The sequence below is a fragment of the Paenibacillus sp. FSL L8-0333 genome, from assembly GCF_037965665.1.
Lineage (GTDB): Bacteria > Bacillota > Bacilli > Paenibacillales > Paenibacillaceae > Paenibacillus_AQ > Paenibacillus_AQ odorifer.
Window position 1 is genome coordinate 3113435 of record NZ_CP150186.1, and the last position, 115343, is coordinate 3228777.

At 41.2% G+C, this 115343-nt stretch carries 118 protein-coding genes and 1 pseudogene (2 of these 119 running past the window's edge); 101 read left to right on the plus strand and 18 right to left on the minus strand.

The genetic code is table 11. From position 1 onward, the window contains the following. The 7 genes from NYE72_RS13890 to NYE72_RS13920 form a co-directional block, all read left to right on the plus strand. Positions 1–163, plus strand: the 3' portion of a protein-coding gene (locus NYE72_RS13890; protein WP_339211942.1) for an AzlD domain-containing protein. It extends 149 nt beyond the left edge of the window; the window shows 163 of its 312 coding nt (coding positions 150–312); the start codon falls outside the window, past its left edge; its stop codon occupies positions 161–163. A gap of 31 nt (positions 164–194) precedes the next feature. Beyond that, positions 195–1694 (plus strand): PLP-dependent aminotransferase family protein, encoded by a 1500-nt coding sequence (locus NYE72_RS13895; RefSeq protein WP_339211944.1) that lies wholly within the window; start codon positions 195–197, stop codon positions 1692–1694. Between the two features lie 36 nt (positions 1695–1730). Then, a complete protein-coding gene (locus NYE72_RS13900; RefSeq protein WP_339211945.1) occupies positions 1731–2720 on the plus strand; it encodes an ROK family protein in 990 nt (329 codons plus the stop codon). An 81-nt stretch (positions 2721–2801) separates the two neighbouring features. Next, on the plus strand, positions 2802–3071 hold the full coding sequence (locus NYE72_RS13905) for a PQ-loop domain-containing transporter (RefSeq protein ID WP_036686720.1): 270 nt from the start codon (positions 2802–2804) through the stop codon (positions 3069–3071). Between the two features lie 31 nt (positions 3072–3102). Further along, the gene (locus NYE72_RS13910) at positions 3103–3993 is read left to right on the plus strand and encodes a serine/threonine protein kinase (RefSeq protein WP_339211946.1); all 891 of its coding nucleotides are present in this window, start codon (positions 3103–3105) and stop codon (positions 3991–3993) included. 47 nt (positions 3994–4040) lie between these two features. Beyond that, entirely contained in the window at positions 4041–4460 is a 420-nt protein-coding gene (locus NYE72_RS13915) for an NUDIX domain-containing protein (protein WP_339211947.1), read from the plus strand. Positions 4461–4524: 64 nt separating this feature from the next. Next, entirely contained in the window at positions 4525–5058 is a 534-nt protein-coding gene (locus NYE72_RS13920; RefSeq protein ID WP_339211949.1) for a hypothetical protein, read from the plus strand. Between the two features lie 12 nt (positions 5059–5070). Here the strand turns inward: NYE72_RS13920 and NYE72_RS13925 are convergent, their stop codons facing one another. After that, positions 5071–5505 (minus strand): DUF4395 domain-containing protein, encoded by a 435-nt coding sequence (locus NYE72_RS13925; protein ID WP_076273411.1) that lies wholly within the window; start codon positions 5503–5505, stop codon positions 5071–5073. Between the two features lie 113 nt (positions 5506–5618). On the opposite strand from NYE72_RS13925, the gene NYE72_RS13930 reads away from it, so the two are divergent. The 3 genes from NYE72_RS13930 to NYE72_RS13940 all read left to right on the plus strand — a co-directional run bounded on the left by NYE72_RS13930 (position 5619) and on the right by NYE72_RS13940 (position 8721). Further along, on the plus strand, positions 5619–5750 hold the full coding sequence (locus NYE72_RS13930; protein WP_339211950.1) for a hypothetical protein: 132 nt from the start codon (positions 5619–5621) through the stop codon (positions 5748–5750). A gap of 896 nt (positions 5751–6646) precedes the next feature. Then, positions 6647–7216: a TetR/AcrR family transcriptional regulator gene (locus NYE72_RS13935; protein ID WP_076100919.1), complete on the plus strand. Its 570-nt coding sequence runs from the start codon at positions 6647–6649 to the stop codon at positions 7214–7216. Positions 7217–7266: 50 nt separating this feature from the next. Next, the gene (locus NYE72_RS13940) at positions 7267–8721 is read left to right on the plus strand and encodes a DHA2 family efflux MFS transporter permease subunit (protein WP_036685000.1); all 1455 of its coding nucleotides are present in this window, start codon (positions 7267–7269) and stop codon (positions 8719–8721) included. Positions 8722–8840: 119 nt separating this feature from the next. On the opposite strand, the gene NYE72_RS13945 is transcribed toward NYE72_RS13940, so the two are convergent. Further along, a complete protein-coding gene (locus NYE72_RS13945; protein ID WP_076274006.1) occupies positions 8841–9134 on the minus strand; it encodes a hypothetical protein in 294 nt (97 codons plus the stop codon). Positions 9135–9662: 528 nt separating this feature from the next. On the opposite strand from NYE72_RS13945, the gene NYE72_RS13950 reads away from it, so the two are divergent. From NYE72_RS13950 to NYE72_RS13975, 6 genes are all read left to right on the plus strand, one after another. Beyond that, entirely contained in the window at positions 9663–9995 is a 333-nt protein-coding gene (locus NYE72_RS13950; RefSeq protein WP_076141697.1) for a PadR family transcriptional regulator, read from the plus strand. After that, entirely contained in the window at positions 9992–11317 is a 1326-nt protein-coding gene (locus tag NYE72_RS13955; protein WP_076141696.1) for an FtsW/RodA/SpoVE family cell cycle protein, read from the plus strand. The genes NYE72_RS13950 and NYE72_RS13955 overlap by 4 nt, the downstream gene beginning before the upstream one ends. 59 nt (positions 11318–11376) lie before the next feature. Further along, positions 11377–12288, plus strand: coding sequence for a hypothetical protein (locus tag NYE72_RS13960; protein ID WP_076141695.1), 912 nt, complete (start codon positions 11377–11379; stop codon positions 12286–12288). A gap of 14 nt (positions 12289–12302) precedes the next feature. Continuing rightward, on the plus strand, positions 12303–13067 hold the full coding sequence (locus NYE72_RS13965; RefSeq protein ID WP_212592214.1) for a M15 family metallopeptidase: 765 nt from the start codon (positions 12303–12305) through the stop codon (positions 13065–13067). Between the two features lie 133 nt (positions 13068–13200). Then, on the plus strand, positions 13201–13941 hold the full coding sequence (locus NYE72_RS13970) for a stalk domain-containing protein (protein WP_339211951.1): 741 nt from the start codon (positions 13201–13203) through the stop codon (positions 13939–13941). A 247-nt stretch (positions 13942–14188) separates the two neighbouring features. After that, entirely contained in the window at positions 14189–15688 is a 1500-nt protein-coding gene (locus tag NYE72_RS13975; protein ID WP_081390145.1) for a DHA2 family efflux MFS transporter permease subunit, read from the plus strand. Positions 15689–15750: 62 nt separating this feature from the next. Here the strand turns inward: NYE72_RS13975 and NYE72_RS13980 are convergent, their stop codons facing one another. Further along, positions 15751–16644: a DMT family transporter gene (locus NYE72_RS13980; protein ID WP_076141704.1), complete on the minus strand. Its 894-nt coding sequence runs from the start codon at positions 16642–16644 to the stop codon at positions 15751–15753. 128 nt (positions 16645–16772) lie between these two features. On the opposite strand from NYE72_RS13980, the gene NYE72_RS13985 reads away from it, so the two are divergent. The 7 genes from NYE72_RS13985 (at position 16773) to NYE72_RS14015 (ending at position 23896) form a co-directional block, all read left to right on the plus strand. Then, entirely contained in the window at positions 16773–17648 is an 876-nt protein-coding gene (locus tag NYE72_RS13985; protein ID WP_076141694.1) for a LysR substrate-binding domain-containing protein, read from the plus strand. A gap of 353 nt (positions 17649–18001) precedes the next feature. Then, positions 18002–18751 (plus strand): sulfite exporter TauE/SafE family protein, encoded by a 750-nt coding sequence (locus NYE72_RS13990; RefSeq protein WP_076105574.1) that lies wholly within the window; start codon positions 18002–18004, stop codon positions 18749–18751. A gap of 188 nt (positions 18752–18939) precedes the next feature. Next, a complete protein-coding gene (locus tag NYE72_RS13995; RefSeq protein ID WP_036678305.1) occupies positions 18940–19983 on the plus strand; it encodes a LacI family DNA-binding transcriptional regulator in 1044 nt (347 codons plus the stop codon). Positions 19984–19993: 10 nt separating this feature from the next. After that, entirely contained in the window at positions 19994–21154 is a 1161-nt protein-coding gene (locus tag NYE72_RS14000; RefSeq protein ID WP_038570692.1) for a Gfo/Idh/MocA family oxidoreductase, read from the plus strand. Between the two features lie 25 nt (positions 21155–21179). Next, positions 21180–21902 carry a ThuA domain-containing protein gene (locus tag NYE72_RS14005; RefSeq protein ID WP_076105575.1) on the plus strand — a complete coding sequence of 241 codons (723 nt, stop codon included), beginning with the start codon at positions 21180–21182 and terminating at the stop codon, positions 21900–21902. 20 nt (positions 21903–21922) lie between these two features. Further along, entirely contained in the window at positions 21923–23026 is a 1104-nt protein-coding gene (locus NYE72_RS14010; protein ID WP_076141693.1) for a Gfo/Idh/MocA family oxidoreductase, read from the plus strand. Between the two features lie 75 nt (positions 23027–23101). Then, positions 23102–23896 (plus strand): hypothetical protein, encoded by a 795-nt coding sequence (locus NYE72_RS14015; RefSeq protein ID WP_076141692.1) that lies wholly within the window; start codon positions 23102–23104, stop codon positions 23894–23896. 90 nt (positions 23897–23986) lie between these two features. On the opposite strand, the gene NYE72_RS14020 is transcribed toward NYE72_RS14015, so the two are convergent. Next, a complete protein-coding gene (locus NYE72_RS14020; protein WP_076141691.1) occupies positions 23987–24808 on the minus strand; it encodes a DUF2785 domain-containing protein in 822 nt (273 codons plus the stop codon). 28 nt (positions 24809–24836) lie between these two features. After that, on the minus strand, positions 24837–25721 hold the full coding sequence (locus tag NYE72_RS14025; RefSeq protein ID WP_339211952.1) for an AraC family transcriptional regulator: 885 nt from the start codon (positions 25719–25721) through the stop codon (positions 24837–24839). A 124-nt stretch (positions 25722–25845) separates the two neighbouring features. Here NYE72_RS14025 and NYE72_RS14030 point away from each other — a divergent pair, with 124 nt between their 5' ends. From NYE72_RS14030 to NYE72_RS14040, 3 genes are read left to right on the plus strand one after another with little or no spacing between them, the layout of a single operon-like run. Beyond that, positions 25846–26733 (plus strand): sugar phosphate isomerase/epimerase family protein, encoded by an 888-nt coding sequence (locus tag NYE72_RS14030; protein WP_038570709.1) that lies wholly within the window; start codon positions 25846–25848, stop codon positions 26731–26733. A gap of 18 nt (positions 26734–26751) precedes the next feature. Further along, entirely contained in the window at positions 26752–27783 is a 1032-nt protein-coding gene (locus NYE72_RS14035; RefSeq protein ID WP_076141690.1) for a Gfo/Idh/MocA family oxidoreductase, read from the plus strand. A 41-nt stretch (positions 27784–27824) separates the two neighbouring features. Further along, positions 27825–28298, plus strand: coding sequence for a GNAT family N-acetyltransferase (locus NYE72_RS14040; protein ID WP_076141703.1), 474 nt, complete (start codon positions 27825–27827; stop codon positions 28296–28298). A gap of 62 nt (positions 28299–28360) precedes the next feature. Here the strand turns inward: NYE72_RS14040 and NYE72_RS14045 are convergent, their stop codons facing one another. After that, positions 28361–28855, minus strand: a complete 495-nt coding sequence (locus tag NYE72_RS14045; protein ID WP_076105582.1) for a hypothetical protein — start codon at positions 28853–28855, stop codon at positions 28361–28363. 170 nt (positions 28856–29025) lie between these two features. On the opposite strand from NYE72_RS14045, the gene NYE72_RS14050 reads away from it, so the two are divergent. The 9 genes from NYE72_RS14050 to NYE72_RS14090 all read left to right on the plus strand — a co-directional run bounded on the left by NYE72_RS14050 (position 29026) and on the right by NYE72_RS14090 (position 35011). Further along, positions 29026–29892 carry a S66 peptidase family protein gene (locus NYE72_RS14050; RefSeq protein WP_076105583.1) on the plus strand — a complete coding sequence of 289 codons (867 nt, stop codon included), beginning with the start codon at positions 29026–29028 and terminating at the stop codon, positions 29890–29892. A 17-nt stretch (positions 29893–29909) separates the two neighbouring features. Continuing rightward, positions 29910–30482 (plus strand): DJ-1/PfpI family protein, encoded by a 573-nt coding sequence (locus tag NYE72_RS14055; protein ID WP_036678282.1) that lies wholly within the window; start codon positions 29910–29912, stop codon positions 30480–30482. A gap of 31 nt (positions 30483–30513) precedes the next feature. After that, positions 30514–31020, plus strand: a complete 507-nt coding sequence (locus tag NYE72_RS14060) for a DUF2569 domain-containing protein (RefSeq protein ID WP_036678279.1) — start codon at positions 30514–30516, stop codon at positions 31018–31020. A gap of 27 nt (positions 31021–31047) precedes the next feature. Beyond that, entirely contained in the window at positions 31048–31575 is a 528-nt protein-coding gene (locus tag NYE72_RS14065) for a ClbS/DfsB family four-helix bundle protein (RefSeq protein ID WP_076141689.1), read from the plus strand. A gap of 15 nt (positions 31576–31590) precedes the next feature. Continuing rightward, positions 31591–32106, plus strand: a complete 516-nt coding sequence (locus NYE72_RS14070; RefSeq protein ID WP_051491011.1) for a TlpA disulfide reductase family protein — start codon at positions 31591–31593, stop codon at positions 32104–32106. 166 nt (positions 32107–32272) lie between these two features. After that, positions 32273–32707: a hypothetical protein gene (locus NYE72_RS14075; protein WP_176462545.1), complete on the plus strand. Its 435-nt coding sequence runs from the start codon at positions 32273–32275 to the stop codon at positions 32705–32707. 3 nt (positions 32708–32710) lie between these two features. After that, on the plus strand, positions 32711–33754 hold the full coding sequence (locus NYE72_RS14080; RefSeq protein ID WP_339211954.1) for a serine hydrolase domain-containing protein: 1044 nt from the start codon (positions 32711–32713) through the stop codon (positions 33752–33754). Between the two features lie 94 nt (positions 33755–33848). Then, complete coding sequence (locus tag NYE72_RS14085; RefSeq protein ID WP_038570722.1) at positions 33849–34661, plus strand: PhzF family phenazine biosynthesis isomerase; 813 nt, start codon at positions 33849–33851, stop codon at positions 34659–34661. 134 nt (positions 34662–34795) lie between these two features. Beyond that, positions 34796–35011, plus strand: a complete 216-nt coding sequence (locus tag NYE72_RS14090; protein ID WP_036678264.1) for a sulfurtransferase TusA family protein — start codon at positions 34796–34798, stop codon at positions 35009–35011. A 2-nt stretch (positions 35012–35013) separates the two neighbouring features. Here NYE72_RS14090 and NYE72_RS14095 read toward each other — a convergent pair whose 3' ends face one another. Beyond that, positions 35014–35898, minus strand: coding sequence for a LysR family transcriptional regulator (locus NYE72_RS14095; protein ID WP_038570725.1), 885 nt, complete (start codon positions 35896–35898; stop codon positions 35014–35016). A 173-nt stretch (positions 35899–36071) separates the two neighbouring features. Here NYE72_RS14095 and NYE72_RS14100 point away from each other — a divergent pair, with 173 nt between their 5' ends. The 9 genes from NYE72_RS14100 to NYE72_RS14140 all read left to right on the plus strand — a co-directional run bounded on the left by NYE72_RS14100 (position 36072) and on the right by NYE72_RS14140 (position 46402). Continuing rightward, positions 36072–36761, plus strand: coding sequence for a YeeE/YedE thiosulfate transporter family protein (locus tag NYE72_RS14100; protein ID WP_036678259.1), 690 nt, complete (start codon positions 36072–36074; stop codon positions 36759–36761). A 65-nt stretch (positions 36762–36826) separates the two neighbouring features. Further along, positions 36827–37054, plus strand: coding sequence for a sulfurtransferase TusA family protein (locus NYE72_RS14105; protein ID WP_036678256.1), 228 nt, complete (start codon positions 36827–36829; stop codon positions 37052–37054). A 22-nt stretch (positions 37055–37076) separates the two neighbouring features. Then, positions 37077–37637, plus strand: a complete 561-nt coding sequence (locus NYE72_RS14110; RefSeq protein WP_232061338.1) for a YeeE/YedE thiosulfate transporter family protein — start codon at positions 37077–37079, stop codon at positions 37635–37637. 84 nt (positions 37638–37721) lie between these two features. Beyond that, positions 37722–38942: an FAD-dependent oxidoreductase gene (locus tag NYE72_RS14115; protein ID WP_038570727.1), complete on the plus strand. Its 1221-nt coding sequence runs from the start codon at positions 37722–37724 to the stop codon at positions 38940–38942. Between the two features lie 244 nt (positions 38943–39186). Next, positions 39187–40155, plus strand: coding sequence for an ABC transporter permease subunit (locus tag NYE72_RS14120; protein ID WP_036678250.1), 969 nt, complete (start codon positions 39187–39189; stop codon positions 40153–40155). A gap of 29 nt (positions 40156–40184) precedes the next feature. Continuing rightward, positions 40185–41081 (plus strand): carbohydrate ABC transporter permease, encoded by an 897-nt coding sequence (locus tag NYE72_RS14125; protein ID WP_036678249.1) that lies wholly within the window; start codon positions 40185–40187, stop codon positions 41079–41081. 72 nt (positions 41082–41153) lie between these two features. Then, positions 41154–42839 (plus strand): extracellular solute-binding protein, encoded by a 1686-nt coding sequence (locus NYE72_RS14130; RefSeq protein WP_170914248.1) that lies wholly within the window; start codon positions 41154–41156, stop codon positions 42837–42839. 172 nt (positions 42840–43011) lie between these two features. Then, positions 43012–44592, plus strand: a complete 1581-nt coding sequence (locus tag NYE72_RS14135) for a response regulator (protein ID WP_036678246.1) — start codon at positions 43012–43014, stop codon at positions 44590–44592. A 16-nt stretch (positions 44593–44608) separates the two neighbouring features. Then, a complete protein-coding gene (locus tag NYE72_RS14140) occupies positions 44609–46402 on the plus strand; it encodes a sensor histidine kinase (protein ID WP_076141688.1) in 1794 nt (597 codons plus the stop codon). A 37-nt stretch (positions 46403–46439) separates the two neighbouring features. Here NYE72_RS14140 and NYE72_RS14145 read toward each other — a convergent pair whose 3' ends face one another. Continuing rightward, on the minus strand, positions 46440–46646 hold the full coding sequence (locus NYE72_RS14145; protein WP_036678243.1) for a DUF1657 domain-containing protein: 207 nt from the start codon (positions 46644–46646) through the stop codon (positions 46440–46442). Positions 46647–46854: 208 nt separating this feature from the next. Between NYE72_RS14145 and NYE72_RS14150 the strand changes: the two genes are divergently transcribed. The 12 genes and pseudogenes from NYE72_RS14150 (at position 46855) to NYE72_RS14205 (ending at position 63214) form a co-directional block, all read left to right on the plus strand. Further along, positions 46855–47715, plus strand: coding sequence for a DUF421 domain-containing protein (locus NYE72_RS14150; protein WP_036678238.1), 861 nt, complete (start codon positions 46855–46857; stop codon positions 47713–47715). 969 nt (positions 47716–48684) lie between these two features. Then, a pseudogene (locus NYE72_RS14155) lies at positions 48685–49854 on the plus strand (right-handed parallel beta-helix repeat-containing protein); the annotation flags it as partial. 133 nt (positions 49855–49987) lie between these two features. Then, a complete protein-coding gene (locus NYE72_RS14160; RefSeq protein WP_076146118.1) occupies positions 49988–51439 on the plus strand; it encodes a spore germination protein in 1452 nt (483 codons plus the stop codon). Next, the gene (locus NYE72_RS14165; protein WP_036678233.1) at positions 51436–52587 is read left to right on the plus strand and encodes a Ger(x)C family spore germination protein; all 1152 of its coding nucleotides are present in this window, start codon (positions 51436–51438) and stop codon (positions 52585–52587) included. Before NYE72_RS14160 ends, NYE72_RS14165 begins: the two co-directional genes overlap by 4 nt. Before the next feature lie 21 nt (positions 52588–52608). Next, on the plus strand, positions 52609–53697 hold the full coding sequence (locus NYE72_RS14170; RefSeq protein WP_038570738.1) for a GerAB/ArcD/ProY family transporter: 1089 nt from the start codon (positions 52609–52611) through the stop codon (positions 53695–53697). A gap of 133 nt (positions 53698–53830) precedes the next feature. Then, positions 53831–54808: a MoxR family ATPase gene (locus tag NYE72_RS14175; protein ID WP_076146115.1), complete on the plus strand. Its 978-nt coding sequence runs from the start codon at positions 53831–53833 to the stop codon at positions 54806–54808. 3 nt (positions 54809–54811) lie between these two features. Continuing rightward, entirely contained in the window at positions 54812–55900 is a 1089-nt protein-coding gene (locus NYE72_RS14180; protein WP_076146113.1) for a DUF58 domain-containing protein, read from the plus strand. Further along, a complete protein-coding gene (locus tag NYE72_RS14185; RefSeq protein ID WP_036678223.1) occupies positions 55897–57228 on the plus strand; it encodes an FUSC family protein in 1332 nt (443 codons plus the stop codon). Before NYE72_RS14180 ends, NYE72_RS14185 begins: the two co-directional genes overlap by 4 nt. Before the next feature lie 132 nt (positions 57229–57360). Next, positions 57361–59958 carry a hypothetical protein gene (locus NYE72_RS14190; protein WP_051491010.1) on the plus strand — a complete coding sequence of 866 codons (2598 nt, stop codon included), beginning with the start codon at positions 57361–57363 and terminating at the stop codon, positions 59956–59958. A gap of 39 nt (positions 59959–59997) precedes the next feature. Next, complete coding sequence (locus NYE72_RS14195) at positions 59998–60717, plus strand: ABC transporter ATP-binding protein (protein ID WP_036678220.1); 720 nt, start codon at positions 59998–60000, stop codon at positions 60715–60717. Further along, positions 60707–62095 carry an ABC transporter permease gene (locus NYE72_RS14200; protein WP_170914247.1) on the plus strand — a complete coding sequence of 463 codons (1389 nt, stop codon included), beginning with the start codon at positions 60707–60709 and terminating at the stop codon, positions 62093–62095. Before NYE72_RS14195 ends, NYE72_RS14200 begins: the two co-directional genes overlap by 11 nt. A 30-nt stretch (positions 62096–62125) precedes the next feature. Further along, positions 62126–63214, plus strand: coding sequence for an efflux RND transporter periplasmic adaptor subunit (locus NYE72_RS14205; protein WP_036678218.1), 1089 nt, complete (start codon positions 62126–62128; stop codon positions 63212–63214). Positions 63215–63233: 19 nt separating this feature from the next. Here NYE72_RS14205 and nagZ read toward each other — a convergent pair whose 3' ends face one another. Further along, positions 63234–64532 (minus strand): beta-N-acetylhexosaminidase, encoded by a 1299-nt coding sequence (nagZ, locus tag NYE72_RS14210; protein WP_076099330.1) that lies wholly within the window; start codon positions 64530–64532, stop codon positions 63234–63236. Between the two features lie 127 nt (positions 64533–64659). Here nagZ and NYE72_RS14215 point away from each other — a divergent pair, with 127 nt between their 5' ends. Then, positions 64660–65163, plus strand: a complete 504-nt coding sequence (locus tag NYE72_RS14215) for a ferritin (protein ID WP_036678216.1) — start codon at positions 64660–64662, stop codon at positions 65161–65163. 37 nt (positions 65164–65200) lie between these two features. Here NYE72_RS14215 and NYE72_RS14220 read toward each other — a convergent pair whose 3' ends face one another. Next, entirely contained in the window at positions 65201–66559 is a 1359-nt protein-coding gene (locus NYE72_RS14220; protein ID WP_076099329.1) for a PQQ-binding-like beta-propeller repeat protein, read from the minus strand. 250 nt (positions 66560–66809) lie between these two features. Between NYE72_RS14220 and NYE72_RS14225 the strand changes: the two genes are divergently transcribed. From NYE72_RS14225 to NYE72_RS14270, 10 genes are all read left to right on the plus strand, one after another. Continuing rightward, the gene (locus tag NYE72_RS14225) at positions 66810–67679 is read left to right on the plus strand and encodes a cation diffusion facilitator family transporter (RefSeq protein ID WP_036678210.1); all 870 of its coding nucleotides are present in this window, start codon (positions 66810–66812) and stop codon (positions 67677–67679) included. 150 nt (positions 67680–67829) lie between these two features. Next, positions 67830–68240, plus strand: a complete 411-nt coding sequence (locus NYE72_RS14230) for a bacteriohemerythrin (RefSeq protein ID WP_051491008.1) — start codon at positions 67830–67832, stop codon at positions 68238–68240. A gap of 152 nt (positions 68241–68392) precedes the next feature. Continuing rightward, complete coding sequence (locus NYE72_RS14235; protein WP_036678207.1) at positions 68393–69586, plus strand: metallophosphoesterase; 1194 nt, start codon at positions 68393–68395, stop codon at positions 69584–69586. Between the two features lie 143 nt (positions 69587–69729). Then, positions 69730–70179, plus strand: a complete 450-nt coding sequence (locus NYE72_RS14240) for a MarR family transcriptional regulator (RefSeq protein WP_076099328.1) — start codon at positions 69730–69732, stop codon at positions 70177–70179. Between the two features lie 17 nt (positions 70180–70196). Then, entirely contained in the window at positions 70197–71003 is an 807-nt protein-coding gene (locus tag NYE72_RS14245) for an NmrA family NAD(P)-binding protein (RefSeq protein WP_076099327.1), read from the plus strand. A 71-nt stretch (positions 71004–71074) separates the two neighbouring features. Then, positions 71075–71752: a response regulator transcription factor gene (locus tag NYE72_RS14250; protein ID WP_036678199.1), complete on the plus strand. Its 678-nt coding sequence runs from the start codon at positions 71075–71077 to the stop codon at positions 71750–71752. Further along, the gene (locus tag NYE72_RS14255; RefSeq protein WP_076099326.1) at positions 71749–73125 is read left to right on the plus strand and encodes a HAMP domain-containing sensor histidine kinase; all 1377 of its coding nucleotides are present in this window, start codon (positions 71749–71751) and stop codon (positions 73123–73125) included. The genes NYE72_RS14250 and NYE72_RS14255 overlap by 4 nt, the downstream gene beginning before the upstream one ends. 69 nt (positions 73126–73194) lie before the next feature. Further along, positions 73195–73764, plus strand: a complete 570-nt coding sequence (locus NYE72_RS14260; RefSeq protein WP_339211956.1) for an ABC transporter permease — start codon at positions 73195–73197, stop codon at positions 73762–73764. Continuing rightward, positions 73761–74312 (plus strand): ABC transporter permease, encoded by a 552-nt coding sequence (locus NYE72_RS14265; protein WP_339211957.1) that lies wholly within the window; start codon positions 73761–73763, stop codon positions 74310–74312. The genes NYE72_RS14260 and NYE72_RS14265 overlap by 4 nt, the downstream gene beginning before the upstream one ends. Beyond that, positions 74309–74992, plus strand: a complete 684-nt coding sequence (locus NYE72_RS14270) for an ABC transporter ATP-binding protein (RefSeq protein ID WP_036678191.1) — start codon at positions 74309–74311, stop codon at positions 74990–74992. The genes NYE72_RS14265 and NYE72_RS14270 overlap by 4 nt, the downstream gene beginning before the upstream one ends. A gap of 24 nt (positions 74993–75016) precedes the next feature. Here the strand turns inward: NYE72_RS14270 and NYE72_RS14275 are convergent, their stop codons facing one another. The 4 genes from NYE72_RS14275 to NYE72_RS14290 are packed head-to-tail and all read right to left on the minus strand — an operon-like array spanning position 75017 to position 77947. Beyond that, positions 75017–75907, minus strand: coding sequence for a LysR family transcriptional regulator (locus NYE72_RS14275; protein WP_036678189.1), 891 nt, complete (start codon positions 75905–75907; stop codon positions 75017–75019). Between the two features lie 22 nt (positions 75908–75929). Continuing rightward, positions 75930–76784, minus strand: coding sequence for an SDR family oxidoreductase (locus NYE72_RS14280; protein WP_076099325.1), 855 nt, complete (start codon positions 76782–76784; stop codon positions 75930–75932). A 15-nt stretch (positions 76785–76799) separates the two neighbouring features. Beyond that, positions 76800–77081, minus strand: coding sequence for a GNAT family N-acetyltransferase (locus NYE72_RS14285; RefSeq protein ID WP_339211958.1), 282 nt, complete (start codon positions 77079–77081; stop codon positions 76800–76802). 29 nt (positions 77082–77110) lie between these two features. Continuing rightward, positions 77111–77947 carry an AraC family transcriptional regulator gene (locus NYE72_RS14290; protein WP_305953517.1) on the minus strand — a complete coding sequence of 279 codons (837 nt, stop codon included), beginning with the start codon at positions 77945–77947 and terminating at the stop codon, positions 77111–77113. Positions 77948–78101: 154 nt separating this feature from the next. On the opposite strand from NYE72_RS14290, the gene NYE72_RS14295 reads away from it, so the two are divergent. From NYE72_RS14295 to NYE72_RS14400, 22 genes are all read left to right on the plus strand, one after another. After that, positions 78102–79265: a Gfo/Idh/MocA family oxidoreductase gene (locus tag NYE72_RS14295; RefSeq protein ID WP_339211959.1), complete on the plus strand. Its 1164-nt coding sequence runs from the start codon at positions 78102–78104 to the stop codon at positions 79263–79265. A 25-nt stretch (positions 79266–79290) separates the two neighbouring features. Continuing rightward, the gene (locus tag NYE72_RS14300; protein WP_339211960.1) at positions 79291–80052 is read left to right on the plus strand and encodes a sugar phosphate isomerase/epimerase; all 762 of its coding nucleotides are present in this window, start codon (positions 79291–79293) and stop codon (positions 80050–80052) included. Positions 80053–80082: 30 nt separating this feature from the next. Beyond that, positions 80083–81171, plus strand: a complete 1089-nt coding sequence (locus tag NYE72_RS14305; RefSeq protein WP_339211962.1) for a Gfo/Idh/MocA family oxidoreductase — start codon at positions 80083–80085, stop codon at positions 81169–81171. A 30-nt stretch (positions 81172–81201) separates the two neighbouring features. Then, positions 81202–82203 carry a Gfo/Idh/MocA family oxidoreductase gene (locus tag NYE72_RS14310; protein ID WP_038570769.1) on the plus strand — a complete coding sequence of 334 codons (1002 nt, stop codon included), beginning with the start codon at positions 81202–81204 and terminating at the stop codon, positions 82201–82203. 237 nt (positions 82204–82440) lie between these two features. Then, complete coding sequence (locus NYE72_RS14315; RefSeq protein WP_038570772.1) at positions 82441–83481, plus strand: hypothetical protein; 1041 nt, start codon at positions 82441–82443, stop codon at positions 83479–83481. Between the two features lie 215 nt (positions 83482–83696). Continuing rightward, positions 83697–85205 (plus strand): malate:quinone oxidoreductase, encoded by a 1509-nt coding sequence (locus tag NYE72_RS14320; RefSeq protein ID WP_339211963.1) that lies wholly within the window; start codon positions 83697–83699, stop codon positions 85203–85205. A gap of 139 nt (positions 85206–85344) precedes the next feature. Further along, positions 85345–85761 (plus strand): GntR family transcriptional regulator, encoded by a 417-nt coding sequence (locus tag NYE72_RS14325; RefSeq protein ID WP_076105609.1) that lies wholly within the window; start codon positions 85345–85347, stop codon positions 85759–85761. Continuing rightward, positions 85758–86444: an ABC transporter ATP-binding protein gene (locus NYE72_RS14330; RefSeq protein ID WP_036678167.1), complete on the plus strand. Its 687-nt coding sequence runs from the start codon at positions 85758–85760 to the stop codon at positions 86442–86444. The genes NYE72_RS14325 and NYE72_RS14330 overlap by 4 nt, the downstream gene beginning before the upstream one ends. Beyond that, a complete protein-coding gene (locus NYE72_RS14335; protein ID WP_038570781.1) occupies positions 86441–87286 on the plus strand; it encodes a hypothetical protein in 846 nt (281 codons plus the stop codon). Before NYE72_RS14330 ends, NYE72_RS14335 begins: the two co-directional genes overlap by 4 nt. Before the next feature lie 24 nt (positions 87287–87310). Next, positions 87311–88510 carry a hypothetical protein gene (locus NYE72_RS14340; RefSeq protein ID WP_339211964.1) on the plus strand — a complete coding sequence of 400 codons (1200 nt, stop codon included), beginning with the start codon at positions 87311–87313 and terminating at the stop codon, positions 88508–88510. A 208-nt stretch (positions 88511–88718) separates the two neighbouring features. Next, on the plus strand, positions 88719–89201 hold the full coding sequence (locus tag NYE72_RS14345; RefSeq protein WP_036678158.1) for a DUF2975 domain-containing protein: 483 nt from the start codon (positions 88719–88721) through the stop codon (positions 89199–89201). Between the two features lie 10 nt (positions 89202–89211). After that, positions 89212–89427 (plus strand): helix-turn-helix transcriptional regulator, encoded by a 216-nt coding sequence (locus NYE72_RS14350; protein WP_076129351.1) that lies wholly within the window; start codon positions 89212–89214, stop codon positions 89425–89427. 2 nt (positions 89428–89429) lie between these two features. Then, entirely contained in the window at positions 89430–90206 is a 777-nt protein-coding gene (locus NYE72_RS14355) for a DUF817 domain-containing protein (protein WP_038570784.1), read from the plus strand. Positions 90207–90390: 184 nt separating this feature from the next. Further along, the gene (locus tag NYE72_RS14360; RefSeq protein WP_038570785.1) at positions 90391–91047 is read left to right on the plus strand and encodes a CatB-related O-acetyltransferase; all 657 of its coding nucleotides are present in this window, start codon (positions 90391–90393) and stop codon (positions 91045–91047) included. 150 nt (positions 91048–91197) lie between these two features. Further along, positions 91198–91713: a GNAT family N-acetyltransferase gene (locus NYE72_RS14365; protein ID WP_036678147.1), complete on the plus strand. Its 516-nt coding sequence runs from the start codon at positions 91198–91200 to the stop codon at positions 91711–91713. A 29-nt stretch (positions 91714–91742) separates the two neighbouring features. After that, entirely contained in the window at positions 91743–91979 is a 237-nt protein-coding gene (locus NYE72_RS14370) for a DUF3977 family protein (protein ID WP_076141673.1), read from the plus strand. Between the two features lie 48 nt (positions 91980–92027). After that, positions 92028–92912 carry a GNAT family N-acetyltransferase gene (locus NYE72_RS14375; RefSeq protein ID WP_076099315.1) on the plus strand — a complete coding sequence of 295 codons (885 nt, stop codon included), beginning with the start codon at positions 92028–92030 and terminating at the stop codon, positions 92910–92912. Between the two features lie 34 nt (positions 92913–92946). Then, positions 92947–94335 carry a serine hydrolase gene (locus tag NYE72_RS14380; RefSeq protein ID WP_176462544.1) on the plus strand — a complete coding sequence of 463 codons (1389 nt, stop codon included), beginning with the start codon at positions 92947–92949 and terminating at the stop codon, positions 94333–94335. Between the two features lies 1 nt (position 94336). Continuing rightward, the gene (locus NYE72_RS14385) at positions 94337–95026 is read left to right on the plus strand and encodes a hypothetical protein (RefSeq protein ID WP_339211966.1); all 690 of its coding nucleotides are present in this window, start codon (positions 94337–94339) and stop codon (positions 95024–95026) included. A 75-nt stretch (positions 95027–95101) separates the two neighbouring features. Continuing rightward, a complete protein-coding gene (locus NYE72_RS14390) occupies positions 95102–96187 on the plus strand; it encodes a CHAP domain-containing protein (RefSeq protein WP_339211968.1) in 1086 nt (361 codons plus the stop codon). A 104-nt stretch (positions 96188–96291) separates the two neighbouring features. Continuing rightward, positions 96292–96690: an Rrf2 family transcriptional regulator gene (locus tag NYE72_RS14395; RefSeq protein WP_076296738.1), complete on the plus strand. Its 399-nt coding sequence runs from the start codon at positions 96292–96294 to the stop codon at positions 96688–96690. Between the two features lie 108 nt (positions 96691–96798). Beyond that, on the plus strand, positions 96799–97491 hold the full coding sequence (locus NYE72_RS14400; protein WP_076146100.1) for a class I SAM-dependent methyltransferase: 693 nt from the start codon (positions 96799–96801) through the stop codon (positions 97489–97491). Between the two features lie 334 nt (positions 97492–97825). Here NYE72_RS14400 and NYE72_RS14405 read toward each other — a convergent pair whose 3' ends face one another. Then, complete coding sequence (locus tag NYE72_RS14405) at positions 97826–98734, minus strand: aldo/keto reductase (RefSeq protein WP_076296737.1); 909 nt, start codon at positions 98732–98734, stop codon at positions 97826–97828. A 161-nt stretch (positions 98735–98895) separates the two neighbouring features. Between NYE72_RS14405 and msrA the strand changes: the two genes are divergently transcribed. The 4 genes from msrA to NYE72_RS14425 all read left to right on the plus strand — a co-directional run bounded on the left by msrA (position 98896) and on the right by NYE72_RS14425 (position 102968). Continuing rightward, entirely contained in the window at positions 98896–99408 is a 513-nt protein-coding gene (gene msrA / locus NYE72_RS14410; protein ID WP_036678131.1) for a peptide-methionine (S)-S-oxide reductase MsrA, read from the plus strand. Positions 99409–99578: 170 nt separating this feature from the next. Continuing rightward, entirely contained in the window at positions 99579–100769 is a 1191-nt protein-coding gene (locus NYE72_RS14415) for an ArsR family transcriptional regulator (protein ID WP_076222602.1), read from the plus strand. 97 nt (positions 100770–100866) lie between these two features. Then, the gene (locus tag NYE72_RS14420; RefSeq protein WP_176462543.1) at positions 100867–101574 is read left to right on the plus strand and encodes a response regulator transcription factor; all 708 of its coding nucleotides are present in this window, start codon (positions 100867–100869) and stop codon (positions 101572–101574) included. After that, the gene (locus NYE72_RS14425) at positions 101571–102968 is read left to right on the plus strand and encodes a HAMP domain-containing sensor histidine kinase (RefSeq protein ID WP_076296736.1); all 1398 of its coding nucleotides are present in this window, start codon (positions 101571–101573) and stop codon (positions 102966–102968) included. Before NYE72_RS14420 ends, NYE72_RS14425 begins: the two co-directional genes overlap by 4 nt. Before the next feature lie 60 nt (positions 102969–103028). Here the strand turns inward: NYE72_RS14425 and NYE72_RS14430 are convergent, their stop codons facing one another. Then, a complete protein-coding gene (locus tag NYE72_RS14430) occupies positions 103029–103577 on the minus strand; it encodes a PadR family transcriptional regulator (protein WP_036678125.1) in 549 nt (182 codons plus the stop codon). Between the two features lie 153 nt (positions 103578–103730). Between NYE72_RS14430 and NYE72_RS14435 the strand changes: the two genes are divergently transcribed. Further along, a complete protein-coding gene (locus NYE72_RS14435) occupies positions 103731–105179 on the plus strand; it encodes an MDR family MFS transporter (RefSeq protein ID WP_038570799.1) in 1449 nt (482 codons plus the stop codon). A gap of 78 nt (positions 105180–105257) precedes the next feature. Here NYE72_RS14435 and NYE72_RS14440 read toward each other — a convergent pair whose 3' ends face one another. Continuing rightward, positions 105258–105752, minus strand: coding sequence for a DUF6803 family protein (locus NYE72_RS14440; RefSeq protein ID WP_038570801.1), 495 nt, complete (start codon positions 105750–105752; stop codon positions 105258–105260). A 129-nt stretch (positions 105753–105881) separates the two neighbouring features. Between NYE72_RS14440 and NYE72_RS14445 the strand changes: the two genes are divergently transcribed. Then, the gene (locus tag NYE72_RS14445; RefSeq protein ID WP_036678119.1) at positions 105882–106562 is read left to right on the plus strand and encodes an HAD family hydrolase; all 681 of its coding nucleotides are present in this window, start codon (positions 105882–105884) and stop codon (positions 106560–106562) included. Then, positions 106559–107155 carry a GNAT family N-acetyltransferase gene (locus NYE72_RS14450; RefSeq protein ID WP_076146092.1) on the plus strand — a complete coding sequence of 199 codons (597 nt, stop codon included), beginning with the start codon at positions 106559–106561 and terminating at the stop codon, positions 107153–107155. The genes NYE72_RS14445 and NYE72_RS14450 overlap by 4 nt, the downstream gene beginning before the upstream one ends. A 687-nt stretch (positions 107156–107842) precedes the next feature. On the opposite strand, the gene NYE72_RS14455 is transcribed toward NYE72_RS14450, so the two are convergent. Further along, positions 107843–108895, minus strand: coding sequence for a 2,3-butanediol dehydrogenase (locus NYE72_RS14455; RefSeq protein ID WP_036678113.1), 1053 nt, complete (start codon positions 108893–108895; stop codon positions 107843–107845). 315 nt (positions 108896–109210) lie between these two features. On the opposite strand from NYE72_RS14455, the gene NYE72_RS14460 reads away from it, so the two are divergent. The 5 genes from NYE72_RS14460 to NYE72_RS14480 form a co-directional block, all read left to right on the plus strand. Beyond that, the gene (locus tag NYE72_RS14460) at positions 109211–110233 is read left to right on the plus strand and encodes a LacI family DNA-binding transcriptional regulator (RefSeq protein WP_036678110.1); all 1023 of its coding nucleotides are present in this window, start codon (positions 109211–109213) and stop codon (positions 110231–110233) included. Positions 110234–110344: 111 nt separating this feature from the next. Then, positions 110345–111277 carry a cysteine synthase A gene (gene cysK, locus NYE72_RS14465; protein WP_339211971.1) on the plus strand — a complete coding sequence of 311 codons (933 nt, stop codon included), beginning with the start codon at positions 110345–110347 and terminating at the stop codon, positions 111275–111277. Positions 111278–111885: 608 nt separating this feature from the next. Further along, positions 111886–113427 (plus strand): TPM domain-containing protein, encoded by a 1542-nt coding sequence (locus NYE72_RS14470; RefSeq protein WP_339211973.1) that lies wholly within the window; start codon positions 111886–111888, stop codon positions 113425–113427. Between the two features lie 174 nt (positions 113428–113601). After that, positions 113602–114729 (plus strand): phosphodiester glycosidase family protein, encoded by a 1128-nt coding sequence (locus tag NYE72_RS14475; protein WP_036678103.1) that lies wholly within the window; start codon positions 113602–113604, stop codon positions 114727–114729. Between the two features lie 120 nt (positions 114730–114849). Further along, on the plus strand, positions 114850–115343 hold the 5' portion of the coding sequence (locus NYE72_RS14480; protein WP_076105621.1) for a LysR family transcriptional regulator. The gene runs 439 nt beyond the window's last position; only the first 494 of its 933 coding nucleotides appear in the window; the start codon lies at positions 114850–114852; its stop codon lies off the right edge, out of view.

A 115343-nucleotide genomic window follows, 5' to 3' on the forward strand; every position in this document is an offset into this window, starting at 1 on the left:
TCCTGGGATATTTCAGGTGGACGCAGATGACAATCTTGTAGGTATCGCTTCGGGTATAGTCGCTGTTATACTGGTATTAATTAGGAAAATCCCGCTGTTACTCGTGATCTTAGGTGCTGTTTCTGCAGCAATAATTGTAAAAATCCTTACTATGAACCATTAAGAAAACCCGGATTAGAAGGGTAGGAAATCTTATGAAGCATGAATTGCTGATTACTCTCGATAAACAAAGACCCATTCCATTAAGCCGTCAAATTTATGAGCAGGTTCGTAATGCTATCCATTCAGGAGCTTTAAGTGGGGGAGATTCGCTACCTCCATCAAGAACTTTGGCCAATCAACTGGAAGTATCCAGAAGTGTAATTCTTCAATCCTACGAGCTACTTCAAGCAGAGGGTTATCTGGAGATGAGAAAAGGGGCAGGTACCTATATAGCGGGGCTGCCGGTGGAGGAGAAAGACCCCCAGGATTCTGATAACCCTTACAATTTTATAACGAAGGGTCCTGATTTCCTTACACTCAATCCTTCTTCTATTATAGAAAACGACTTGAACACAGTATTATGTAATTTTCGGCACGGTGTACCTGCATGGGACGCTTTTCCAATGGATCAGTGGCAAAAAGCATTAATGAATGCCTGTCGTCGTGCATCTCCTGATACTTTGGGTTACGGCCCGGTCGAGGGCTCTTTGGGACTACGCCAAGAGATTGCACGTTTATTACGGTCCACACGTTCGATGCCCGTGGTTCCGGAGCAAATTGTGATTACATCCGGGGCAACGCAGGCATTGGATATATTATCGAGAATTTTTGTTTCAAAAGGTGATGATGTTATTGTTGAAGATCCATCACATAACGTTGTGCGGGAGATTTTTTCGTTCGCTGGAGCGGTGGTTACACCCATCAGGGTTGACCTAGAGGGAATCTGTGTAGATGAGCTCCAAGCAAGCTGTGATCACATCAAAGAAGGTCCTCATAAAAAACCAAAACTAGCTTATGTCACTCCTTCGCATCAGTTTCCTTTCGGGGTGACCCTGTCGATGAAACGAAGAGTGCAGTTACTGGAATGGGCCAAAGCCAATCAAGCTTTTATTATTGAAGATGATTATGACAGTGAATACAGGTACGAGGGTCCGAAGCTATCATCGCTTGCTGGACTAGATGTTGACGGTAGAGTAATTTATGTAGGCAGTTTTAGTAAAGTGTTATTTCCTTCTCTGCGCATAGGTTATGTTGTATTGCCTCCGACTTTGATTCAACCTTTTTTGGCGGTCAAATGGATAACAGATCGTATGTCTTCTGCTTTGGATCAGGAAGCGTTGGCGGAATTTATTCAGAATGGACATTATGCGAGGCATGTTACGCAGATGGGGAAACTTTATGCTGCCCGCAGGGCTTGTCTAGTAAAAAGTTTGGATGCTGAATTTGGCAGTCGTGTCCGCTATTATGGGGAAGAGGCGGGTCTTCATTTATTAATTGAGCTGGAATCTGGTGCCGAAGAGCATCGTATAGCTGAATTGGCGTTACGATATGGAGTTCGGGTCTATCCTGCGTCTTCTTATTTTGTGGGCAGTAAACCTCAAGGTCCTGTCTTTCTACTTGGTTATTCTAATCTCACCGAGAATCAGATTAAGATGGGTGTGAACCGCTTGATGTTAGCTGAAACGGAAGCGGCAGTTAGTACTAGAACTTAATCGAAAGCGATAGATTATCTAATTCTGGAGGTTTTTATGAAACGATATATGTTAGGCATTGATCTTGGCGGAACCAATATTAAAGCAGGGATTTACGATACTGATTTTATAGCTGTTAAAGAAAGATCTATACCAACAGAGGCTGCTAAGGGCCCAGCCCATGTGTTGGGACGGATTAGAGAAGCCGTACGTTTAATCACGGATGAAGCGAATATTCCATTAGATTTGGTAGAAGGAATGGGAATCGGAGTGCCAGGATTACTTGATCCGGTAGCGGGAATTTCTTTTTTTTCACCGAATTTTCCGGATTGGGAGCATGTACATGTTGTAGATGAGATGAAAAAATTCTATGACTTTCCTACTTTTATTGATAATGATGTTAGGGTTAATCTTTATGGTGAATGGCAACAAGGTGCAGGAAGAGGGTATAACAATCTGGTTCTGATTACATTGGGAACGGGATTAGGGTCAGGTATCGTGAATGACGGAAAAGTGATCTACGGTACGTCTTATAGCGCTGGTGAAATTGGGCATATGAATATGTACAGGAACGGACGTCCCTGCAAATGTGGAAGCTCCGGTTGTTTAGGGCGATATGTGTCCGCGATTGGCATGGTGAGTACTTTTAAAGAGAAGCTGAAAGAAGGACGAACAAGTATTATTCAGACTTGGACTAATGACCAAGAAGAGCAAATTACCGCGTTAATGATATCTGAAGCTTACGAACTTGGAGACGCTCTCTCTATGGAAGTAATGCAGGAGACTGGAGCTATACTTGGATTTGGATTAGCGAATGTTGTGAATATCCTCAACCCGGATCTTATTATTGTAGGTGGGGGAATGGCAGCTGCGGGAGATAAATTGCTCCAACCCGTAAGAGAGACTGTGCATCAGCATGCGTTGAAGCTATCAAGCAGTAAGTGTAAAATTGTTCAAGCAGAGCTTGGGAGTCGGGCAGGAACTATAGGTGCGGCCTCTTATGCGTATAGTAAGCTGCAAGATGCAGGGAAATTAAACTTTGCTTAGTGTTATTTGTTTTTTAACATGAAATGGAACCAGATTGAGCCGCCCGGAATACAACTGTATAAAATCCCTGGAGGTGCTCTTATGTTTGCAATCATGCAATTAATAGGTGGAGTGATTCTTTCTTTGGGATGGATCCCGCAGATTGTTCAAATCCTCAAATCAAAATCCGTAGCCGATTTAAATCTAAAATCGTATTTACTTATGCTGCTCGGGATTAGTCTAATGGAAGCTTATGCGATTAGTTTGGCGGTTACGGGGGTTGGATTAGCTTTTTTGATTACAAATACGATGTCTTTATGTGTTGTATTGCTGGTTATTATTCTAGTGATTAAATATCGAACAAGACAATGAATGAAGCTTATAAATTTAATCTAGATAGTGAATGCAGGAGGTTAATTTGCGCGAAAAAAATTATACATATGAAATCGATGCGGTAACTTTTCAATTGCAGGAAGCCTGTGATTTTGCTTGGTTAACTAAGCTGGGAAAAGTGTTTAAAGTGTTCGATCAGCAAGACTCCGGAAATCTTTCTTTTGGTGTGGAGCAGGATGGAAAGAAGTTTTTTGTGAAATTTGCTGGAGCGAGACCTTTGACTTATGCCGGCAATCCTCAGGATGCTGTTAACCGTTTAATTGAAGCTATTCCGTTATATAACGAACTTAGATCTGATGCACTGATCACGCTACTGACGCATTATGAGGTTGAGTCAGGGTATGTAGCAGTCTTTGATTGGTTTGCAGGTGAATGTTTACATTCGCATTGGCTATTTGCGGGAGAAGCGAAGCTGAGTCATCCGGAGTCGCCTTTTTTTCGTTATAAGCAATTATCCGTTGAAAAACGTCTGTCTTCATTAGATGTAATCTTTTTGTTTCATGAACATGTTGAGTATCGAGGGTATGTAGCTGTGGATTTTTATGACGGAAGTATTTTATATGATTTTGTAAACGATGGAACTAAAATTTGTGATATTGATTATTATAGACTAAAGCCTACTGTAAATGATCTGGGAGAGAACTTCTGGGGTTCATCCAGATTCAAGTCACCGGAAGAGTTTAGCTTGGATGCGCCGATTGATGAAGTTACGAATGTATTTAATATGGGCGCCACAGCATTTGTTTTATTAGGAGGAGCATCCGATCGATCGTTTGTAAAATGGGAAACCAGTCAAGCCCTCTACGAGGTAGCTTTACGGGCCGTCAGTGCGGTGAGGGAGCAGCGGTATCGGAATGTAGCAGAATTTAAATTGGCTTGGGATGAGGCAAGGACTGTTTGAGGCTGGTGGGAAGGCGAGGGATATAATTGCAGGTAAACTTTTTTGAGTTGGATAAGGAAAAAGAAGTTGAGCTGAAGTACGTTGTTATTATGGTTAAACATGGTGAAGAATGGATCTTAGCGAGACATCGGGACCGTTCGACGTGGGAGTTTGCCGGAGGGCATATAGAGGTTGGCGAAATCCCGGAGCAGGCTGCTGCCAGAGAATTATATGAAGAAACTGGAGCGGAACGATTTTCTATTTTTCCAATAGCTCTTTATAGGGTAACTAGTGTCGATGCTCCAGAAAACTATGGTAAGTTATATTTAGCAAATGTGGAACAGTTCGCTGAACTTCCTCCTTATGAGATGGCTGAGATCAGAGGATTTACTGAGATACCAAAAGAGCTGACGTATCCCTTGATTTACCCAGCTTTGATATCAAAAGTTCAGGATTTCATTAACCATTCATCTTCAGCTGAAAGATAAGAATGATAGCCCTGCTGTTGTCACATGATATGATTAATAAATAGAACAAGCAGGAGGGATTTCATTGAAAAGAGACATTCAGCATGTACCCTATAGCTATGAGCCACCAGTTGAGCAACGTAAAGGGACTTTAGTGTTTTACGATTCTTTTGAACATATAACAGATCAAGAGCTTGAAGTGGCGGCAAAAACTGCAGCAGACCGGCGTTTCACTAAACTGGTGTTATATCCACTTCATGAGGAAACAGTGCGACGGATGACCAAAGAGCCGGTGAGCGCTTATTATAAGCGAGAGGACCGGCTGCATGAATGGAAAAGAGAGCAAGGACGTAGCTTTATCACGGTAGAGAGTTTGGAAGGGAAGCGAAAAAAGTATACTCCGCTTGATTCTGCGCTGCGGCATCTTTTGGAGATCTATCCTTCGCCGATTTTTCTGTATTTAACGCCTGAGGTGGCGAATCAGTTTGCGTCTTATTCTTCTTTTGAAGAGTGGATTGTAAAGATTCGGTTATTGTTGCCAGCTGCACCTTCATCACTGCATCCACGGTTACTAAAATTTCGCCATCGCTGGGATGTTGTTGGAGAAGAGAAAGATTAAGAATTAACAAATTTAATTTGTGCTGCTTTGTTTACGTCTGTAATTGTACATTCTCCATTGATAATGGATAAAACATCCGATACAAAAACCTAGGATTGCCACAGTGGCGGCCACCGCAACGAGCGCTGTGAAAATGTAAGCTGCGATCGTCCAGCCAACGATGAAACTGATCAGACCCCCTGCGAGGCAGAAGACAGCTATGCTTTGATTAAACTGTTGTTGTGACCAGTCTTCGAGTACATAGTGGGAACGCTCTTTTGTCAGAAACCTGGCAGCCAGCTTAATGATGGGATTATAACCGAACAAAAGACCGAGCAATCCGGCAAACAAGGGCAGCGCTAGTATCCAGTGTTGTCCTGTTAGCCATGTTAATATTACAGAAATGACGATAAACGCCTGATTAGTTTTTACTAATGGTCGGGCGATTCCTTTGGGCACATTTTGCATTTTATTCTCACCTTTCTCATTGGAATAATTATAGTATACGCTGGGATTGGGGGAATGGGAAGTAGATAATTTCGTGCGAGAGTGGATTAGTGAGGGATGGAGAAGGTATGGAGATGGCTGGAAGCGGATGGGGAAGATGGGGCGGATGGAGGTGGGTGGAGCAGATGGAGCGAATGGGGGCAGATGGAGCAGATGGAGCAGATGGAGCAGATGGAGCAGATGGGCTGGATGGAGGCAGTTGGTAATTTATTGAGAAAATACAGATGGACATTAATAGCATCCCACCCACCTAGCATGTTACGTCCTCATCTCCTCTCGACAGCACATTGGGCCTTCTCTCCTTTACCGCATCTGGTTCACTCCATTTCCTTCAGTCCAACTGATCCACTCCATTTCCTTCAGTCCAACTGATCCACTCTATCACCTTCACTCCATCGGACTCCAGAGTCCTTATTTGCTCGAAAAGTAACCTTTTGAAAGATTAACGGACCCCAATGCAGCTATGAGCACAAAAAGGGAGGAAATCAGCTCCCTATGAGCGGAATAGCGTCGCTCAGGTCCGAAAATGTGTCCAAAAGCCTGATTTAGCGCAAATAGCTGCATCTGAGTCCGATAGAAATGTTAGCTTGAGAGCAAAGTGTAGTACATGGAAAACAAAAGTGTGGGAGTAAGTGCGAAGCAAGGGAGTACACGGACAAATGCATGCGCGGAAATAGTGTGGGACAAGTGTAAGAACTAACGAAGCTAATAGCTCGATGGGAAGTAAATGTGATGTAGAAGGATGCTCGAAGTTAGGAGCGATCGGACCCCAGAGTTCTTATTTGATCGAAAAGTAACCTTTTGAAAGATTAACGGACCCCAATGCAGCTATGAGCACAAAAAGGGAGGAAATCAGCTCCCTATGAGCGGAATAGCGTCGCTCAGGTCCGAAAATGTGTCCAAAAGCCCGTTTTAGCACAAATAGCTGCATCTGAGTCCGATAGGGAGGATGGAGCTAACCCAACCCAACCCAACCCAACCCAACCTCCACGATCTTCCACCAAAATTACTTTGAATTTAAGTAATTTATGTGTTGACATATCTCTTTAAAATATGGTTTTATTATGTAGACCAATTGTTATAATGCAAAGGAAGTGTCAGCTTGTCGAACAAGCCGAATACGCGTGAGGCGATTTTGGACACAGCTTCGAAATTGTTTTTTTCTCAGGGATATCATGCAACAGGACTGAATCAGATTATTAAAGACAGCGACTCGCCGAAGGGATCTCTTTATTACTACTTTCCCCACGGCAAAGAAGAACTGGCTTTAACATGTATTAACCGGACTAGTGAAGTTGTCGCTCAGAAGCTTAGACATCATATGGAGAACAGCAAGAGTGCGTCTGAGGCAATGGAGGATTTCATTCTAGGAATGGCTAAAGATGCAGTGGAGTCCTCATACGAGGGGATAGTTCCGTTTAGTTTTTGGTTAGCGGCGGAAACATCCTGTATTAGTGAAGAGCTGCGGACAGCATGTAAATCTGTGTTTATGGACTTGCAGGATGTGATCAAGAAACGTCTTTTGGATGAAGGCGTAGAGAACAAGCCCGCGGCCGATAAGGCTTCAGTGGTAATCTCTTTATTTGAAGGTGCGCTTCTCCAGACGCTGACTTTTCGGGATGAACAACCGCTTCTCGCGGCGGCAAAGATTATCCCAGCAATACTTGGTTAGATACAGACAAATAGACAAGATTATCAGGAGGATTAAGGGTGGAAGCAACTATGCAAGGGAATCAACAAAAAGAGGTCAAGAAGTTTAAGACTATTCCGATTCTTGTCTCTTTATTACTAGCAGGTTTTATCGGAATGTTCAGTGAAACGGCATTAAATGTTGCTTTAAGCGATCTAATGAATGTCTTACAAATTACCCCAGCAACAGCACAATGGTTGACAACAGCTTATCTGCTTACACTGGGTATATTAGTACCAATTTCGGGGATGCTGCTTCAATGGTTCTCGACGAGACAGCTGTTTATAGCGGCTTTATGTTTTTCAATTCTAGGAACATTCCTGGCAGCAGTCTCACCTAACTTTGAGTTCTTACTTACAGCAAGAGTGGTTCAAGCTATGGGAACAGCGCTTCTGTTGCCACTGATGTTTAATACAATCCTTATCATCATTGCTCCTGAAAAACGGGGGGCTGCAATGGGGATGATCGGACTGGTTATCATGGTTGCTCCGGCGATTGGACCTACCATTGCTGGACTTCTAATTGAAAGCCTCAGCTGGCACTGGATTTTCTGGTTGTCATTGCCATTCTTGGTGATTGCATTGATATTCGGGATTCTGTTCATGCAGAATGTAACAAAGGTGACGAAACCAAAAATTGATATCCTCTCCATTGTGTTATCTTCACTCGGGTTTGGCGGTATCGTGTTTGGTTTCAGCAGCGCGGGTGAAGAAGCGGGCTGGGGAAGTCCGAAAGTGATCATTGCGATCATCGTAGGTGTAGTAGCATTGTTATTGTTTGGACTTCGTCAAATGAAGATGAAGGAGCCAATGATTAATCTGCGTGCTTTTAAATATCCAATGTTCGCTATTGGTGTAGCTATGGTATTTATCTGTATGATGGTTATTCTGTCCTCCATGCTAATTCTTCCGATGTACCTTCAACAAGGACAAGGTTATACAGCTTTCAAAGCAGGTCTGTTGCTGCTTCCAGGCGGAATTATAAACGGATTGATGTCCCCAATTATGGGTCGTATGTTTGATAAATACGGTCCGAAATGGCTCGTTATTCCAGGTCTGATTATTGCAGCGGTAGCCTTGTGGTTCTTCTCCAGTATTAGTGTAGCTTCTACGGTTGTGTTCGTAATCGTACTTCACAGTACGCTTATGATTGGTATTTCGATGGTATTTATGCCGGCACAAACAAATGGTATTAACCAGTTACCACTAGAGCTATATCCAGATGGTACAGCTATCATGAATACACTGCAGCAGGTTGCTGGTGCAATTGGTACTGCATTAGCAGTCAGCATTATGTCCGCGGGTTCAAAAAGCTATATGAAAACTGTAGAGAACCCAGCAGATCCAGCTAATATGTTACCTGCGTTCACGAACGGTGTACAAAATGCTTTTATTTTCGGAATGAGTATGGCGATTGTAGGACTAATTCTTGCTTTCTTCATAAAAAGAGTAGTTGTTAATCATAAAATGAATACTCCAATGCATTAATAATTAGAGGAATTCGATTAAAAGGAGTGCTAACTGGCAACAGTTCTAGCACTCCTTTTTTGTCGTCAATCATTGTGTCCATTCCATCATATATACTCGTTTTAATTCCACGTTAAGGATCACGATACAGTAGCTATCATCATCTTTTTCTTATAGTAATATAATCCACTTTCTTCGAGTTCTATAAGGTTCGCCCAAAATAATTTTTCGTATTTGGCTTTTTCATTTGGATAAATGGCCATCACGGAATCTTTGAAGCTTGATATTCTCTCTTTTAAGGGGTCAATGGATTCAACATTGAGGGGATGCCAAAATGCTGCGTCTTTGATTTCTATGAATTGCTTTTCGTTGTAATTTAATACGTAATAGCTTTCGCCATCCCCATGGAAACTGGGTGGACTTTCAAATATCACTTTTGACTCTGTAGGTTTAGAGATCGCTATTCCCCAATTTATCTTCCACGCCTCATAATAGGTCAAAGAATTGTTATGGAGCATATATCCAACGAAAATAACTATGAAAAGAACGAAAAACTCCAGATGGCTATTGTTGTTTTTTGCATGGTAGATCTCCTCAAAATGTCGCTTGTATTACCATTATTATACATGGGAGAGTGGGGAATAGGGATGGAATAAGGGGGGGGAATAAGAGGAACTTTACATACATAGATTTACGATGTATAGTTGTCCTAGGTATAAAAGGATAAATAATATTCATGTATACAGATATTAGTCATTGGACGAAGAAGCAAATCAACGGTATAAATCCCGTAGAATGAGCCCACGCCGGCCCGGGGGTGCAAATCAACGGTATAAATCCCGTAGAATGAGCCGAATCCGGTCCAAGGATGCAGATCAACTGCTATGATGAGTGAAATTTGTTTAGTGGATCAGATACATCCACGCCAATTGTAAAGTTTAGAATTTAGGAGGTGTTAGCCGTTGAAAGTAAGTAAAGAGATGCTGAAGGGCAGTACGGGAACGTTGATTCTGACTCTTTTACTGGAGAAGCCATTATATGGTTATGAGTTGATCAAAGCGCTGGAGCTGAGATCTCAGGGTGTTTTTTCATTAAAAGAAGGAACCTTGTATCCGATTCTGCATGCGATGGAAAGTGAGCGCTGGGTAGAGGCTTACTGGATGGAGGTAGAAGGAAGGAAGCGTAAGTACTATAGAATCCTGGATGAAGGTAAAGAGAAACTCAAGGAGAAAAAAGCAGAATGGGTTATGTTTAAAGGTGCAGTTGACTCCGTTCTGGGAGAGGGTGGTGTATGATGAAAGAGAGGCAGCAGCAATTTTTGGATGTAGTGTGTGCAGAGATTAAAGCGAAAAAAACTCACCCAGAGATACGTCAAGAATTAGCTAGTCATCTAGAAGATTTAATTTGTGAAAAAGAAGCCGACGGTGTATCACGGGAAGAAGCCATAGCTTGGGCGATCGAACAAATGGGGAGCCCGCAAACGTTAGGGAAGGAACTTCATCTAATACATAAACCACATGTACCTTGGGGATTGTTTGGAGTTGTAGCTTTGTTATCCGCGATCAGTCTGATCGGAATGAGTTCTGTGGATGTAGGCTACAGTGATATCGTTAAGGGTTCTTTTTTGGATAATGCGTTTAGACGCCAAGCGATAAATATACTCATTGGAATTGTATTGATGTTTGGATTGTATTTTATCGATTTCAGAAAGCTGAAAAGTTTCTCGTGGGTATTATACGGAACATCAATAGCCGGAATTCTGTCGAGTATATTCTGGGGGATAACAATAAATGGAGTGAATTATGGTCCTAGGATTTTTTTGATCTTACCTGATATGACATCCTATCGTCCTTATGTTTTGATAGTCGCGTTAGCAGGGATTTTAGTGAATCGCAAGGAATCGGCTAAAAAGAAAACTTGGCGGAGTGGTTTGTTCAACATAAGCATTCTGTTAGCACCTGCCTTGCTTCTAATCTCTTTAAACTCTCTTCCAGAGCTTGTGGTGTATCTAATTTCTTCATTAGTATTATATGTATGGATTACTCGCGATTGGATAAAGAGTGTAGTATTATTAGGGTTCTTTGTAATAGTTGGACTAATGTTCATCTTCAATAGCGACTACCTGATGGTCAGAATCATTAGTGCTATAAATCCCTCTTTAGATCCAGACGGTTATGGCTATATATACCAAGTAATGCGTGAAGTTATTAGTTCAGCGGGTTGGTGGGGGCACGGATTCGGAGCAGTAGAACAAAAGCTGCCGTATGTCTACTCAGATATGTTGCCTGTCTATCTTATTCATTGTTTTGGTTGGGCGGGGGCACTGCTTTTGCTGGCAGTTATCTCCTGGTTCTTCATCAAGCTTCTATCTACGATACGAGCGATTCGTGAGCCCTATGGACAAGCTCTAGTGTTGGGTTTGGCATTTTTGCTAGCGATAAGACTAACCTATGGTCTTGCTATTTTGAGCGGTGGAATGATGCTGACTTCTATCCCGTTCCCTTTCCTGAGCTATGGGAGTCATGTGTGGTTTGAATATGCGGCTATTGGACTTCTGATGGGTATTTATCGTAGGAAGGACATTGGAGGCGTCCAGGATAATACTGTACTAAGTTAGATTCAGGATCCTCTCGTATGTCTAATTATTAAGTATGAATACTTAAGGGAGGTCTTTTAATGGGATGGAAAAAAACAGGCTTGTTAAGTGTTGCCTTTGCCCTAGGCTCTATGGGAGGGTTTGGGAGTATACATACAACAGATACTGTAGCTGCCGCAACTGTGAAAGAATCTGCAAAAGTCTATAATCAATTCCAGCAATATGTACAGAAGCCGGCATCTCTGGCTAACGCACGGAATTATTTGATTAACCATATCAAAGAAGTGGATACCTGGACAGCAACTCTAATGACACTCCAGCTCGAAAATGCACAGAAGGCATATTTACCTGTGTACTCTGAGAAGGTTTTTCCGGAGAATGTTCAGAAAGAGATAAATAATGCTTTTTCCAAAAGCAAAAATCTAACCTACAGCACACTCCTTAATTCGATCAAAGATGCCAATGTACGCAATATGTTAATTGAAGGACGGGATAAGGGATATAAGCTGGAGACTAGTGAGGGCATGTACTATCCAGTGATGCATTATGAGGGCTTCAAAAGCTTTAAGCCGTATGTCACGAAGGACATCGCAGCTTACATTGACATCATGGCCACTGAATCGAATCAACCAAGTGTATTTGATGCAGCTATTGTGATTAGTTGGACAGAGTTAACGAACAGGGCGCTAGCACTGGAGGATTTTGTGACGAAATATCCAGCTTCCAATCGGTCAACCGTTTTACAAAAAGAGCTGCTTAATGCAACTTCACGCTTATTATATGGGTCAAGCAACACACCAGCTTATGACTATGATGAGCAAATAATCAAACCTGAAGTGAAAAAGGCGTATGAGAATGCATTAAAAGGAAACAAAGGCGACACCAGAATCCTAATGATTTTAGAAAAACTACTACAGTTACTTGATTCCACGAATAATAAACTCACACCTGAAGTGGAAAAATTTCTGAATCAAACGGTTAATTCGAAATGAAGAGGCGGGATCCTTTGAGAACCGGATTTAGAGGAACAAAAATCATAGTTTTCGCATTTGTGCTGTTGTTATGGACAAACACTATTGTTATGGGCAGCGCAGATGCAGCTTACGTTGGCTCATCTACAGACAATGTACTGCAGCAAATGCAGCTGGAGAAGAAAAACAGCCTGCCGCAAGGATTTGTCTATTTGGATGAAGTAATTCCTACTGCTCAATTTGAGATTCGTTATTACGGAGACAATAATTTTGTAGGGAAGCGGATTGATGGATATAAAGCGCCTTTAGCGATCTTTTCAAGGACTGCGGCTACAGCCTTGAAGGCAGTAAGTGAGGATTTAGCCAAAAAAGGATATATCCTAAAAATCTATGATGCTTATCGTCCGCAGACCGCGGTGAATCATTTTGTAAGATGGTCACAGAATTCCGCGGATACTAAGATGAAGCAGCAATATTACCCGCTACTGGATAAACGTAATTTATTCAAACTCGGATTTATAGCGAAAAAATCAGGACATTCCCGTGGCAGTACCATCGATTTAACGATCGTCAATAAAGAGACCGGTGTAGATGTAGATATGGGCAGCCTGTTTGATTTTTTCGGAGATATCTCTTTTTATGATACATCGTTAATCACCAAGACTCAGAAAGCAAATCGCGCAATTCTCAAAGAGGTTATGGTGAAGCAAGGCTTTAAACCTTATAGTAAGGAATGGTGGCATTTTACGCTGATAAAAGAACCTTTTCCAAAGCAGTATTTTGACTTCAAAGTGGAATAGTTATTTATAAGAAGCGGCCCAACATAATGTTGAACGGCTTCTTTTTTTTTGCTTGTCTTGATTATCATTAGGATTAGCACATGCTGGAAACGCACATAATACTTGTAATAGATAAAAGGGAGGTTTCGAACGGATGATCAAAATGGCAGCGGTTGTTGTGTTAGGTGTTCTATTTTTAACTAATGGATTTGGTGGATTTGCCGCTCCAACAGTATGGGCAGACTCCGGCCAGGTTAGCGTAATTTTGAATGGTAAAGTACTGGATACTGATCCCCATTCAGCCTTCAACAAGGGTTCCACAGTCATGATTCCGCTCAGAGAGGCTTCTAATGCATTGAAATATAAAACAACATATCAAAAAAGTTCAGAAACTATAACACTAACAAGGATAAATGAAATAATTAAATGGAAGCTTAACGAACATTTGGTTAGCATCAATAATGCACAAGAGTTGTTTTTTAAAGATGATTTCGAATTCAGACAGGATCATATCTATGTTCCAATCTCCTTTTTTAAGACAATTGGTTTAGTAACCTCATATGATGGGGAGTCCAATCAAGTTGAAGTGTATACCCCTGAAGTGACAGCGAGTGTTATAGCGGGGTTACTGGTCGGCGGTAAATATAATGAATTATCGGAGCGATATCATTATGATGTGGTCGTAAATAAGCCAAGCTCCAATGGATTACTGGAAGACTGGAAGCAAATTACGGTAAAAGCCGGGAATTATCATGGGATTAAATCTACAAAAAGTAGCTATAACGAGGATAAATTTTCTATCCGCTGTGTATTGGATTTTGCAGAGATAGAGATTCCACTTGAAATTATATTGAACACATCGGGCAAAATTATAGAATTAAGAGAGACGCTCTAATCGGAAAATGATTCCATGATGACTATGCACATTTCCCAAGCAAGAAGATTTAAGGGGATCATGCATAGTCTTTTTGCTGTTCTAATATACATTTCAAGATAATTTCTGAAGGGTATCGTAAACTCGATGTGTTTTTAATGGAAAAAATGGTTTTATTTGTTGACTTCGAGATTCATCGAATGTAAATTAAAATTTGAAATAATCAATAAAGCATTTAATTAAATTAGAGAAATGAGTGGAGTACTGGATGACAAAAACTATGACTGGAATGAGTACTGCAGAAGATCAACCATTTTCGTTAAAAGCAATCATCCCCCCGCTTCTTGCTATTATTGTCGGTATGATTATGGTTATTCTGGATGGTACTGTTGTGAATGTGGCCGTTCCCAAGCTGGTTGATTATTTTGCTTCCGATCTCAAAACGATTCAGTGGGCGATTACGGGTTATACTTTAGCTTTAGCGGCTGTAATCCCACTCGCGGGCTGGATGACCGATCGTTTTGGATCGAAACAAGTTTTTCTGGCAACTCTTACGATGTTTATTCTTGGCTCTATGTTATGTTCGGTTGCACAAAGCTCATCTCAGCTCATTATTTTTCGAGTCATTCAAGGTCTTGGCGGGGGGATGGTTGCTCCCATTGGGATGGCGATGGTTTTTAAATTAGCTCCAGTAGAACGTCGAGGTTCTATTATGGGGATGCTTGGTATTCCAATGCTTTTAGCTCCGGCACTCGGTCCAGTCTTATCCGGTTGGCTGGTGGAGTACGTAAGCTGGCACTGGATCTTTCTGATTAATGTACCTATTGGAATCGTTGGCATTATTCTTGGTGTTAAATATTTGCCGAATTCTGAAAAAAAGAGCAAAGGCAAACTCGATATCCTAGGCATTATCCTTGCCCCAATTGCCTTCTCTATGTTGGCTTATGGGGTGAATGAAGGCGGTGGAACAAGCTGGTCGTCTACTCCCGCTATTGTTGGCTTATCTGTTGGAGGGGTTGCATTGATCCTTCTTGTCATTGTGGAGCTGCTTCACAAAAATCCGCTTTTACAACTGCGAGTTTTCCGTTCGTCGGATTTCACTCGGGGTATTATTTTAACTTGGGTTATGCAAGCCGCTTTGTTTGGGTCCATGTTATTTGTGCCCCTTTATCTGCAGCAGATTAGAAGCTATACCCCGCTGGAGACCGGCCTAATTCTACTTCCGCAGGCTTTAGCTTCAGCAATCGGAATGCCGATTGGCGGCAGGTTGTTTGATAAGATCGGGGCTCGTCCGCTGGCGTTTGTTGGACTTAGTATCATTACGGTCACCTTGTTCCTGTTATCCGGAATTAGTGTTTCAACAAATTTATCGTTAATTATGACATACCTGGGTTTCTTAGGTTTTGGTATGGGTCTAACGATGATGCCTTTGAATACTCATGTTTTGAATGCTGCTCCACGTGAATGGGTGGGAAGTGTAACTTCACTTACTGCTGCTGCTCAACAAGTCGTTGTTTCATTTGCTATAGCTGGAATGACAGGTTACCTGACTAGTCAGATCGCTGTTCATATGGGAGCACTGAAAGCGGGAAGTAATCCTTTGACAGCCGCAGTTAGTGGTTTTGATGATGTGTTCTTCCTGTCTGGCTGCATAGGTGTGGTAGGTGTATTAATGAGTATTATTTTGCGCAAGCCTAAGCTTTCCGCTGGCGATCCTTCCTCTGGAGAGGGACAGAAGGCAGATGCGGCGATGATGATGGGGCATTAATTGAACCAATAAACATAGAAAAGGCGTCGTTCAGCTTGTATAGTTGAACGACGCCTTTATTGTTATAAATGCTCTGGTTTCTTCTGAGCCCACGATGCGGGGAGTGTTGCTTTACCAAGCAATTCAGAAGCCACGATTCCGAGCAGAACAAGCGCTGCGCCAGCATAACCCTGCATCGATAACTTCTCAGCAGCGAACCAATAACCAAACATCGCAGCGAAGACCGGCTCAAGGGAGAAGATTAGTCCGGTGCGGGTCGGTGAAGTATATTTTTGAGCAATAGGTTGCAGGATGAAGCCACAGGCACTGCATAAGATACCAAGCGCAAGAATTGCAGTCCAACCTGGCAAAGTAGACGGTAGCGCAGGTGTCTCGAAGAGTGCGGACAACACTAAGGCCAACCCTCCGGCAAATCCTAACTGCAAGATTCCGATATTCAGGGAATCACATTCTTTTACCGCCTTGCCTGTAAATAAGATCTGTACCGCATAGAACACTGCCGAAAGGATACACAGGAAATCACCCGGCTGAATAGTTAAGGTTGCATTTAAGGTAAGGAGTCCAATCCCGGCTATGGCGAGGATGGAGCCGAACACTTGTGGAGGTGCAACTCTTTTTTTGAAAATAACTCGATCCAAGATCGGTACAAAAATAACCGTCAACGCAACTAGAAATCCTGCGTTTGAGGTGGTGGTTGTTTGAAGTCCGAAGGTTATACATGTGAATACGCCGAGCAGGAGGAATCCGAGTAGGGCGCCATATTTTAATGTTTTGATGTCTACTCGTCTTAATCGTTTGTGGAATATCATAACGGCTAATATAAAAGCAAGTCCGAAGCGCAGTGCAATCAGATTGAATTCGCCTAACGTACCTAACCCCATTTTCATAAATATGTAGGAGGAGCCCCAAAATAATGTTACAACTAACAGCAGCAGCTCAGCTTTGAGCGGTTTCATCTCTTCATCCATCCTTCTTCATTTTCAACTCAATATAGTATAATACGGCTCTATACATAAGGTAACTGAATGTTTATCATAGAATACATGAGTAAAACTTATGCAATTTATAAGGGTGGGAACAGAGGTTGAGCATTAATAAATATGAGATTTTTCTGAAAGTTGTGGAGCTAGGCAGCTTAACAAAAGCAGCAGATGTACTGGGTTTTACGCAATCCGGAATTAGTCACACCATTAGCAGCTTGGAGATGGAGTTTGGGTTCGCGTTATTAATTAGAAATAGATCCGGTGTGAAATTGACGGTAAACGGAGAACAAGTTCTGCAGCCTATCCGTGAAATCTTGAAGTGGAACGAGAAATTGAAGCAGGAGGTAGCGGACATCCACGGGCTAGAGATTGGCACGATTACCATCGGTACGTTCACCAGTGTGTCTGTGCATTGGCTGCCAGGGATGATTAAGCAATTTCGCAGTGAATACCCTTATATAGAAATCAAGCTGATGGAAGGCGGTTATTTGGAGGTTGAGCAATGGATAGAGGCTGGAGTGATCGACTGCGGTTTTATTTCACTGCCTACACGTGAGAAGTTTGATGTAATTCCTTTAAAAAAAGACCGGATGTTAGGGATTGTATCTAAAGAGAATCCGCTAAGCACGGAGCCCTTTCTTTCCTTATCGCAAATTGCTAAGGAGGATTTCATTATCCCGAAAGCAGGTTCGGATTATGATGTTAGACGTGTGCTGGATAAGGCGGGGATTAAACCAAATGTTAAATTCTCTGCGGGTGATGACTATGCCATTATGTCTATGGTGGAGAAGGGGCTTGGGATTAGTATTTTGCCAGAGCTTGTCTTAACCCGGCAAAATTATAATGTAGCCATGTTAGAATTAGAGGAACGAAGTTTCAGATCGTTAGGAATTGCTGTCCACTCTATGAAATACGCTTCTCCCGTCACCAAAAAATTTCTAAAGCATGTGCAAGTGTGGCTGAAAGATAACGCCTAAATAAATACGTCAAAAAATAAGAAACTGATACCTCTTCAACGTTAGGGGAATCAGTTTTTTTTAGATACTTAGTTGTTTTTTAGAAAAAGGGTAATACATACGGGCCTCTGTAATCGATTTTAAGGGGTTTTCGTTAATATATGTATATCTCCATTATTGTGTAGTTATAACGGCAATGTGATGGATTTTAGGGATGTTAAAATGCGCGTTTGTTCTCTATCGATATCTGTTTTTTAGCGAATGATATGTTATAATTAGAAGAGTGGGAAAAAGAAATGTATTCCAGATGATCTGTCTATGTGATGATTTTATACACAATTACGGATGGATGAGATTAGGAGGGGGATAAACGATTGTCCGTTACAATAATTACACTAGTCGTAGTAGCAGTATTTATAGGTGCCTTGATGAGAACCATGTTTGGTTTTGGTGAAGCGATTGTGAGCATGCCACTGCTTGCACTGCTCCCGATTCCTATACATACCTCAGTTTCTTTGATTGGATTGGCAGGCCTCACGGTTGCCTCACTTACAGTTGTGAGTGGGTGGCGGCATATAGAACGACCTATTCTGATTCGATTAGCACTCTCAACAGTGATAGGAATTCCTGTAGGACTAGTTATGCTTTATTTAGCACCTGCAAGTGTAATTATGACTGGACTTGGTATATTTTTGATTGTTTATGGAGTTTATTCAGTGATTAAGAAGAGAATAGTTAAGACGATCGATCATCCCTTGCTTAAGGCAAAAGGCTGGGTGTATCCCTTCGGATTCGCTTCGGGTGTACTTGGCGGTGCTTATAACTTTAATGGTGTCCCGGTCGTGATCTATGGTACTTTACGACAGTGGAATCCTGATCGCTTTCGGGGTACGTTGCAAGCTCATTTTCTTATTTCTGGTGTACTTGTTGTAACTGGTCATGCTATCGGGGGATTGTGGACTACGGATGCTCTTGTTCTTTATGGATATTCTATTCCAGCAATTATCTTAGCTACAGTGCTCGGTGTATATGTGAATAAACGTATTCCTGCTAAGAAATTTGAGAGTTACTTATTTCTGATTATCATTTTACTTGGTGTCCTATTGCTAGTACCTCGCGGATAGTTGAAAAGAAATAGAAAGACGTTCTTCTCCTTAGTGTATACGAACGTCTTTTAAATTTATCCAATCTTAGGGTTGACGAAGAGCCTTGTTCATGAGAAAATGTACGCGCGTACATTAAATGAATGCGTTTTCGAATAGTATATTGAACGAGGCTAAATGTCACTGTTCATAACCTATGAGAAGGAGGAATTTATATCGCCAGCCGTAAAGAGGTTGCCGAGCTTGCAGGTGTGTCAGAAGCCACAGTATCTCGCGTGTTAAATAACGTTGGCCCGATTAAGGAAGAAACGAAGGAACGTGTGTTGGCAGCTGCTCTGAAGCTAGGCTATACCCCTAGTTCACTCGCTCAGAGCTTTGCACGTAGACGGAGCGGGAACTTGGGTGTAGTGATGCCTTATTTGCCGAAAGCCCGCTTGTTCTCCACTTATTATTTTTCGGAAATATTAAGTGGAATAGGGAGCAAGGCGCGAGAAGAGGGTTATGATCTGTTAATGCTGTTTCGGAATGCCGAAGAGCCAATGGATTATAGCGGGTTGTTTAAGATGCGGAAGATCGATGCTTGCATTGTGCTTGGCGCTAAAGAAGAGCCAGGTGAGCTAGCCTCACTCCGCCGTTTGAAGGAAGAAAACCATCCTTTTTGTCTGATTAATCAGCATTTTGCAGGGGAAGCTTTTCACGAGGTGGATGCCGATCATGTCGAAGGAAGCTGGCAAGCGGCTAAACACTTACTGGAACAAGGTTTTACGAGGATTGCTTTTCTAAATGGGCCTGAATCTTATTCCAACAGCCGAGATCGTCTAACGGGGTATGCCCGCGCTTTGGCAGAGGTGAATCTTTCTGTAGATTCTTCACTTTTGTTCGAAGGTAACTTCAGCCGGAAAAGCGGGATTATAGCTGCCAAAGAAATGTTGCCTCTGCTGGATGAGATTGATGCGATTATGGTCGCCAATGATCGGATGGCCATTGGTTTGCAGCAAGGGCTGCAGGAGCTAGGAATACCAAGGGATCGCCTGCCAGCTATTGTGGGTTATGATGATTCGGAAGCTGCGGAGCTTACCACACCTGCATTAAGCAGTGTGCGGGTTCCCTTTTACGAACTAGGTGAACTTGCCGCAGCCCAAATCATTGAATTGCTGGGAAACAATCTGGCAGATATACCCGCACCAGCCGTACAGATCAAATTACCGACAGAACTAGTTATACGAGCTTCATCTAAATCTATCAACACTTAGGAGGAATAAGATGAAACAGCTTCGCATTGGAATGATCGGTTATAAATTTATGGGTAAAGCCCACAGTAATGCTTATCGCAGTTTGCCTATGTTTTTCCCGAAAGCGCTTAAACCGGAAATGTCTGTAATCTGTGGACGTAATAGTGAAGCGCTTGAAGAAGCTGCATCGCAGTTAGGCTGGGCGGATTGTGTTACGGATTGGAAGGATCTGATCGCTCGAGAGGATATTGATCTTATAGATATTAATGCTCCCAGCAACGCGCACAAGGAGATAGCTTTGGCAGCAGCCAAAGCAGGTAAACATATTTTTTGTGAAAAACCACTTGCGCTGACCTTGGCAGATTCCCGTGAAATGCTGCAAGCTGCTGAAGACGCGGGAGTTACACATATGGTTGGTTTTAATTATCGCTTTTCTCCGGCAGTTCGACTGGCTAAGAAGCTCATAGAGAGTGGGCGTCTGGGAAAGATTTATCATTTTCGGGCTTGGTTTCTACAAGATTGGATAATAGATCCGGATTTCCCTTTAGTATGGAGACTGCAGAAGGATATCGCCGGTTCAGGTTCGCATGGAGATTTGGGGGCGCATCTTATAGATTTGGCTCATTTCTTAGTAGGCGATATGAAGGAAGTAATCGGCATGAGCGAGACCTTCATAAAAGAGCGTCCGCTTGCCGCTGAAATGACTGGTTTAAGCGCTAAAGGAGATAAAGATGCACCCAAGGGTAAGGTTACCGTTGACGATGCCACCTTGTTTTTAGCCCGTTTTGATAATGGTGCTCTGGGCAGCTTTGAAGCTACAAGATTCGCAGCGGGTCATCGCTCTACCAATTCTTTTGAGATCAATGGGAGTCTTGGTAGTGTGAAATTCGACTTCGAACGTATGAATGAATTAGAAGTTTATTTGACCTCGGATGCCGAGGATGTACAAGGTTTTCGCCGTGTGCTGGCGACCGATCCTGCTCATGAGTATGCAGAGGCTTGGTGGCCGCCTGGTCATACGATTGGTTTTGAACATACGTTTATTCACGAAATGCTGGAGCTTTCTAACGCAATTGAAGAAGGTCGTCAGCCAGAACCAAATTTCAATGATGGAGTGAAATGCCAAGCGGTGTTAGAGGCTGTAGAACGTTCTATTGATGAACGCCGTTGGGTCGATTTATCCGAAATGTAATCTAACCTTAGAAGGAGTGCTGAAAATGAGAAAAGCATTGATTGTTTGGGGCGGTTGGGATGGTCATGAGCCTGAGCAGGTAGCTGATATAATCGCTAAAATGTTGCAAGAGGAACAGTTTGAAGTTGAAGTATCAAATACTCTGGAGGCTTTTGCTGATGCAGATAAGCTTCTTGGACTAGATTTGATCGTGCCGGTATGGACAATGGGCACAATCGAGCAGGAACTTGTGAATAATGTCTCAGCAGCTGTACAGCATGGAACAGGTCTTGCCGGTTGCCATGGCGGGATGTGTGATTCTTTTCGTAATAATGTAGATTGGCAGTTTATGACGGGTGGACAATGGGTAGCTCATCCTGGTAATGACGGCGTTAACTATACCGTAGAGATTTGTCAAAGCTCAAGTCCTCTGGTAGAAGGATTAGAAGATTTCAGCATTTGCTCAGAGCAATATTATCTTCATGTAGATCCAGCTGTTGAAGTTCTTGCTACGACTCGTTTTCCAGTAGTTGAAGGGCCTCATTCGTATAATAAGGCTGTTGATATGCCAGTAGCTTGGACAAAACGTTGGGGCTTGGGCAGAGTTTATTATAATTCACTCGGGCATCATGCGGACATTGTAGATCAGCCGCAAGTGCGTGAAATGATGCGCAGAGGATTAATATGGGCAGCTGAAGGTAAAGCGCAGGCATTGTCCAATGTTATGGAGGTTAGTAATAGCTATAGTGGAATGGCAGACAGTCAATAAATTCTGGGAGCGATCAGCGAATGGATAAAGTCAAAGTTGGTATTATTGGATGCGGTAAAATCAGTAGTATCTATATGGAGAACTGTCAAAAGTTTGAGATCCTTGATCTAGTTGCATGTGCGGATTTAGATTTGGTAAGAGCACAAGAACAAGCGGATAAATACAATATTCCAAACGTCTATACCACAGAACAATTACTGAATGATCCAGAGATAGAAATCGTAATCAACTTAACGATACCAGCTGTTCATGCGGAAGTATGCCTGAAAGCTATTGAAGCGGGTAAACATGTATACGTTGAGAAACCTCTAGCTGTGACGAGAGAAGAAGGACGCAAAGTTCTGACTGCGGCGCGGGAAAAGGGAGTACTTGTGGGCAGTGCACCGGAGACGTTCTTCGGAGCGGGAATTCAAACGGTTTTGAAGCTGATAGATGAAGGAGTAATTGGCGAACCTGTTGCAGCTACTTCGTTTATGCTGGGCCGTGGACATGAGCATTGGCATCCAGATCCGGAATTTTATTATGCCGCTGGTGGAGGTCCAATGTTCGATATGGGTCCTTACTATTTGACGGCTTTGGTGCAGCTGCTGGGTCCTATTCATACGGTTAGCGGAATGACTGGGAAAGCGCTGGAAGAACGTACGATTACAAGCGAGAAGAAATTTGGGAATAAAATTCCTGTTCAAATTCCAACTCACGTAGCCGGAACCTTGCGATTTGAAAATGGTGCCATTGCAACGTTGATTACAAGCTTTGATATCTTTGGCGGGAGCAACCTGCCGCATATAGAAATCTACGGAACGCTAGGAACGATTCAAGTTCCAGACCCGAATAACTTTGGGGGTCCCGTGAAACTCCGGCTTATGGGTGAGAATGAGTGGACGGAACAGCCGTTGTTGTCCGGGTATGATCAGAATACCCGCGGGATTGGACCAGCAGATATGGCTTACGCCATTCGAACGGGTAGAGGGCATCGTGCCAGTGGAGAACTGGCTTATCACGTATTAGAAGCAATGTGGGCTTTCCATGATTCTTCTGATGCTCATTCATTCTACGAAATGGAAAGCACCTGCACTCGTCCTGCGGCACTTCCAATCGGTCTTGCTCCTTACACTTTGGATTAGAGAATTCTTCCTGAATCTGCAACCTATCACTTCCGGTCTTCGTTTGAGAAGATGAAGAGTGGAGGTGTTAATAGGATGCGTAAGATAATTATTGGTTGGATATGGATTCCCGTTGTTATTTTGTTAATCAGTGGCTGTTCAGAGGCTCAACAAGCGAATAAGGAGCCGGTTCCTACTCCTGTAATTAGTTCAGAACCACAAATTCTAGCTTCTAAGAACCCTGCAATGGATGATCCAGGCGAGGTTAAGACTTTCTTATCTGCTCAGAAGATTCCTAACGGAGATATTTATCTGCAAGATAACAAGGTTCATATTAATATTGTAGGTTTGAACTCGGAGATTGAGCAGAGCTTTGCTCAGGCTTTCACTGCAGGTACTTATGAGCTTCATGATGTGAAATATACAATGCAAGAGTTATTAGCTGCTCAAGAATTGTTGCATGAACAAGAACTCTACCAGAAGCTGAATCTCTACGGCTCTGGTGTAGATACGATTGGCAATAAAGTAACTATTACCATTCCGTCTGATGATGCGGAAGCAGCCAAGCTTGAAATTGAAAAGTGGATCGATCCAGAGATGTTGACCTATGATATTTCAGAAATAGGTGATCCACATGTAGTGGGTACAATCGTTGAGATCGACACTAAACAGGCAAAGCGGATACTAATCCTTGAACCTGGAAACGAAGATCCATCTTACTGGTTCACAATCAATGCGAAATCTGAAATGTTTAATGAAGCTGGAGAGACCATCAGCTTTAAGGATTTGCAGGTTGGACAGCTGGTTAAGTTATGGAATACAGGGATGGTGCTGGAATCTTTTCCCGCGCTTGCGAGTGTGCGGAGAATGGAGCTAGCAGTTACTGAATAATCTAATAGACCCGTCAACAGGTAGCAAGTGCTCCACGCATTTGAACAGTAGATGGAAAGTGAGGGTGCTCTAACCCTCACTTTTTCTTAATTAGGAATAGTATACTTTTTCTACTTTGTATAATGTATGCTCGATTGTTGGACAGAGATTGGCATCTACTTTGTAATATTTAACTCGAAAATATAAACTTTTCAAAAAATTCTTTATATTATTTTTTTGTTTAAAGGCAGGAAGAAATTCTGGAGTTTTCTCCACATCACCAAAACTTCGAATCCATTGCTCTACATAAGTCTGACTAAGCATTTTTCTATCTAAAACACTCATTAAGGATCTTACCATTCGCTCATCTTCCCCATCGGAGTATATTCGATCTGTTATGGTCATCTTTTCGTAAACCAAATCGAGGATAGTTATAAGGTCATTTTTATCCAGTTCTGAACATTGAGCCAATTCATCTAAAGTATCTGCTGCATGGGCTATGGCATGAGCCCAGCCTTTTTCTTCGTCATACCCCCGGTAATCGCGCTCATTTTGCACACTGCAAAATACCTTCTCCTTTATCTGATGAATTTGCTCTCTTGAGAGAAATGGTGATTCTTTATGCCTCATGAAGAGGAGTGGGATGACTAGCATAGAGAAAGATCTGGTAAAGACAGAGTCTGCATTGGTTTCGCCAAGCTTAAAATGCAAATGGTTTTTATCCAAGATAACGGGTATAAGGTGCTCCAGTTCGTTTGTAGTTAGAGCATTACCTGGGATCCAATGTGATAAGGTTGTATAAATTAGCTCATCCCGTAGTTGGGCATCTAAAGAACCAATGTTATTTATCATTTCTTGTACCAACTGGATTGTATCGGGAGGTGCTTGGTAATCATTTTCTTTTATGCATATCAGCGTTTCTTTTAAATTCATTTTACATGCTCCTATTTTCCAGTGTGAATTATTTTCTAATACCGGATGGTGTAGTTCCTTTATATTGCTTAAACAGCTTGGTAAAATAATTAGGATTGTCGCAGCCCACTCGTCCAGCAATCTCCGTTACAGTAAAATCTGTCTCCAGCAGCAGTCGTTCTGCTTCATTTACGCGGCAAAGATTAACATAATCGATGAAGGTTCGGCCGGTGAGCTTCTTAAAAGTTTTGCAGAAATGGTATGGATTTAGATTAACGGATCTCGCGGCGCTTTCAATAGTCATTTTCTCATCAAAGTGGTTCTCCATATACTCCAGCAGTGGCTTAAAACGCTCACGATTGAAGGAATGACGTTCATTTGTTCTGCCAGAAACCCGCTCAGGCAAAAAGGTACGGGAGAGCAATACAAAAAGCAGATGAAGTTGATTTTTGATGATTAGCTGAAATGCAGGACCTTTCTGATGCACTTCATCCACGATAGTGTCTAGAAGAGAGTAATAAGTAGAACAGGTTGGAACAAGTGCTGCTGGTTTAACTGGTAGCTGATATCGATTTTCCAAATAGGGAGCTACGAACTGCTCATGTTGAGGATCTTGCTTCCAATCTTTAAATAAAGAACTATGAAATACGACGGATATAAATCGGACATGATCATCCCGCAGACTATATCCAACGTGCAAACCTCCAGAAGGAACAAACAAAACCTCTCCGGGATGCAGTTCGTAGGGCTTGCTGTCAATGTGGAAAATGGCGCTGCCTGCTTGCATGATAATGATTTCGAAATGCTCATGCCAGTGTAGAAAAAGGATGTTCTGGCCGATTTTCGCATGTCTGCATTCATTAAAAAACAATCGAAATGGATAGGTGCTTCCTTCTAATTGAGGGTATTCTTTAAGATCATCAGGATAGCTCAATATTTATTCAACTCCCACAATATACGACTATATAAACACAATATAATAAGAGTTTTAAGCTTAAATGCAGTATATACTCGGGTTATAGAACTTACTATAAACCAATATTGGAGTGGTACACAAGATGAAGGATACAATGCGTATAGGCACATTAGTTGGTGGCGGAGATGCTGTTAGAGTGATTCCGCAAATCGTAGGTCATGGCTTCGAATCTTTTAGCTTAACCTTCTGGCAGACTACAGGTGAAACAGATCTTGTGGAAACTGGTAAGCGTGTGCAAGAACTTGCGGCAAAACATGATTTTGTGATTTCATCGGTTGGCATCTTTGGCAATCCTTTGACGAATACTGGTGACAATTCCGATGCATTAGCGAGCTGGGAACGGCTTATTGATCATGCTCATGTATTTGGTACTGATATGGTATCAGGGTTCACGGGACGACTACCAGGAGTGTCCATTGATGAATCGATTCCGAAGTTTACCGAGGTATTTGGTGAGCTGACAAAAAGAGCAGCAGATCGCGGGGTACGAATTGCCTTCGAGAACTGTTCCATGGATGGCAATTGGACTTCAGGGGACTGGAATATCGCTCATCATCCAATAGCCTGGGAAAAGATGTTTAACGCTGTACCTGCTGACAATATGGGACTTGAATGGGAGCCCTGCCATCAGATGGTGCAGCTGATTGATCCGATTCCACAGCTGCGCAAATGGACAGATAAGATCTTCCATGTACACGGCAAGGATGCCACCATCGCTTGGGATATTGTAAAAGAATATGGAATCCACGGCCCAAAACCTTATGTATGGCACCGTACTCCGGGTTTTGGTGATACGAACTGGACGGATGTTATTTCCATTTTGCGTCAGGCTGGTTATAAAGGTACCATTGATATTGAAGGTTGGCATGATCCTGTCTATCGGGATGAGCTGGAAATGATGGGTCAAGTACATGCCTTGAATTATTTAAAACAATGCCGCGGGGGCAGCTTTGTGCCTAATCCGCTTTAATAAGTCAGGGGGAGAAATATGACAGCACAGTACCGTGTAGCGGTTGCAGGTTGCGGAGGAATGGCTAACGCATGGATTGAATACGCTTTATTGCGTCCAGATACTAAGATCGTTGCTCTAGTAGATATAAGGTTGGAGTCGGCTGAGGCGATGGCTGCGAAGCATGGGATTTCATGTCTGACGTTTACGGATATTAAGCAGGCAATTCAGGAGACCGCAGCAAATCTCGTCTTTGACGTTACCGTTCCCGGAAGTCATTTCAATATTTCTAGTACTGCATTGGAACTTGGGTGTAATGTGTTTAGTGAGAAACCGTTAGCTGAGACTATGGAGGAATGTAATAAGATTGTTGAGATCTCGGAACGGACTGGAAATGCTCATGCTGTGATGCAGAACCGCCGTTATGATCCTCGAATTCGTTCTTTAAGAAAAATCATAGAATCAGGAACCATAGGAAGAACAGGATTTATCGGTGCAAGCTTTTTCCTTGGGGCCCATTTCGGGGGATTCCGTGATGTTATGAAAAGTCCGCTGCTGTTGGATATGGCAATTCATACCTTCGACCAGGCCCGGTTTATTAATGGCGCGAACCCTGTGTCCGTATACTGTCAGGAGTTTAATCCTCCCGGTTCATGGTATGAGGGGAATGCGTCGGCAGTGTGCATTTTCGAGATGTCCGACGGTTCAATATTTACCTATCAGGGATCTTGGTGTGCAGAAGGTGCATCCACGTCATGGGAAGCTTCTTGGCGGGTTAACGGGGAGAAAGGAACAGCAATCTGGGATGGTCATGAGCTGCCATATGCTGAGGTAGTTACTGCAGGAGATCAGAGCGATAAGTTCATTCGTGACGTAAAGCGTATAAATGGAGATAATGTTGAGATGAATAAAACATTCCATCACGGGTGTTTGGATGAGATGTTCTTGTCATTGGCAGAGCAACGTCCTGCAGAGACGAATTGTAGAGATAATCGGTATAGTATGGCAATGGTGTTCGGAGCGCTGGAAAGTGCTGAATCTGGCCGGAAAATCGATCTAGTGGAGTTCTGAGATTGACTTCTGTTACTACAATCGCCAGCAAGGAGATTAAAATGGATATTAGAGCTTACCGAGAATCGGATCTTAGTCAAATTGTCTCATTGTTCTACGAAACAGTTCATTCCGTAAACAAACAAGACTATTCACAGGAACAGCTAGATGCTTGGGCACCTAAAGAGGAAGAGGTACTTAAGCATAATACTTGGAGAGCTTCTTTGCGTCAAAATATCACTTATGTAGCCGAAATTGATAATATTATTGTGGGCTTTTCTGATATGACAGCAGATGGACATTTGGATCGATTATATGTTCACAAAGATTACCAAGGATTAGGTATAGCCTCTGCATTGGTGAGTAAGCTTGAATTGAAAGCGAAAGAACTGGGTCTTTATGAAATGGATGCCGAAGCAAGCATCACTGCTAAACCTTTTTTTGAACGACGGGGATACCAGCTTATTGCGAAACAAAGTGTAGAACGAAAAGGTGTTCTGTTGGTCAATTATAGGATGAGTAAAAAAATAATGTAATTCAAAAAAGCAGGTTGCTCATTAGAGCAGTCTGCTTTTTGTGATAAGAAGGATATTCAAATTCACCCATCAATCAAGTTCATTAATGCTACAGTATCAAATCGATCCCCTTGCACTAACCATTTACCGTCCACATCAAAGAGAGTCAATATACCTTCCAAAGGCACACGTTTACTTTCTTTGTCATCCTTATCCAATAAGACAAGATCCACCGTATATTTTAACTCGATAATATCTTTTTTTTGTTCGGAAAGGTTAAATTTTAGGTTTTCCGGTTTTAAAGAAAGCTTTTGTTTATCAGCGATTTTAATTGGGATAGTTGTAATTCGGCTCGCTATAGCCTTTTCAGTAAAGTATTCTGTAAAATACGGTTTCATCTCTTCATTTCGCGCAAGAATGGATTCATCAGACATTAAATCCTCAGAAGCCTTGACGGTATATTCTACATTTTTATATTTCTCTGCGGCTTTAGTGGCATCATCTACCTCTGAACTACATCCGATAATTAACGCAAGAGATAATAATATCATACTCAATATCAACGGTGATTTACGCATTAGTACACCCCCAATGTATTTGATCTTGCATTATTATACTTATATTACCATGTTGTGGTTTCATAATTTCAAGAAGAAAATGATTCAACTCCCTAAATATGGTATGGTGTAAATATGATCGTAAATTTGCGGTGATTAAACTAAAAAGTAGAATCGAAAGGATTATTAAAATGAACACATCCTTAAAATTCACACACGGGAATAAAGTAGGACTGATTGCTTGTTCAGATGGTGTGAGAGTAGAGAACCTACCTAAAGTAGAGGAATTAAAAAAAGTTTTGCATTCATTTGGACTCCATGTAGTGGTGGCTAATACTTTGTTTAGAAAAGATGGTTATTTCAGTGGAAATCCAAAGGAAAGGGCAGCGGAGCTGAATCAACTATTTAAAAATACTGAAATTAGCGCGATATTCGATATTTCAGGTGGGGATTCTGCCAACCAAATCTTAGAGTACATAGACTACGAAAGTATCCGTATGAACCCCAAACCCTTTTTTGGAATGAGTGATTTGTCAGTTATTTTGAACGCTTTATTTACGCAAAATAATTCGAAATCCTATCATTATCAGTTGATGAATTTAGTGTCTTCTGATGGGGCAGAGCAGCAGAGGGCTTTTTATCGAACATTCTTCGAGGGGCAAAACGATCTTTACGATTTCCGGTATCATTGGGTCCGTGGTAACCAGATGAGCGGGATAGTAATCGGAGGGAATATTCGCTGCTTTTTGAAGCTGGCAGGGACAAGCTATTTTCCGGATCCTTCGGACAAAATATTATTGTTGGAGAGTTTAAGTGGCAGAGCTAACAAAATAGTCTCCTTTTTTGCTCAGCTCCAGCAATTGAAATATTTTGATGCTTGTGCTGGATTGATTCTAGGGTCATTTTCAGAACTAGAGAACTTTAATGAATTTCCGATAGTAGAAGCGTATGTGAAGGAAATTAGCCATTCCACCTCCATTCCTATCATAAAGACAGCTGAGATTGGGCATGGCAGTAACAGTAAGTGTATTGTTGTGGGCGATAAAATCACTTTGTAAAAAAGGTGGAGTGTGCGATGGGCAAAATTCTTTGCTTCATATCTGATGATTTTGCGGATTTTGAGATTACCTTGGCACTACATAAGATTAGAAATGTTGGAAAAAAAGAAGTGTTATCCGTAGGATACAGTTATGAATCTGTAGTTAGCGAATCTGGTCTGACTTATCAACCTGATTTGGTCCTCAAAGAAGCAGTTAAGCTTAATGATATTGAAGGGCTAATTATTCCCGGAGGTCCGATTGTAAATCAAAAACAGGATTTAACTGATCTGATAAACCATCTTGATCGAGAAGAGAAGATGCTGGCAGCCATATGTCATGGACCACAGTATTTAGGACGAGCGGGCATTTTAGACCATTGTAAATTCACTACTTCGTGTTCAGTGGAAAGAATCAGTAAACTTAATGTAGAGGATCCATTTCCAAGAGACAATTATGTTGATAAGAGAGTAGTTAGAGATGAACATATCATTACTGCTAAAGGCCGTGCATTTGTTGATTTTTCATTTGAAATCTTTGATTATTTAGGGATTTATCAGGATCTAGATGAAGAAAAAGAACAATTGTTTAGGGATATTATGGATAAATAGCAGTGATAGATGATAAACAGGGAGAGTTGACGTGGAAACTAATTTAAACGAAAAGAAAAATGATTATAAACCATTAGGGATATCAGGACTTGGGGGATGGTTGATTCTTGTACAAATCGGTCTTTATGGGACGATTATCATTCAGTTGATGCAGCTTTTTCAGGATTCTTTTACAGCATTTGATGCCGATATCTGGACTGCTTTTACTTCTAAAGGTTCGGATTTCTATCATCCCTTGTGGGGATTTATAATTGTTTTTGAAACCACTTTCAATATAGCTATATTAGCGTTTAGTGTATATATTCTAATTAATTTCTACAGAAAAAAAGCATTTTTACCACGGTTATTGATTATTTTCTATATTGCAATCCCTGTAGTAGGAATCATTGATGTTGTACTTCTTTATCAAATTCCTCTTGCCAGAGAACTTGGAAATGGAGATTCACTCAAAAGGATCATTAGGTCAGCGTTTACTTGTGCAATTTGGACTGCATATTTATTGAAATCAGAGCGAGTACATAATACATTTGTAAAGTAATTTAATAAAGTGATTTAAAGGAGGGGTATGATGTCAACCGATTATCTATCAAAAGAAGAATTGAAAGATGCGATTCATATTGCCTATCAGTCTCTTGATCAAGAATTTGACGGCATTGAGAACTCCCAAAGAGACAATCGTATGGAAGGGGTTGATCGAACCCCAGCAGAAATCATTGCTTATCAATTGGGCTGGTTGAATCTTGTTATGAAATGGGATAAGGATGAAAAAGCAGGGTTAACCGTTATTACACCTTCACCGGATTATAAATGGAATCAACTTGGCGGATTATATCAATCGTTTTATCATACATATGCTGCCTACTCATTAGACGAGTTAAGATCTTTATTTCAAGAGACAGAACATCAGTGGCAGAACTGGATTGATTCTTTAAGTGATGAAGAACTTTTTACGCAAGGCGTGCGGAAATGGACAGGAAACAATCCAAGATGGCCTATGGTCAAATGGATTCATATTAATTCAGTAGCACCGTTTAAGACTTTTCGTTCTAAGATTCGCAAATGGAAAAAACTTAATGTAACTAAGGAAGTATAAAAGGACGGATTATTTTTGAAGAAAATATCTATTATTGTAAGTACATTTATATTTTTGATTGCATTAAGCTCGATTATATTTGTCGTGGTAAACAACTCTGCAAAACCCATTAAAAGTCCTGAGAACATTGAACTAAAAGAGTTGGCGAATGGAAACAAAATACAAGTGGACTTCTCGAAGAAACCCACTGTATTCGTATTTTTCACCTCATGGTGTCCATATTGTAATGACGATGCTCCTAAGATTGTCTCATTGTATGAGAAATATAAAAATAGAGTGAACATATACGGAATCAATTTGCTTTATCAAGATGATCTTTCTGATGTAGAACAATACGTGGCGAATTACAACATTAAGTATCCCGTTCTCCTAGATGAAACAGGTGATCTCCATAAACAATTTGGTGAACAAGCTTTTCCTGCGTTGTTTTTTATAAACTCTGATGGCAAGGTTATGGATCAAATTATTGGCTCGACTGATTTTGACGCAATTGAGAGCTCGTTTAAGATTTTCATTAAAAACTATGATTAGTGTGAGATATATGAAATCAAAGAAACCCATAATCATCTTCGCATTTCTTTCATTTTTGCTTCTCACAACAACGATACTTTTGAACGATTTCGAACAATCGAGGGAGAGAGTTACTGAGTTCTTCGAAGATTTAAAAGACCAATCGAATCCAAGCTAGGAGGTTGAGATGAAGAAATTCATTATTGTAATTCTAGCTATAATTGCTTTATCGCCATTACATGCGGTCTCCGCGGATTGGGCCGGTTCGTTTGTTGTTTATTCAGGTGACATCTACGAAATATCAGATGATGAACTCATCCCCTCGGAAGAAATCGATAAGAAGATAGGGCATGTAACTAAATATTCCGATGAGGAAGGAACGTACAGGGGGAATTTCTCGAATATTTATCCTAAAGGTACGCCCTACTATTCAATTATCAATACCGATCCAAAAGATTTTATTGCTATTAAGACCCAAGAGGGTATCTTTGTAAAAGCTTATAATAAAGGCCATTATCCCAATGATGAATTGGTTGAAAAAACGATTTGGATGTATTTCTTATTGGGAACATCGGTTATTGTCTTATTAATTATTTGGATAATGAAGCGGAGGAAAGGATGATCTATGACAACTAATACATCACAAAAGATAGAACAAGCCTTCAAAAAAACGATAAGCTCACGTCACATTCACGAAGGCGTCCTATACATTGAGAATACAGATGGCGACTACTCCTATAATATTGGATATGGGGAGAAGAATATAGACTCACCTTTGCTAATGGCCAGCATCACCAAGCTGTTTACCACCACCTGTATTTTGGCCCTACAAGAGCGAGGTAAACTGTCGTTGGATGACAAGGTTACACAGTATTTTGATAACGCTGTGTTAAGTGGTCTTCATGTCTTTGGTGGTAATGATTATTCGTTTGACCTGACAATATCCGATTTATTGTTTCAGGTTAGTGGCTTGCCAGATGTATTTGAAGAAGGAAAAGAGAATGACAAGCGTCGTGCGATTAAGGAGGATTATTATATTACCTTCGAGGAACAGATTGCATTAATTAAAAAATTGAAGCCTCATTTTATGCCTCGTACCAAACGAAAAGCATATTATGCTGATATAAATTTTGATTTACTAGGTGAAATCATTGAGAAGGTAGAGCAGTCAACATTAGCAGAAGTCTATAAGCGGTTCATATTTGATCCCCTGTCACTCGTAAGTACATATCTCCCTGAAGGTGACAACGATTTTGTACCGAATATCTTTTATCAAAATAAATCAATTAACCGTTCCAAATTTATTAGGAGTTGTCGTGCGAGTGGAGGATGTATCACCACAGCTCGTGAATTAATGATATTTATCAAAGCTTTCTTTGGTGGGATGCTATTTAAAAATGAGTTGTTTAAGATGCTATCGGCTTCTAATAAACTTCAATTATCGATGGGACCTATTTACTATAGCAGCGGCTATATGAGAATTCCTTTGGATGGCTTGTCCACGCTTTACATGGGGAAAGGTGAGTTACTAGGGCACTCCGGTTCAACAGGTTCGTTTGCCTTTTTTTATCCTATTAAAAATTTATTCATTGTGGGGGATCTAAACCAGATGGGTAATCCTGCACTCCCCATTAGGCTATCAATGGAACTTGCTATGATGATGAAATAAAAAATAGTGAACGCCAAGAGTTAGGATATTCACTGCTGAATTATTATACTCAGTCATCCAACCTTCATAAATCTTTAATAAAGGAGACGTACCAGTGAACAACATCAAAGTGCTTCATTATGATGCGTTTTCTCCTTATCCGAACAAAGGAAATCCAGCTGGTGTAGTATTAGATGCGGCTCATTTGAGCGAAAGTGACATGCAATCGATAGCTCATAAGGTCGGTTTTAATGAAACAGTTTTTGTAGTCTCATTGGATGTAGCTGATTTAAGGCTTAAGTATTTTACGCCAGGCCATGAGATCAATCTTTGTGGGCATGCAACTATGGCTTCTTTATTTGCTTTAAAAACAAAGGGTATCCTTGGAGAGGCAAGCTCGGTAAAGATCGAAACAAACGTGGGTGTGCTCCCCATTCAATTCAGTATGGACAACAATAATCACTTACTAATAAAAATGAAGCAAGATCATCCCGAGTTTATTGAATTTGACGGTGATAGAGCTAAGCTTGCCCATGCTTTAGGCTTAACAGTTGACGAATTTGATGAGGATATGCCGATTGTTTATGGCTGTACTGGCGCATGGACTCTATTAGTTCCAATTAAGAGTATAGATAGCTTTAATAAAATGAAACCGATAAACGAGTTGTTTCCGGAGAATTTCTCATCGCCTTTTTCGGGAACCGTTGAAGATCCAGTAACAGGTACAGCATCGGGAGTTATGGGGGCTTATTATTTAAAATATATTAATCCGCACATGGACTCAATCCAATTTGATGTAGAACAAGGACAAGAAATCGGTAGAGATGGGAAAGTAAATGTAGAAGTGTACCGACTAGATTCTGATAGAATGGATGTGTTTATTTCTGGAACTGCGGTGTTTGTGGGGGAGGTAGATTTAGGGAAATGATAAAATATACTCACTTGGAGTGTACGGAGTCTTAGTGATACCCAGTTAGAAGAGTTACATCAACTCCTTTTGTGAAGAAAATAATGCTGGGTCATTATTAGAACTTTAATGATCTATGGAATGGAGGTAACCTCATGATTGAAATTGATTGTCTGGGAGAAATCTGCCCAGTACCAGTAATGATGTTAAAAAAACATCAAAAAGCCATTCAAAATGGCGAAAAGGTGATGCTGGTTACTGATCATAGCTGTGCAAAAGTTTCCATCACGGATTACTGTCGTGGTTCAAATTTGAAATGCTCCATTCAAGAAGTCATTAATGGGGTATGGGAGATTACGATTGAGCTATAAGTTCAACATAATGTATCAATCAATGTCTTTTCTATATAACGAATTAATTGTTTCGTATCATTGTCACAACGCTGATTGTGTTTTTTTACCATGTAGACATCGTTATTTACCTGGAACTGATCAATATGAATAATCTTGAGTTGTTTACTATACAACTCTTTTTTTATGGACATATAAGGCAGAAAGGCGACACCATGTCCTCTAATTGCTGCAAGCTTTACCGCCTCAAGGGAGTCCAAATTAAACAGTATATTTAGTTTAAGCTCCCCTGCAGATATGTTGTTCAAAGCCCTTTGCACACAATGAAGCTGTGAGGACCAGATTAACGGATATTTAGGGAGCTCATTCAGTGTGATTTTATCAGGACATACGGTCGTACTGCTTGCCACTAACATAACTTGATCAGAAAACACCATATTGGAGCATAATTCAGATTTCGGGGAAGGCCCGGAAATAAAGCCAACATCACCTTCTTCAAGAAGCAAACGTTCCTCTACTAGTGACGATGCCCCTTCGTTTAGAGTGATATGGCAATTGGGAAAATGTTTTTTTACCTCATATAAGGTACAGGGCAGGGCATAATTACAGACTTCTGGAATCGCATAAATAGACAGCTCATGTTGTGTTGGCTGTAAATGATTGATTTCTGTGACCATATCATCATATAATTTACAGATTTGCTCCGCATACTTCTCCGCTATAATCCCTGCTTCTGTAAGGCTGGCCCCTTTATTACTTCTCACAAAAAGCTCAGAACCCAGGGTATTCTCCCAGGATTTCAACTGCTGACTAAGTGCGGATTGGGTGATATGAGATTTCTGAGCGGCTTTAGATATACTTTTTAACGAAGCAATATCTAAAAATAATTTAAGCGTTTCCATATTCATACTTATTCCTCCTGTTGCCCGCTGTTAGTGCACACTATAGCATACTTGATTACGCTCCATCTGTGCCATTAGTAACACTTATACAGCATAAAGAAAGCAGATAACCACAGCTCAAATAAGTATGTTACTATTTTCACATAGTCAATTACATAAAACGATGGAGGTGTTAGACTATGGGGCAAACCGTAAGTCCCGAAACGAAATCAACCCGAACCAGAGCTCCTAGAAAACCTAAAAAGAGTCAGTTGCCCATCGCGTTGCTGGTTACAGTTCTCATTATTGGGTTTGGTTTTTTCCTAGACCATTCCCACGATAAAATGGTTGTCTACCTGCTTTTCGGTATTTCGTTTGGCGTTATTTTGCAAAGATCACGATTCTGCTTTACTGCATCACTTAGAGATCCATGTATTACAGGCAGCACATCGGTAACAAGAGCTGTACTGATAGCATTTTCTCTCGCTACGATCGGATTTACAGCCATTAAGTATCCAGCGTTCCTGGAAGGTAAACCGATTCCTGGGATGGACAATGTGGGTCAAATCAGTTTTGCTTTGATAATTGGCGCTGTATTATTTGGAATTGGCATGGTTATTGCAGGTGGTTGCGCTTCGGGTACATTGATGCGTGTAGGTGAAGGGTTCACAATGCAGATGCTGTCGCTTGTATTTTTTATCATTGGTTCACTTTGGGGATCACATGATATGGGTTGGTGGAGAGCTAACGTTATAAAGGATGCACCAACAGTATTTTTACCAGACGTCTTTGGTTGGCTTGGAGCACTAGTTGTTCAGTTCCTGATCATTCTTCTGTTGTACATCGCTGCAGTTAAATGGCAAGAGAAAAAGATGGGAAGCGCAGATTAGTATAAGTTATTACGTGAATATTTTCACTATTGGTATTTCAAAAAAATATAAAGGTGGTTTTTAAGATGGCTGAATTTACACTTGATTGCATGGGAGAAGCTTGTCCGGTACCGTTAATGAGAACAGAAAAGAAGATGACTGAACTAAATGTTGGAGACGTTTTAGTTGTTGCTATTGATCATAGTTGCGCAATGAAAAACGTACCAGAATGGGCGAGAAAACAGGGACATAATGTGGAAATCGAAGAGGTCGATGATGGCGAGTGGGAAGTTGTTATTGAGAAGGTAAAATAGGATCGCTGAGTAGGAAAGGACGGTGAATGAAACGGTGAACGAATTCTGGTTGAAGATATCGTCTAACCGCTTTTACAAGCAATTGCTCAAAGAACCGTTTACTTATGTAACTGGAGCTGTACTTCTGGCTGTGTTCGCTACAGCACATCTGGCTGTTTTCTCAAAAGGATGGGGAGTAACCAGCGCCTTCGCGGACTGGGGAGCTTGGGCGTATCGACTGGTAGGAGGAAATGTAGATAACTGGGCTTACTTTAGTACGGAGAAAGCTCAAAAAACATTATCTTCCGGATTTTTAAATGATGGTGGGTCCATTCGAAATGTAGGGATTATCTTAGGTGCATTAGCAGCGACATTGTTTGCTTCCGAGTTCAAGCTTAAGAAAATTAAGTCCAAAAAGCAGGTAGTGGCGGCTGTACTTGGTGGGTTGCTCATGGGGTACGGAGCTAGACTGGCTAATGGATGTAATATAGGTGCATTATTTACGGCTATAGCTTCTTTATCGCTTTCAGGCTGGATTTTTGGATTGTTCCTGCTGGTTGGTGCATTTATAGGCAGTAAATTATTAGCCAAATTCTTTATGTAAAAGTGAAATAGGCTGAGCTTATAGTGCTGACGAGAGTCAGCCTATTTTATTGAAATCAAAATCTACACAGGAGGGACAATTGAAATGGAAAAGAAGACAGAACAGTATGATGTCGTCATTATCGGTGGCGGGGCTGCTGGATTAACAGCAGGGATCTATTGTGGACGAGCAAAATTGAAGACACTCCTTTTGGAAAAATCGCTGGTAGGCGGTCTTGCGACTTATACTAATGAAATAGAAAATTATCCTGGTTTTCCTGAAGGAACGACCGGAACAGACCTTATGGGATTATTTCATAAACAAGCCAAAAAATTTGGTGTTGATTTCAAAATGACAGATGTCAAATCTGTCTCGGTAGTAGAAGACATTAAAGTAGTGGAGACCTTTCGGGTACGATATGAGTGTAAAGTCATTATCATAGCCAGTGGAGGAAAACCAAGAATTACAGGTGCAGCTAATGAAGATATGTTCTTATATGATAAAGGGATTTCCTTCTGTGCAACCTGTGACGCTGCGGCAAATACGGGGAAGACAGTTATGGTCGTTGGCAGTGGTGATGCAGCTATTGAGGAAGGGATGTTTCTAACTAAGTTTGCTGATAAAGTGATCGTATCTGTCATGCATGATCATGGGAAAATGGATTGTAATGAAATTGCCAAAACGCAGGCACTAGAAAACCCTAAAATGGAATTCATGTGGAATACGGTGGTAAGTTCTTTCGAAGGTGAGGAACGTTTGAATTCCGTCGTCCTGAAAAATTTAAAATCTAATGAACTGCAAAACGTAAAGGTCGATTCATGTTTCTTATTTATTGGATACACCCCGAACACAGAAATCTTATCAGGTGTAGTAGATTTGAATCGAAATGGTTATGTATTTATTAATGAGAAAATGGAAACGAATATCCCTGGTGTTTTTGCAGCGGGAGATGTGTGCGATAAGTTTCTTAAACAAGTTGCTACTGCTGTTGGCGATGGTGCCATTGCAGGGTACGGTGCAGAGAAGTATATATCTGAATGTGAGGTTTATGAGCATCAAATTCTAAATCAAGGTAAATCATCCGTTGTTTATTTATGGAATGCCACAGATCCTTCCTGTCGGGAGTTATTGCCTCTAATTGAAGGATTTGAGCAATCCCATTCGGATGTCAGGGTCACAAAGGTAGATGTATATAAGTCACCCGGACTTGCTGCCAAGCTAAGAATAGATTCAGTTCCTTCTATTGTTTATCTGGATAATGGGAAGGTCCAAAAAGTAATTACTGAAAAGATAAATGAAGAAATACTGAGTACTCTTGCTAATTAAGGAGAAAGTCAAAGACACATGCAGATGTTATCTCTGTATGTGTCTTTTTTTATTCAAGCTTAAGGAATATGAGACGAGCTAATGCAAGAGAGTGTCAAAGTATCAATAATAGTTGTTTTGTCATATATTTTTGAAAGCGCTTAAACCTTATGATTATTTTATAAATGTTGCAACTATAGCGGAGGGAGAAAGGACATTAATTATCTGTACATATCTTCAAAATCATCACAAGGAGGATTCACCTATGGCGAACGCAAGCGTCGCACCAGACAAGAGATCCGGACCGAATCTCAACAAGCAACGAACTAGCGGGATCAGACGCTTTTTTAAGCAAATAGATCTACAGCTTATGGTATTACCAGCACTTGTTCTAGTTTTTATTTTTGCCTATATCCCCATGTATGGGATTCTAATTGCATTCCAGGATTACAAGTTAGGGAATAGTTTTATTAGCAGTGACTGGGTTGGCTTTAAGCACTTTATTTACTTTTTTAATGCACCTGAATTTGAAGTGGTTATGAAAAATACAATCATCATCAGCTTACTGAAATTTTGTTTTGGATTTCCTGCACCGATTATTTTGGCGTTAATGCTGAACGAAGTTCGTAAGATGTTCTTTAAACGGGTTATTCAGACCGTTACATATTTGCCTCACTTCTTATCTTGGGTAGTTATCGGCTCAATGGTTACCTCGATGTTATCTGTAGATAACGGCAGTATAAATATGCTGCTTGAGAAATTGAAATTTATTGATGAACCGATCAACTTCCTTTCCATGACTGAATATTTCTGGGGCATTTTAGTTACAACCAATGTATGGAAAGAAATTGGATTTGCTTCAATCGTCTATTTAGCTGCCATTGCTGGTATTGACCCGCATTTATATGAAGCGGCTTCGATGGATGGTGCAAGTCGGTTTAAACAGATATATTTGATTACGTTGCCTTCAATTATGCCAGTTGTAATCATCTTTATGATTTTGGCAATCGGTAATCTGGTGAATGCAGGATTCGAAGATATTTTGATCCTAGCTTCTAATCCAGCACTACGAGAAGTGTCAGATTCAGTTGATGTATATGTTGTACGTGTCGGTATAGACAATTTCAGGTACTCCTATGCGACTGCTATCGGATTGTTCAAGGCCGTGATCAGCGTGACATTACTTACCTTTGCCAACTTCATTGCCAGAAGAGCAGGGAACAGCTTGTGGTAATGAATTACTCAATATAGGGGGACCAAACTATGAAACGTATTAATATAGGAGATCGAATATTTATAGGATTCATATATGTATTCTTGACTTTACTGGCATTTTCCGCCTTTTATCCATTTTGGAATTCACTTGTTATTTCCTTTAATGAGGGGATGGATACTTCGAAAGGCGGAGTTACTTTCTGGGTCCGTGAGTTCACGCTTGAGAATTATAAGATCGTTTTTGAAGATTCCCGTCTAATGGGTGGATTCGTCATTGCTACATTGCGGACGGTAATCGGTACAGTAACAGCGATACTGGCCACTTCGATATTCGCTTATGGAATGTCGAAGCGTGAACTGATGGGTCGCAAATACTACATGATTATGTGTATCATTACTATGTATTTCGGTGGGGGACTCATTCCGTCATACATGCTTATCAGAAGTTTAGGTCTCTTCAACTCATTTTGGGTGTTTATTATTCCTGCACTGGTCAGCGTATGGAATATGATCATATTCCGGACCTTCTTTCAAGGTCTTCCACAAGGTTTAGAGGAGTCAGCAAAGATTGACGGTTGCGGGTATTGGGGGACTTTTGTCCGCATCGTACTTCCTTTGTCGGGGCCAGTTATAGCAACATTATCTTTGTTCACAGCAGTAAATCACTGGAATGAGTGGTTCGTAGCGAGTATTTACATTACGAAAGAGGAGTTAATGCCGATTCAGACCATCTTAAGACAGATACTGTTCTCTAATATTGCTTCAGAACAGCTGTCTAATGTAGATGCAAGCTCCATTGCTCATATTAACTCGGCTAAGAAAATAACCTCGAAGTCATTAACGATGGCTACGATTATGGTTGCAACCATTCCGATTGTATGTGTGTATCCATTCCTACAAAGATTCTTCGTTAAAGGGGTCTTGGTCGGATCATTAAAAGAGTAGGATGATAGAATGAGATTGGGTTTAGAGCGTATTGCTTTGAACATAGATTACAAATTGAAAGGGGAAAATACATTGAAGACTAAGAGAAAGATGCTTCTCGGTATGATGTCTACCTTGCTATTAACGACTTTGGTGGCGGGTTGTAGTGGCAACAATTCAAGCGCTCCAGCGGCAACTGCTGAACCAGAGAAAGAAGGAGGAACAGCGGTCAACACAGCAACTGAAGCTCCCGCGGCTGATTTGTATGAATTAGGGAAAGAACCGCTTGAAGTCTCATTCTACGGAAATTACGGCTGGTATCAAATGCCGAAATGGGGCAAAGATGCTGCTTCTAAATGGATTTTAGATAATCTGAAGATTAATGTCACAGGAATTAGCTCTGGTGGTAATAACGCTCAAAAGCTGCAAACGATGATCGTTGGTAACGAGCTGCCGGATATTGTGTGGACCGAGAAAGGTGCTGACGTAGAACGTCTTCGCCAAGCGGATATGCTAGTTCCTTTAGATGAATATATTGATAAATATCCAAACTTTAAGAAATACCTAACATCTGGACATTTGGAATTACTTCGTTCCCCTGATGGGAAGATTTATCAGCTGCCGAATTATTATACAACTCAACCAAACGGAAATGCCGGTTATGCTATTAATAAGAAGATTTACAAAGAGCTTGGTTCTCCTAAGCTAGAAACGACAGATGATTTGTATGCATATTTAAATGCTGTTAAGGCGAAGTTCCCTGACGTTATTCCGTTCGAGACAGGCTTAGCGAGAGATGGTAACGGAATTGACCAGTTATTTTCCTCTTTTAAAGAGAATAATCTGTCGTATACTAGAATATACGCCGTACCTGATGGCGACAAAATGGGTTCGATATACAAGGATGAAGGATTCCGTGAGTCTGTTGTATTTGCTGCTAAATTAATGCGTGAGAAGCTAATGACGCAGGATGCGAATACACAAACAGAAGATCAAATTAGAGAGAAAGCGATGAATGGCAAGTTTGCTGTTATTGCGACTTTTGATCCAATGAAATTGCTCGCCACTGCTGATGAAGAGATGAAGAAGACGGATCCAGAAGCTGGTTATATGTTTATTAAACCGATTTACAAAGCTGGTTTGGATCAAAGTAAGATTACTCCAGGAACGTACAATCAGTTAGGTTGGAACGTTGCTACAATCACTAAAAACGCTAAAAATCCAGAGGCTGTATTCGCTATGCTTGACTGGATGACAGGACCAGAAGGTTCTATGGTTCTTAACTGGGGTCCTCCAGGACCAGATGGTTATTGGGATGGATTTGAAGCAGATGGACTTACTCCTAAATTTAATAAAGATAAGTATCTGAATGAGCCAGAAGCTCTGTCCGAAATTAGCGGAAAAGCCGGTGACTTGGTATGGGTAGGTAATACAGTTTTCTTGGATAATACAAAGAAAATGATGTTGCAAACCCTTCCAGCTGACAAGATTGACTTTAGTAACCGTTGGCAGATGGAAGTAACTTGGGCTTCACAAGGTGACTTTACGGAGTTCCTGAATTGGGATCCGGCTCCAGACAGTGAAGAAGGTATTATTAGACAAAGTGTCAGAGATATCTGGTTAACAGCAAGAGCAAAATCTATGTATGCGAAGACTGATGCAGAAGCATTAGCAATTCTTGATAAAGCACATGAAGATTCTATCAAGGTTGGCTATGAGAAATTCCTCGATTATGTAACAAAAGTATGGACAGAAAATAAGAAAGCTTTAGGTAAATAATAATTTGTAATACGAAGGTTTGCTATTTAGCGAGCCTTCGTTTTTACGTCCCATTTCTAGTGCTCATTGCTTTATAAGCTGTTAGGTAAGAGAATGAATGGTATACTGAAAAAGATTGGTTAGTAGAATTCAGCAGGTTGGTTTAAAAACATTTCAAAGGAGGATTGTGTTGATGTACAACGTATTATTAGTAGACGATGAGATGCTTGATCTTGAAGGCATGAGACAATTCATTCCTTGGAATGAACTGGGTATGCAGGTCGTGGAGGCAGCGAATAACGCGTTTACCGCATGCGATATTTTAGAACAGCATGTTATTGATATTATTGTTAGTGATGTGAATATGCCGAATATGTCGGGTCTAGAGCTGGCTCGGATTGCCATAGAGAAAAAAAACGATATACGTGTGATTTTTGTAAGCGGTTACCAGGATTTCAGTTATGTGAAACAGGCGCTTTCGCTAAAAGCGTATAGCTATGTCCTTAAACCAATGGATGACAAGGAACTTATTGCTGCACTTCAGAAAGTTAAGCAGGATTTAGATGATGAAAGTAAACGGCGTGACGTTGAAGAAGCTTATCAGCATATGATTCCTATGGCCAAAAATGATTTGTTGATCCGCTTGTTTGAAGGGGAATGGGAGGGGGATACTCAAGCTGGAATGTTGAAGCTTATGAAATCCTACGGTCTGGATAAGCTGGAATGGCCTATACGTGTGGCGGTCTTGGAGCTGGACTATTTCAACTGGTTTCAAGAACAGGATAATCTAACTAAACATCTAATGTCCAAGGACTTTCTATATGAAGTGAATACAATTGCTCAGAAGCACGGGATGCCTCATTGCTATAAGGTATCGTCTTATCGAATCGCGTTGTTGATTAACGAACAGGAGATGGAGAGGTTTATTGAAGAAATTTATGACTCGATTCGTACAAAATTTCCTGTCACTATGACCGTAGGTGTAGGGAAGCCTACATTTGCTATGGAACAGGTCCACACCTCCTATCGGCAAGCTATGGAAGCCGTTGACGGAAAGATGTTTCTTGGCAAAGGCAAACTTATTATGTATGAAACGGTTAGCAGCGAACCTGGAATGATTGATGCCCGTACGTTGGATACCCGTATGGATACGCTTTTTAAAGCGATGAAAGAATATGAGTTAGTCCTTATTTATGATGAGATCGATAAGCTGTTCAGATCCGTGAGTAGTCTAAGATCTAAATTTACGATTCATAATCTAGCCATGTATATTATATGGAAGCTGGATCAGCAGTTGAAGGAGGTTAGCGAGGATTTATTTGAAATCTTAGGTATGGAGTTACATAGTTTAGATATTTTGCTTCAATTCGATACGATCAGTGATATACGCTCTTGGCTTGTACTCAAAACGTTTGAAATATCCGAGTACCTACGAAGCAAAACAGAGTCAGTGAACAATAAACTGATTAGAGAAATTATGCAAATGATGAAGGATAAGATGAGCGAGAATTTTACGTTAAAGGATATTGCACAGCAGTTCTCTTTCTCACCCAACTATTTGGGATATCTATTTAAAGAGGAAACTGGGAAAACGTTCAGCGAAGTACTCATTCAGCTGCGAATGGAACAAGCAGGCAAGCTTTTGAAAGATCCGAAGTGTAAAATCTATGAAATCGCGAGCCAGGTAGGTTACCGTTATCTTCCTTACTTCAGCAGACAGTTCAAAGAAGCCTATGGTATGACACCTATGGAGTATCGTAAGCGGGAGAAGTGATGGGGGATGATGTTGCATGAAACAACCAAGAAGAAAACATAAGTATGTGCCGATAGGGTATAAATTAATGCTGACCTATATTTTTTTCATTATTATCCCTGTATCCGTGATCGGTTTTGTCTCTCACTCTATGTACAATGATTCATTACGCGAGCATACAAGTTCGAATATTAAAGGTACGTTGTTGCAGATTCGCGATAATATTGATTATAAAATGGGGGAAGTTATTCGGATATCAACGCAATTATATAGTGATTATGATTTCTATCGGAATTTGCGAAGTTATGAAGAAGGCTGGGAAAATTATGATAGGATGTCTATGAAGGTACTTCCAAAGCTGGACGTAGCTATTCAATCAACGGGTATGAGGATTGGGATGTCGCTATTTTTAAAGAATGAATCCATTCCTGAGATCTATTCGAATTCACTTGAGGGCTATCTGGATAATAGTAGCTTCTATCATCTTTACCATATGAAACGGATTGAAGGGAAATCCTGGTATTATGATTTTCCAACCGAGAAATACGCGGAGACTATGAAATGGTGGCAGATCGAGCGCGATGTAGAAAATAATCGGATCTCGTTGCTCCGTAGATTAATAGATACATACGACCCTCTCGTGCCTAAGGAGATTGGCTTCTTGCGGATTAATGTAGGCATTCCAGATCTGTTTAATAGTGTGAATTATACGAAGATAGGAAAAGGAAGTATTCTAATTTTAAAAAACGAGTTCGGAAGAACGATGTACCAATCGGGAGAACTACCAGAGCACTATACCAATGAAGCCGAACTTAATAAGGATTACCTGACGATTAGTGAAACAGTTACGGTTTCTAACCAAGCTTGGCAATTAAACGCGCTAGTTCCAATTACGATACTTGAACAGGATGCAGTGAAGGTACGACTGTTTATTATTTTAATGTGTCTCATCTGTTGTGTTGTCTTTAGTTTTGTCGGCATATTTATATCCCGATATTTTTCAATTCGGATTAATAAGTTCGTGTACGTGCTGAATGCCTATCGGGAAGGTGATCTTCACAAGCGTATTTCCTATCGAGGCAAGGATGAATTCTCTCAGATTGCAACCGCGTTAAATGATATGGGCGAGAATATCGATATGTTGATTAAAGAAGTATATTTGACGCAGCTCCAGAAGAAGGAAGCAGAGCTTGAAATTCTACAATCACAAATCAATCCTCATTTCCTATATAATACGTTGTCATCTATTATTCAATTAGCCAAGTTTGGTCAAAATGAAAAGCTGCAGCAGATGGTGCTGGAATTAGCGAAGTTTTATCGCCTGACGCTTAATGAAGGACGTACCATGATTCCGGTCCCCACTGAAATTGAACAAGCAAACGCTTATTTAGAAATTCAGAAAATTAAATACGGTGATCGTCTGGAAGTTATGTTTGATTTTGATACAGAAATCTGGCCTTATGAGACCATAAAACTGATTCTACAACCATTTATCGAGAACGTGCTGAAGCACGCCTGGTGTGGTGACCACATTCATTTACGCATTGTTGGGCGTAAAGAGGGCAATGATATTCTGTTCCGCATCATTGATGATGGAATCGGCATGAGACAGGAACGTATTGATCAAATTTTTGATCCAAAGGGCCATACGAATACAGGTTATGGGGTCCGTAATGTGGATCAGCGGATTAAACTGCAATATGGATCTGAGTATGGCGTAACCATTTTTAGTCGTGTCGGAATTGGCACTTCTGTTCAGATACTTATTCCGGCTAATAAGGGCATGCGTGGCATTCGTTCGAATATTGTACATGATGAAAAGGGGTCTTAAAGCTAGTTTTTCTAGCCTAAGACCCCTTTAGCTTTAATTAGAACCCTTTATATTGAGGCTCTTCGGACTCTAATTCGGTTACCCGGTTCTCTACTTGAGTTACGATTTGTTGTGTTTGCTCAGCTGCGTTTGTGAACAAGGTTTTTGCACTCTCGTTTTGTGTTTCTAGTGCAAATTGTTCAAGACTGGCTTGAGCACCTTTTAAAGAAGATAAACATGTTTTTACTTGTGAGGCTACTGTCATTGAGTTTCTCTCCTCTGTGTTGGATTATTAGCATGACGATTGCTATTGTCCTCAAATGCATCTATCGTTATGCAGGAAAAAAATTCATGTTTGTAGTAATAGAGGATTTTCCATAAATAAGTAGTGAAATTCCGGAGTGAATGCGGCTTTATTGACAAATAATGAGTGTTAGTAAACAAGCTTTGATTCAAAAAGGAGGGTATTTGTAATGCCGGAGTGGTTGGAGGTTATAGTTCGAACGCTCTTTGCTGTGGTTGTACTTTTCTTTTTAACAAAATTACTGGGAAAGAGACAAGTATCGCAGCTCTCGTTCTTCGAGTATATTACGGGGATAACCGTCGGCAGCTTAGCCGCTTACATTTCTTTGGATACGGATAAGTTATGGCATTTAGGGCTCATTGCACTAATTGTATGGGTAGCTTGTTCTTTAGGGATCGAATACCTTCAGATGAAGAGTAAAAAAGCAAGAGACTTTATTGATTTCAAGTCTACCGTACTAATTAAGGACGGGAAAATTCTCGAAGATCACATGAAAAAAGAACGTTTAACCACAGATGAACTGCTGGAGGAGTTACGCAAAAAAGACGTTTTCAATATATCGGAAGTGGAATTTGCGATTATGGAATCTGATGGAGCCATAAATGTTTTACTTAAGAGTGAAAATCAGCCGCTAACCCCTAAGCAATTGGGTATAAAGGTTGCTCCAGAGAAAGAGTCACAAGTTGTCATTATGGATGGTAAAGTGCTCGACAAACCATTAGATACTCTAAATCTAACGCGAAGCTGGCTTGATGGTGCCCTTGAAAAAATGGGTCTGACTGTTGAAAATGTGTTTCTTGGACAAGTTGATTCTTATGGTGAGCTGACAGTCGATTTGTATGCCGATAACTTTAAAGTCCCACAGCCGCAGGATAAGCCACAATTATATGCTTTGCTGAAAAAGTGTGAAGCTGATTTAGAGATGTTCAGTTTATCAACAGATAACGAAAAAGCTAAAAAAATGTATGAACAATGTTCGGAGCAATTGCAAGCTTCACTGAAGGTTTTGAAACCGTTAATTCAAAACTAAGGGTATAGATAAGGCACTCTCGAGTGAGATCGAGGGTGCTTTTTTTATATTAATTTAAATAAATGTAATAATATGGGCACAAAGTAGCTGTACAACTTCAAAATATTAATTATAGTTGAGATTAGGCTGGAGTTATAGATGACACAGGATTGGAGGAATGTCCTCGCTTTTTATTTAAATCACAAAAACAAGGAGGAAGATGTTCACGTGAAACTAAAAGGACAATTTTCATTCGGAATTATGGTTACGCTTACAACTTCGCTGGTTCTAGGTAATTTGGTATGGAGTAACCCTACCGCACAGGCAGCAAATATTTTTAGCAATGATTTTGAGAATGGAAATGCCGACAATTGGACGAGTACAACAGGAACTTGGTCTGTAGTTGAAGAGAGTGGCAATCATATGTATTATCAATCCAGTCAAAACGAAGGACGTTCGTTCTCCGGTAGCAACACGTGGACAGATTACAGTGTTCAAGCCGATGTGAAGATTGATAATTTCAATGGAACTAATCGAACTTATGTGTGCGGGCGCTATGTTGACGGAAATAACTATTATGCTGCATCTCTGTCTAACAGTAATGGTGGGACGCTTGAAATACGAAAAAAGGTGAATGGTTCAAGTTCAACACTGGCTAGTAAAACTGATTTTCCTATAACCACTGGAACTGCCTATACAGTTAGGCTGGAGCTTAGTGGAGATTCGCTTAAAATGTATGTAAATGATGTTTTGCAGTTAAATGCACACGATAACAATTTGACAGCAGGAGGTATTGGACTTGTAGCTTATAAGACAGCAGCGAAGTTCGACAATATCAATGTCTCCGATATCACAACGGGCACTCCGACATCTACGCCTACCGTAGCACCAACAATTGCACCAACGGTAGCTCCTACGGCTACTCCAACAGCAAGCGCAACCCCCACTGCGACAGTAGCTCCAACCGCCACTCCAACTGCAACACCAATTGCAGGCTCGATTTATGTAGCCCCTAATGGTCTGGACAGCAACGCAGGAACAATTGGTAGTCCAACCACACTGGCCTCAGCGATTACGAAGGTAGCCCCCGGGGAAACCATCTATATGCGTGGAGGGGTTTACACGTATTCTTCAACAATAATTGTTGGACAAGATAATAGCGGAAGCTCTAACTTACGAAAGAACATCGCTGCATATGGGACTGAGAAGCCTATACTGGATTTTTACGCCCAGCCATTTGACCCAGCTCAACGTGGTTTGCAGATATACGGTAACTACTGGAAGGTAAAAGGATTAGAGATAAGAGGCTCAGGAGACAATGGGCTCTTTATTGGCGGGAACTATAACATTATTGAGAATGTTGAAACCCATCATAACCGGGATTCGGGACTGCAAATCAGCCGTTATGCTTCATCTCTGACCAGCATGAGTCAATGGCCGAGCTATAATCAAATCATTGGAGTATACTCTCATGATAATTATGATCCAGATAATGGAGAAGACGCTGATGGTTTTGCTGCTAAGCTGACTATAGGTCCTGGTAACGTATTTGATAAATGTATAGCTGCATGGAATACAGATGACGGCTGGGATCTTTACAGTAAATCAGAAACAGGCCCCATCGGAGTGGTGACGATCAAGAATAGTATCTCCTATAAGAACGGACAGACCTCAGATGGAAATTCAACGGCAAACAGCGATGGGAATGGATTCAAACTAGGTGGTGAAAAGATTGCAGTAAACCACATTGTACTGAATAGCATCGCATTTCAAAATAAAAAACACGGATTCACTTACAACAGTAATCCAGGTTCCATCCAGTTAACAAATAATACTTCTTGGAGTAACGGACAGAGTAACTTTGCTTTTGATACCGGTACTCACCAATTTACGAACAACTTGTCTTTTGCAGGAGGATCGAGCGATAAAACAAGTGGCACCGATATTCTAAGTACTAATGTGTGGTGGAAGAGTAATGCAAGTACCAATGCCAAGGGTTTGGTAGCCAGTGCCGCTGATTTTGTAAGTCTTACGCCTTCAGTGGTGCGAAATGCTGATGGATCTTTTAGTCTGGGCAGTTTCCTCAAATTAACTGGGGGTAGCGACCTAATCGGATCTGGAACACCTAGCGGAACTAATATTGGTGCTACATTTCCTTGATTTGAAATCTAGGGGTTTGATGGGCATGAGTTCGGTACTATACCGGACTCATGCCTTTTTGCTCTGATATAAGAATAAACCTTCCATTTCATTGGCAAACTAAGCCAGATTAACAAGTCACAATCTTGGAGGTATGCTGCAGATGTCTGGAATTATTGAAACAATTAAAGAACAACTAGAGGGATCTAGTGATGCAGTTTTTCAATCCATTCGCCTTCACGGGCATTCCTGCCACTTGATCTATATCCCATTCATTGTGAATTCCCTGAGTCTTCATAAGGATATTGCATTGCCGCTAAGAAATGAAGCAAATTCAGAGCACAAATGGTCTGATTTTTTAGAACGACTGGATCGAGGAGCTGTTTTTCCAATCCCGTATCTTAAGGAGTTTGACGTAAACAAGGCTGTAGATCTGATCGTCGCTGGAAAAGTAGTGCTTTGTTTTGAGGAGCTTCCTTATGTTTATTATTTTGAGATCACGCAATATCAGAAAAGATCGGTCACGGAATCACAAAATGAACTTGTGGTGATTGGACCTCAAGAGGCATTTATTGAAGATATTGAAACGAATCTGTCCCTGCTCCGACACAAAATTAAACATCCGGATCTAAAGACTATTCATTATACGATTGGTAAATATACAAAAACCGATGTGTATGTTGTATACATTGAAGGTCTTTATAAAAAAGAAGTTCTTGCTGAAATTGAAAAGCAAATAAATGAAATAGAAATTGACGGAATATTGGGCATTAGTTATATATCGGAACAATTGCGGAAGGGGAACTTGACACCATTTCCGGTATTTCAATATACAGAACGCCCCGACTCGGTGGCAGCTTCTTTAATGGAAGGCCGGATTGGAATATTACAGGATGGCACACCCACTGCAATGATTGCACCTACATCTTTTTTTACAATGCTACAATCCTCTGAGGATTATTATCAAAGCTTCTATGCAGCAAGCTGGATTCGAATCGTTCGATTTGTGTTCTCCATCATATCCATGATTCTTCCATCGCTTTATGTTGCGATTACAACCTTTCATCCTCAGATCATTCCCTCAAACCTGTTAATTACGATAGCATCTGCCAGAGAGAATATTCCTTTCTCAGCCTTGACTGAGGCTTTAATCATGGAGCTTACCTTCGAGGCCCTTAGAGAAGCTGGAACCCGAATACCAAAGCCTGTGGGCCAGACCGTTTCTATTATTGGGGGTATAGTCATCGGTCAAGCTGCGGTACAAGCAGGAATTGTATCTGCTCCAATGGTCATTGTTGTTTCTATTACCGGAATTGCCACCTACATCATTCCCCATTATGAGCTGGGTTTGACTTTTCGTTTACTTCGTTTCCCTTTATTGATTATGGGGGGGACGATGGGATTACTCGGGGTATATATTACAGCCTTTTTGATTTACGGGCATCTGGCTAATCTTAGGCCGTTAGGTTCACCGTATTTACAACCCGTTGCTCCTTTGGTGTTACAAGACTGGAAGGACACATTATCTCGTTTTCCCTCTAACTATATGAAGAAACGAAGCAACATTTATAGCAACAGGAATCTAAGGAGACAGAAACAAAAATGAGAACTCTAAAAATTGGAGTTGTTATACTTCTACTCCTAAATGTAACAGGCTGCTGGTCGTCCAAGGTGGAACTGGACGAATTAACCTTTGTATACGGCTTGTTTATAGATGTAGGCAAAGAAGCAGGCACCGTTGAAATTACGATTAACTCTCCTTTGCCCAATCGTCTTAACTCATCAAGCCAACCCGCTAGTGGTGGCGGCGATGGAAATAGTTATTCTACAGTTTCCAAGACCGCAGATACGATAGCAGATGCCATGTTACTAGTCCAAAAAGACCTAACACGTCAGCTTAGTCTTTCCCAATTAAAAATAATCGTCTTAGGGAAAGCTTATGCAGAACAAGGAATCGGTGAACTTCTGTTATGGATTAGACGAGAGCCAGCCCTTCCCCTTGGAACCTATGTCATGGCGAGTCCCGGCAGTGCCAAAGAGATGAATACATTAACACCTATCTACGAACAATTGCCTTCTGATGTACTAATGAGCTTTGGAACAGAAAAATATATGTTTTCAACTACAATCAAGGACTGCTTGTTCGCCGAGGCATCTGGAGTTGGGTTTGCTATAAATAATCTTTCATTTGGTAAAAAAGAGGAAACTACAAAAGAAGGTAAACCACAATATTGGGCAGGCATTCAAGGGGCCATGTTGTTTCAGAATGAGAAAATGAAGGGAATACTAAAGCTTAAAGAAGGTAGGGCATTGGCATGGGCCGCAGGCAAGCTTAAGCTGTCGGTTTATTCTGTTACCTGGGATGGAGGAGAAAGTGCGGCAAGTGTTGTATTTGTTAGCACCAAAGCTTCAAAGAAAGTAAAACTAACGGATAAAGGCCCAGTGTTCACAGTGAAATTAAAAGGAAAAGCTAGTGTGATTTATTTAAGGGACCCTAAGAAAAGAAATCTAGAAGAGATCAGTAATATCATTACAGAGAAACTAAGCGATAAAATTACTGCTAATCTGACCGAAGCTATACGTTTATCCCAAGAAGCAGGTGCGGATGTTCTACAACTCGGCATGTTACTGGAATGGAATGATCCGAAACTTTGGAAGGAAGTAAGAGAACGTTGGGATAATTACTACACTCACGAGGCAGATATTAAGGTGGCAACGGACTTTCGCATTGTAGATTTTGGAACAGCAAAATAAAGAACTGAGGAAGGAAAAGTTATGCGTACAACAAAGTGGCAGCTGTTCCGGTTTATCACTATTTTTTTCAGCTCACAAACCACCATTTTTTTGATTCCAACTATTATTGCTAGTTCCTCCTATCAAGGCTGGATTGCATTAATAGTTGGCTCTTTATTAGGCTTGATTTTATTATGGTTTACAATCTATGTTGGTAAGCTGCGACCTAATCAAGCTTGGGTTCACTTTGGAAAAGAGATCATTGGCAAATGGCCACACAAATTTATGCTACTGGTCCTACTATGCTGGTGTGTTTATTATGTTTCTTACGATATAGAGAACTTTGTACTATTCTTTGGTTCAAATTATTTAAGAGGAACTCCGCCGCTGTTTATTCAGCTTGTAATTGGTTTGGTGATTATGTACACAGCAAGTCTAGGTTTTGTAACGATTACATATATGGCCGACGGATTATTTATTATTTTTCTAATAACCACGATCATTTTATTTAATTTGTTCCTTTCGAACGCGGATTTTAATATGTTACCAGCTTTTATTCATTATCATGATCCTGGAATCGCCATGAAAGACTCTATTGTGGTCATGTCATGGTTTGGAGAATGGATTGTTCTCTTGTTCGTTGCACCTGATTTAAAAATTGAAGCAAAGATGTTAAAAAGATTGGTATTTGCACAGCTCTATGTATCAATCACTGTCTTAATTGGATGGATATTGACGATGCTGAGTTTTGGTCCACATCTTGGTCAGCAGCTCCAATATCCTTTTCTTGAGATGGTGCGTAGTTCGAAAGAAGAGAATTTATTAGGGAATACTGACCCGCTTTTGATTGGAATATGGTCGTCATCTATGTTTATTCACAGCTCTTTCCTTATCTACATAGCTTCAAAATGTCTATCGAGTTTGTTCAATACTAATGGTAAAAAAATTTACGTTCCTCTTTTAACACTGGCTTCAGTGACAATAGCATACTTATATTCACGAAACGTCGGCAGATATTACGAACACTATAAAAGCTTTGCAATTGTGATCATTTGGCTAATCGTAGAAAGCATACCTATCTTTTATGGGATTGTAGCTTTCATTCGATATCGGCATAAGACTGTGAAATGAAAATCGAAAGGATGACGGGGGCTGTCTAATTATGGACAGTGCCTTTTTTGTGTGAATTATAAATTGGGTACGCTTTCTGTTATGATTAAAGCACTTATTACATAATTATCCTCAGATTGGATGGTGCATTCACATGAATCTTCAAGAAGTTACTGAACTTATCAAATCTATTAGGGCCAATCTTGCCAAAGTCATTGTAGGAAAAGAGGATGGAGTAGACCTGCTGCTGACCGCATTACTTGCGAATGGACATGTTCTGCTGGAAGATGTACCAGGAACGGGTAAAACCTTGCTCGCAAAGGTTCTTGCCAAATCATTAGATTGTTCATTTAAGCGCATTCAATTTACACCGGATTTATTGCCTTCTGATTTAAGCGGGATCAACTATTACAATCAGAAGACGGGAGAGTTTCAGTTCAGACCAGGTCCGGTATTTGCTAATATACTGCTGGCTGACGAAATTAATCGTGCAACACCTAGAACTCAATCCAGCCTATTAGAGTGTATGGAGGAACGGCAAATTACTATCGATGGCGTAACGCACAGATTAGAAGCACCATTTCTTGTCATTGCTACTCAGAATCCGATAGACAACCAAGGGACCTTCCCACTGCCTGAGGCTCAGTTAGATCGATTTTTGATGCGGATTACTACGGGTTATCCTACCTTCGATGAAGGGATACATATTTTACAGCGTTTTCGTGAGAATAATCCGCTCGAAGAGTCTTTTCCTGTAGCAACGGCACAAGATATTCAAGCCGCACAGCGTTTAGCCGCATCGGTAAGTATCAGTGATGATTTATTAGGTTATATCGTACGGATAACGGAAGCTACCCGTAATTCTACGGCAGTAAAACTGGGGGCGAGTCCACGTGCTAGTGGCGCGTTGCTTAGATCTGCTCAGGGATATGCACTTATTCAAGGCAGGTCCTATGTAACACCGGATGATATCAAAGCCGTGGCTGTTTCCGTGCTTGCACATCGTCTGCTGCTTCATCGGGGATTAGGCTCAAGAGAGGGACAAGCCGCGGATATTGTATTGCAAGTGCTTCGTGAAGTTGAGGTGCCTGCTGAACCCGTGACGTCCTTAAGAGGCGGAAAGGTGGAATGACCTATGGCTTTGCCTTGGTTCATTTTCATTACTGTGGCGTTGGTGTTACTTCTTGCTGACATTTATAAACGAAATGGCCTGAAAGCGCTTAGTTATTCTCGCTATTTTTCACGCAAGACTGCTTATGAAGGAGAACGTATTGAGATGATCGAGGAGATCGTTAATGCGAAACTTCTTCCTTTGCCGTGGCTCCGATTGGAGTCTAGTATTGCGAGAGGTCTGGAATTTGGGAGTCAGGATAATCTTGGGATTAGTACAGGAGAAATCTCTCAGAATCATATTAGTTTATTCTATTTAAAATCTTATCGTCATATTAAAAGACGGCATCAGGTGACATGTGAGCGTCGTGGTTTATATCGTTTGGAATCCGTGACTATGACAACGGGAGATCCATTTGGTTTGACTCGAAAAAACAAAACGTATCCACTCGAGTTAGAGTTATTGATCTATCCCGTTCTGCTGAATCTAGACGAGCTTCCATTGCCCATTCATAGCTGGCTGGGTGAGCTTCCTGTGAAAAGATGGATCGTTGAAGACCCTTTTCTGACTGCTGGCATTCGTGAGTATAGCTCAGGAGATTCTATGGGATTGGTAAACTGGAAGGCTACAGCACGTACTGGTGTTATGCAGGTTCATAAAAAAGATTATACTGCTGACTCCCGGCTCGTCATCTGTCTGAATATAGAGGACAGTGATTCCATGTGGAGAACGGTGACTGATGTGGAACGAATCGAGCAAGGAATAAGATATGCAGCGACTATAGCTGAATACGCAATGCAGCATGGAATTGAGACCGGATTAATCTGTAATGGCAGATTGGACGATGCTGGCGAAAGAGATCCAATTGAAGCAGAGCCGATGGCTCAGCTCGAAGATATGTTAGAGCTGCTGGCAAGGCTGAAGCTGGATAGAACACTTCCTATGAGTCGACTATTGGAATTGCAGGTTGAGAGTGGAATTAGTGACACAGACTTTCTAATCATAAGCTGCCATAGAGGAGCAGAAGTGCAAAAGGCGACGGATCTCCTAATGCAGCAAGGCAATGGTGTGGAATGGCTGGATATTCCGGAACAAGGGAGAGAGAGCGCATGAAGCTTACGTTGTCTGGCTATGTAAGGGAAACAGTCAAACTCTGGTTGTGGTCTGTTATTGAATTGTTGCTATTTCTACCGGTTTGGGTTCTATTTCAGATTTATTTGTTGCCCCAACAAGATGAACAAATATGGTTGATTGCGCTGCCTATACTAGCTTTAGCGGGCATTCTTTTGCGCAATTTTTGCAATGTAAGATGGAAGCAATTGCTTGCCGCCTTAATCCTCGGGGTATTATTAGGTGCGGTTTCAGGGAGTTTATCCATCGAAAGCCTTCCCTTAGGTGTGGCTGGATTTATATGTACATTTTTAGGGATGACGGTAGACTCTAGAAATAATAGATTCAGAATGTTTTGGATAGGTATAATAATCTATTTTGTAGCTACTATAGCGTTTCATAGAGTTCCTGAATTGGAGCCAAGTGTGCCGTTATTGACCTGGTGTGGCAGTCTGTATTTAATACTGACTTTACTTATTTCTAATAGCAGCTATATACGATACAGCGCACTTACTGAAGAGAATGAAACGCTGCCCAAAGGGATACAACGGAATAATCGTATATATGTCATTGTGATTGGAGTTATTGCAGCTGTACTAGCAGCAGGTGTCGGCAAAGCTATAGGAACACTGGTATGGAGACTCTTACGCTCATTTTTCAATTTTATTAATCAGTTATTTTCTGGCACAAAAGAACCAGAGCCTCCGCCAGCAGAATTGCCGCCAGCAACTCCGATGTTACCGCCTGTTGGCGAGCAAAAGCGGGGCTGGCTAGCTATTATACTAGAGTACGGATTCTATATTTTGGCAGCGGTATTATTGGGGTTTGTAGCCTATTATGCACTTCGCTGGTTGTACAGAAATGCTGGAGAAAAGTGGCGGAGAGCCATAGATGCATTGTTATCGATGTTACGTAGGGAACATGCCCCTAAGAATAATACAGCATATCTTGACGAAGAGAAAAGCGTCTTTACTTGGGAACAAACCGTTCGAGGGTTGAAGGATTTCTGGAGCTCACGTCTTCCTTCAAAACATCGAAAGGATCGCTGGGAACAGATGAATGGCGAGCAGGAACGTGTACGTTGGCTTTATCGGCGGTGGCTAAATATAAAGCGCGATAACGGTTATGAAATGAAAAGTTATCTTACGCCGCAGGAAACAAAAAGGGATGTTTTGCTATGGGGAGATCGTAACAAGCATAAACGTAAGGGAGATGAAGATTCTATAGCTGCGTCAGAACAATTGATTGAAATATATGAAAAAGTTAGATACGGAGAAGACCAGCCTGCGGCTTCTGATATTGCAGCCTTGAAAAATCAACTGAAATTATAGAATCGTTTTCAGAATATATGCAAATTGGAACAAATAGGTTACAAAAGGCCTGTAAGTGTTACAACATGGATACAATTGGATCTGCTCTAACCACTATAATAATTCTAGTAAAATACTCGTGGAGGGAAGTCAATGAGAAAGCATAGCAGTACATATGTTGTTTTACTCTTAAGCACCTTTGTCATAAGCCAGTTGACAGGGCATACCGCTTCGGCTGCATCAGTTAGTTCTGTTCAGCCAAAATCTGCGGTAGCTGCTGCAACTGTAGCAGCTCCTAGTAATCTGGGTTCCGTTTCTTTAGGAGCTAATATCAAAGCTACACTGGAAGATGTGAATATTTGGTCACAGCCTGGAGGCAATATTTTAACTTATACAATTAACTATTCGAATGGCAGCAACAAAAGTGCTAGCCTATTGTATTATTTTTCGAGAGTTATGACCTCTGGCGGCTCTGTCATTCCAGGGAATCCACTAAGTGCTGACTCTACTAAGAAAAAAGTGGGTTCTAATGAAAGCTTGCGCGTTACATATTATGTTAATGTCGGCCAGGTAAACTCGTTAAAAGGTATCAAGATTCCAATGTACGTTTGGGATTCCAAAACCAAGGGGTATCTCAAGCAAGTAGGAACTTTTAATATACCCGCCAACTATTCGCCAACCGCTGTAAACGGTAAAACTGTAAGCACTACAATGAATGACATTCCGGTTGTTGCTAAAAGTGAATCCTTGGAGCTCTACAAATACAGCGGAAAGGTTTATGCCAAGGTCGGCATAAGCTTGACCAATAAAGGCAGCAAAGTATTAAGTGATCCTGGTTACGCAGCATATTTGGTCTCGGCAGGGGGAAGCTCGTATGAATTAGCCCTTGACCGTTCTCAGCTTAGTTATAAAATTCAGCCACAAGAGAAAAAGACCATTTATTATCTTACAGAAATTCCTTCGTATATGAAGACGGATAATATGAAACTGCAATTCACCCAAAAGGATGAGGCGCTGAAGCTGGAGATTGCCAAATCTTCGTACAAGCTGCCTGCGGCTACAACACCAAATTTGGTAGTTGGCAAAGGTGTAATCAAGAAAATTACCATCAATAACAATACGATTGAAACACAATTAAATAACGCAACCGTATACGCAGAGAACAATAAGGGATTCTGGACTTTTCAGCTGCGAGTGAAGAATACAGGGAAGACAGCCGTTACGTTACCTTCTTATGAGCTTGCCGTCAAATCCTCAACTGGGACAACCTTTCCGATCAATTCTAAGGGCTTGAGCGGATTAACCATAAAACCTCTGGAGGAAAAAATCATCCCGCTTACCGCACAAGTCCCCCTTGAAGTAGAACAGAATTCACTGCAATTGCAGATGATTGAGGCTGTTTCTGCTCCAGATAATAGTGAGACGGGAACTACCGGAGACGGAGCAGGAACTGGAAGCACTGGTGGAACCAATGTCGTTACGGGCAACACAGCTAAACTAACTGTTCCGGTTGCTTACTTTACAATCTCCTATACCTTGCGTCCAGAGATACAGAAAGGGCTCGAATATAGAGCAACAAATGAATATGGGACGTTTACTTACAGTTTAGTTTCCTTACAGCGTTTTCCATGGAAAGACGACGATATCGTAGTTGCCAGATTAAATATTACGAATACCCAATCGGTTGCCTTGTCTCTGCCGGAATTAAAGGGAGCTGTTCAGGTAGACAATGAGGACATGTCATCTTCAACGGAACTGTTTATGGATAAGGAAACTTCAACGATTGGACCAGGTAAAAACGCTGAAATCTATGTGTTTGCCAAAATTCCTTATACACAAGAGTTCGATAAACTAAAATTAAATCTTTATTCTATGGTAAAAGAAGAGAAGAGCTCGTTCCTATCAGTTACTACTAACAGCATGATGAACGCTGTAGCTTCTATTGAAACTGGAGGAAGTTATGTTATCTCTGGTAAAGGTAAGAACGCTAAAGTGCAAGAGAACAAAACCATTATTTATGAAGGACTTAACTCCAATCTCGTATACACAGAGCTCCTTTTGAGCAGTGAAGAGAAAAGACAAAGCAAAATGGCTCGCCTCCAAGCTTATTACAAAACGGGAGACGGTCAGCTATTCGAAGCTACAGCCAATCAACCAGATACTTCTGCTACTCCGGGCGGTAAGCAATTAATCACCTTCTGGGCGAAGGTTCCGAAGGCCGTTAATACTTCTGATGTTAGCCTGTTCCTAGGGCCAGGGATTACTGGGAATAAGCTGACGGAACCGGGTCAGGAATCCACTGGATTTATTAATATGGCTTCACTGTCATTAAATCCGGTTACCACTCCACCAGAGAAAAACTTGACGAAGGTGGCAATTTATCCGTATACCATGTCCGTTCTAAGTTCAGAAGGGCGCTCATTACAAGGCAGTGACTCTATAAATATAGTTATGAATTACAATCTTCTTCGTGATAGCAGCTATGATATGGGTACCTTCACGCATAAACTGGTCCTGAAAATGACGGACCCATATGGTCTTTCTCAGGAACGAAGCTTGAACATCGGTACTGATATTCTTGAAGGGACCAACAACTCGTATACAGCAAGCTTTAGCAATAATATGTATAAGAATTTGTCAGGAGGTACCTACCGGATCACGCTGTACGATGAATTCCAAGGCGAACGGATCGAGCTGGCTAGTCAAGCTTATAACATCAAGATTGATAGAGCAGTTGTAACTGAGAAATAGCATTTCATATCTATTATTGTACGAAGAGGAGCAGCTCCAATGTTGCGAGTGGAAAATGTAACGCATTCTTATAAAAACGGTAATGAAACTACAGCAGTGCTTCATCAAATTGACTTTTCTGTGAAAGAGGGGGAGATGGTAGCACTGCTGGGGAGCTCGGGTTCCGGTAAGTCAACGATGCTGAATCTGATGGCAGGACTAATGAAGCCTACTGAAGGCCATATTTATATTGCCGATCAAGATATCGTGAAGATGAGTGAGAATAAGCTATCGGAATTTCGCAGAAAAAATATCGGGTTTATCTTTCAAGCGTATGAGCTGATTACTAGCATGACAGTCCGTGAAAATGTAGAGCTGCCGCTGGTTTTTCAATCCGTTGCACCCTCTATACGTAAACAAAAAGCTTTAGAATTGTTGGAAGGGGTCGGCATTCCTGATAAAGCCGACTTGTTCCCTTCCCAGTTGTCTGGCGGACAGCAGCAGCGTGTCAGTATTGCGCGCTCCTTAATTACGGAACCGTCTGTTATTTTTGCAGATGAACCAACCGGAAACCTAGATTCGAAGACAGAAGAAGAAATTATCAATATCCTGCTTAACCTGAACAAGAAGATGAAGACCACCTTCATAGTTGTAACTCACGAGCTAAAAGTCGCGGAGCAAATGCAGCGGATATTCACGCTTCGGGACGGATATATGATTACTGAAAACCAAACTTCTTCGGATACTGAACTCGAAGGGGGTATACTCATTGAGGATTAGTGATATTTCCCGCTTGGCTTGGGAACAGGTCAAACGGCGGAAAGTTGTCACAGGTCTTTGTATGGCTGGCATATCCATTGGATGTGCTGCAATCATAGTTGCATTAAGTATAGGAGACTCCGCACAGAGCTACACGGAGCGGGAAATCAACCGCAATTTCAAAATGGATGAAATTACGGTGTCGCCCAACGGAGGTATACCCTCCCAAGGAGGAGGCAGCGGTGGCAGCGGATCGTCTGCGGCCAATGAAAAGCTTGATCCCGGCAGGCTGACGGCGCAAAAGCTGGAGATTATTAAAGGCTTGCGGCATGTAACTGCAGCAGCTCCCTTTCAAGAGCTAGGGTACATACAGATGTTGACTATCGATAATAAAATAACAGATGTACAGCTTATTGGAACCGATCTACGCCTGTTAACGAAATATGATAAGAAATTCAAACAAGGCGGGGCTTCTGATTTAGTGGGAATGGCTGTACTGAACTATGGTGCAACCGTTGGACTGATTGATAACGAAACTCGGCAGCGGCTTTTTGAACAACTGAGTACAGATCCATATAACAATAAGTTGATGGAACAGTACAACAGCTTAAGTATGCTTCCAACAGATATGTACAAGCAACAGGTTCAATTACAATCTTTTGATCCCGCCTCTCAAACCGGAGGGATGTTAGTTAGCTCACCGATTCAAGTGGTGGGGATCCTCGACAACCCGAGTGGAACGAACGAGAATATGGCTATGTACGACAAGAAGATCTATGTGTCACTAGAGACTGGCGAGCGGCTTGTAGAACAAATGAAGCTATCGAGTGGAACCGCTGGGCAAAAGGGTGTCTATAACTCAGCGATTGTAAAGGTAGACAGCACTGAGAATATCGTGGAACTAGAGAAGCTTATTCAGAAACTTACACTAACGACAAGCACGAATTTGTATCAAAAAGAGGCACTCGCTGATACCTTCAGCATGGTCAAGAAAGCGGCTCTCGGTGTAGGTGTATTTATTCTAATTATTGCTTCGATCTCCATTATCGTTGCGATGACTATGTCCACTCATCAACGACGGCGGCAGATCGGTATCATGAAAGTGCTGGGCGCCAATATGGGCCAGATCCGCAATATGTTCATTACAGAAGCGGCATTGCTCGGGATGTTGGGCGGATTGCTTGGTATAGTCTTTTCATACTTGATTGTATTAGGAATTAATAAGCTCATCGGTACCTCTTCAGGAATGGGTGGAGGCGAGCCTTTGGTGATTTATATTCCTCTGATGACTCTCCCGGTAGGGATCGCATTTGCGGTAATGACAGGGGTATTATCAGGTATTTATCCGGCGATCAGTGCATCCAGAACGAATGCACTCACGGCGATTAAACGGGATTAGCTATTTTTAAGTTGAAAGGAAGCCAAAGTGATGAAGAGGAGAATCAAGTGGATAGTATTGGTACTGATTATAATTGCAGCAGGTTATTTTCTATACAATAAGATGTATAAGCCTGAAGCGCAGTTAGAGCCTGTTGAACCCCCACAAGCAATAACTTTTGAGGTCACACAGGAGACCATTACCAATTCCATACAGGTTAAAGGTAATTCTAATTATGAAAAAGAAACGCTTGTTTATGCTCCATATGCTTCAAAGGTGACAAAGTGGAAGGTTGAGAACGGTGGACAAGTCAAAAAAGGCGATTTACTGTTTACTCTCGATCAGGAAGCCTTAAAGAATGAGATTGCTACACAAGAGGCGACTATCCGAAAAGCAAAGCTGGAAGCAGAGCTGAATGAATTTGTGAGCCAGCAAGACGAGGAGAATGCAGCCCTTGGTGCGACTGAAGCAGAACGGATTAAAGCACTCACAGCCCAAGAAGCAACACGGCTAGGGGACGAGCTTAATCAGGTCAATGCCGAAATACAGGCACGCGAATTAACAGAGAAAAAAACCAAACTCAAAACAGCACTTTATTATGCTCCGGCATCCGGCATTTTCTTATTTGACAGTGCAAGCGAAATTCCGCAAACAGTGACAGATAATCAATATATCGGAAAAATAGTAGATATGAACAAGCTTGAATTCATTGCTCTTGTAGGTGAACAAGACGTCTTCCGTATAAAGACAGGCATGAAGGTCGACGTAAAAATGACAGCTATAAAAGATTTGAAGTTATCTGGAGAAGTTACGAAGGTAGCGAAATTTGCAAAGACTGCTTCAGGTCAGAATGCCACTACCAGTTCAGTTCCTCAATTCGAAGTGGTGATCACGCTGCAGCCTGACGAGCATTTGATCGGTGGCTTAAGCTTAAACGGAGAAATTGAAACAGTTCGCAAAGAAAATGCCACCGTTGTATCCAGCATAGCTGTAATGCATGAAGGAGACCTCTCCTACGTTATGCTGGATAAAGGGGACGGGCAATATGAACGAAAAGATATCGAAGTGGGTCTGGAAACAACGGACAAAACAGAGGTTCTCTCTGGGTTGAAGGTTGGAGATGTTGTTGTTCTTCAGTAAAAATGACTAACCCTTGGTTTTACTTCTCAATTGTTTGACGCCAAACGTTAATATCTTTATTAAGATCGGTAAGATCAGGAACCGGGATTTGCTCATCGGAAAGGTTATATTTGGCTTTTAAGGCTAAGATCCGATAGACGCTTTCATCAATCCGTGTTTCTTGAATCTTACCGTTTTTTACGTTTTGCAGGAGAGAGTCCATGACCCGTTTTTCATTATCATAGCCGTGAGCAACAAGGAGAATATCACTACCTGCATTCACAGTATCTACAGCTGCTGTGGCCAGATCGTAGTTCTTCATAATGGCTCCCATGGTTAGATCATCTGTAATTACGATTCCTTGGTAGCCCATTTCATCTCGAAGCTGTTCACCAATAATGGTACGCGATAAGGATGCGGGTTTGTCTGGATCTAATTTTGGAAACAAAATATGAGCGACCATTACGGCGTCCGTTCCCTCTTTAATGGCTCCTTGGAAGGGGAGCCATTCTAATTCGGCTAGCTGACCGGCTGTTTTGTTCACAATCGGCAGATCCAGATGGGAGTCGACGGAAGTATCTCCGTGTCCTGGGAAATGCTTGACAACAGGAATGACGCCTTCACTCTCAATTCCCTTCATTTCGGCAATCCCTAGTGCAATGACTTGGCCAGCAGCATTGCCGAACGACCGGTCTCCGATGACTGGATTGTCTGGATTGCTATTGATATCGAGAACGGGAGCAAAGTTCATATTAAATCCGGCTGAACGTACTTCTCTTGCGAGCAGCTTTCCCATTTTCTCGGCTGCAGCAGCGTCATTACTTGCACCCACTGTTCCGTTAGAAGGGAATGTAGCATATTCTTTAGGCATCCGGCTGACTTTTCCACCCTCCTGATCAACACTAATGAATAGTGGGGCAGGGTTGCCAGTGTTACTCTTTTTCATAGAATTGATAAGACTGATCATCCCTTTCAGGCTTTTAATATTGTCCTTATAGAGGATGATTCCACCGATTTTGTCCTCGGTAATCATCTTTTTAGCTTGCTCATCAAGGACAGTTCCATCAATTCCAACTAGGAGCATTTGTCCGATTTTTTCTTCCAAAGTCATCTCAGCAACCTGAAGAGCAATTGGATCGCTGACTGCTGAGGGGGTGGGACCCAAGCTGGTGGTTGGTGAAGGTGTGGATTGGGAGGTCGGTGTAGCGGTAGCTTCAGATTGTGAATTATTGCTGCTATTGGAACAGCCAGCTATGAGGAACAGTGACACCATAGCTGCAATAATGAAGAGTGTACCGGAAATCTTAGGCTTTAGGCTGTGACGGGTCAATCTAATCATCTGAATAGTCGTCCTTTCGTTAGCTAAATTAGATATTGGGAGAGGAATCCTTGCTGACTTAGAAGCACGGTGATAAGATAAACTTAAATATTTACATATTAAATTTGAATAATGAGGTGACGGTCCAATGAAAGATGGATTAGTACAAGCACTTAATGAACAGATGAATTTCGAGTTTTATTCCGCTCATGTTTATCTAGCGATGGCTGCTTATTGTTCCGGCGAAAGTCTGGATGGATTTGCAAACTTTTTTCTAATTCAAGCCGAAGAAGAACGGTTCCATGCCATGAAGATTTATAAGTTCCTTAACGATCGGGATAACCGTGCTACGCTAGAAGCACTACCAGAGCCGAAGAACGAATATAACTCGATGTTAGATGCTTTTGAACATGCCTTCGCGCATGAACAACAGAACACTAAACGGTTCTATCATTTGGCTGATCTTGCTCTGGATGAGCGTGAACATGCGACGATTTATTTCTTGAAATGGTTTATAGACGAGCAAGTAGAAGAAGAAGCACTCTTTAGCAACATCATCAGTAAACTGAAACGAATTGATAAAGATAGCAACGCCTTCTACATGCTGGATGCCGAGTTTGCTGCACGTACTTTTACAGCTCCGGCTGAATAAGTTATTGAAGCCCAAAAGCCTGAGAAATCAGGCTTTTTTATTTTATAGATGCAGGAAGTTTAATGGCGAGCAGCTTATTATCCGTTCGAATCATCAGCATCCCTCCAGTTTTAAGGGAAGGGGCAAAGTTACGAGAGCCTGTGTTCACAGTGAAAATAGGCTTCAGAGTTAACATGTCATAAGCGTGAAATAGGCCATCAGATTGTCCACTATAAACCACGTTTCCGAACAGATCCGTCTGTACCACTGGATTCTCTCCAATATTGAGGTCGACAAGCTGTCCAGTTCCTAGCTTAAGTGCGGATAAAGTACCTTTATCTTGATTTTGAAATAACATTCTTTGTTGATAAACTTGGTTCAGTGGAGAGTCTTTTTCTTTAACCATCGAGGTCCAGGTTTGCACCGGTTTACCCTCTGCAGAATAATTCCAGAAATCATATTTCACAAACTTACTACCCTGAAAGATATAAAAGTCTTTTCCATCCAAAAACGCGTTTCCATTCATCCCATTATAAGTGTACACACCATCCTTATTCTCGGTATCTGTCCATTTATATAAACGTTCTCCTTTTAATTCTCCCGTCTTTATGTTGAACACGGATACTTTGACTTTACGATTTACCGGGTCATCATCCATCATAAATGTATTCGTAATGGAGTAGAGAAGTCCATCCTTCACTGCTAACGGCATCCATTGCCGGGTCTGGTCCCATAGTTTTTTTCCTGTCAGACTGTCATAGGCGGCTAGTCCAGCAGTTGTTAAGGCCCCTTGAGACAGATAGCTGCGAATAACGACTCCATCTGTTTCCATGAGATCTGATAAGCCTGTAAAGTTATTACTTTTTTCTACAGCCTTCCATTTGATCTTTCCGGTTACGGCGTCAACTGCTGCTAATTGTTCCTCTTGTGTAACATAAATAGTAGATCCTAAACGCTGTATATTTGTAGCTTTGGGGAGTGTTATGGAAGCCGACCATGCTTTTTTACCTGCCTCACTAACGGCATATAGGGAGCCGCTTTGGGTCAGACCGTAGATAAATCCATTACTGTATGTGAATAGCGGCGCTAATCCACTTCCGAACTCCCATAATTTTTTGCCTGTTGCCGCATTCATTGCGGTTAATTTTTCATTGCGCTGCAACGCAAAGATCTTCCCGTTTTCCGCGAGTGCTGTAATGTCCTGTCCGGTGATTCTGTCTTTTTTTAAAATGGCGAGTTGTGCTGACCAAACAGGTTTTAGGATCGGGGCTGTGACTTCACTGTAATAAGTGTTACTTAGGCTTACAACTGCTTTTTCTGCGGAAATGACTGACGTTGATCCACTGTTTGTTATTGGAATTAAAATACTCCCTATAGCTAAACATGTAACAATTTTCTTCGGCAAAGACTGAATCATCACTCCACGCTCCTTTAAATTTGTCATTACTATAATTAGACAATAAAAATAGCAAAAAGTTACTATTCCAGAAGAATGGAAGCAAAGTTGAACGGGGGCAAACTATGTTACGTTCTGCAAAACAGTTACGACCTTGCAACTCTATTTGACAGAGGGAACTATTACGCCCCGTAGCAACACTGTTTCTCTAGACCCACCCGAATCTCAAAGTGTAGTATAGAACAATACTATTCTTTGGGGGTTCTTTTTTTTGGAAACTTATAACGACATTAAACAAGGCGAAAAAGGAGCTTGGCTAAGCATCGTTGCTTATATCTTTTTATCAGCTATCAAGCTGTTCATAGGTACAGTCTCAGGATCTCAAGCGTTGCTTGCTGATGGATTGAATAACAGTACCGATATTATTGCTTCTATCGCGGTACTAATTGGCCTGAAGATTTCCAGAAGACCGCCGGATTCGAACCACAGCTACGGGCATTTTAGAGCGGAGACCGTGGCTTCATTAATTGCTTCATTCATTATGATTGCGGTAGGGCTTCAAGTTTTGTATCAAGCTGTGAACAAGTTTATTCAACCAGCACTGGAAAGTCCTGATCTTATAGCGGCGTGGACGGCAGTGGGTTGTGCTGTAGTTATGATGGCTGTCTATATGTATAATATTAGGCTGGCCCGCGCCATTAACAGTAACGCAATGCGGGCAGTAGCACTGGATAATCGATCAGATGCTATAGTTAGCGTGGGCGCTTTTATCGGAATTGTGGCTTCCTCCTTAGGCGTTCCTTGGCTTGACCCGCTTACAGCTATCATTGTCGGACTAATCATCTGTAAGACGGCATGGGATATCTTTAGCAAGGCTACGCATGATCTAACGGACGGATTTGATGCGGAAGAGCTTGAACAGATGAAAGAAACTGTGGCAGAAATTGATGGCGTACAATCCATAAAAGATATCAAAGCCCGTATCCATGGGAATAACGTATTAGTAGACACAACTGTACTAGTGGATTCTCAGCTAAGTGTGGTGCAGAGCCATGATATTACGGAAGAAATTGAAGAACAGTTAAAAGACCGGCACCAAGTTTCCAATGTACTTGTACATATCGAACCCGTGATGAAGTAGAGATTATTAAATAGGTACCAAATCAGTAGGTGCTATATGTACAGCTAAAGGTTGAATATAGACGCCTGTGATGTTGTTAATAGTTCTTTTGTGGAGAAAGGTGGAAAATAAAATTGAAATGTAATTTTCAAGAAACGGAATGGTGATTTCATGATCGCTTGGAAAGATTCATATGATATCGGTGTAGAAAAAATTGACTGCCAGCACAGACAGTTGTTAGCGAAATTGAACGAGTTCTTTGAAGCATGCAGTAATCAGCAAGGAAAAGAAAAGATTGAGGAAACGCTGAAATTCTTGAAAGAATACACGATTGAACATTTCAGTAATGAAGAGCAGCTGATGGAGGAGATCAACTTCCCTGAACTAGCTGAACATCGTCAGACGCATGCTGATTTCGTGAAGGCAGTTCTCGAATTGGAAGAAACGGTCAAAACAAAGGGAGTGTCCGTACTCTCAACCATCAAGCTTAATCGAACGTTAACAGACTGGCTGATAAATCACATCAATAAATGCGATAAGCTGATTGGTCAATGTATGGCCACACGTGATAAAGCGATATAAGATAAACCTCCAAAGAAGATGCCGAAGGGCATTTTCTTTTTTTAGTTCCGATGTTTTCCGAACACCGCATTGCAGTTTATACTGGGTTAACGGTTTGTGTTATGATTTGAGATAAGAGGTAGAGAAGTAGTTAGGTAAAGGGGAGAGAAACGATGAAAACATTACGAATGTTAGCTTCAGGATTCGCTATGCTGCTCATTCTGGGTCTTGTTAATTTCTACATTGGCTATCACGGTTGGCTGCTTATTGATGAATGGTTTTCAGGTGTTTCGTCAGCAGTATTCTGGACATTATTTATACTCATCGCTTTTGCGTATGTCATTGGAATGATTCCATGGCCAAAATCGGTTAAACCGATCGCCAGATTCTTTAAAGTGATTGGATCGTATTATCTAGCCTGTATGGAATTTGCTATCATTACGTTACCTTTGGCAGACCTATTATACGTGATACTGGGATGGTCGGGAATCGATCGTACCTATTACATCGCAGAAGCGGGCGGGACAATTCTGATATTACTGGCAGTTTTTCTGGTCTGGGGTTCAATCAACGCCTGGAGTACCGTGATCCGCACACATTCCATTCCTATTGATAAATCTATTGGCACCAGCACGCCATTAACGATCGCGGTTGCTTCAGACCTGCACTTAGGGAATATCGTGGGCAATCGTCATCTCAAAAAAATGGTGTCACAAATGAACGCTATGCAACCCGATGTGATTTTGCTGGCTGGAGATGTCTTGGATGACAGCATTGAACCTTTTATCCGCAATAGTATGAGTGAACAGATTAAACAGTTAAAAGCTCGTTATGGTGTCTACGCAGTACTGGGCAATCACGAATATTATGGTGGATCAATTAAGGAATATACCGATTTGATGAGTAGTATTGGGATCAAGGTCCTGCAAGATGAGGTTGAAGAAGTCGCAGGAACCTATATTGTAGGCCGAAAAGATAAGACAGCCGAGGCGATGGAAGCCGGTGGCAGACAAAGTGTAAGCTCCTTGCTCGAAGGACTTGATCTTACACGTCCTGTGATTATGATGGATCATCAGCCTACAGGCTTCGACGTAGCCGCTCAAGCTGGGGTAGACGTTCTACTCTCTGGTCATACACACCGAGGACAGATTGCTCCAAATCACTGGATCACTAAACGTTTGTTCGAGCTGGACTGGGGATATCTTCGTAAGGACAATTTGCATGTAGTCGTGTCGTCAGGTTATGGAACATGGGGACCCCCAATTCGTTTAGCAAGCCGGTCGGAGATCATTAAGCTGGAGGTTATGCTGGAGGGTTCTAAAAAATACAGTGAAGAGCCTGTTTCCACAAAAACGGTGTTAATCTAAGGTGAGTTTATATTTAGAGGCTGTTTCATCAGCAGATTTATTCTGCTAGGTGAGGCAGCTTCTTTTTTTTGACAACGCATGGGGATTGTAGTATGTTTGAAAAAAGTTAAGGACTTAACTATATTGGAGCTGAATTATAGAATATGGATCATTTACAACAAGTTGTGCTGAATCAGCCATTGCATACCAAAGCATTTTTTACATTAGTTGAAGCTACTGCAAATTTGGTTTCTGTCTCTGAGAAATATTGGCAGTCGAAAGGATTGAACGGAGCAAGAATTCGTATCTTGGTGGAGATCTCTAAACAGGGAGGTGCGATTTTACCTTCTACATTGGCTCAAATTATTGGAGTTACCAAAGCTAATATAAGCATGCTGTTAATACCATTGGAACGAGATGGATTAATAACCCGTTCGAATGATACCAAGGATGGCAGAAAAAGCGTCATTTCGATTACAAGTGAAGGCAAGCAATTACTTTTAGAGCATCTTCCAGAGAATCGTCAGGCTGTTGCAGAGAGAATGCAGAATCTGAATGATCAGGAGCTGCACCAACTTATCTTTTTATTACAAAAACTGAGTACATTCGAATAACAGAAAGGGTGTTATGTATGTCGATTATGGTTACAGGAGCCACAGGCCAATTAGGCAGCTTAATTATGGAGAACCTTGAGAAGTATGTTCCGGCTAGTCAAGTTATTGCTTGTGTTCGTCAGCGAGAGAAAGCTGCTAATTATTTAGAAAAAGGGTTCGAAGTCCGTTTTGGCGATTATGACCAGTTAGATTCGCTGATTGAAGCTTTTACAGGGGTCACAACGTTACTTCTAATCTCCAGCTCTCATACCGATGATAAGATCAGATTAAATCAGCATGCTCAGGTCATTCATGCAGCAAAAAAAGCCGATGTGAAACATCTGCTTTATACTGGATTTGCATTTCCCCCCAAAGGTCCGATTCCTTCTTATCATGTTCATTTACTAACTGAGCAGATGATTCTTGAATCAGGGATAGATTATACGTTTCTGCGTAACGCTTTGTATATAGATTTTGTGGGTGTGCTTGGGTTGAAGGAAGCCATGGAAAGCGGCGAGTTAACCACTTATCCAGGGAACTGGCAGTTTAACTCAGTCACTCGTGAGGATCTCGCTTTAGCTACGGCAAAGGTTCTTACAACAAGTGGACATGAGAACCAAATCTACGAACTAGCCGCACCTAGCGTTTGGGACTTTAACGAATTAGTTGATGTATTATCAGAGTTATCAGGGAAAAGAATTACGTTTCGCGAGGATTCAAGCGTTCAACATTGGATATATTCGTTTCTTGCGAAGATAGACACTGCTTCTACATCAAAAGATCTGGAGAGACTGATGGAGCGGCCGGTTACCACACTTAGAGAGAGTATCAAGCCTTTTGTTTGATCTGACTTTAGTTGTTCTATCGTTATAAAGTTGTTACTATGAGTTCATCCATTATTCAGGGAGTGTAAATGATGAAGAAGATTTTAGTAGCAGATGACGATGTGAATATTCGAACATTATTAAAACATGTACTAACAAGGGAAGGATATCAGGTGATGGAGGCCAGTGATGGCCGAGATGCGATACATAAATTGCAGGACAGTATTGCGGATTTAGCGGTCGTAGATGTAATGATGCCACATGTAGATGGGTTAGAGCTATGTCAGCATATTAGAGAAACGTATGATATACCGATCATTTTATTGACAGCACGCCAGCAGCTGAGTGATAAAGAGCAAGGTTATTTGCGGGGGACGGATGATTATGTAACGAAGCCTTTTGAGCCTGAAGAGTTGCTATTTCGGATCAAAGCTTTATTCCGCCGCTATTCCATTGCTTCAGATGATCGGATTCGATTAAATTCTCTAGTTATTGATCGCAAAAATTATGAAATAACCGATGGTGATGAGGTTCTGCTGCTGCCGGTAAAAGAGTTTGAGCTTCTGGCTCAATTGGCACAATATCCAGGCAGGTTATATACACGTAGTGAGTTAATTGAACTGGTATGGGGCATGGATTATGAAGGTGATGAGCGAACAGTCGATGTACATATCAAACGTTTGCGTCAGCGCTTCGTAGATTATCAGGAAGATTTTGTGATCCGAACAGTTCGAGGTATTGGCTATAAATTGGAGATGGTTAACGTATGAGATCCTTGTATGTCCGGATGTGTATTGTCTTCTGTTCAGTAATTGTGGTGAGTAGCCTTCTTGGATTTTTGGTGTCTAATATTTACTATCAAGCCCAGATTAAATCTCAGAACGATGCCAAACTTACCGGAATGGCAATAGAAGTTCAACAATTCGCAGAATCACATCCGGAGACGATGGAGGATTATCTGCGGAGTATAGCCAAGCTGGGTTATAAAATCTATTTAACAGATGCTGAAGGGGAATCAAGATTCTACGGTAAGCCCTTTAGAAAAGAAGATTTGGATGAGCAGCAACTACAAAAGGTTCTGAATGGGCAAATTTATCATGGGGTTGCTGAGTTTCCGGACAGTGCATTTATTACCGGCTTTTTTGATAATCAACTGCGCAATTCAATTGGTGTTCCTGTAAAAGTAAACAATGAGACGTATGCTTTGTTTATGCGGCCGGATGCTGAAGTACAGTTCGGGGAGCTGCGCGTTTTTTTTGCTGTGATCATTGGGTTCACCGTGTTGTTTAGCTTAGGATTTGTAATGATTAGCGTACTGCATGTGGTCAGACCTATTACACGTTTGACGACGGCCACTAAACGGATCTCAAAAGGCAGATACGATATCAAATTGAATACGTGGCGGCGTGATGAGATTGGTCAGCTAGCTTCCCATTTTATGATTATGAGCCGGGAGCTGGAACGAACAAATCGGGCACGTCAGGAATTTGTCGCTAATGTATCGCATGAAATTGAGTCGCCATTAACATCTATTCAGGGATTTGCCCAAGCTTTAAAAGATTCTACCTTACCTGAGGATGAACGGTTACAGTATCTCAATATTATTGACCAAGAAAGCCATCGTCTTTCATTGCTTAGCAAACAGCTGCTTACCTTGTCTTCACTTGATTATGATCCTAATTCCATACAGAAAAAGTCGACAGACTTGCGTGCACAACTAAGACAGGTCGTACAAATCATGGAATGGAGATTAACGGAGAAACAACTGGCCGTGCGTTTGAATCTTGCTGACATCAGCGTTCTAGGTGATTCAAATCTATTGTTCCAGGTATGGATGAACCTGCTCTCCAACGCCATAAAATACACACCTGCTGAAGGTTCCATTATGATTTCCGCGAAGCTAGTGGAACAGAACTGTATTGTTTCTGTGTCGGATACTGGTGAAGGCATTTCAGCCGAGGAGTTACCGTTAATCTTTGATCGTTTCTATAAAGTAGATCGAGCACGAACGCATGAAACACATAGCAGCGGACTTGGACTTGCGATTTCTCAAAAAATCGTAGAAGCGCATAACGGAACCATTGAAGTAACCAGTACTTTGGGTGAAGGGACTACCTTTACAGTTACACTTCCGCTTTTGTAATTCATTATTCATACTCCGTTCATTTTCATCTTCTAAACTGTGACTATACAGATTAGAAGGAGTGGTAATATGTTTTTAGCCTTAAGGGAAATGCGACATTCTAAAGCCAGATACCTATTAATTATGGTTATCATGTTATTGGTTTCCTTTCTTGTACTTTTCGTCACGGGACTAGCCAGAGGATTAGCGTATGCAAATATCTCTGCAGTAGAGAACATGCCGGCGAATTATTTTGTAGTACAAGGTGATGCGGATCAGACCTTTAGACGTTCTCAGTTAACAGATACGGAGCTCCAGAATGTACGTTCAGTAGTTGGAGACAATAATGCGTCTTCACTTGCAATGCAGATGAGCACTGTCACTGCTAATGATGCAGACGTTAAAGCAGATATTACTTTTTTTGCAGTAGATATGAATGGGTTATTAGCCCCTAAAGTAGCTGAAGGTGACAAGATTACTAATGAGACAAACGGTAAAGTCCTTGTTGATCGTGACCTCGAACAGTCAGGAATCAAACTTGGCAGTATTATTCGTGATCAGGCAACCGGGATGGAATTTACTGTTGCAGGTTTTGTTGAGGATAGCTCATACAGCCATACCCCAGTAGTTATATCAACAATCAGGATTGGCAAGCTATGAAGCAGGGGGTTAACCAAGGAGAAGAAACCTCTTCGTCGGTACCGTTTAATGTGATTGCCCTGAATGCGAATGCTGATCAAGTAGATAAGATTTCAACGAATGTAAAAGATGTAGAGGTCATTACGCAAAAAGTAGCTATATCCAATATTCCGGGCTACTCGGCAGAGCAGGGTTCACTGCTAATGATGATTGTTTTCCTGTTTGTGATCGCAGCGTTTGTTCTGGCGGTATTCTTCTATGTCATTACGATTCAGAAAACAAGTCAGTTTGGTATTCTGAAGGCGATGGGTACTAAAATGTCTTACTTGGCTTGGAGCGTGGTAGGGCAGGTCATGATTTTAGCTATATCAAGTCTTTGCATTAGCTTACTGCTTACCTTTGGGATGAATAAGGTCCTGCCAGATTCGATGCCATTCCAACTAGAGCCTTCCACCATTCTTTTAACCAGCTGTTTATTCGTTGGGATGTCTCTTTTAGGATCACTAATTTCTGTCGCTAAAGTGGCAAAAGTAGATGCATTAGAAGCTATTGGGAGGGCTGGAGCATGAGTGCAAAACTAATTATGAAGCAAGTAACCAAAAACTACGGTGATGGCGACACAACGGTGTCTGTGCTGAACAATTTGAATCTGATCGTTAATGAAGGGGAATTCGTTGCTGTCCTTGGACCTTCGGGAACAGGGAAAAGTACATTCCTTTCAGCGGCTGGTGCGCTTCTAACACCTACTAGCGGTGAGATTTTTATAGATGGAGAATCACTTACAGATAAAAGTAAAAGTGAGCTGACAGAGCTCCGTTTAGAGAAGATAGGCTTTATGTTCCAAAGCGCTCAACTATTGCCTTATTTGAAGGTAGAGGAGCAACTCCTTTTTGTAGCTAAGCAGGGGAAAATGAGTGCTAAGGAAGCGAAGGAACGGGCTGCCGATTTGATGAAACGATTGGATATCTGGAAACGGCGTAATCACTATCCGGAGCAGCTATCCGGTGGGGAGAAGCAGCGTGTAGCTATCGCTAGAGCATGGATGAATAAACCAGCGATTCTCTTTGCAGATGAACCGACAGCCAGTCTGGACTTCAAACGCGGAAGAGAAGTTGTACGCATGATCGCTGATGAGGTGAAGAGTGAGGGGAAAGCAGCGGTAATGGTCACTCATGATGAACGGATGCTCGAATGGTGTGACCGCGTTCTGCATCTGGAAGACGGGCATTTGGTTGAACATCAAGTATAATTTCATAGTGTGGAAGAAAAAAAGCTACTTGTCTTTTCTAAAGACAAGTAGCTTTTTTATAAAGACATCGGTAGCTAAGGAAGAAGAACATTCTTGATGTCGGATGATCGAGAATTGCCTTTCCAGATGATGTTGCCTGATTGGCAGCTCCTTGATCTCACCACTTTCCAGTTCCTTCCGTACAATCCATCTGGAGAGCATGGCGATTCCGAGACCGGAGGCCACAGCTTCTTTAACACCTTGAGAGCTGTTGAAGACATAGGATCTTTTAACAGAAATATCTTCCTCCTGTAGGAAATGATCGCTGAAAGCTCGTGTGCCCGAGCCATGCTCGCGAAGCACCCAAACCTGATCCTGCAACATGCTCTGCTCCACAGAAATCGCTTTTGACAGAGGGTGGGTAGCAGGGGCGACCATAATCATCTCGTCTTTCATATAAGGAGTGACGTTGAGATCATTCTCATGGACCTCGCCTTCAATAAACCCTATGTCCAGTTCGTTGGATTTAACGCCTCCAATAATCTCCTCAGTATTGCCTATCGTCACTTGCAGCTTGACCTGCGGATATTGATTGGCAAAATCAGCAAGTCTTGCCGGCAAAATATATTCACCAATAGTAAAACTAGCGCCGATATGTATACTCCCAGTGACTTCGTCCTGAAGCATATGGATTTCCTGACTTGCTTCATCGAAATGAGCCAATATTTGTTTGGCGTGTTTATAAAGAATACTACCGGCTTCTGTTAATCTAACCTGTTTAGAAGAACGATGCAGGAGTTTAGCACCGAGCTCATTCTCAAGATTCCGGATATGCAGACTGACACCGGGTTGAGATAAATTCAGCGCTTCTCCTGCTTTGGAAAAATGACTCAGTTCAGCTACAGTAACGAATACGCGTAATGGATCTACAATCATTTTAATCCCTCATTAGATTAGTCTATACTCCCGAATAAGCCAAGAATCCACCGTCAACGGGGACGGTAACTCCGGTCACAAAGCTGGACATTGCTTCATCTGCTAACCAGAGTAGTGTGCCAAGCAGATCCTCCGGCTGTCCAAAGCGGCGCATTGGAGTATGAGAGATGATTTTTTGGGAACGGTCTGTAAGCTCGCCATCTTCACGAACCAACAGCTTCTCATTTTGTTTAGTAAGGAAAAAGCCAGGGGCAATGGCATTCACACGTATACCAGACTCAGCGAAATGAACGGAGAGCCACTGGGTGAGATTATTAATTCCTGCTTTGGCAGCGCTGTAGGCAGGTACTTTGGTCATTGGAGAAGGTGCGCTCATGGATGAAATATTAATAACAGATGTGCCCGTTCTGCCGAGCATCTGCTTGGCAAAAACTTGGGTTGGGATCAATGTTCCAATCAGATTAAGGTCCATCACGTTGCGAAATCCATCTACACTAAGGTCAAAAAAAGTGAATATGTCCGGGTTCTCCAGGTCATCATTTTTGAAAATCTCTTGGGTCGTATTTGCTGAGGAATCATTTCCGCCAGCACCGTTAATTAATAGATCGCAAGGACCCCAGTGATTCTTAACAGCTTCTGCGGCTTTCATAACACTCTGTTGATCTGTAACATCACAGGAGAGTGAAATTGCTTGACCGCCTGCGGCAGTAATTTCAGCGGCAACCAAATCTCCCTTAGCTGCGGTACGATTTAGAATCGCGACTTTAGCTCCTTGTCGACCTAACTCTAGCGCCATAACCCGGCATAATACACCGGCTCCTCCGGTAATCACAGCGATTTTTCCTTCTAATGTTGGATGCAAAGTTAATTCTAGCATAACCATTGAGCCTCCCTAAAAGTCCTGAGTGTGATTAAAGTTCCTTATCAAGTACGAACTAAACCCTGTTTGGATTGCCCATCGTTCACAGGTTTCTACAAGCTGTCTGCCAATTCCTTCTCCGCGGCAAGTCTGATCAACAACAAGACCTCCGATTTCAACAAATGAAGGAGATTCAAGCAAAATTCGAACGGTCGCATGTATCCATCCTACCAATCGGTGATCTGATTCAGCTACATATACAGCATGATCTCTATGGGTTCCGATTTCTTGTAGTCGTTCTCCTAATTGTTCCAACACATAGATCCGGACATTCCCTAATAAATTTACTTAGTGCTGTTACGATAGGCAGAAGGGGAGATTCCTATTGTCTTTTTGAAATATTTAGAGAAATGGGCTAATTCCATACTTACTTGCTCCGCGATATCTGAAATGCTGAAATTGCTATAAGAAAGCTGTCTTTTAGCATGCTCCATTCTTTTCAATTGTACATAATGCATGGGGGGAACCCCTATAAATTTCTTGAAGTAGGGGATGAAATAGTTCGGATGTAAGTGGACAATTTCTGCTAACTCTTCTATTTCTATGGGTTTATCCAGCCGCTCATCAATATATTGAAGAACATAGGCGAGCTTTCCTTGATCCCCCGTATGTATAAATTCTTGCATAAAGTCTGTTTTGATATTCTCGTTCGATTCAAGGCAAGTAGCAATTAGATTGAGGACGTTCGCCTGAGTACGCAGAATGGACAATACATCATCTTTTTGAAACTGTTCGATCATTTCTGTGAAAATAACCCGTACGGAATCTGGGTCGGGCGCATCACAGATAAACAGTTTGTTTGCCGAATGGAATAAGGGCCACTCCCCAATATCAGCATCAAAATGGCAGAAATAGCGTGTATAGGGATCATTCATTGACGTTTCTGTAGTTTGAGTGCTTCCTGCGGGCATGATCATTAGCTGACCTGCTCTCGGATAATAAGTAACACCGTTAATGATAACTTTTCCCTCACCGCGGTCAATAAAATACAGCCGATTAAATGTTGGGGTTTCCAGCGTACGATTCCACCCGCTATATCCGCTTCTAAGTTGGGCATGGGTCACTTTTACGGTAAGATTCTGGAGGAATCTGCCGGTAAGGTTACCTGGATTATTCATCATCTAGCTCCTCTATGACTTGATTATCCTTATTATAACGAATTTATTTAACTAAATCATCTTATTATTATGCAAATAATGCTTAGTTTCGATCATGTTCATGTCTATTAATTAAGTATATTCTCATAACATAACCTCAAATAGGGAAGTGATCTGATTGAATAAAGTACGGTATGGCATTATTGGAATTGGGAATATGGGGAGTGCACATGCACAAAGTCTGTTGAATCATATTAAAGATGCTGAGCTTGCAGCTGTATGTGATGTAAGGGAAGAACGTTTGAAATGGGCAGAAGAGCATTTACCGGAAAGTGTACAGAAATTTGCAACACCCCAAGAGTTATATGAGTCTCATCTCATAGATGCAGTATTAATCTGTACTCCACATTATGATCATCCAACTTTAGCTATCGAGGCTTTTCAATATGGTTATCATGTATTGGTAGAGAAACCGGCTGGGGTCTATACCAAAGCTGTTAAGCAGATGAACGAAGCTGCAGCAAAGTCTGATCGCAAATTCGGAATCATGTATAACCAGCGGACGAATCCTTTATATCAAAAGCTTAGGGATCTCATAAAGTCTGGTGAACTAGGCGAAATCCGCCGCACAAATTGGATCATCACCAACTGGTACAGATCACAAAGTTACTATAATTCCGGTGGTTGGCGGGCTACATGGGCAGGCGAAGGTGGTGGGGTGCTGCTGAATCAAGATCCTCATCAACTAGATTTATGGCAGTGGACGACAGGTATGATGCCTAAGCGGATCAGAGCATTTTGTCATTTTGGTAAATACCGCAATATTGAGGTTGAAGATGATGTAACCGCTTATGTGGAATATGAAAATGGTGCGACAGGGCTTTTTATCACCACAACAGGTGAAGCACCGGGAACTAACCGTTTCGAAATTACTGGTGATCATGGAAAAATCGTAGTGGAAGACGGGAAGCTAACCTTTTGGCGTCTACGCTCGCCGGAGCCGCAATTCAATGCAGAGTTTACGGGAGGATTCGGCAGCCCAGAGTGTTGGAAATGTGAGATTCCTGTAGAAGAAGGTGGCGGTGAACAGCATAAAGGAATTTTGCGGAACTTTACGAATGCCATTCTACACGATGAGAAATTGTTAGCTCCGGGTGAGGAAGGTATTCACGGTCTAACGTTATCTAATGGAATGTATTTATCGGCTTGGACCGACGATTGGGTGGAGTTACCGATTGATGAAGATTTATTTTATGAGAAGCTCATGGAAAAGGTAGAGAATTCTAACTTCAACAAAGAAACCACAGTCGCCCAAACCTTTGATGTTAAGGGAACTCATTAAATTCTAATCAGAGAGGAAAGATCCTATGAATCGTTCAACCATTGCTGCTCAAATGTACACATTACGTGATTTTACTAAAACTGCGGAGGATTTAAGATCCACTTTTCAAAAGGTCTCTGCTATGGGTTATGAAGCTATTCAGATTTCAGGCATCGGGCCAATCGATCCGAAACTCGTAAAAGAGTATGCGGATGAATCAGGTCTGGCAATATGTGCAACCCATGTGTCATGGGATCGCCTAACGAACGATTTGGATGCTTTAGCCGCTGAACATAAGCTGTGGAACTGCAAAAATATTGGACTAGGAAGTTTACCGGAAAAATTCCGTACGGGACAAGATGGTTACCGTGAATTCGCAAAGCTGATGTCGGACATTGCAGTTACTTTAAAAGATCAACATGATCTGCAATTTGTTTATCATAATCACGATTTTGAATTTGAACGCTTTGATGGAATGACTGGCATGGAAATTCTGCTCACCGAGTCTGATCCTGCCGTTGGTTTTGAGTTGGACTTATATTGGGTTCAAGCAGGCGGAGGGAGTCCGGCTGAATGGGTACGCAAAGTTGCAGGCAGAATGCAGGTAGTGCATTTAAAAGATATGGCGATTGTTAATAGAAAACAGATCTTTGCTGAAATCGGTGAAGGGAATATGAACTATAAAGAAATTATCAATGTTTGTCGCGAAACAGGTGTTGAATGGTTCGTAGTGGAGCAGGATGTTTGCCGTCGTGATCCTTTTGAAAGCTTGGAGATCAGTCTTCGTTATCTTCTTAATACGTTATAGAATGGAGTAATACTGATTAGGAGGGGTTTTATGAATCGGATAAATGGGATGACCTATGCACCAACATATGAATCCAAACCAGTAGTGAAGCCGGGTGAATTCATCATTGCCGCTATTGCCCTAGATCACGGTCATATTTACGGGATGTGTAACGGACTGGTTGAAGCAGGGGCAGAGCTGAAATGGGTATATGATCCGGATGAGGAAAAGGTCAGAAATTTTATTAGTAAATATCCCGGTGTCAAAGCTGCTGGATCTGTGGAAGAAGTTCTGGAAGATCCCGAAGTGCGATTAATAGCAGCGGCAGCAATTCCATCTGAACGCGGACCTTTAGGCAATCGAGTAATGGCTCACGGGAAGGACTATTTTACGGATAAAGCACCCTTTACAACCCTGGAACAGCTTGAATCCGCTAGAGCAGTGGCAGCAGCAACTAATAAGAAATATATGGTCTACTACAGTGAACGCCTTCACGTTGAAAGCGCTATCTATGCCGGGCGGCTGATTCAGCAAGGAGCTATCGGCCGTGTCCTGCAAGTCATTGGATTAGGGCCACATCGTCTAAATGCTCCTAACCGGCCGGAATGGTTTTTCCAAAGGGAGAAATATGGTGGGATTTTGTGTGACATAGGCAGTCATCAAATAGAACAATTTTTGTATTATGCAGATTGTCAGGATGCTTCGGTTATTCATAGTAAAGTGGCCAATTACAACCATCCGACTTATCCCGAATTAGAGGATTTTGGTGATGCTACTCTTGTAGGTGACAATGGGGCAACACAATATTTTCGCGTGGATTGGTTTACGCCTGATGGGCTGGGCACATGGGGAGACGGGCGCACGATGATTATGGGTACTGAAGGATATATTGAACTGCGTAAATATACTGATATGGGTCGTTCAAATACACCGGATCATGTGTACTGGGTCAATGGGGAAGGGGAACATTATGAGCATGTAGCTGGGAAGGTTGGTTTTCCTTTCTTTGGTGAGCTAATCCTTGACTGTCTGAATCGGACAGAGCTGGCGATGACACAGAGCCATGTGTTCAAAGCTGCCGAGCTATGTCTGAAGGCTCAAGAACAAGCGATCAATCTAACCCCGGCAATACTCAGATAACGATTGAATGATGAACGGAGGGTAATATAGATGAAAGAACTTGGAGCAGCCATTATTGGATGCGGAGCCATTTTCCCTCTACATGCAAAAACATTAACAGGCATCGATGGTGTGAGCCTACTTGCAGTTGCAGATATTGATGCTGACAAAGCATTACATGCGGCTAAAGAATATGACTGCCAAGCTACTAATGATTATAGAGAAATTTTAAAGGATGACCGTATTCATGTTGTACATCTCTGTACGCCTCATTATTTACATGCAGAAATGGCTACGGAGTTGTTACAAGCAGGAAAACATGTCCTTACCGAAAAGCCTATGGCGGCAGATCTTCCTTCAGCCAGACGAATACTTGAAGCCGCACAGCAAAGCACAGGTCAGCTTGGTGTGGTGTTTCAGAACCGTTATAATGATGCCTCCATATATATTAAGCAGGTCATTGATTCAGGAATATATGGGAAGCTGCTCTGCATGAAAGGAATCGTGACCTGGCACCGCAGCGAAAGTTATTATAGCGATAGTGACTGGAGAGGACGCTGGTCTACGGAAGGTGGAGGTCTGCTAATTAACCAAACCATTCATACACTGGATTTACTTCAGTGGTTTGGTGGAGAGGTGGCATCGGTGAAAGGCAGTATTACCACGGATGTGCTAAATGGGGTCATAGAGGTAGAAGATACCGCCCATGCCTGCATCGATTTCACTAGTAATGTCAGAGGGCTCTTTTATGGTACAAATACCTATCTGGAGAATTCTCCAGTGGAGCTGGAGCTAGTTTTTGAAGAAGGTACTATCAACCTCCGCAGAGATCATTTATATCTTTGGAAGGATGGAAAGGAAACCTTGCTGTGTGAGCCTAGATTTAGTGCTACGGAAGGTAAATCCTATTGGGGTACCGGGCATAAGAGACTGATTGAGGACTTCTATGAGCATGTCGCCAGGGGTCAAAAGTTTTGGTTGGATGGTGCTGAAGGGATAAAAGCGTTGGAGTTGGTGGCGGGGATTTATAGTTCATCGCAAAAGGCTGAATAAATAATAAATAAGCTGTATCAAAAGTAGATTACTCTACGAATGATACAGCTTATTGTATTTTTAATGTGAATCACTTATTCTCAATCCTCATAAATCAACGGAACTCTAAATATTCTATAACCTACCTTTTTAGCTTGTCCATGGGGTTGATTTATGTAATTATGTTCTTGGGTAAGTAATTCGTAGATTTACAATAAATATAAAATGATGATTAACGGCAGGTAGGAGGGGTTAGGAATGAGTGTTACATGGAAAAGAAGGATTCTGATCAATGATCCTATTTCACTAGATCCAGTTCAGATTCAGCAAGACTTGTACAGCGGCAACCAAGTGATTGTTCAGTTCTCTGATCCATCGACCTATGGCTCGATTCTGGATGAAGTAAATGAGCTTTGCGCGCGTTTTGATGAAAATTTTGGAGTGCGTTTTTATGGCCATTATTCTGTATCCTTTGATTGTGAGACACTCCTGCAGATTCCAAATGTTAAAATGCTGCTGCTGAATTGTCTTCGCCAGGCACATAACACGAACGTATTGGCTAAGCTGAATAACCTGTATAGTCTGAGCGTGGGTATTTATGAGCTTGAGAATTCGGAGATTCTGAGTATAGATACGTTGCGGTCTTTAAGCATTTTAAATATTAGTTCGGAGAAAAAGACGCTTAATCTGGAATACCTAAAAGAATTCTCTCGTCTAGAACAGTTGCATGTAATAGGAAAGGTTAAAAACCTTGATGCTATTGGAGATCTGGAGGATCTTACCTATCTCGCGCTGCACTCCATCAGCAACAAACCCTTACATTTTATTAATCGGCTAAAGAAATTGAAAGAACTTCGCATTTTACTTGGAGGCAGGGAACATATTCAGGACATCGAAGAGAATGAGATCGAGAGCCTGGAAATTTGTAGAGTCCGTGGCTTTCATGATCTGAGTAATATTTCGGTTTTTCGTGCGTTAAAAAAGCTTGTGATTGAAGATCAAATCCAGCTACGTGAGATTAACTTTGATCAGCAGATGAAGGCATTGGAAGAGCTAACGATTATGAATTGTAAAACATTGGCTCATTTGACGGGAATGGAGCAATTACCTTTTCTGCACAAGCTTCGTATTTTCAAAACGGCGATCGATTTTGATTCATTTATAGAACAAGAGCTTCCAATTGGCTTAACTACATTAGAGTTTGCAACTTTTAAAAGAAAAGTAGATCAGGAAATTCAAAAAACAATAGTAGGGTTGGGATATCAAAACGGAATTGTCTACAATGAGAACAGGGGATGATACAGCTTTTTTTATTCCATAAATCTTGAGGACTTATTTCTATCTTTTTTACAAGCTTTTAAATATTTTATTTTTTTCATATAATAGTAGATATTAAATTTATAAATAATTGTAATACACCATGATAAGGTTATAATTGATACAGAAAAGGTGTGACGCCTAAGAAGGAGCGCCCACATCCTTTCTGCAAAATTCAGGGGATAAGGATGGTAATAATGGGCAAAAGTGCAACTGATACAGACGTCATTTTAATTGGTGCCGGAATCATGAGTGCGACTTTAGGAACACTTTTGAAGGAATTAGTACCGGAATGGAAAATTAAAGTATTTGAAAAGCTTGAAAAAGCAGGGGAAGAAAGCTCTAATGAATGGAATAATGCAGGAACCGGGCATGCGGCGCTCTGTGAGCTTAATTATACTGTTGAAAAGCCAGACGGATCTATAGATATTAGCAAAGCTATTCAGATTAATGAACAGTTTCAGCTTTCGATGCAGTTTTGGTCTTATCTTGTAAATCGTAAGCTGATACATACTCCCCAGGACTTTATTATGCCGTTACCTCATATGAGTTTGGTGCAAGGGGAGAAGGATATAGCTTTTTTAAAGAAAAGATTTGAAGCGCTCTCAAAAAATCCTTTATTCCAAGGGATGGAATTTTCCGCTGACTCTAAAAAACTGATGGAATGGATTCCGCTTATTATACAAAATCGTCCAGCGAACGAATCCATTGCGGCTACAAAAATTGACTCTGGAACGGATGTTAACTTTGGTGCTTTAACGCGTATCTTATTTGAGCATTTAAAGAGTAAAAACGTCGATCTTCACTACAAACATAGTGTCAATAGTATGAAGCGCAATAGTGCTGGCTTATGGGATCTAAAAATCAGAAATGCCAGCGGTAACATTGAACAACATACAGCGAAATTTGTGTTTATTGGTGGCGGGGGAGGAAGCCTGCACTTACTGCAGAAATCCGGTATTCCTGAAGGGAAACATATTGGTGGATTCCCAGTAAGCGGTATTTTTATGGTGTGTAATAATCCGGAAGTTATTGCGCAGCATCATGCCAAAGTATACGGCAAAGCTAAAGTTGGAGCCCCTCCAATGTCCGTACCGCACTTAGACACAAGATTTATCGACAATAAAAAATCACTGTTATTTGGGCCATTTGCCGGCTTCTCACCTAAATTCTTAAAAACGGGCTCAATGTTTGATTTAATAACTTCTGTAAAACCGGATAACCTCATAACAATGCTGTCGGCAGGTGCTAAAAACATGTCATTAACAAAATACCTGATCGAACAAGTGCTGTTATCGAAAGAAAAACGTCTGGAAGAACTGAAAGAGTTTATCCCCAATGCCAAAATTGAAGATTGGGATCTTGTTGTAGCTGGTCAGCGTGTGCAAGTTATCAAAGATACAGAAGCTGGCAAAGGCACACTTCAATTTGGTACCGAGGTTATTAGTGCCGCTGATGGTTCGGTCGCAGCACTGTTAGGGGCTTCCCCTGGAGCTTCTACGGCTGTTCACGTGATGCTTGAAGTGCTTAACAAATGTTTCCCTCAATATATAAAAGAATGGGAACCCAAAATAAAAGAAATGATTCCTTCTTATGGCTTGTCACTTATGGATAATCCCGTGCTTCTGCAGAAAATTCACACTACAACAGCAGCTGCACTGGGTTTAGGTGGAAAAGAACATGTTTTTAATCAAAAGGTGTTTTAGTAATAAAAGGGCTGCCGAGAGGCAGCTTTTTTTTCTGCTCAAACCTGAACTATTGACACAAAAGTGTATTACACGTATAGTACATAAATAAGATGTATGAACCACTTAGTACACACACTTAGTATATGGAGTTGGTTGTATGACAGAAGAACAGAAATCAGGCGTCAGCTTTAATATTCGTGAGCCGGTATATATTCAAGTTGTGCGTCATTTCAAGGAACAGATCGCCACAGGGCAAATCGGAGCGGGAGACAAAATTCCTTCACGGCGTGAACTTGCATCAGTAATGAAGATTAATGCGAACACGGCGCAGAAGGCATATAAGGAAATGGAGGAACAGGGTTTGATCGTAACAGAAGGGAATTCCCCGAGCCGAATTACACAGGATCAGCAAATACTTAACTCGATTCGAGCTGAATTAATCGAAAGTGCAGTGGATATATTCATCAGCTCCATTCAGAATATTCAAATTCCAGTTGAAGAACTGGTAGAGATCATAAAGACAAAATATACATCCGAGCGAAAGTTATCTCCAGAGGATGGTGACACAAGATGATCCAAGTGAATCAGATGGTGAAGAATTATGGATTCAAGAAGGTACTTAATGGCGTTAGCTTCACTGCTGCCAAAGGAGAGATTACCTGCCTGATCGGAATCAATGGTGCCGGGAAGTCAACGGTGCTGAAGTCCATCATGGGACTGACACCATACAAAGGTGAAGTCTTAATCGATAATGTATCACTAACACCTGTGATGTATGAGAAAATCACTTTTATTCCAGATTCGTTAACGATGCCCTCCAATATGCGAATTGCTGATTGCTTGATCTTTATGGCTGACTTTTATCGGAATTGGAACGCTGAACGTGCAAAGGAATTGCTTAAGTTCTTCCAACTGAGCTCTTCGGATCGCGTATCCTCATTGTCGAAGGGGATGGCTGCGAAGGTAAATTTGTTGCTGGGACTAGCCTTGGATTGTGATTACATCCTAATGGACGAACCGTTCTCGGGGATTGATATGTTCAGCCGCGAGCAAATTACTGATGTGTTCACGAGTGAATTGATCGAGGACCGTGGTGTGATTATTACAACTCATGAAATTAACGATATTGAGCATTTAATTGATAAAGCGGTCTTGCTACAGCACGGGAAGGTAGAGCGTGAATTCTACTGTGAAGAAGTTCGCGAGCAGGAAGGTAAGTCCATTACGGACGTAATGAGAGAGGTGTACATGAAATGAGAGCTTTTGTGAAGCTATTGAATTTTGAAATGAACCGATTTGCCAAAATATATATTGGACTCATGGTGCTGACAGTTGCCTTGCAGCTTGCAGCAGTCACCATCGGTGCTAATCATTGGCTGGATTCTGCGAATGAGGCAATGAGAGTGAATCAATGGACGCTTGAGCAATATCACAATGTGACTGGATATATTCAGCTAAACAGTATGATGTATGCTCGCTATAATGGACTTCTATATTTCGGACCCATATTCTTGAGCATAACAGTGTTACTAATATATAGCTGCTTCATCTGGTACCGTGACTGGAGAGGTAAAAATACGATAGTATATCGCCTGCTCACCTTGCCATCCAATCGGGCGAATTTGTATTTTGCCAAGCTGGTTACGATCTTGCTATTCGCATTTGGACTTGTTGCCCTGCAAATTGTGCTTGTGCCACTGGAGCGTTTGATAGCACAGTCGATTCTTCCTGCTGAACTATATCGGAACATCTCGGTATTTGATTATTTGAAGTATCCTACTGTGCTTAGAGTACTGGTTCCGCCCTACTTTTCTGAGTTTGTTCTATATTATGGACTGGGCATTACGGGCTTGATCGTCTTGTTCACAGCGATTCTAATGGAGCGGAGCTACAGACTGAAAGGGATCGGCTTTATCGTATTATACTTAGCGGTTCTAGCTGGATTAGCCTCAATACCCTATCTTATGGGTTATAGCAGATACGATAGCTACTTCTATCCCGGAGAAATCTTAGGTGCTTGTCTCGGATTAATAGTGATTATTGCTGGAGGTTCGCTTTGGTACAGCTTGTATCTATTGCGTAAGAAAATATCGGTATAATTGAAGGGGAATGGAGGTTAAGGAATGAGAAAATATATGGTTACCGCCGTTCTTGTAGTGTTCGCGGTTGTTACAATCGGGACGTATTATGTACAGGCTTCACAAGAGACACCACCTAATTATAAGCTGACGATGGTTCAAGGGGATGCTTCTCTCGTTGAAGATATAGCTTTATACGGAAATTATCTGACTAAGGATAGTGTTTTTGGCATCAAACGAGCTAATATCACTACAAATGGTACAGATTATCCAGATGAAAAGTTAACGATCAGCCAAAGCTTAAACCGAAGACCAGTGAACACACAATTGGATAAATGGAGGGAACAGCATCGTCAGTTCATGCGTGGAAAGAAGAACTTAGCTGGGTTTTATGAAAATCAGGATATGCTTGCTTACGTGAATTGGACCGTAGATAAGCAGCAATCCAATGATCCTTCAGCAAAGAAAAATGCTAAGCTCAGTATTTCTGTGCTTAACAAGCAGAAGAACAATACGCTGGAAATCACATCCGATATCAATGTAGATCATGATGTTTCAGATATGTATGTACAAAATGTACAGCTTGTTGATCAAGAGCTTGTTGCAATGGTGTTTTTGAATCACAGCGCCAAAGGTTATGTATCTGAACCGCAGATTATCCGTGTTAATCTAACAACAAAGGAGATTACAAATGAGCCGCTCGTGTTACCAGGAGCTAAATCTGAAGCAGCAAATGGGGATAATCAATTCGTTAGGTTAGCCAATCAAAATCTGGATCACACGGATCAATGGATTTTAACGGTTAGTAAAGATAATCATAAAAAGGCATATCAAGTAGATGTTGCAACAGGACAAATCTCGCCGCTCGCGTTCCAAGGGCATGAAATGTTATTGAATAATATTATGAATGCGTATGGGCAGAAAATTTATTTCCTGCAAAAAGCTGTATCGGGTAAGGAGAATATAGGATTTACTGTTATTTCTTACGATCTCGTGAGTAAAGAATATGAGACTACTTTGAAGAATACAAATATAGATTTAAGTGAAAACATTACCTATGATTTTAAACAAAACTATCTCTATATTGTGGGTTATAAGAATTTCAAAGGTAATCGTCTATATGTATTCAATTTGACAAGCGGTAACCTTGAATACGAAGGAAAAGTAGTATCAACGGAGGCTGCAAATCAGGCTGAAGATGAAACTAACATGGATTTGAATTTTATCGATCTCGGTCAGTATTAGAATTACTTGTAGAATAGAAAAATAGAGATAAAGAGATATGAAAAGGTACCAAGGCCGAGCTAATGACTTCTAATAGTCAATTAGCTCGGCCTTTTAGTCGAAAATTATAAAACAGCCAATAATAACTGTATTTCGATTAAAATATATTGTAAAACGATAAATAATGTGATAAATTCAATTCACAATAAATCTGTGAGGTGTGTTTTTTATGGAAAGAGGATCAACACTTTTTTTAAGGGCAGCGGTTATTCTTATAGGTATCCCGGTGCTTGCTTTGTGCATATTTGTGGTGCCGGAGATAGCGAGTTTCGCAGCAGAACTGTATCCGGATTATAGTTTATTGAAATATCTCCTTGCCATTGATTTGTATGCCTCGGCGATACCTTTTTACTTTGCACTGTATCAAGCTTTTAAACTGTTAGGCTATATTGACAAGAACAATGCTTTCTCGGAAATGTCTGTACAGGTTTTAAAGAAAATAAAATATTGTGCAATCATCATCAGTTGCTTGTATGTAGTTGGTATGCCACTCTTTTACCTCATGGCGGAGAAAGATGATGCCCCCGGGATTATAGTCATCGGTTTGATTATCATTTTTGCCTCCATGGTGATTGCCGTTTTTGCTGCAGTTCTACAAAAGCTTTTAAAAGAAGCTATTGATATAAAATCAGAAAATGACTTAACTGTCTGAGGTGAAAACAATGGCGATTATAATTAATATCGATGTGATGCTGGCTAAAAGAAAAATGAGTGTTACTGAGCTTTCGGAGAGAGTTGGAATAACAATGGCTAACCTTTCTATATTGAAAAATGGAAAAGCAAAAGCGGTGCGATTATCAACGTTAGAGGCAATTTGTAAGGCTTTGGAATGTCAGCCTGGAGATTTATTAGAATACAAAAATGATGAGGAAACATAAGAATGAAGTCAATAACACAATTGCTGCATTTCGGATATCATCAGGCGATGAGTTGCATATTTCCTATTGCGATTTTTGGGACTTTAGCTCTTTCTAACATAATAGAAATGCCTTTTCTTTACCGTTATGATGCCATTCTTCTAATACTGCTTACAGTGCAGTACCTCATGTACCGTACTGGATTAGAAACACTGGATGAAATAAAAGTAATCTGTGTGTTCCACGTTATTGGTTTATTGCTGGAAATCTATAAGGTAAAGATGGGTTCATGGGCATACCCAGAGCCAGGGTTTACGAAGGTGTTTGGTGTACCCCTCTATAGTGGATTTATGTATGCAAGTGTCGCAAGCTTTATGTGCCAGATATGGCGAAGATTGAAAATGGATATGACCGGTTGGCCGGGGCTTGCTTCAGCGGGATTGTTGGGAGGAGCCATCTATTTAAATTTTTTCACACATCATTTCATTCCTGATTTTCGTTGGTGGCTGACAGCGCTTGTGGTTGTTGTCTTCTGGAAAACATGGATCATTTATAGGGTACGGACGGTTACCTATCGAATGCCCTTGACACTGGCCTTTTTTATTGTAGGATTTTTTATCTGGTTAGCTGAAAATATCGCTACATTTTTTAATGCATGGAAATATCCTGATCAATATCAAACGTGGCAACTGGTTAGTTTCAGTAAGATCAGTTCGTGGTTCCTTCTAGTGATCATTAGCGTCATTATAGTTGCCCAGCTTAAACATGTTAAGGCTAGCCGTAATCCGATAAATTCATAATTGAGCTGAGTTCGGACAATACGGTTGATTTGACGATCAAATCATTCGTTTGTTACAATGACGGCATCAATTAGGAAAAGGATGAGGACGATGGTTCGTCGTTTGAAAAGGTTTAAGAATGTCGCTACTGCATCAAGCTTCTAAGTATAAATGAATTACATTACTTAGAAGCGAGGGAAAGAAAATGAAACAACATCAGTTCAGCCACTGGTCTGAAATTAAGTATTTAAAGGATATTGTCACCAACCCAATGATTGAGGTAGGAGAGTACTCTTACTACTCTGGTTATTACGATAATCTTGATTTTGAAGATGGGTGTGTTAGATACCTTTGGGGTGATGAACAATCAAGAAAGTTGTTTAATCCCAGTGAAGATTATGGTTGGCATTTAGATAAATTGATTATAGGAAATTATGTTTGTATTGCTAGTGGTGTAATTATTCTCATGGGTGGGAATCACAATCATCATCCTGAATGGATCACCGTGTATCCTTTTGTAGATCAGATTGCAAACTCTTACGAATCCAAAGGGGATACAATCATTGCAAGTGATGCCTGGATTGGGATGAATGCAATGATTATGCCCGGTGTGAAAATAGGCGAAGGTGCTATTGTTGCGGCAGGATCAGTTGTTGTAAAGGATGTCCCACCGTATACGATAGTGGGCGGCAATCCTGCTAAAGTGATCAAGCAACGGTTTACAGATCAAGAAATCGAAAAGTTAAAGGAAATGTGCTGGTTCGATTGGAAACGCGAGAAAATTGAACAAGCCACGTCTATCTTTTCAAGCTCATCTATTGATCAATTATATGACTTTTACCTTAAAGAAATAAAAAAATAACAAAATCAGAACAGGCTGCCGGTATATTCTGCAGCCTGTTCTTTTATCTGACAGGGTAGTTTAACAATAATCGTTTTTTACCAGATTAATCCTAATTAGTATGTTAATATAGGAATGGACTCATTTAATAAGTTAGGAGGAAATTATATTATGGCCTTACCTTTACAAATCCGTCGAATGACACAAAACGATATTGCTATTATACATACGGGGTTATCTGAGCATGACGTAAGCCAACCTCTTGATTATGTCCAGCGTTGTTGGCAAGAAAATCAAAATGAAAAGCGAGTTACAATTTTAGCTTTTTGTGAAAATGAGTTTGTTGGATGGGGACATGTGGTATACAGGTCGGAATATCCTTATTTTGCAGAGAATAATATACCTGAAATTCAAAACTTTGACGTCATCCCGCCATTTAGGAAACGTGGGGTAGGAAGTGTATTAATTGAAGCTCTTGAAAAAGATGCTTTTACTATATCTAATACTATTGGTATTGGATTTGGATTATACGCTGACTATGGAACCGCACAACGGATGTATATAAAGCGTGGTTTTATCCCTGATGGGCGGGGAATCATGTACGATAATAAGCCTGTTGAGCCTGGGGCACATGTTTGTGTGGACGATGATCTCTGCCTTTATCTAATAAAAACTATTGAGCAATAAAAGCAGCTCTTGTACGGGGGAGATAGATTCTGAAGTATATCGAATTTGGTCTTGGCAATACATGGCTTATTAGAACTGAAACGGAGTTAGAGGATGGAACGGAATATGAAGAAAAAGGCATAGTGAAACCGGTAAAGTTCCGCTCGTTATATTTTAGAGTTTGGATTGGCAAAACCGTAATCATTCTAGACTTAAGACAAGGCTTGAAAATAAGTAAGAAGAGTCGTAAAACGTTGAAGATTATTTTTGGTATAACAAGTCTTTAGGTTAAGTATGACAAGGTTGCCGTCTAAATGAACAAATGGAGGAGCAAGATGAACTCATTTTTAATACAAAAATATAGTCCGCAAAGAGATAAGGCGCAAATTGAACATATGTTACTTCACAATAAGGATTTATTAAAGAGTTTTTATCAAAATGAAGAAAGCAACAGAGAGAACATTGTGGTTGCCATTATGAATGATACATCCATAGGCTTTCTTTCATTTAACGGGTTTGGAAGAAAACCACAAGCAATCCTGTTTGTTAATAATGAGTATGACACAATGGAAGTCGGCTCCAAGCTTATAGAAGAATATGAAAACATGCTTATACATAATGAAACAGTAGAGCATACAGTATTCAATGTTCTTTCTAGCAATGCTCAATTAATCAGCGTTTTGGAAAAAAATAATTATCGCGTATACTTTGCCATCTATAATATGGAACGAACAGGCGCTCCCTTTCCTTCAGAGAATATCCTGGTTAGAAATTATGAGGAAAAGGATTACTTTGAATGGGACAGAGTTTGCGAATTAGCTTTTTATCATATGCGTCAACGTGTAGGAATGTATCCCTCGTTTTTTTATAAACCTGTGGAATGGGAACGGGAACAGTATGCGGAGAATAAAGATAATATGTTTGTAATGATAGTTGATGAAACGATAGTAGCAGTAGGCAAGATAGCAGGAAATAAAATAAGTATGGTTGCTATTTCGATAGAACATCAATCACGAGGTTATGGAAGATCTTTTGTGAAATTTCTTATTAATGAAATCATTAGTAGAGGTGAAGATAAGGTCATACTTGAAGTAGTGAAGGGGAATTTTGCGAAAGCCTTATATGAGAGCCTTGGGTTTAAAGAAACGGAAATATACCACAACTATATCAAGTATTTTAGACCTGACACGAGACTTAGCGCTCCACCTGAGAATTATTAAAAAACTCAAAAATATAATGACAAGCGAGGTTTATATGGATCAGCCAGAGATTTTGACTCAAGCGCTGTCTAAGTTTTATGAAGAACTTGAACGATCTAATTTACCGGTTAATACTTTTATGCTATTGCGAAAGGGAGAAGTTATTACCGAGTTTTATCGTCAACCGTATCGCAAAAACGTTCCCCAAATTTTATTTTCTCTGAGTAAGAGCTTTACATCTATTGCAGCAGGCATAGCATGGGATAACGGTTATTTTGAATTAACGGATAAAGTGGTTTCTTTTTTCCCAGATCAGCTTCCTAGCTCAATTTCACCTAATTTAGATAAGATGACGATACATCATCTTCTTTCCATGAATACGGGGCATAACAATAATATATATGGTGCGATAGCCAAGCAAAATGATTGGGTTCGTGCCTTTTTAGCTTTGGACGTAGAAGATGAACCGGGAAGTTATTACAATTACAATACACACGCCACTTATATGGTTTCGGCTATTATCGAAAAGACGACTGGAGAAAATCTTGTTGATTTTCTAATGCCAAGATTATTTGCCCCATTGGACATAGAAAGACCGGAATGGGAGACTTGCCCGTTAGGAATTGTTGCTGGTGGAATGGGACTAAGCATACCAACAGATGGAATTGCGAAATTTGGCCAGATGCTCCTCAATCAAGGGGTTTACAATAGCCGTAGAATTGTTTCTGAAGATTATTTAAAGCTGGCGCTAAATGAACAAAGCGATAATCGTTGGGGACAAAATAAGGCTGACTGGTCAAACGGATATGGTTATCAGTTCTTTATGTGCAGGAATGGATGTAAGATGGGGAATGGAGCTTTTGGTCAATTGTGTTTCATTGATCCGAGTCAAGAGATTGTGATTGCTGCAACTTCAAGTTTTACCGAGATGAAGAAGTTACAGGATTTTTTAGATATCATATATGCAAATTTACTGAACCATGATTGGTCAACGGATGTTTCTAACATTATTAAATCTCCTACATTTATCTCCTTAGTAGACAGGATAGTTAGAGTAGATTATAGATCGTACAGTGGAATTTATATCTTTGAAGATAATAAGCATAAAATTAAAGAATTAATACTGAAGTTTGAAGAAGATCACCTTAGTTTTTCTTTACTTTACGACGATCATTTAGATGAATTTAACTTCAATTTTTTAAAGCCTGCCAATGCAAAATGTTTATTTATTAAAGACTTATCCCTTAGTGAGCAGGAAGTTTGTACATCTGCAAGCTGGCAATATGCTGATTCTAAATTAATCCTCACGGTATATTACATTGAAACCCCTTACGTAGTTGATTACACCTTGAGTTTTAGCGGTAAAAAAATTGAATTGCATATGCATAGGAATCTTTCCTTGGAGGATAGAGAAGACATAACTGTTATTGGTTGGGAGGGATGAAATGATCAAGGGTAAAGGATGGATGGCTGTTTTATTTTTGCTGTTTTCTTTAGTTTTTGTGGGAATCACACATCAGGGGACTATGTTTGGGGATTACCTCTTCAGAACCATTGGAATTCCGCCTTGGAGCGAGCCTGCGACAAACCATGGTTTACATTACTCAGCGATATTCGGGATCATTATGTTAATCGTCAGTGGGAGTTTAACTATAAAGCACTTTAGACAGCGTTATAAAAAATATGTAGGCAGAATAGTTTTGCTTGCTATCATCATTTTCATTACGTTATATCCATTTCTAACAGAACGATTGTATTATCTTGTGAATATGAACAATGAAGGAATTGAAGTTGTGGATTTTCTGGAAAAAGATTCGCACTGTATGTACGGTACTCAAGAGGATATAGTGAAGGTTCAATGTACAATCAGGCTAATCAACTATGGCGGGCAAAATGAAACCGTTATGATTCGTCCAATCTTTCGAGAGTATGGTAATTCTCAAGGGATTTGGTCATTCGCAGAGGTTCAGCCGCAAGAGATTACATTGTTACCAAGATCTAATATTAAACATAACATTCACTTTGAGAGTAAGCCTGATGCTCGGATCGCTGAATTCGGGGCGAACGGTAATACCGATTATTTTGGTGTGGAATTCGTCAAGGATGGACAGAAAAAGGTAGTCTTTAGGGACTGAATTGATAAAAAGATTTATGTCAGTTTTAGCTTTGGTATTATTACAGCTGAGCAGTAACGGAGGGGAAGGTTTGCAGTGACTGAACGACTGATAACAAAAGTAAACCAGCGCCTCGAAAGTGTGCGTGTGCTTGTTCAAGAAATGATCTTGTCTATAGGTAACGAACAACGGAAACAGGAAGCGTATGTTCACCTGTACGGAGTGTCTAGCTTCGCTTCATTGCTTGCCATGAAAAGAGAACAAAATCAGGAATTGGCAGCCATTATAGGACTGCTTCATAATTATTATTTCTTCAAAACCGGAGTCAAGGATTTTCCAGGTCCCAACAGTGCAGATACCGTAAGGCCTTTATTAAGAGACTTGAATATGTTCACCAATGAAGAGCTGACTCAAATTCTAAAGGCGATCTTCCATCAAGGGGATAGGAATAAAGTTAAGGGTCCCTATGAAGAGATTCTAAAGGATGCTCAAGTTCTACAATTACACTTGCAGAATAGGGACTGTAATGTAACACAACAGGACACGAATAGGCTTCGGAATGTACTTCGTGAAATGACGATTCTAGAGGATTTTTTGGAAGAGATAGATTACAGTAGCGGGGCTGAAGTTCATCAGCCTACGGATAAACGAGGCAAGTTGGCTAATATTGCTGAAGCATTTGGAAAAGAAAACATTGTTGGAATACCAGGAAACGAACGATATCGAGAAATCTGTAAATATTGGCCTGACCAAGGGATTTATAAAGTATTACAAAACAATTGGTGCGCAGCATTTGTATATTACTGCTGTATGCAAGCTGGCTTTCTGCTGCCGATTCGATATCCGAATGCTGATTTTCGATTAGCTGGCGTAGGGGCATGGTTAGAGTGGGCGCAACTACCTGAGACCGCATTTTTTTATTTTGACGGGCAAGAGGGGTTTACTCCTCAACGTGGTGATATTGTGATTTATGAAAAATTGCTAACTAATGACCCTCACGATCATACAGGTATTGTTTTAGCATGCGATGACAAAGAGATCTTAGTTGCTGAAGGAAATAGGGATAATCAGAATTATTCCAGTGTTTTCTACAGAGATCGCTGGCATTGCGTATATGGCTATATCCGTATCGCTAATGACTATGAATTTGAGTTTAATGGAGAGTATACTCCAATTAGTTGAGGATGAAGAAGATTGCTTAATGGGCGAGTGTAGGAATTATATACTTGCCTTTTAAAAATGTTAGAGTTATCATAGATTTCTAAAGTCGTTAATGGAGGTGCTGAATGAAATATTCCCAAGCGACAGATTATGCACTTCATGCAATGCTCTATATGGTGACGGTGGCGTCTGATAAGCCGGTGGGTGTTCAATTGCTTGCTGAGAAGCTGGGTGTTTCCCAAACCTATCTGTCCAAAATGATGACTAAGCTAGTGAAGGCTGGATTAATTCAATCTGCACCTGGCGCTAATGGTGGTTATCGTCTCAGACGCAAGTCGGAAGAAATCTCTTTTTTGGATATTATCCATGCAATCGAAGGAACGGCTTCCTTTTTTGAATGCAGTCTAGATCACGGAAGTGAATGTCTGATTCAACAGGTTGTGATTGACGCTGAGCGACAGATGGAGCGGTACTTAGAGAACACGAAAATTGCAGATTTGGCAAAAACGATGAAGACGGAGTAAAGATCCGTTCTTTTTTCGGGCTTATTAGGGATAATATAAATCCGTAATGACTTTAATGCGGGTTTTGATACTAAAATGTGAAGTTTAAAACAATGGAGGATGATTACAATGACTGATGAGCAAAAATTAAATGCCAAGAGGGCGACCTATGAAAAAACAACTCGTATTTCGATTCCCTCTTATGATTCATTATTTTCGATGATCCAATCTTATTTTCGCTTCGAATTAGGTGACATCCCTGTATCTTTGCTCGTGGTCGGTGCGGGGGGAGGAAATGAATTTTCGGCATGGGGTCCATCTAACCCAAACTGGACATTTACTGGAGTGGATCCTTCGGAAGATATGCTTAAGATCGCGAAGTTAAAGATAGATGAACTGGGCTTAGAGAGCCGTGTCAGTCTGATTCCTGGGACAATCGATGATCTTCCTCAGCAGGACTCAAAGTTCGATGTGGCAAGTTGTATTTTGGTCCTTCATTTCATTCATGATGTTCAAGAAAAATTGAAATTGCTTCGCTCCATAAAGGATAATCTGAAACCGGGTGCTCCATTTGTTCTCGTAAGTGCATATGGAGATTTGGATGATCCTGAACTCCACGACAGAATAAATGTATGGAAAAGCTTTTGGGTTGCAGGGTATGAATCTCCCGAAGCGTTTGATAATGTAAGTAGCAATATTACGAAAATTTCTTTTCTTCCTGAAAAACAAATTGAAGAGTTATTGAAAGAATCAGGCTTCACGAGAATCACTCGATTTTATTCTACTGGAATTATGGCAGGCTGGATGTGTCACGCGGAGTGACTTGAATACTTTCAGACTCAGATGACGTTATTTGCATATATTTAGCCTTTGGAGCATGATTTCGGACTCCAGTGCTGCTATTCCTTAAATAGAGGATGATATATGGTGATTATCAAGCTCATAGCGGCTATGGAGTCCGCGAGCACCCTTAATATAGTAAAAAGTAGCGCATAAGGTCAACTGTGTCCTATAGCGGCTTCGTTCGTGTGAATAATATCTAATCAAACCAAGTTTAAGGATTAGATCAGCGATCAGTTAGATTCAAAAAGTAAGGGTGCCCAACAGCCATTGTATGGCTATGGACACCCCATTGTTTTTAACGAAAGTGACTAATCTATACATGAAGCTTGTAACGATTTGCTTTGCTCATCTGCTGAATGTCTGCAAGTTCCTCCGAAGTGAGTGGAGCTACATCAGCAGCCATTACATTGCTTTTTAATTGCTCCAGACTGCTTGCCCCAGGAATAATAACGGCTACAGATGGATTAGCTAGTGGATAATGCAGCGCTGTTTGTGCAAGATTGCGAGAGTCACTAGTTTCCTGTGAAAGCCGATCATGCAAATTCAGAAGTTCCTCACTACTGTAATCTAAGTAATTCTTTTCCGCCTTGCTGCGACCACGCTCTGATAGAATGCCCCCTGCTAAAGGTCCGCGTGCGATCATGCTAATTCCATGCTTAGCTAGCAGAGGAAGGATTTCTTCCTCAGGACGTCGATCTAAAATGCTATATTGGCTCATAACACTTACAATATTTGATTTTTTCACATATTCTCTAATTACATTAGGACGAATAGAAGAGATCCCATAATAGCGGATAAGACCCTCTTGCTTAAGTTCTTCAAAAGCTTCAATCGTTTCGTCAATTGGATCTTCAATAGTGCCGCCATGCAGCTGGTATAGATCGATGTAATCCGTTTGCAGCCGTTTGAGACTATCTTTGACTGCATTTTTAATATAGGCTTTTGAAGGGTCCCAGCTCCAGCCTTCTTGACCGGGAATTCTGCGGTTGCCAACTTTTGTTGTTAGGATTACATCCTGACGACGTTGACGAATGGCTTTGCCAATAATCTCTTCATTACGGCCCTCATCATAAAGATCTGCTGTATCAACAAAATTGATTCCTTGATCGAGTGCTTCATGAACAATGGAAATGGCTTTCGCCTCATCCGTACCCAAAGACATACAGCCAAGTCCTATCTCACTTACATACAAATCGGATTGTCCTAAACGATTTTTTCTCATAGCGCATTCCTTTCTACTTCTGTTGTTGTTATATTATAACGTTTTGGAGATTTGAATTCTAATGGTGCTGCTGACTTCCATTGACTTTATGATCTTTTGGCTTTATCGTCATAGCATATATTATTTATTAGATGAAGATAGATAGGGAGAGATTTGATCATATGGAACAAGCGATGTTTGCAGGCGGATGTTTTTGGTGCATGGTGACACCGTTTGAGGAATTACCAGGCATTCATGGAATTGTATCGGGATATGCGGGAGGGTTAACTGAGAATCCAACCTACGAAGAAGTCAAAACCGGAACAACGGGGCATTACGAGGTTGTGCAGATTACGTTTGATCCAGCGCTTTTTTCATACGAGAAGCTGCTTGAATTATATTGGCCTCAGATTGACCCTACCGATGATGGTGGGCAATTCCAGGATCGAGGAACTCAGTACCGGACAGCGATCTTCTATTATAATGAAGAACAGCGGTTAGCGGCTCTTGCCTCGAAAGAACAGGTTGCGGGTAGCGGCAGATTCTCCGGTCCAGTCGTTACGGAAATTCTTCCGGCGCCAACTTTTTATCGTGCAGAAGAGTATCATCAGGATTATCATCATAAGAATCCTAAGCACTACAAAGAAGATCGGGAGCAATCCGGTCGGGATACTTTTATCGCTAAACACTGGTAAGTGTTGAAAAAAACTTTAAACCAAGAGCATCCTGAGTCATACATGGCTTACGGGATGCTCTTTTTGCATTATATACAAATTTTATTTATTTTAAATTCTACATACTTTCCACACATTTGTAGACTAAACTACTCTAAATCAAGCGAGAACATCACACAGGAGGGTTTAGGATGAAAAAAATCATACCATTTGTTGCCGTTAGTTTGCTTTTGAGTACAGTGATAACAAGCTGCCAATCAGGCAATAATGTTCCATCTAAGGTTAATTCGCATGCTAGTTCTGCAACGGTGGAGCCACCTTGGATAGCTACGAAGAATACTACTCGCATTAACACTTCAGATCCGATTCAAGCCGCAGTGTTAGTTTCTCAGACTTTATGGACTGCGCAAACAAAGAATAATAGACCCTCAAGTGTAGTTTTGACGGATGTGAGTAATTGGCAGATTGCCGCAGTTAGTGCAGATTTGATTCATCATCCCAGTAACGGCCCCGTCCTGTATACCACAAAAGATGGGGTTCCTGAGGTTACCCTCGCAGAACTTAAGCGACTGAATCCAATAGGTGCTGATGGCAATAATGGGGTTCAGGTAGTGCTTGTTGGGCCTATGGCATCTAATGTAGAACAACAATTAAAGGCCATTGATTTAAAAGTAGACCGGATAGAAGGGGATGAGCCAGCGGCTGTAGCTCAGGCTATAGATACTTATTACGCTAAAGCAGCCGGCGAACTTCCAAAGTCGGTCATAATTGGTTCTATGGATAGCCCTGAGTACACGCTGCCAGCAGTGAATTGGATCGCACATATGCCGGAACCTCTACTCTATGTAACCAAAGACGAAATTCCTAACTCAACGGTCGAGGCTTTAAAAGAACGTGGAGGTAGTGCAACTATTTATATCCTAGGACCAGAAGACATTGTCTCAGCAGATGTAGAAAAGCAATTAAAAGAATACGGAACAGTTACCCGTATAGCTGGACAAGATGTTTTTAAGAACGCTATAGCTTTTGCAAGTTTTAAGGATGCCAATAACGGATTCGGCTGGGGAATCACTACACCCGGTCATAACCTGTCTTTGTTAACCACGGATTCAACGATGCTCGCTATCGCCGCTGCGCCGTTTTCCCATTTGGGGAAACATGCGCCGCTTATTTTTACAGAAAAAGACGGGCTGCCAGATTCAGTAATGGAGTATATGATGGAGCTTCAACCTAAATTTCAAGATTCACCAGCGGAAGGTCCTTACAATCATGCTTGGATAACTGGAGATAACCTTGCAATAAATGAGCGAGCACAAAGTGAAATTGATGATATGCTAGAAATCTCACCTGCTGCAGGAGGCAATCCGCATTCCGGCCACTAACCATAATCACAGGCTGGCATCATTTAGGGATGATGTCGGCTTGTTCTGTATTTTTTTGTATAATGAGAAGAACTAGGTCATAAAGAGGGTGAACGGCTTGAATAAGCTACAGATACTGATCGTAGATGATGAATGGAACATGCGGAATTTATTGCGGATTTATTTAAGTAAAGAAGGGATGTCTACAAAAGAGGCGTCAACGGGTCATGAGGCACTCCAACTGTTGAAACAACACAGCTTTGACCTAATCTTGCTGGATGTGATGATGCCGGATATGGATGGCTGGCAGGTCTGCAAGCTGGTGAGGGAGACAAGCTCTATCCCAATTCTAATGCTAACCGCACGTTCTGAAACCAAGGATAAGGTACGTGGTCTCGGTATAGGAGCAGATGATTATCTTACTAAACCGTTTGAGCCGGAAGAATTAGTGGCTAGGATTTATTCTCTGCTGCGGCGTTCAACACTTACATTTGCCCACCAACCTCAGGATAAGGTGCTCACATACCCTGATTTTAAAATATACCCAGAAGCTAGGGAGGTACATATTCAGGATACATCCATTGAATTCACTCTCAAGGAGTTTGATTTACTGGCTACTTTGGCGCAAAACACTACCCGGGTTTTTACGAGAGAAGAACTGGTGGAACGATTATGGGGGAATAATTATGAGGGGGAGAATCGTGTTATCGACACCCATATTAAGAATATCCGTGAGAAATTGCATAAGGCAGGCCTCTCCTATAATCCGGTTCAAACAGTGTGGGGGTTAGGTTATAAATTTCACGCTCCAGGTAATCTGGTATGAAAAATAACATCATCGGACTTAAGCTTGGTTATATTATAATGTCTGTTTTTTTAGTAGTTTTGCTTGTTCTTGGAATTACTATAGACCGGATGTTTACAAGCTTCTATTACAACGAGATGCAAAAAGAGACGGAGGAACTCACCTCACATTTTATCGGAATGGCGGAATCGCAGGATAGTTCAAATGAGCAGATGATGAGTACCTTTGCAGAATTTTCGGATGTCAGTATCTTTAATATCTCGAAGGATGGCAATGTGATACTCCACTCGGGTGTACATGATCGTTCGGATCGTTCATTCATCCAAGCTTCGGATGTTAGCCGGATTTTCGCTGGGAAAAGTGTTGATTTTGAGTATAAAGATCCTGCTGGACATTCCTATTTTATCATTGGAAAACCAATAATGGAGGGGGATACAACTCAGTCTGCACTTTATGTAATGTCCTCTACAGAGAGTATGAAGCAATCTTTGGCTTCCATCCGGAACCTGCTGCTGATTGCAGGAATAGGGGCTTTTATATTGGCTATAGGGATCACTGGTGTGATCGCCATGATTTTGTCCAAACCTCTGATCAAGATGCAAAAGGCAACCCGGAAAATCGCGGCTGGCGAGCTGGAAACGAGACTTTCTATACGTAGCAACGATGAGATTGGTTTTTTGGCAGAGGCTATAAATGATCTGGCTGTCGATCTGCAACGATACAGGGATACACGTCAGGAATTTCTGGCAAATATCTCACATGAGCTGAGAACGCCCATTACATATTTGGAGGGGTATACCAAGGTAATAAAAGATGGACTTTACGAGACCGAAGGGGAAAGAGATCTATACTTGGATATCATTCATCAGGAAGCACATCGGCTCCAGCATCTTGTGGATGATTTATTTGAACTGGCAAAGATGGAGGAAGGAAAGGTTACTCTTACCCAAGAGTGGATCGATCTCAGTCAGCTAGCGGAACAAGCCGTGCGCAGAGTTGAACTGAAAGCAAAGGAGAAGGGGTTACTGCTGAAGCTTCAGCTTAGCGGAGATGCGTATATGATCCGTGGAGATCAAAAACGTATGGAACAGATTATTATGAACCTTCTGGAAAATGCAATTCGTTATACGGATGAAGGTGAGATTATTGTTCATATGGAATTTGCAGCGGATGCTGCAACTCTAATTGTTGAAGATACAGGAATAGGTATTCCTGAGGAAGAGCTTCCCTATATCTTCGAGCGTTTCTACCGGGTAGAGAAATCACGTTCAAGACAATACGGCGGTTCAGGTCTGGGACTTTCCATTGTTAAAAAGCTGGTGGAATTGCATGGAGGCAAGATTCGAATGATAAGTCAGCCTGGAGCGGGTACTCGTTGCGAGGTGCAACTATTGAATCTATCTAAATCCGAATAAATGTAAGTAAAAAGAGACTTCAGATACAAAATGAGGTCTCTTTTTTGCTTGTTTATAATGTTATTGATTCGACTCAAGCTCTTCAAGTGCCCATTCGCAAAATTGTATAGAGCTCTCCATATCAAGCACACGTTTGCGGATCAGTAAATAACGTCCAAAAGTTGTGGCTTTTAACTCACGAGTCTCACCGCGTTCATCACGCAAGACTTCGTTTGCTTTGAGCAAAACCTTGTATCGCTCCAACTCACTCTTACAAAACTCTGCACGTTTTAGTAATAGGTCCTTGGCTTCTGCCGGGTTGGATAGCCATAAGCTATACAGCTTAAAATGCAGTTCATCCCGCAGCACCGGAGGCTCAGCAGGAGTTTCCACCCATTGCCGCAATTGCTTCAGTCCTGCTTCCGTAATGGAGTATTCTTTTTTATCCGGTTTGTCGGTCTGTTCAATGAGCTTAAAGGTGATATAACCTTGTTGCTCCATGCTCATTAATAGAGGGTAGATTTGACTATGTCCAGCACGCCAGAGCGGCTTGATATTCTGAGTTAATTCATATCCAGACAATGAGTTAGCGCTAAGTAAAGCTAGAAGTCCATAAGACAGTGTATTCATTACTATAAAGCCCTCCAGTTATTATAAATCCGTTTTCATTGAATTTTTCGGGGATATGTCATCATTGACATATTGATCATACGATTATAACATTATTCAAGTCACCTTATATATGTAAAAGTAGACATATAAAAAATAATGAGGAGGGGAAGCATGGAAGAAAATCAAGCAAGCAAAATACATTTTTGGCCGATCATGATTGCCATATTCTTCGGAAATTTCGTCTCTGTCTTAAGTACAACGACGATCAACATTGCTGTTCCTCTTTTAATGGATCATTTCAATACGAGTCTGAACACCATGCAATGGATGGTCACCGGTTTTATGCTGGCGACAGGAGTAACCGCACCACTCGCCGGATATCTCGGAGGAAGATTCAGCTACAAAAGGCTTTATCTTTTCGCCTTGATGGGATTCACCATGTTCTCTTTGCTTTGTGCTTTGGCATGGGATCCAACATCATTAATTGTATTTCGGATGCTTCAGGGTTCGTGTAGCGGTCTCATTATGGCTTGTACGATGACCATCATATTTCAAGTAATACCGGGAGAACGCAGACCGTTTGCTGTAAGCCTCTGGTCGCTATCCGCGATGGTCGCGCCAGCCATAGGTCCGACGTTTAGCGGTTGGCTGCTCCAATATGCCAGCTGGCATTGGTTATTCTTAATTAACATTCCTATTGGAATTATAGCTGTTATTCTAACCCTAACGTTAATCCCATATTATCGAATGAATATTCCGAAGTCATTTGATATTCCTGGTTTCCTCACCGTTGTCCTCGGTAGTTTATCGTTATTAACCGCATTTAGCCAAGGCAACAGCTGGGGATGGACTTCATGGAAAACTTTATCGTTAATCCTTTTGGGGGTTGTGTTGTTAATTTTGTTTGTTTTGCGCGAGCTGAAGGCGGAGGTGCCTCTGCTGAATTTGCGTGTATTCCGTAATCGCCGTTTTACCGCCATGCTTAGTATCTATAGTTTGGTTACGATTGCGATGTATGCCGGAACCTATTTAACCCCTTTGTTCTTACAAACGGTAGAAGGGGCTACAACGCTTAAAACAGGGCTGATTTTATTGCCGTCCTCGATCCTCCTTGCCTTGCTGAGTCCAATCGTAGGTAAGCTGTATCCAAAGTTCGGACCTGTGAAGTTGATTTCTGCGGGTATTTTATTTATATTCATCGGTTTATTCATGCTTAGTCGGCTGCAAACGAACATATCTTATAGCTTTATTATGTGGGCGATGGTCGTTCGTAATCTCGGCATTGGACTAGCCAATGTTCCAAGCAGTACAGCCTCAATGGAGGAAATTCCCGTCGAATGGTCTGGGCATGCTACGTCGATCAACAACTGGGTCCGCAATGTGTTAAGCTCACTTGGGATTGCAGTATTCACTTCCCTGTTGTCGAGTAGATCTTTACTCCACTCTAAAGAGTTGATCAGCTCCGGTGCAAGTAATACAGATTCGATACGTTTACTATCGTTCACGATGGGTGTGAATGATGTTTTTGTGGTAGGTTCCATTATCGTGTTGTTTGGATTTCCGCTGATGTTTTTATTACGCAAGAAGCGTACTGTGGTAACTGTACAAAGCGCGGGATAACCGGTACGAGAAAAAAAGCAGATCAAGGTTTTATCCTTGATCTGCTTTTTGACTTAGATTACGTTATGTTAATAAACTTTAATGCATCATATCGCCCATTCCACCCATACTGCCCACAATTTCCGGATTAATCATCCCAAATATCATCGCTATATGCGCCACGACCAAGAAGCCACTAATTAGCAGAAAATGCAGCTTCATCTTGTGCTCTTCCGATCGTTTACGGGCAATCAGATCAAGATCTAACAAAGCCAGTGGCAATAAGAAGAGTACTCCGCTTAAATAGAAGCCCACGGCTACGATATCAACCCATGTGTGCCATTCCCCATTCACAGACAAAGGAATAAACGCAGTTGGGAACAAGTAAAGGAATACCCCTGTGAAATATAACCCTGCGAGTATGCTGCAGACTTTGTTGAAGGATCGTAGTGGGCCTTTTAGGTTCTTGGTGAATAAAATAATAAACTCTGTAATGGTAATCGTCTCAGCAAAAATCACGGGGATTGCCATGAATATAATCAAGTTCCAAGGCTGGTTGTCCGCTAGCAAAGACATGTAATGCGTCATGTTCATAAGATACTCCTCCGATAATATGTAATAGCTTCGGTTACTTATCGTATTCGAGAAGTATGTGGAAAGTATGTGGAAACGAAGGTATGATAAATATATGCAATAATAACAGTCGAGGGGAGCAAGACAACCGTGGGAAGAGGATTACAAAACATTTTATTTGATTTAGATGGTACTTTAACAGACCCCAAAGAAGGCATTACCAAAAGCGTAGAATACGCTTTGAACAAATTTGATATACAGATCGAACATTTGGATGAGCTTCTTCCTTACATAGGTCCTCCGTTATATGATTCATTTATCGAGCTGCACCATTTCACTGAGGAACAAGCGCTTCAAGCGGTTGCTTTTTACCGGGAGCGTTACAGTGCCACGGGATTATTTGAGAATATGGTGATTGAAGGTATACCCCAATTGCTGGAGGGACTTAAGACGAATGGATACTCATTGTATGTAGCAACCTCCAAACCGACTGTTTTTGCAGCACAGATTCTTGAGCATTATAAGCTCGATCATTATTTCAAACATATCGGAGGAAGTAATCTGGACGGTACCCGTTCTAAGAAGCAAGAGGTTATTCAGTACGTGCTTGATGAGAATGACATACATCCAGAGGAAGCGGTAATGATAGGAGATCGTAAGCATGATATGATCGGTGCTATTGGCTGTGGTGTCGAATCTATTGGAGTGACTTTTGGTTATGGTCCCAAGGAAGAGCTTGAACAAGCCGGAGCAGACCATATCGCCTTTCGTGTGGAAGAAATTGCAGATATCATTCAGCATATTTCATTGAGAGAACGGTGCACCAAATGAGTGTTATGAATACTGAAATACTTGACGGGAAATCGATTAAGCTGGTTCCAATAGATGAAAGTCATGCAGAAGGATTGGCGAGAGTGTTAAGAAATCCAGACATCTGGGAATTTACCTGGCGAAAAATAACGTCGGACGAGCAGGTGCAAGGATTAATCTCAACAGCTTTAGCGAATCAAAAGAACGGTTCACAAATTACCTTTACTATCATTGATAAAGCAACGGAGCGAATTATCGGAACCACAAGGATTATGCATCCGGATTTGGTTCATCGCAATGCGGAAATCGGATGTACCTGGATCTCGCCTGATTATTGGAGAACTAGTGTGAACACAGAGGGCAAGTCGCTGCTGCTACACTATTGTTTTGAAGAACTTAAGCTGATCCGTGTAGAATTTACAGTGGTCGCGAACAACTTGAGGTCACAAAGAGCAGTAGAACGAATTGGGGCGGTTAAAGAAGGAGTTCTGCGCAAGCATAGAATCAAGTCTGACGGATCGATTCATGATAATGTGGTCTTTAGCATATTGGATACCGAATGGCCTGCTGTAAAAGAAAATCTGCATTATTTGATAAATGATAAATACGCATAAGTATAGATAGTAGCAAACAAACGGGCTAGGGGCTGTTCCATAGGGTGCTACACTTCATCTAGAATAGATGAATCAGAGTGGCGATGGAAGCAATTAGTTGAAGCAGAGCGTTTAATTGTATTTTGTACAACTATAATTCCTTAATTGGTTGGGTCATAGATATAACTGTATTTAGTACATCTATTTTCCTCATTTACTTCCGTATAGGTAGATTTTTAGGTTTTTAATTGTACAGAATACAATTAAAACAAGTATAGTTGCTTTTTCATCCGGAATAAGTGCACAGAATGCAGTTATTTCACATTCACCCTATATCACTCCCCATTATCTCATTCAAATCCTTTAAATTAGGTGCTAGAAGTATACTAAGAGGGGATACCGGAAGCTACGGACGGTCCGAAAGGATCCCTCAAGAGCATCAGACTTGGCAGCTCCAGCATAGTGTGTGGACAATTATACTTTGGTGGATCAGCGGATGTTTAAGCGGGTTAAATCAGAGTATATAAGGATTTGCCCATAAATTTGCTTAAGCCCCGCCACAGATCAAAAACACCAGGCAGCGATACTCCATTTCCCGGAGTATCGCTGCCTGGTTGTTTTTTTAATAACAGAGACCGCTACAAATTCTAGAAAGAGCTGCTAGGGGCAGCGCCTTCTTTTATGATTCAGCCAATAGGCTGCTTATGGTTATTGTTTAGGACTTACAAGGATTTTTACTTGATTTTTTTCTTTCAAAAGTGCCTCAAACCCGTGATCAATCACTTCATTCAGTTTAATTCTCTTAGTAACAAGCTTCTCAGCAGGGAAGTACCCTTGTTCCATCAAGCTAATTACAGCTGGGAAAACATCACGGTATCCGATGATACCAGTTAAGTTGCGTTCTTTAAGTACGATATTGTTTGGAGTAATCGTAGCATCTTTTTCGAAAATACTAACGATCATGATTTGTCCACTCAATTTAGTGGAATTAATGGCTTGGGTTAGAACGGGAGGGACGCCAGTGACTTCAAAAGCAACATCTACGCCACCATCGGTACGTTTTTGAATTTCTTCGACCACATCATATTGTTTAGGATCGATTACAATACCACCGAGTTCTTCAGCTTTACTCTTACGTTCTTCAGAAAGTTCTACAACATAGATTTCCGCTGCACCGGATGCTTTCAAAGCTTCAATGACCAGCAAACCGATTGGGCCAGCACCGAATACTACAGCTTTATCTCCAACCTTTAGTTGACTGGAACGAACAGCGTGTAGAGCAACGGCAGAAGGTTCCACGAGAGCACCTTGTTCATAGGATAAGCTGTCTGGAATTTTGTGCACCATATGTTGGTCTGCTGCGACGTATTCTGAGAATCCACCGCCACCACCAGCCAAACCTAGGAAGCCCATTTTTTCACAAAGATTATATTTACCTTGTCGACAAGCCACACATTCACCACATGCAAAAACAGGTTCAACGACGACGCGATCACCAACATTAAACTTGCTAACGCCTTTACCTACTTCTACGATTTGTCCAGAAAATTCATGTCCCATTACGACTGGAGCTTTTTCACCAGTAAGGGGATGATCAGTACCTTGGGGGATGAAAATAGGGCCGGCTACATATTCATGAAGATCGCTGCCACAAATTCCGCACCATTCGATTTTGATTTTCACTTTTCCTTCAAGGGCTGCTGGTTCTTCAATCGTTTCTAACCGTAGATCTTTGACGTTATGCCATCTTAATGCTTGCATATCATTCATCTCCTAGATTAATAATTGATAATAAATAGTGTTTTATTTCTGAAAAAGAGGAAACGTTTCCGAGAACAAATATGTCACATAATTTTCATATTGTCAAATTTAAATAATGAAAATATTAATATCGAAAATTAGTGAAATATTTCACTAAAACGGAGCTATATCAAGCGTTAAGGCACATGACGGTAGCTGAGATATGTATTTTTCTATGCAGTATTATGTTATAATCTTTACATTGGAATTTTGATTTTAGATGAGCGGAATAGAGATAAATACGAAAACGATTCCGGAAATAAGGGGACTATCAGAGTGGCTAATAAAAACAAAGTAACCATAGAGGATGTAGCGAAACGGGCGGGGGTAGGTATTGCTACTGTCTCAAGAGCCATTAATAATTCAGAGGGAATTAGTTCCAAGACCAAGGCGCTGGTACTTCAAGTGATTGAGGAGATGGGTTTCACTCCGAACACCTCTGCGCAAAGCCTCAAAATCCGCCAAACGAAGCAAATTGCTCTGGCCGTTCCTGACATCCGCAACGCAATTATTCCGGATATCGCCTGGTCCGTAGAGCAAGCCGCTAAACAACATAGCTATCGGGTAATTCAAATTAATACTTCTGGCAACCCGCGCACTGAGCTCGAAACGATTCGTGAGGTCAAAAAATTACATGTAGATGGACTCATTATCATGCCTCTTGCTTATCCAAAGACCATGGTAGAGTTAATTAATAAATCGAGTGTTCCGGTCTCCATCATTAACTACGGGAAAAGAATCACAGAAAATGTGAAAGCAGACATCGTCAGCTTGTCACGTTTTGAAGGTCAATTAGTGATGGAGCATTTAATCAATATCGGTCGAACTAGAATTGCATATGCAGGAGCTCAAAAAGATCTTATTGAAGATCGTTATCTTGCCTATCAGCAAGCTTTAAAACAAGTGGATATTTCGCTTGTTTATTTTGGCGAAGACTTTTCCTTGCAAACGGGGTTACAAGCTGCTGATTATTTCTACAGCCTGACACATATGCCAGACGCTATTTATGCAGTGAATGACATGGTGGCGATAGGTATTGTAAATCGTTTTAAAGAATTAGGCGTTCGTGTTCCGGAAGATGTGGCGGTGGTTGGGGTGGATAATAACTCATGGACAACTATTACAACGCCTCAGATTAGTTCGGTTTCCATCATGGGGAATGAAGTGGCGCGTTTAGCCACACAGCTTCTTTTACAACGTATTCAGGATAATATTACCGGGGAGTATCAAAGGGTGCAGCTTGATCCACGATTAATCGTGCGAGAGTCGAGTGTTTCGGTTAGACGTAGTACGAATTAACGGCCTTAATTTGCGACTAATAAGAATCAATAGGTTGTAAATCCTTTAAATCCTGCTAGACTTAATACAGAGTAATTTGATTGGAAATTAAGAAATGAGGTGCGGATCATTATGGCTAATATTTACAAGAGCTTAACCGATCTGATCGGAAATACACCGTTATTAGAGATTTCAAAGTATAGTAAAACCCAAAACGTAGAAGCAAGGGTTCTTGCCAAGCTGGAATCTTTTAATCCTGCAGGTAGTGTTAAGGATCGTATTGGGTATGCATTGATCAAAGATGCGGAAGAGAGAGGTCTCATCAATAAAGATTCTGTCATTATTGAGCCTACCAGTGGAAACACTGGGATTGGACTTGCTTTTGCAGCTGCTAGCTTGGGGTATTCACTGATCATCGTCCTACCAGATACATTTAGTATTGAACGCCGTAAATTAATGCTGGCACTAGGTGCTGAGCTTGTGTTAACACCGGGAACTGAAGGGATGAGCGGAGCTGTAAGAAAGGCAGAACAATTAGCTGCGGAAATTCCAAATTCATTTATTCCCCAACAATTCAGCAATCCTGCGAACCCGGAAATACACAGAACGACTACAGCTGAGGAAATTTGGCGGGATACCGATGGAGATGTAGATATTTTTATAGCGGGTGTTGGTTCTGGAGGCACTATCTCGGGTGTTGGAAAAGCGTTGAAAGAAAAGAACCCCGCAGTCCAAATCGTTGCCATCGAGCCGTTTGACTCCCCTGTTTTATCAGGAGGCCGTCCTAAGGGACATGGGATTCAGGGCATTGGAGCTAACTTTATTCCGGAGAATTACGATAATGAGGTAGTGGATGAGATTTTTCAGGTGAGAAATGATGATGCCTATAGCGTATCACGTGCACTTGCGAGAACAGAGGGTTTGCTGGTGGGTATCTCCTCCGGAGCAGCTGTTTACGCAGCTACACAAATCGCTAAGCGTCCTGAGAATAAAGACAAGACCATCGTGGTAATTCTGCCGGATACCGGTGAGCGTTACTTAACAACTACTCTGTTTGATTTTTAACGGAACATGAGCTCGAGATCCAACTAATTGGCTTTAAAATCATGAGGCTCAGCAATATGCTGAGTCTTTTTGTTGTTGGAGTATTGGCTGGGTATCTCAAGATAACGGGTACTCAAGTAACTAAGAAGTTTAAGAGGAATCCAAAACTCCAATTTTGTATAGTAGCCAAGGAAGTTCAGTGTGTTACGGACCGTATTGCAGCTATTTCGCCTTTTAAGCTCATTTTGCTGCGTTATCGGACTGTATAGCACTTATTGGCCAACATTTATGGATAAGTGGTGTGGTTTTAAGTAAATAGCTGCAACTGAGTCCGATAGCCTGCCGCAAACCCGCAAATGAACAAAATAACGTCTCCTGAGTCCGATGCATCGGCGAAAAGTATGTTATCCAGTAGGAGGATTCCAAAACTCCAATGTTCTTGAGTTTGATCCCTCAACACAACACGATGATTGCCCCTAAAGCGACTCGCACGCCTTAAATCACCTGCCTCACAAATTCTAATCGTTTTTTCCTGTTGTGTAATTTCCAGTTTAGAATAAAATGGAACTATTCCGCTAACCGCGCGTAACCGATAAATAAGAGAGATAATGATAGATCAGGAGGTACATATGAACACGAGAACTCTAAAAATACTGCTACGTACCACACTTGCTGCCTTATTGTTAAGTGTATTGCTTTTGCCGGCTGTAAGTTTAGCCAAAACTGCTGTACCTAAGCATACGGGTTCATTTTATGTGAATGATTTTGCGAATGTGATTGACGAGAAAGCAGAGAATTACATGGTGAACTACGGTATTCGATTACATCAGGCTACTGGAGCTCAAGTTGTGCTTGTAACTGTCGACTCTACTGAAGGGGTTTCGATGGAAGAGTATGCAAAATCGCTTTTCAATAGCTGGGGTGTGGGGGCTGCGGATAAAAATAACGGTCTGCTGCTGCTCCTTTCTATAAAAGATGATGATTATTGGGCGGTACAAGGTAAAGGTATAGAGGAATCATTGCCTAACAGTAAGATTAAAGAGATTCTTTCACAATATCTTGAGCCGGATTTCGCAGCTAAAACATACAGTAATGGTGCTAGGAAGACGTATGGAGCTTTTATTCAAGCTATGGGCGGTACTTGGGCAGAAAATGTTGGCACCAAAAATTACGTATCCGATAATGCGGGTGTGCTCAAAAAAGTAACTAAAGACTATCTGAACGATTCCAGCAACAGATATAAAACAACAACCGGAAGTGGAATTTATGTGGTTACCGTAAAAAATGCTGGAGATAAAACATTGCAGGACTATACCTATATGAAGTTTGCTTCGGTAGGTGCTGGTCCTAAGGATGTTATGCTTGTATTGGACATAGGCGGAGACAACTATCATGTTCTACAAGGCAAGGATATCGACAAGATTTTAACCAATGAGGCTATTAGTAATATTTTAAATACCGTGCTTGAACCCCAATTTGTGAAAAAAGATTACGGAACGGGAGCTACAACGACAGTTAATTCGTTCTACAGTTTCTTGTTAGCGAGAGCGGATCATCCGCAAGGAGTCACTGGAAACAACGGAAACAATGTTAATCCTGGAACTACAACGAACTCTGGTACTTCCTCTACTACTGCTATAACTGGAGGTGAGGCGGTTAGTAAAAGCAAGGCTTTTCTAATCTTCTCAGCAATTTTTGGTTCGCTCATCTTATTTGGATTTACTGCTTCACGACGCAATAGATATATAGAAATGTATGGTTTGCCATTTAATCCATATAGTCAAAGGAATATACGCCGTTATGGTCCTTGGCATGGTCAAGCGGATTACGGTTATGGCAGACGATGGCACAGACGTTATTATCATCACCATCATAATCATCATAGAAATACACCATCCAATAACTCACAGTCAAGCTTCTGGGGAAACAGTGGTGGCGGAGGCTCTACTAACGGTGGCGGTGCAGGAAGGTATTCCTCAAGCAACGAGAACCATGGTGGTGGAGGTTCCAGCAGTGGTGGCGGAGCAGGAAGACATTCTTCCAGCTCTTCAAGCAGCAGCAGATCTAACAATGATAGTGGCTCTTCCGGTGGAGGAGGTTATTCCGGCGGTGGTGGCTCATCAGGTGGCGGCGGTAGCGCTAGCGGCGGAGGTGGAGTAGGAAGACATTAGAATTTGATTAGCTATATGTGAGCAGGTAGCCAAAACTTTGGAAACCTGCTCTTTTTTGTTTTTGAAATGATGACTATTACTCAAATAGAAACTTTTAACGAAAATCATCGTCTATGATAAGGACGAGTTGTACATATTATCAAATTAGTAATATTTAGGGAGGAATACTTAGAAGTGAGCACTTCATCATTACCTCAACGTTCCAATGCACGCAATAAGAAACCTGTTAAGAAACCAATAAAAAAGCGTAAGAAACGGAGTTTTTTTCGCACCTTATCCAAAGTTTTTTTATTCTGCTTATTCTTAATGATCGCTGCTGGTGGATGGCTTTATTTTGCACCCTCGGCTCAGAACTTACGTTATACGATCGCAGATACGCTAATTACAACACAACATCGCTATATGGCTAAATATATTATAGGTGAAGATCAACTGAAGGACCGGGTAACCGAGTATACCGCCCGTTTTGAAGAGATGGGGGACGAAATAGATACACATACGATCGCTCCCGAACCTGAGGTGGTAGAGAAGCCACTTGTCGAGATTGAGAATGTCTCAGGCAGTGGTTATACCGGATATGTAATGATTGTTAATGATCCAACCAAAGTCCGGCTAGGAATACCTAATAAGATTGGTTCAGGTGAAAAAGTAACCAGTATGGTGAAGCGTACAGGCGCTGTCGCCGGAGTTAACGGTGGTGGGTTCGCTGATCCGAACTGGAAAGGTAACGGTTTTAAACCTATAGGAATTGTAGTCTCTCAAGGTAAATTATATTACAACGGTCTAGGCGGTAAAAAATCTACACAGATTGTTGGTCTTGATAAACAAGGAAAAATGGTTGCCGGGAATTATACACTAGATGAGATTAGTAAAATGGGGGTTCAGGAGGCAGTTACTTTTAGCCCGCGGCTAATCGTCAATGGCAAAGGATTGATTAAGAATGCAGCGGAAGGTTGGGGGATTGCACCTAGAACAGCAATGGGTCAGCGGGCAGATGGCGCTATTATTTTTGTGGTAATTGACGGTCGACAGCCTACTTATAGTATTGGAGCAAATCTCTATGATGTGCAGCAAATTTTGCTTAAGCATGGAGCCGTGATAGCGGCTAATCTGGATGGTGGATCTTCTACGGTACTTGTAAAAGACAATGAGATTATGAATAAACCTTCATCCCAATATGGTGAGCGGTATTTGCCTACAGCCTTTTTAGTTTTTGAGCATCCAGAACAGGTTGATATGCCAAATATTTGGAAAGGACTAGATCCTGCCAAGATTGATGCTGGGAAAAAGAGAACACAATAAGTACGCGTTATTGGGCACCTGAAAAGGATTATCTTGGAATGAGAGATGTATTTATGCTACGATATCAGCTAGTATGAAACAGAATGCAGTACGAATAGGTCTGGAACAGGGGGAATAGGAGTGACGTTGCAGCAGCTCCGCTACGCTATCGAAATTGCAAATAGTGGCTCCATGAATGAGGCGGCAAAGAAGCTCTTTGTTTCTCAACCGAGCCTGTCCAACGCTATTAAAGAGCTTGAAAATGAACTTGGGATTACCATCTTTGAACGGACGAACCGTGGAATAAGCATTTCTGTAGAAGGAATGGAATTTCTCGGATATGCCCGTCAAATCATTGAACAAACAGAGCTTATGGAGAATCGTTATACTGGGAAAAAGCGTAGCCCAATCTATTTTTCCATTTCGACTCAGCATTATGCTTTTGTGGTAGATGCTTTTGTGAGTCTCATGAAGCAAAGTGATGTCTCAGAGTACAACTTCAGCTTGAGAGAGACGCAAACCTACGACATCATCGAAGATGTGCGTACCCTCCGTAGCGATTTAGGGATTCTTTATATTAACGAGAGCAACTATAAGCATATGAATAAGCTGTTCAGTGATGGTAATCTGAAATT

Coding starts and splice junctions, on each gene's coding strand:
- NYE72_RS13905 (WP_036686720.1), top strand. CDS start 2,802: ATGTTTGCAATCATGCAATTAATAGGTGGAGTGATTCTTTCTTTGGGA.
- NYE72_RS14235 (WP_036678207.1), top strand. CDS start 68,393: ATGAAAACATTACGAATGTTAGCTTCAGGATTCGCTATGCTGCTCATT.
- NYE72_RS14290 (WP_305953517.1), bottom strand. CDS start 77,947: ATGATGAATAATCCAGGTAACCTTACCGGCAGATTCCTCCAGAATCTT.
- NYE72_RS14125 (WP_036678249.1), top strand. CDS start 40,185: ATGAAACGTATTAATATAGGAGATCGAATATTTATAGGATTCATATAT.
- NYE72_RS13930 (WP_339211950.1), top strand. CDS start 5,619: ATGGCTGGAAGCGGATGGGGAAGATGGGGCGGATGGAGGTGGGTGGAG.
- NYE72_RS14380 (WP_176462544.1), top strand. CDS start 92,947: ATGGATCAGCCAGAGATTTTGACTCAAGCGCTGTCTAAGTTTTATGAA.
- NYE72_RS14320 (WP_339211963.1), top strand. CDS start 83,697: ATGGGCAAAAGTGCAACTGATACAGACGTCATTTTAATTGGTGCCGGA.
- NYE72_RS14100 (WP_036678259.1), top strand. CDS start 36,072: ATGGGGCAAACCGTAAGTCCCGAAACGAAATCAACCCGAACCAGAGCT.
- NYE72_RS13940 (WP_036685000.1), top strand. CDS start 7,267: ATGCAAGGGAATCAACAAAAAGAGGTCAAGAAGTTTAAGACTATTCCG.
- NYE72_RS14135 (WP_036678246.1), top strand. CDS start 43,012: ATGTACAACGTATTATTAGTAGACGATGAGATGCTTGATCTTGAAGGC.
- NYE72_RS14375 (WP_076099315.1), top strand. CDS start 92,028: ATGAACTCATTTTTAATACAAAAATATAGTCCGCAAAGAGATAAGGCG.
- NYE72_RS14010 (WP_076141693.1), top strand. CDS start 21,923: ATGGATAAAGTCAAAGTTGGTATTATTGGATGCGGTAAAATCAGTAGT.
- NYE72_RS13895 (WP_339211944.1), top strand. CDS start 195: ATGAAGCATGAATTGCTGATTACTCTCGATAAACAAAGACCCATTCCA.
- NYE72_RS14405 (WP_076296737.1), bottom strand. CDS start 98,734: ATGAGAAAAAATCGTTTAGGACAATCCGATTTGTATGTAAGTGAGATA.
- NYE72_RS14270 (WP_036678191.1), top strand. CDS start 74,309: ATGAGTGCAAAACTAATTATGAAGCAAGTAACCAAAAACTACGGTGAT.
- NYE72_RS14080 (WP_339211954.1), top strand. CDS start 32,711: ATGACAACTAATACATCACAAAAGATAGAACAAGCCTTCAAAAAAACG.
- NYE72_RS14165 (WP_036678233.1), top strand. CDS start 51,436: ATGAGAACTCTAAAAATTGGAGTTGTTATACTTCTACTCCTAAATGTA.
- NYE72_RS14150 (WP_036678238.1), top strand. CDS start 46,855: ATGCCGGAGTGGTTGGAGGTTATAGTTCGAACGCTCTTTGCTGTGGTT.
- NYE72_RS14250 (WP_036678199.1), top strand. CDS start 71,075: ATGAAGAAGATTTTAGTAGCAGATGACGATGTGAATATTCGAACATTA.
- NYE72_RS14450 (WP_076146092.1), top strand. CDS start 106,559: ATGAGTGTTATGAATACTGAAATACTTGACGGGAAATCGATTAAGCTG.
- NYE72_RS14020 (WP_076141691.1), bottom strand. CDS start 24,808: ATGAATTTAAAAGAAACGCTGATATGCATAAAAGAAAATGATTACCAA.
- NYE72_RS14015 (WP_076141692.1), top strand. CDS start 23,102: ATGCGTAAGATAATTATTGGTTGGATATGGATTCCCGTTGTTATTTTG.
- NYE72_RS14265 (WP_339211957.1), top strand. CDS start 73,761: ATGAAGCAGGGGGTTAACCAAGGAGAAGAAACCTCTTCGTCGGTACCG.
- NYE72_RS14190 (WP_051491010.1), top strand. CDS start 57,361: ATGAGAAAGCATAGCAGTACATATGTTGTTTTACTCTTAAGCACCTTT.
- NYE72_RS13960 (WP_076141695.1), top strand. CDS start 11,377: ATGGGATGGAAAAAAACAGGCTTGTTAAGTGTTGCCTTTGCCCTAGGC.
- NYE72_RS14355 (WP_038570784.1), top strand. CDS start 89,430: ATGAAGTCAATAACACAATTGCTGCATTTCGGATATCATCAGGCGATG.
- NYE72_RS14105 (WP_036678256.1), top strand. CDS start 36,827: ATGGCTGAATTTACACTTGATTGCATGGGAGAAGCTTGTCCGGTACCG.
- NYE72_RS14415 (WP_076222602.1), top strand. CDS start 99,579: ATGAAAAAAATCATACCATTTGTTGCCGTTAGTTTGCTTTTGAGTACA.
- NYE72_RS13910 (WP_339211946.1), top strand. CDS start 3,103: ATGCAGGAGGTTAATTTGCGCGAAAAAAATTATACATATGAAATCGAT.
- NYE72_RS14215 (WP_036678216.1), top strand. CDS start 64,660: ATGAAAGATGGATTAGTACAAGCACTTAATGAACAGATGAATTTCGAG.
- NYE72_RS13970 (WP_339211951.1), top strand. CDS start 13,201: ATGATCAAAATGGCAGCGGTTGTTGTGTTAGGTGTTCTATTTTTAACT.
- NYE72_RS14050 (WP_076105583.1), top strand. CDS start 29,026: ATGAACACATCCTTAAAATTCACACACGGGAATAAAGTAGGACTGATT.
- NYE72_RS14005 (WP_076105575.1), top strand. CDS start 21,180: ATGAGAAAAGCATTGATTGTTTGGGGCGGTTGGGATGGTCATGAGCCT.
- NYE72_RS14435 (WP_038570799.1), top strand. CDS start 103,731: ATGGAAGAAAATCAAGCAAGCAAAATACATTTTTGGCCGATCATGATT.
- NYE72_RS14055 (WP_036678282.1), top strand. CDS start 29,910: ATGGGCAAAATTCTTTGCTTCATATCTGATGATTTTGCGGATTTTGAG.
- NYE72_RS14255 (WP_076099326.1), top strand. CDS start 71,749: ATGAGATCCTTGTATGTCCGGATGTGTATTGTCTTCTGTTCAGTAATT.
- NYE72_RS14455 (WP_036678113.1), bottom strand. CDS start 108,895: ATGCAAGCATTAAGATGGCATAACGTCAAAGATCTACGGTTAGAAACG.
- NYE72_RS14425 (WP_076296736.1), top strand. CDS start 101,571: ATGAAAAATAACATCATCGGACTTAAGCTTGGTTATATTATAATGTCT.
- NYE72_RS14400 (WP_076146100.1), top strand. CDS start 96,799: ATGACTGATGAGCAAAAATTAAATGCCAAGAGGGCGACCTATGAAAAA.
- NYE72_RS14045 (WP_076105582.1), bottom strand. CDS start 28,855: ATGCGTAAATCACCGTTGATATTGAGTATGATATTATTATCTCTTGCG.
- NYE72_RS14230 (WP_051491008.1), top strand. CDS start 67,830: ATGATCGCTTGGAAAGATTCATATGATATCGGTGTAGAAAAAATTGAC.
- NYE72_RS14310 (WP_038570769.1), top strand. CDS start 81,202: ATGAAAGAACTTGGAGCAGCCATTATTGGATGCGGAGCCATTTTCCCT.
- NYE72_RS14185 (WP_036678223.1), top strand. CDS start 55,897: ATGAAGCTTACGTTGTCTGGCTATGTAAGGGAAACAGTCAAACTCTGG.
- NYE72_RS14120 (WP_036678250.1), top strand. CDS start 39,187: ATGGCGAACGCAAGCGTCGCACCAGACAAGAGATCCGGACCGAATCTC.
- NYE72_RS13975 (WP_081390145.1), top strand. CDS start 14,189: ATGACAAAAACTATGACTGGAATGAGTACTGCAGAAGATCAACCATTT.
- NYE72_RS14195 (WP_036678220.1), top strand. CDS start 59,998: ATGTTGCGAGTGGAAAATGTAACGCATTCTTATAAAAACGGTAATGAA.
- NYE72_RS14115 (WP_038570727.1), top strand. CDS start 37,722: ATGGAAAAGAAGACAGAACAGTATGATGTCGTCATTATCGGTGGCGGG.
- NYE72_RS14280 (WP_076099325.1), bottom strand. CDS start 76,784: ATGCTAGAATTAACTTTGCATCCAACATTAGAAGGAAAAATCGCTGTG.
- cysK (WP_339211971.1), top strand. CDS start 110,345: ATGGCTAATATTTACAAGAGCTTAACCGATCTGATCGGAAATACACCG.
- NYE72_RS14035 (WP_076141690.1), top strand. CDS start 26,752: ATGACAGCACAGTACCGTGTAGCGGTTGCAGGTTGCGGAGGAATGGCT.
- NYE72_RS13925 (WP_076273411.1), bottom strand. CDS start 5,505: ATGCAAAATGTGCCCAAAGGAATCGCCCGACCATTAGTAAAAACTAAT.
- NYE72_RS14395 (WP_076296738.1), top strand. CDS start 96,292: ATGAAATATTCCCAAGCGACAGATTATGCACTTCATGCAATGCTCTAT.
- NYE72_RS14365 (WP_036678147.1), top strand. CDS start 91,198: ATGGCCTTACCTTTACAAATCCGTCGAATGACACAAAACGATATTGCT.
- NYE72_RS14095 (WP_038570725.1), bottom strand. CDS start 35,898: ATGAATATGGAAACGCTTAAATTATTTTTAGATATTGCTTCGTTAAAA.
- NYE72_RS14075 (WP_176462545.1), top strand. CDS start 32,273: ATGAAGAAATTCATTATTGTAATTCTAGCTATAATTGCTTTATCGCCA.
- NYE72_RS14305 (WP_339211962.1), top strand. CDS start 80,083: ATGAATCGGATAAATGGGATGACCTATGCACCAACATATGAATCCAAA.
- NYE72_RS14340 (WP_339211964.1), top strand. CDS start 87,311: ATGAGAAAATATATGGTTACCGCCGTTCTTGTAGTGTTCGCGGTTGTT.
- NYE72_RS14325 (WP_076105609.1), top strand. CDS start 85,345: ATGACAGAAGAACAGAAATCAGGCGTCAGCTTTAATATTCGTGAGCCG.
- NYE72_RS14260 (WP_339211956.1), top strand. CDS start 73,195: ATGTTTTTAGCCTTAAGGGAAATGCGACATTCTAAAGCCAGATACCTA.
- NYE72_RS14335 (WP_038570781.1), top strand. CDS start 86,441: ATGAGAGCTTTTGTGAAGCTATTGAATTTTGAAATGAACCGATTTGCC.
- NYE72_RS14140 (WP_076141688.1), top strand. CDS start 44,609: ATGAAACAACCAAGAAGAAAACATAAGTATGTGCCGATAGGGTATAAA.
- NYE72_RS14345 (WP_036678158.1), top strand. CDS start 88,719: ATGGAAAGAGGATCAACACTTTTTTTAAGGGCAGCGGTTATTCTTATA.
- NYE72_RS14315 (WP_038570772.1), top strand. CDS start 82,441: ATGAGTGTTACATGGAAAAGAAGGATTCTGATCAATGATCCTATTTCA.
- NYE72_RS14360 (WP_038570785.1), top strand. CDS start 90,391: ATGAAACAACATCAGTTCAGCCACTGGTCTGAAATTAAGTATTTAAAG.
- NYE72_RS14440 (WP_038570801.1), bottom strand. CDS start 105,752: ATGAACATGACGCATTACATGTCTTTGCTAGCGGACAACCAGCCTTGG.
- NYE72_RS14245 (WP_076099327.1), top strand. CDS start 70,197: ATGTCGATTATGGTTACAGGAGCCACAGGCCAATTAGGCAGCTTAATT.
- NYE72_RS14180 (WP_076146113.1), top strand. CDS start 54,812: ATGGCTTTGCCTTGGTTCATTTTCATTACTGTGGCGTTGGTGTTACTT.
- NYE72_RS14300 (WP_339211960.1), top strand. CDS start 79,291: ATGAATCGTTCAACCATTGCTGCTCAAATGTACACATTACGTGATTTT.
- NYE72_RS14275 (WP_036678189.1), bottom strand. CDS start 75,907: ATGATTGTAGATCCATTACGCGTATTCGTTACTGTAGCTGAACTGAGT.
- NYE72_RS14170 (WP_038570738.1), top strand. CDS start 52,609: ATGCGTACAACAAAGTGGCAGCTGTTCCGGTTTATCACTATTTTTTTC.
- NYE72_RS14385 (WP_339211966.1), top strand. CDS start 94,337: ATGATCAAGGGTAAAGGATGGATGGCTGTTTTATTTTTGCTGTTTTCT.
- NYE72_RS14000 (WP_038570692.1), top strand. CDS start 19,994: ATGAAACAGCTTCGCATTGGAATGATCGGTTATAAATTTATGGGTAAA.
- NYE72_RS14065 (WP_076141689.1), top strand. CDS start 31,048: ATGATGTCAACCGATTATCTATCAAAAGAAGAATTGAAAGATGCGATT.
- NYE72_RS14175 (WP_076146115.1), top strand. CDS start 53,831: ATGAATCTTCAAGAAGTTACTGAACTTATCAAATCTATTAGGGCCAAT.
- nagZ (WP_076099330.1), bottom strand. CDS start 64,532: ATGATTAGATTGACCCGTCACAGCCTAAAGCCTAAGATTTCCGGTACA.
- msrA (WP_036678131.1), top strand. CDS start 98,896: ATGGAACAAGCGATGTTTGCAGGCGGATGTTTTTGGTGCATGGTGACA.
- NYE72_RS14160 (WP_076146118.1), top strand. CDS start 49,988: ATGCTGCAGATGTCTGGAATTATTGAAACAATTAAAGAACAACTAGAG.
- NYE72_RS14470 (WP_339211973.1), top strand. CDS start 111,886: ATGAACACGAGAACTCTAAAAATACTGCTACGTACCACACTTGCTGCC.
- NYE72_RS14240 (WP_076099328.1), top strand. CDS start 69,730: ATGGATCATTTACAACAAGTTGTGCTGAATCAGCCATTGCATACCAAA.
- NYE72_RS13900 (WP_339211945.1), top strand. CDS start 1,731: ATGAAACGATATATGTTAGGCATTGATCTTGGCGGAACCAATATTAAA.
- NYE72_RS14090 (WP_036678264.1), top strand. CDS start 34,796: ATGATTGAAATTGATTGTCTGGGAGAAATCTGCCCAGTACCAGTAATG.
- NYE72_RS14350 (WP_076129351.1), top strand. CDS start 89,212: ATGGCGATTATAATTAATATCGATGTGATGCTGGCTAAAAGAAAAATG.
- NYE72_RS14030 (WP_038570709.1), top strand. CDS start 25,846: ATGAAGGATACAATGCGTATAGGCACATTAGTTGGTGGCGGAGATGCT.
- NYE72_RS14430 (WP_036678125.1), bottom strand. CDS start 103,577: ATGAATACACTGTCTTATGGACTTCTAGCTTTACTTAGCGCTAACTCA.
- NYE72_RS14040 (WP_076141703.1), top strand. CDS start 27,825: ATGGATATTAGAGCTTACCGAGAATCGGATCTTAGTCAAATTGTCTCA.
- NYE72_RS14330 (WP_036678167.1), top strand. CDS start 85,758: ATGATCCAAGTGAATCAGATGGTGAAGAATTATGGATTCAAGAAGGTA.
- NYE72_RS13955 (WP_076141696.1), top strand. CDS start 9,992: ATGATGAAAGAGAGGCAGCAGCAATTTTTGGATGTAGTGTGTGCAGAG.
- NYE72_RS14205 (WP_036678218.1), top strand. CDS start 62,126: ATGAAGAGGAGAATCAAGTGGATAGTATTGGTACTGATTATAATTGCA.
- NYE72_RS14145 (WP_036678243.1), bottom strand. CDS start 46,646: ATGACAGTAGCCTCACAAGTAAAAACATGTTTATCTTCTTTAAAAGGT.
- NYE72_RS14220 (WP_076099329.1), bottom strand. CDS start 66,559: ATGATTCAGTCTTTGCCGAAGAAAATTGTTACATGTTTAGCTATAGGG.
- NYE72_RS13980 (WP_076141704.1), bottom strand. CDS start 16,644: ATGAAACCGCTCAAAGCTGAGCTGCTGCTGTTAGTTGTAACATTATTT.